This window comes from Paractinoplanes toevensis (genome assembly GCF_018332695.1).
Lineage (GTDB): Bacteria > Actinomycetota > Actinomycetes > Mycobacteriales > Micromonosporaceae > Actinoplanes > Actinoplanes toevensis.
Genome location: NZ_BOQN01000059.1, coordinates 1 through 113,372, shown reverse-complemented (window position 1 = coordinate 113,372; position 113,372 = coordinate 1). Strand labels below are relative to the sequence as shown.

General features: G+C 69.5%; 115 protein-coding genes, 1 pseudogene and 1 riboswitch. Of the genes and pseudogenes, 20 read left to right on the top strand and 96 right to left on the bottom strand.

Annotation, left to right across the window (positions count from 1 at the left end):
* Positions 1–124: 124 nt before the first annotated feature.
* Positions 125–415 (top strand): chorismate mutase, encoded by a 291-nt coding sequence (locus tag Ato02nite_RS22670; RefSeq protein WP_213008591.1) that lies wholly within the window; start codon positions 125–127, stop codon positions 413–415.
* 82 nt (positions 416–497) lie between these two features.
* Here the strand turns inward: Ato02nite_RS22670 and Ato02nite_RS22665 are convergent, their stop codons facing one another.
* The 7 genes from Ato02nite_RS22665 to Ato02nite_RS22635 all read right to left on the bottom strand — a co-directional run bounded on the left by Ato02nite_RS22665 (position 498) and on the right by Ato02nite_RS22635 (position 8,176).
* Positions 498–1,505 carry an ABC transporter ATP-binding protein gene (locus Ato02nite_RS22665; protein ID WP_213008590.1) on the bottom strand — a complete coding sequence of 336 codons (1,008 nt, stop codon included), beginning with the start codon at positions 1,503–1,505 and terminating at the stop codon, positions 498–500.
* Between the two features lies 1 nt (position 1,506).
* Positions 1,507–2,520, bottom strand: coding sequence for an ABC transporter ATP-binding protein (locus Ato02nite_RS22660; protein WP_213008589.1), 1,014 nt, complete (start codon positions 2,518–2,520; stop codon positions 1,507–1,509).
* Between the two features lie 6 nt (positions 2,521–2,526).
* The gene (locus tag Ato02nite_RS22655) at positions 2,527–3,417 is read right to left on the bottom strand and encodes an ABC transporter permease (protein WP_213008588.1); all 891 of its coding nucleotides are present in this window, start codon (positions 3,415–3,417) and stop codon (positions 2,527–2,529) included.
* Entirely contained in the window at positions 3,410–4,336 is a 927-nt protein-coding gene (locus tag Ato02nite_RS22650) for an ABC transporter permease (protein ID WP_213008587.1), read from the bottom strand. The genes Ato02nite_RS22655 and Ato02nite_RS22650 overlap by 8 nt, the downstream gene beginning before the upstream one ends.
* 79 nt (positions 4,337–4,415) lie before the next feature.
* A complete protein-coding gene (locus Ato02nite_RS22645; RefSeq protein ID WP_246607310.1) occupies positions 4,416–6,050 on the bottom strand; it encodes a peptide ABC transporter substrate-binding protein in 1,635 nt (544 codons plus the stop codon).
* A 213-nt stretch (positions 6,051–6,263) separates the two neighbouring features.
* A complete protein-coding gene (locus Ato02nite_RS22640) occupies positions 6,264–6,920 on the bottom strand; it encodes a response regulator (RefSeq protein ID WP_213008586.1) in 657 nt (218 codons plus the stop codon).
* A complete protein-coding gene (locus Ato02nite_RS22635) occupies positions 6,917–8,176 on the bottom strand; it encodes an ATP-binding protein (protein ID WP_281419777.1) in 1,260 nt (419 codons plus the stop codon). The genes Ato02nite_RS22640 and Ato02nite_RS22635 overlap by 4 nt, the downstream gene beginning before the upstream one ends.
* Positions 8,177–8,329: 153 nt before the next feature.
* Between Ato02nite_RS22635 and Ato02nite_RS22630 the strand changes: the two genes are divergently transcribed.
* The 3 genes from Ato02nite_RS22630 to Ato02nite_RS22620 all read left to right on the top strand — a co-directional run bounded on the left by Ato02nite_RS22630 (position 8,330) and on the right by Ato02nite_RS22620 (position 11,389).
* Positions 8,330–9,748, top strand: coding sequence for a PspC domain-containing protein (locus Ato02nite_RS22630; protein ID WP_213008585.1), 1,419 nt, complete (start codon positions 8,330–8,332; stop codon positions 9,746–9,748).
* Positions 9,745–10,083, top strand: a complete 339-nt coding sequence (locus Ato02nite_RS22625; RefSeq protein ID WP_213008584.1) for a phage holin family protein — start codon at positions 9,745–9,747, stop codon at positions 10,081–10,083. The genes Ato02nite_RS22630 and Ato02nite_RS22625 overlap by 4 nt, the downstream gene beginning before the upstream one ends.
* Positions 10,084–10,144: 61 nt before the next feature.
* Positions 10,145–11,389, top strand: a complete 1,245-nt coding sequence (locus Ato02nite_RS22620; protein ID WP_213008583.1) for a phosphatidylserine decarboxylase — start codon at positions 10,145–10,147, stop codon at positions 11,387–11,389.
* Between the two features lie 54 nt (positions 11,390–11,443).
* Here the strand turns inward: Ato02nite_RS22620 and Ato02nite_RS22615 are convergent, their stop codons facing one another.
* The 3 genes from Ato02nite_RS22615 to Ato02nite_RS22605 all read right to left on the bottom strand — a co-directional run bounded on the left by Ato02nite_RS22615 (position 11,444) and on the right by Ato02nite_RS22605 (position 14,445).
* The gene (locus Ato02nite_RS22615; RefSeq protein WP_213008582.1) at positions 11,444–12,388 is read right to left on the bottom strand and encodes a CDP-alcohol phosphatidyltransferase family protein; all 945 of its coding nucleotides are present in this window, start codon (positions 12,386–12,388) and stop codon (positions 11,444–11,446) included.
* Positions 12,389–12,593: 205 nt separating this feature from the next.
* Positions 12,594–13,490, bottom strand: a complete 897-nt coding sequence (locus Ato02nite_RS22610) for an NUDIX hydrolase (protein ID WP_213008581.1) — start codon at positions 13,488–13,490, stop codon at positions 12,594–12,596.
* 4 nt (positions 13,491–13,494) lie between these two features.
* Positions 13,495–14,445, bottom strand: coding sequence for an NUDIX hydrolase (locus tag Ato02nite_RS22605; protein WP_213008580.1), 951 nt, complete (start codon positions 14,443–14,445; stop codon positions 13,495–13,497).
* 227 nt (positions 14,446–14,672) lie between these two features.
* Here Ato02nite_RS22605 and Ato02nite_RS22600 point away from each other — a divergent pair, with 227 nt between their 5' ends.
* Entirely contained in the window at positions 14,673–14,924 is a 252-nt protein-coding gene (locus tag Ato02nite_RS22600; RefSeq protein ID WP_213008579.1) for a PspC domain-containing protein, read from the top strand.
* 4 nt (positions 14,925–14,928) lie between these two features.
* Here the strand turns inward: Ato02nite_RS22600 and guaA are convergent, their stop codons facing one another.
* From guaA to Ato02nite_RS22585, 3 genes are all read right to left on the bottom strand, one after another.
* Complete coding sequence (guaA, locus tag Ato02nite_RS22595) at positions 14,929–16,476, bottom strand: glutamine-hydrolyzing GMP synthase (protein ID WP_213008578.1); 1,548 nt, start codon at positions 16,474–16,476, stop codon at positions 14,929–14,931.
* A gap of 35 nt (positions 16,477–16,511) precedes the next feature.
* Positions 16,512–17,618 (bottom strand): S8 family serine peptidase, encoded by a 1,107-nt coding sequence (locus Ato02nite_RS22590; protein ID WP_213008577.1) that lies wholly within the window; start codon positions 17,616–17,618, stop codon positions 16,512–16,514.
* A 131-nt stretch (positions 17,619–17,749) separates the two neighbouring features.
* Entirely contained in the window at positions 17,750–19,489 is a 1,740-nt protein-coding gene (locus Ato02nite_RS22585) for a S8 family serine peptidase (RefSeq protein WP_213008576.1), read from the bottom strand.
* Between the two features lie 164 nt (positions 19,490–19,653).
* On the opposite strand from Ato02nite_RS22585, the gene Ato02nite_RS22580 reads away from it, so the two are divergent.
* Entirely contained in the window at positions 19,654–20,745 is a 1,092-nt protein-coding gene (locus tag Ato02nite_RS22580; RefSeq protein ID WP_213008575.1) for an LCP family protein, read from the top strand.
* Here Ato02nite_RS22580 and Ato02nite_RS22575 read toward each other — a convergent pair.
* From Ato02nite_RS22575 to guaB, 3 genes are read right to left on the bottom strand one after another with little or no spacing between them, the layout of a single operon-like run.
* Positions 20,735–22,138 (bottom strand): M1 family metallopeptidase, encoded by a 1,404-nt coding sequence (locus Ato02nite_RS22575; protein WP_246607309.1) that lies wholly within the window; start codon positions 22,136–22,138, stop codon positions 20,735–20,737. The two genes, Ato02nite_RS22580 and Ato02nite_RS22575, sit on opposite strands and share 11 nt — an antisense overlap.
* Entirely contained in the window at positions 22,135–23,253 is a 1,119-nt protein-coding gene (locus Ato02nite_RS22570; RefSeq protein ID WP_213008574.1) for a GuaB3 family IMP dehydrogenase-related protein, read from the bottom strand. Before Ato02nite_RS22570 ends, Ato02nite_RS22575 begins: the two co-directional genes overlap by 4 nt.
* A gap of 10 nt (positions 23,254–23,263) precedes the next feature.
* Positions 23,264–24,751: an IMP dehydrogenase gene (gene guaB, locus Ato02nite_RS22565; RefSeq protein WP_213008573.1), complete on the bottom strand. Its 1,488-nt coding sequence runs from the start codon at positions 24,749–24,751 to the stop codon at positions 23,264–23,266.
* Positions 24,752–24,873: 122 nt separating this feature from the next.
* Here guaB and Ato02nite_RS22560 point away from each other — a divergent pair, with 122 nt between their 5' ends.
* The gene (locus Ato02nite_RS22560) at positions 24,874–25,269 is read left to right on the top strand and encodes a DUF5319 domain-containing protein (RefSeq protein WP_213008572.1); all 396 of its coding nucleotides are present in this window, start codon (positions 24,874–24,876) and stop codon (positions 25,267–25,269) included.
* A gap of 26 nt (positions 25,270–25,295) precedes the next feature.
* Here Ato02nite_RS22560 and Ato02nite_RS22555 read toward each other — a convergent pair whose 3' ends face one another.
* The gene (locus tag Ato02nite_RS22555; protein ID WP_213008571.1) at positions 25,296–26,144 is read right to left on the bottom strand and encodes a response regulator transcription factor; all 849 of its coding nucleotides are present in this window, start codon (positions 26,142–26,144) and stop codon (positions 25,296–25,298) included.
* Between the two features lie 234 nt (positions 26,145–26,378).
* On the opposite strand from Ato02nite_RS22555, the gene Ato02nite_RS22550 reads away from it, so the two are divergent.
* Positions 26,379–26,768: a WhiB family transcriptional regulator gene (locus Ato02nite_RS22550; RefSeq protein ID WP_213008570.1), complete on the top strand. Its 390-nt coding sequence runs from the start codon at positions 26,379–26,381 to the stop codon at positions 26,766–26,768.
* Positions 26,769–26,933: 165 nt separating this feature from the next.
* Here Ato02nite_RS22550 and Ato02nite_RS22545 read toward each other — a convergent pair whose 3' ends face one another.
* Positions 26,934–28,490, bottom strand: coding sequence for a molybdopterin-dependent oxidoreductase (locus tag Ato02nite_RS22545; RefSeq protein WP_213008694.1), 1,557 nt, complete (start codon positions 28,488–28,490; stop codon positions 26,934–26,936).
* Positions 28,491–28,842: 352 nt separating this feature from the next.
* Here Ato02nite_RS22545 and Ato02nite_RS22540 point away from each other — a divergent pair, with 352 nt between their 5' ends.
* The gene (locus Ato02nite_RS22540; protein WP_213008569.1) at positions 28,843–31,890 is read left to right on the top strand and encodes a S8 family serine peptidase; all 3,048 of its coding nucleotides are present in this window, start codon (positions 28,843–28,845) and stop codon (positions 31,888–31,890) included.
* A gap of 71 nt (positions 31,891–31,961) precedes the next feature.
* On the opposite strand, the gene Ato02nite_RS22535 is transcribed toward Ato02nite_RS22540, so the two are convergent.
* The 6 genes from Ato02nite_RS22535 to Ato02nite_RS22510 all read right to left on the bottom strand — a co-directional run bounded on the left by Ato02nite_RS22535 (position 31,962) and on the right by Ato02nite_RS22510 (position 38,619).
* Positions 31,962–33,140, bottom strand: coding sequence for an ROK family transcriptional regulator (locus Ato02nite_RS22535; protein WP_213008568.1), 1,179 nt, complete (start codon positions 33,138–33,140; stop codon positions 31,962–31,964).
* 31 nt (positions 33,141–33,171) lie between these two features.
* On the bottom strand, positions 33,172–34,425 hold the full coding sequence (locus tag Ato02nite_RS22530; protein WP_213008567.1) for a sugar ABC transporter permease: 1,254 nt from the start codon (positions 34,423–34,425) through the stop codon (positions 33,172–33,174).
* Positions 34,422–35,237, bottom strand: a complete 816-nt coding sequence (locus tag Ato02nite_RS22525) for an ATP-binding cassette domain-containing protein (protein WP_213008566.1) — start codon at positions 35,235–35,237, stop codon at positions 34,422–34,424. Before Ato02nite_RS22525 ends, Ato02nite_RS22530 begins: the two co-directional genes overlap by 4 nt.
* A gap of 158 nt (positions 35,238–35,395) precedes the next feature.
* Positions 35,396–36,502 carry a sugar ABC transporter substrate-binding protein gene (locus Ato02nite_RS22520; RefSeq protein ID WP_213008565.1) on the bottom strand — a complete coding sequence of 369 codons (1,107 nt, stop codon included), beginning with the start codon at positions 36,500–36,502 and terminating at the stop codon, positions 35,396–35,398.
* 377 nt (positions 36,503–36,879) lie between these two features.
* Entirely contained in the window at positions 36,880–37,365 is a 486-nt protein-coding gene (ybaK, locus tag Ato02nite_RS22515; RefSeq protein ID WP_213008564.1) for a Cys-tRNA(Pro) deacylase, read from the bottom strand.
* Positions 37,366–37,449: 84 nt separating this feature from the next.
* Complete coding sequence (locus Ato02nite_RS22510; protein WP_213008563.1) at positions 37,450–38,619, bottom strand: class I SAM-dependent methyltransferase; 1,170 nt, start codon at positions 38,617–38,619, stop codon at positions 37,450–37,452.
* Positions 38,620–38,832: 213 nt separating this feature from the next.
* On the opposite strand from Ato02nite_RS22510, the gene groES reads away from it, so the two are divergent.
* Together groES and groL are read left to right on the top strand one after the other, a co-directional pair.
* Positions 38,833–39,141: a co-chaperone GroES gene (gene groES, locus Ato02nite_RS22505; protein ID WP_023358324.1), complete on the top strand. Its 309-nt coding sequence runs from the start codon at positions 38,833–38,835 to the stop codon at positions 39,139–39,141.
* 71 nt (positions 39,142–39,212) lie between these two features.
* Positions 39,213–40,865: a chaperonin GroEL gene (groL, locus tag Ato02nite_RS22500; protein WP_213008562.1), complete on the top strand. Its 1,653-nt coding sequence runs from the start codon at positions 39,213–39,215 to the stop codon at positions 40,863–40,865.
* A 60-nt stretch (positions 40,866–40,925) separates the two neighbouring features.
* On the opposite strand, the gene Ato02nite_RS51785 is transcribed toward groL, so the two are convergent.
* The 13 genes from Ato02nite_RS51785 to Ato02nite_RS22435 form a co-directional block, all read right to left on the bottom strand.
* Positions 40,926–41,240: a hypothetical protein gene (locus tag Ato02nite_RS51785; protein ID WP_246607308.1), complete on the bottom strand. Its 315-nt coding sequence runs from the start codon at positions 41,238–41,240 to the stop codon at positions 40,926–40,928.
* Between the two features lie 431 nt (positions 41,241–41,671).
* Positions 41,672–43,567, bottom strand: coding sequence for an ABC transporter ATP-binding protein (locus tag Ato02nite_RS22490; RefSeq protein ID WP_213008560.1), 1,896 nt, complete (start codon positions 43,565–43,567; stop codon positions 41,672–41,674).
* Complete coding sequence (locus Ato02nite_RS22485; RefSeq protein ID WP_213008559.1) at positions 43,564–45,255, bottom strand: ABC transporter transmembrane domain-containing protein; 1,692 nt, start codon at positions 45,253–45,255, stop codon at positions 43,564–43,566. Before Ato02nite_RS22485 ends, Ato02nite_RS22490 begins: the two co-directional genes overlap by 4 nt.
* A gap of 47 nt (positions 45,256–45,302) precedes the next feature.
* The gene (locus Ato02nite_RS22480) at positions 45,303–45,557 is read right to left on the bottom strand and encodes a hypothetical protein (RefSeq protein ID WP_213008558.1); all 255 of its coding nucleotides are present in this window, start codon (positions 45,555–45,557) and stop codon (positions 45,303–45,305) included.
* Positions 45,558–45,566: 9 nt separating this feature from the next.
* Complete coding sequence (tsaD, locus tag Ato02nite_RS22475; RefSeq protein ID WP_213008557.1) at positions 45,567–46,619, bottom strand: tRNA (adenosine(37)-N6)-threonylcarbamoyltransferase complex transferase subunit TsaD; 1,053 nt, start codon at positions 46,617–46,619, stop codon at positions 45,567–45,569.
* Positions 46,612–47,052 (bottom strand): ribosomal protein S18-alanine N-acetyltransferase, encoded by a 441-nt coding sequence (rimI, locus tag Ato02nite_RS22470; RefSeq protein ID WP_213008556.1) that lies wholly within the window; start codon positions 47,050–47,052, stop codon positions 46,612–46,614. The genes tsaD and rimI overlap by 8 nt, the downstream gene beginning before the upstream one ends.
* Complete coding sequence (tsaB, locus tag Ato02nite_RS22465; RefSeq protein ID WP_213008555.1) at positions 47,052–47,708, bottom strand: tRNA (adenosine(37)-N6)-threonylcarbamoyltransferase complex dimerization subunit type 1 TsaB; 657 nt, start codon at positions 47,706–47,708, stop codon at positions 47,052–47,054. Before tsaB ends, rimI begins: the two co-directional genes overlap by 1 nt.
* 9 nt (positions 47,709–47,717) lie before the next feature.
* A complete protein-coding gene (gene ung / locus Ato02nite_RS22460) occupies positions 47,718–48,392 on the bottom strand; it encodes a uracil-DNA glycosylase (RefSeq protein WP_213008554.1) in 675 nt (224 codons plus the stop codon).
* Positions 48,389–48,847, bottom strand: a complete 459-nt coding sequence (gene tsaE, locus Ato02nite_RS22455) for a tRNA (adenosine(37)-N6)-threonylcarbamoyltransferase complex ATPase subunit type 1 TsaE (protein ID WP_213008553.1) — start codon at positions 48,845–48,847, stop codon at positions 48,389–48,391. Before tsaE ends, ung begins: the two co-directional genes overlap by 4 nt.
* Complete coding sequence (locus Ato02nite_RS22450) at positions 48,844–49,920, bottom strand: alpha/beta fold hydrolase (protein WP_213008552.1); 1,077 nt, start codon at positions 49,918–49,920, stop codon at positions 48,844–48,846. The genes tsaE and Ato02nite_RS22450 overlap by 4 nt, the downstream gene beginning before the upstream one ends.
* Positions 49,917–51,044 carry an alanine racemase gene (gene alr / locus Ato02nite_RS22445; RefSeq protein ID WP_213008551.1) on the bottom strand — a complete coding sequence of 376 codons (1,128 nt, stop codon included), beginning with the start codon at positions 51,042–51,044 and terminating at the stop codon, positions 49,917–49,919. Before alr ends, Ato02nite_RS22450 begins: the two co-directional genes overlap by 4 nt.
* Before the next feature lie 111 nt (positions 51,045–51,155).
* Positions 51,156–52,622: an NAD(P)H-hydrate dehydratase gene (locus Ato02nite_RS22440; protein ID WP_213008550.1), complete on the bottom strand. Its 1,467-nt coding sequence runs from the start codon at positions 52,620–52,622 to the stop codon at positions 51,156–51,158.
* 73 nt (positions 52,623–52,695) lie between these two features.
* Positions 52,696–53,064: a holo-ACP synthase gene (locus Ato02nite_RS22435; protein WP_203803012.1), complete on the bottom strand. Its 369-nt coding sequence runs from the start codon at positions 53,062–53,064 to the stop codon at positions 52,696–52,698.
* Between the two features lie 204 nt (positions 53,065–53,268).
* Between Ato02nite_RS22435 and Ato02nite_RS22430 the strand changes: the two genes are divergently transcribed.
* Both Ato02nite_RS22430 and Ato02nite_RS22425 read left to right on the top strand, forming a co-directional pair.
* Positions 53,269–53,556 (top strand): type VII secretion target, encoded by a 288-nt coding sequence (locus tag Ato02nite_RS22430; protein WP_213008549.1) that lies wholly within the window; start codon positions 53,269–53,271, stop codon positions 53,554–53,556.
* Positions 53,553–55,079 (top strand): alpha/beta hydrolase, encoded by a 1,527-nt coding sequence (locus Ato02nite_RS22425; protein WP_213008548.1) that lies wholly within the window; start codon positions 53,553–53,555, stop codon positions 55,077–55,079. The genes Ato02nite_RS22430 and Ato02nite_RS22425 overlap by 4 nt, the downstream gene beginning before the upstream one ends.
* 328 nt (positions 55,080–55,407) lie before the next feature.
* Here Ato02nite_RS22425 and glmS read toward each other — a convergent pair whose 3' ends face one another.
* On the bottom strand, positions 55,408–57,291 hold the full coding sequence (gene glmS / locus Ato02nite_RS22420; protein WP_213008547.1) for a glutamine--fructose-6-phosphate transaminase (isomerizing): 1,884 nt from the start codon (positions 57,289–57,291) through the stop codon (positions 55,408–55,410).
* Positions 57,292–57,463: 172 nt separating this feature from the next.
* Here glmS and Ato02nite_RS22415 point away from each other — a divergent pair, with 172 nt between their 5' ends.
* Together Ato02nite_RS22415 and Ato02nite_RS22410 are read left to right on the top strand one after the other, a co-directional pair.
* Positions 57,464–58,336 carry an MmpS family transport accessory protein gene (locus tag Ato02nite_RS22415; protein WP_213008546.1) on the top strand — a complete coding sequence of 291 codons (873 nt, stop codon included), beginning with the start codon at positions 57,464–57,466 and terminating at the stop codon, positions 58,334–58,336.
* Between the two features lies 1 nt (position 58,337).
* On the top strand, positions 58,338–59,510 hold the full coding sequence (locus Ato02nite_RS22410; protein ID WP_213008545.1) for a pyridoxal phosphate-dependent aminotransferase: 1,173 nt from the start codon (positions 58,338–58,340) through the stop codon (positions 59,508–59,510).
* On the opposite strand, the gene glmM is transcribed toward Ato02nite_RS22410, so the two are convergent.
* The 3 genes from glmM to rplM all read right to left on the bottom strand — a co-directional run bounded on the left by glmM (position 59,507) and on the right by rplM (position 61,908).
* Positions 59,507–60,859, bottom strand: coding sequence for a phosphoglucosamine mutase (glmM, locus tag Ato02nite_RS22405; protein ID WP_213008544.1), 1,353 nt, complete (start codon positions 60,857–60,859; stop codon positions 59,507–59,509). The genes Ato02nite_RS22410 and glmM overlap by 4 nt on opposite strands.
* 87 nt (positions 60,860–60,946) lie before the next feature.
* Positions 60,947–61,444: a 30S ribosomal protein S9 gene (gene rpsI / locus Ato02nite_RS22400; protein ID WP_246607307.1), complete on the bottom strand. Its 498-nt coding sequence runs from the start codon at positions 61,442–61,444 to the stop codon at positions 60,947–60,949.
* Between the two features lie 20 nt (positions 61,445–61,464).
* A complete protein-coding gene (gene rplM, locus Ato02nite_RS22395) occupies positions 61,465–61,908 on the bottom strand; it encodes a 50S ribosomal protein L13 (protein WP_213008543.1) in 444 nt (147 codons plus the stop codon).
* 630 nt (positions 61,909–62,538) lie between these two features.
* Between rplM and Ato02nite_RS22390 the strand changes: the two genes are divergently transcribed.
* Positions 62,539–63,651 (top strand): uroporphyrinogen-III synthase, encoded by a 1,113-nt coding sequence (locus Ato02nite_RS22390; protein WP_438873062.1) that lies wholly within the window; start codon positions 62,539–62,541, stop codon positions 63,649–63,651.
* Here Ato02nite_RS22390 and Ato02nite_RS22385 read toward each other — a convergent pair.
* The 4 genes from Ato02nite_RS22385 to Ato02nite_RS22370 are packed head-to-tail and all read right to left on the bottom strand — an operon-like array spanning position 63,648 to position 68,029.
* Positions 63,648–64,268, bottom strand: a complete 621-nt coding sequence (locus Ato02nite_RS22385) for a GTP-binding protein (RefSeq protein WP_203803034.1) — start codon at positions 64,266–64,268, stop codon at positions 63,648–63,650. The genes Ato02nite_RS22390 and Ato02nite_RS22385 overlap by 4 nt on opposite strands.
* Positions 64,249–64,611 (bottom strand): DUF742 domain-containing protein, encoded by a 363-nt coding sequence (locus Ato02nite_RS22380; RefSeq protein ID WP_213008541.1) that lies wholly within the window; start codon positions 64,609–64,611, stop codon positions 64,249–64,251. Before Ato02nite_RS22380 ends, Ato02nite_RS22385 begins: the two co-directional genes overlap by 20 nt.
* A gap of 32 nt (positions 64,612–64,643) precedes the next feature.
* The gene (locus tag Ato02nite_RS22375; RefSeq protein ID WP_213008540.1) at positions 64,644–65,051 is read right to left on the bottom strand and encodes a roadblock/LC7 domain-containing protein; all 408 of its coding nucleotides are present in this window, start codon (positions 65,049–65,051) and stop codon (positions 64,644–64,646) included.
* Positions 65,048–68,029, bottom strand: a complete 2,982-nt coding sequence (locus tag Ato02nite_RS22370) for a sensor histidine kinase (protein WP_213008539.1) — start codon at positions 68,027–68,029, stop codon at positions 65,048–65,050. Before Ato02nite_RS22370 ends, Ato02nite_RS22375 begins: the two co-directional genes overlap by 4 nt.
* Before the next feature lie 368 nt (positions 68,030–68,397).
* Here Ato02nite_RS22370 and Ato02nite_RS22365 point away from each other — a divergent pair, with 368 nt between their 5' ends.
* From Ato02nite_RS22365 to Ato02nite_RS22355, 3 genes are all read left to right on the top strand, one after another.
* Positions 68,398–69,564 carry an ABC transporter substrate-binding protein gene (locus tag Ato02nite_RS22365; RefSeq protein WP_213008538.1) on the top strand — a complete coding sequence of 389 codons (1,167 nt, stop codon included), beginning with the start codon at positions 68,398–68,400 and terminating at the stop codon, positions 69,562–69,564.
* Between the two features lie 122 nt (positions 69,565–69,686).
* Positions 69,687–70,850 (top strand): hypothetical protein, encoded by a 1,164-nt coding sequence (locus Ato02nite_RS22360; protein WP_213008537.1) that lies wholly within the window; start codon positions 69,687–69,689, stop codon positions 70,848–70,850.
* A 135-nt stretch (positions 70,851–70,985) separates the two neighbouring features.
* Complete coding sequence (locus Ato02nite_RS22355; protein ID WP_213008536.1) at positions 70,986–71,426, top strand: ribonuclease domain-containing protein; 441 nt, start codon at positions 70,986–70,988, stop codon at positions 71,424–71,426.
* On the opposite strand, the gene thiC is transcribed toward Ato02nite_RS22355, so the two are convergent.
* The 9 genes and pseudogenes from thiC to Ato02nite_RS22310 all read right to left on the bottom strand — a co-directional run bounded on the left by thiC (position 71,414) and on the right by Ato02nite_RS22310 (position 79,596).
* Entirely contained in the window at positions 71,414–72,973 is a 1,560-nt protein-coding gene (thiC, locus tag Ato02nite_RS22350; RefSeq protein ID WP_213008535.1) for a phosphomethylpyrimidine synthase ThiC, read from the bottom strand. The two genes, Ato02nite_RS22355 and thiC, sit on opposite strands and share 13 nt — an antisense overlap.
* 77 nt (positions 72,974–73,050) lie before the next feature.
* On the bottom strand, positions 73,051–73,809 hold the full coding sequence (gene thiD / locus Ato02nite_RS22345; protein ID WP_213008534.1) for a bifunctional hydroxymethylpyrimidine kinase/phosphomethylpyrimidine kinase: 759 nt from the start codon (positions 73,807–73,809) through the stop codon (positions 73,051–73,053).
* Between the two features lie 200 nt (positions 73,810–74,009).
* Positions 74,010–74,585: pseudogene (locus Ato02nite_RS22340) on the bottom strand (thiamine phosphate synthase); the annotation flags it as partial.
* Positions 74,579–75,328: a thiazole synthase gene (locus Ato02nite_RS22335; protein WP_213008532.1), complete on the bottom strand. Its 750-nt coding sequence runs from the start codon at positions 75,326–75,328 to the stop codon at positions 74,579–74,581. The gene Ato02nite_RS22335 and the pseudogene Ato02nite_RS22340, both read right to left, overlap by 7 nt.
* On the bottom strand, positions 75,325–75,528 hold the full coding sequence (gene thiS, locus Ato02nite_RS22330) for a sulfur carrier protein ThiS (protein ID WP_203803080.1): 204 nt from the start codon (positions 75,526–75,528) through the stop codon (positions 75,325–75,327). The genes Ato02nite_RS22335 and thiS overlap by 4 nt, the downstream gene beginning before the upstream one ends.
* On the bottom strand, positions 75,528–76,547 hold the full coding sequence (gene thiO, locus Ato02nite_RS22325; RefSeq protein ID WP_213008531.1) for a glycine oxidase ThiO: 1,020 nt from the start codon (positions 76,545–76,547) through the stop codon (positions 75,528–75,530). Before thiO ends, thiS begins: the two co-directional genes overlap by 1 nt.
* Positions 76,544–77,182, bottom strand: a complete 639-nt coding sequence (locus tag Ato02nite_RS22320; protein WP_213008530.1) for a thiamine phosphate synthase — start codon at positions 77,180–77,182, stop codon at positions 76,544–76,546. The genes thiO and Ato02nite_RS22320 overlap by 4 nt, the downstream gene beginning before the upstream one ends.
* Positions 77,151–77,262, bottom strand: a riboswitch (TPP riboswitch). It overlaps the preceding gene by 32 nt.
* Positions 77,263–77,301: 39 nt before the next feature.
* Positions 77,302–78,948 (bottom strand): ABC-F family ATP-binding cassette domain-containing protein, encoded by a 1,647-nt coding sequence (locus Ato02nite_RS22315; RefSeq protein WP_213008529.1) that lies wholly within the window; start codon positions 78,946–78,948, stop codon positions 77,302–77,304.
* 33 nt (positions 78,949–78,981) lie between these two features.
* Positions 78,982–79,596, bottom strand: coding sequence for a class I SAM-dependent methyltransferase (locus Ato02nite_RS22310; RefSeq protein WP_213008692.1), 615 nt, complete (start codon positions 79,594–79,596; stop codon positions 78,982–78,984).
* A 96-nt stretch (positions 79,597–79,692) separates the two neighbouring features.
* Between Ato02nite_RS22310 and Ato02nite_RS22305 the strand changes: the two genes are divergently transcribed.
* Entirely contained in the window at positions 79,693–80,526 is an 834-nt protein-coding gene (locus Ato02nite_RS22305; RefSeq protein WP_213008528.1) for a hypothetical protein, read from the top strand.
* Here the strand turns inward: Ato02nite_RS22305 and truA are convergent.
* The 42 genes from truA to rpoB all read right to left on the bottom strand — a co-directional run bounded on the left by truA (position 80,523) and on the right by rpoB (position 112,800).
* Entirely contained in the window at positions 80,523–81,338 is an 816-nt protein-coding gene (truA, locus tag Ato02nite_RS22300; RefSeq protein WP_213008527.1) for a tRNA pseudouridine(38-40) synthase TruA, read from the bottom strand. The genes Ato02nite_RS22305 and truA overlap by 4 nt on opposite strands.
* 124 nt (positions 81,339–81,462) lie before the next feature.
* Positions 81,463–82,029, bottom strand: a complete 567-nt coding sequence (gene rplQ, locus Ato02nite_RS22295; protein ID WP_213008526.1) for a 50S ribosomal protein L17 — start codon at positions 82,027–82,029, stop codon at positions 81,463–81,465.
* A gap of 36 nt (positions 82,030–82,065) precedes the next feature.
* Positions 82,066–83,088 (bottom strand): DNA-directed RNA polymerase subunit alpha, encoded by a 1,023-nt coding sequence (locus Ato02nite_RS22290; protein ID WP_020513615.1) that lies wholly within the window; start codon positions 83,086–83,088, stop codon positions 82,066–82,068.
* Positions 83,089–83,182: 94 nt separating this feature from the next.
* Positions 83,183–83,809: a 30S ribosomal protein S4 gene (rpsD, locus tag Ato02nite_RS22285; RefSeq protein ID WP_203803112.1), complete on the bottom strand. Its 627-nt coding sequence runs from the start codon at positions 83,807–83,809 to the stop codon at positions 83,183–83,185.
* 16 nt (positions 83,810–83,825) lie between these two features.
* Positions 83,826–84,233, bottom strand: a complete 408-nt coding sequence (rpsK, locus tag Ato02nite_RS22280; RefSeq protein WP_014440747.1) for a 30S ribosomal protein S11 — start codon at positions 84,231–84,233, stop codon at positions 83,826–83,828.
* Positions 84,234–84,250: 17 nt separating this feature from the next.
* On the bottom strand, positions 84,251–84,631 hold the full coding sequence (rpsM, locus tag Ato02nite_RS22275) for a 30S ribosomal protein S13 (RefSeq protein ID WP_203816565.1): 381 nt from the start codon (positions 84,629–84,631) through the stop codon (positions 84,251–84,253).
* 147 nt (positions 84,632–84,778) lie between these two features.
* Positions 84,779–84,895: a 50S ribosomal protein L36 gene (gene rpmJ, locus Ato02nite_RS22270; RefSeq protein ID WP_015619018.1), complete on the bottom strand. Its 117-nt coding sequence runs from the start codon at positions 84,893–84,895 to the stop codon at positions 84,779–84,781.
* 43 nt (positions 84,896–84,938) lie between these two features.
* Positions 84,939–85,160, bottom strand: coding sequence for a translation initiation factor IF-1 (gene infA, locus Ato02nite_RS22265; RefSeq protein WP_007073013.1), 222 nt, complete (start codon positions 85,158–85,160; stop codon positions 84,939–84,941).
* A 252-nt stretch (positions 85,161–85,412) separates the two neighbouring features.
* Positions 85,413–86,033 carry a DUF1707 SHOCT-like domain-containing protein gene (locus Ato02nite_RS22260; protein WP_246607306.1) on the bottom strand — a complete coding sequence of 207 codons (621 nt, stop codon included), beginning with the start codon at positions 86,031–86,033 and terminating at the stop codon, positions 85,413–85,415.
* 23 nt (positions 86,034–86,056) lie between these two features.
* Complete coding sequence (locus tag Ato02nite_RS22255) at positions 86,057–86,545, bottom strand: DUF1707 SHOCT-like domain-containing protein (RefSeq protein ID WP_246607305.1); 489 nt, start codon at positions 86,543–86,545, stop codon at positions 86,057–86,059.
* A 58-nt stretch (positions 86,546–86,603) separates the two neighbouring features.
* On the bottom strand, positions 86,604–87,437 hold the full coding sequence (map, locus tag Ato02nite_RS22250; protein ID WP_213008525.1) for a type I methionyl aminopeptidase: 834 nt from the start codon (positions 87,435–87,437) through the stop codon (positions 86,604–86,606).
* Between the two features lies 1 nt (position 87,438).
* Entirely contained in the window at positions 87,439–88,092 is a 654-nt protein-coding gene (locus Ato02nite_RS22245) for an adenylate kinase (RefSeq protein WP_213008524.1), read from the bottom strand.
* Between the two features lie 65 nt (positions 88,093–88,157).
* On the bottom strand, positions 88,158–89,504 hold the full coding sequence (secY, locus tag Ato02nite_RS22240) for a preprotein translocase subunit SecY (protein ID WP_203803129.1): 1,347 nt from the start codon (positions 89,502–89,504) through the stop codon (positions 88,158–88,160).
* Positions 89,505–89,746: 242 nt separating this feature from the next.
* Positions 89,747–90,190, bottom strand: coding sequence for a 50S ribosomal protein L15 (gene rplO, locus Ato02nite_RS22235; protein ID WP_213008523.1), 444 nt, complete (start codon positions 90,188–90,190; stop codon positions 89,747–89,749).
* Positions 90,190–90,372 carry a 50S ribosomal protein L30 gene (gene rpmD / locus Ato02nite_RS22230; RefSeq protein ID WP_213008522.1) on the bottom strand — a complete coding sequence of 61 codons (183 nt, stop codon included), beginning with the start codon at positions 90,370–90,372 and terminating at the stop codon, positions 90,190–90,192. The genes rplO and rpmD overlap by 1 nt, the downstream gene beginning before the upstream one ends.
* Positions 90,372–90,995: a 30S ribosomal protein S5 gene (gene rpsE / locus Ato02nite_RS22225; RefSeq protein ID WP_213008521.1), complete on the bottom strand. Its 624-nt coding sequence runs from the start codon at positions 90,993–90,995 to the stop codon at positions 90,372–90,374. Before rpsE ends, rpmD begins: the two co-directional genes overlap by 1 nt.
* A 13-nt stretch (positions 90,996–91,008) precedes the next feature.
* Positions 91,009–91,404, bottom strand: a complete 396-nt coding sequence (gene rplR, locus Ato02nite_RS22220) for a 50S ribosomal protein L18 (protein ID WP_281419772.1) — start codon at positions 91,402–91,404, stop codon at positions 91,009–91,011.
* A complete protein-coding gene (gene rplF, locus Ato02nite_RS22215) occupies positions 91,401–91,940 on the bottom strand; it encodes a 50S ribosomal protein L6 (protein WP_213008520.1) in 540 nt (179 codons plus the stop codon). The genes rplR and rplF overlap by 4 nt, the downstream gene beginning before the upstream one ends.
* A gap of 13 nt (positions 91,941–91,953) precedes the next feature.
* Positions 91,954–92,361 (bottom strand): 30S ribosomal protein S8, encoded by a 408-nt coding sequence (gene rpsH, locus Ato02nite_RS22210; protein WP_213008519.1) that lies wholly within the window; start codon positions 92,359–92,361, stop codon positions 91,954–91,956.
* 72 nt (positions 92,362–92,433) lie between these two features.
* Positions 92,434–92,619, bottom strand: a complete 186-nt coding sequence (locus tag Ato02nite_RS22205) for a type Z 30S ribosomal protein S14 (protein ID WP_014440734.1) — start codon at positions 92,617–92,619, stop codon at positions 92,434–92,436.
* A gap of 2 nt (positions 92,620–92,621) precedes the next feature.
* Positions 92,622–93,191 carry a 50S ribosomal protein L5 gene (gene rplE / locus Ato02nite_RS22200; protein WP_203803141.1) on the bottom strand — a complete coding sequence of 190 codons (570 nt, stop codon included), beginning with the start codon at positions 93,189–93,191 and terminating at the stop codon, positions 92,622–92,624.
* Complete coding sequence (rplX, locus tag Ato02nite_RS22195) at positions 93,191–93,511, bottom strand: 50S ribosomal protein L24 (RefSeq protein WP_203730306.1); 321 nt, start codon at positions 93,509–93,511, stop codon at positions 93,191–93,193. The genes rplE and rplX overlap by 1 nt, the downstream gene beginning before the upstream one ends.
* On the bottom strand, positions 93,508–93,876 hold the full coding sequence (rplN, locus tag Ato02nite_RS22190; RefSeq protein ID WP_023358185.1) for a 50S ribosomal protein L14: 369 nt from the start codon (positions 93,874–93,876) through the stop codon (positions 93,508–93,510). Before rplN ends, rplX begins: the two co-directional genes overlap by 4 nt.
* Positions 93,877–93,967: 91 nt before the next feature.
* Positions 93,968–94,243 carry a 30S ribosomal protein S17 gene (gene rpsQ / locus Ato02nite_RS22185; RefSeq protein ID WP_213008518.1) on the bottom strand — a complete coding sequence of 92 codons (276 nt, stop codon included), beginning with the start codon at positions 94,241–94,243 and terminating at the stop codon, positions 93,968–93,970.
* Positions 94,240–94,473, bottom strand: coding sequence for a 50S ribosomal protein L29 (gene rpmC, locus Ato02nite_RS22180; protein ID WP_213008517.1), 234 nt, complete (start codon positions 94,471–94,473; stop codon positions 94,240–94,242). The genes rpsQ and rpmC overlap by 4 nt, the downstream gene beginning before the upstream one ends.
* The gene (gene rplP, locus Ato02nite_RS22175; protein WP_213008516.1) at positions 94,473–94,898 is read right to left on the bottom strand and encodes a 50S ribosomal protein L16; all 426 of its coding nucleotides are present in this window, start codon (positions 94,896–94,898) and stop codon (positions 94,473–94,475) included. Before rplP ends, rpmC begins: the two co-directional genes overlap by 1 nt.
* A gap of 3 nt (positions 94,899–94,901) precedes the next feature.
* Positions 94,902–95,759 (bottom strand): 30S ribosomal protein S3, encoded by an 858-nt coding sequence (gene rpsC / locus Ato02nite_RS22170; protein ID WP_213008515.1) that lies wholly within the window; start codon positions 95,757–95,759, stop codon positions 94,902–94,904.
* Complete coding sequence (rplV, locus tag Ato02nite_RS22165) at positions 95,759–96,232, bottom strand: 50S ribosomal protein L22 (RefSeq protein WP_213008514.1); 474 nt, start codon at positions 96,230–96,232, stop codon at positions 95,759–95,761. The genes rpsC and rplV overlap by 1 nt, the downstream gene beginning before the upstream one ends.
* A gap of 32 nt (positions 96,233–96,264) precedes the next feature.
* Complete coding sequence (rpsS, locus tag Ato02nite_RS22160) at positions 96,265–96,546, bottom strand: 30S ribosomal protein S19 (protein ID WP_014687760.1); 282 nt, start codon at positions 96,544–96,546, stop codon at positions 96,265–96,267.
* 15 nt (positions 96,547–96,561) lie between these two features.
* Entirely contained in the window at positions 96,562–97,401 is an 840-nt protein-coding gene (gene rplB / locus Ato02nite_RS22155; protein ID WP_213008513.1) for a 50S ribosomal protein L2, read from the bottom strand.
* Between the two features lie 14 nt (positions 97,402–97,415).
* Positions 97,416–97,718, bottom strand: a complete 303-nt coding sequence (gene rplW, locus Ato02nite_RS22150) for a 50S ribosomal protein L23 (protein WP_213008512.1) — start codon at positions 97,716–97,718, stop codon at positions 97,416–97,418.
* The gene (gene rplD, locus Ato02nite_RS22145; RefSeq protein ID WP_213008511.1) at positions 97,715–98,365 is read right to left on the bottom strand and encodes a 50S ribosomal protein L4; all 651 of its coding nucleotides are present in this window, start codon (positions 98,363–98,365) and stop codon (positions 97,715–97,717) included. Before rplD ends, rplW begins: the two co-directional genes overlap by 4 nt.
* Positions 98,362–99,021, bottom strand: coding sequence for a 50S ribosomal protein L3 (rplC, locus tag Ato02nite_RS22140; RefSeq protein ID WP_213008510.1), 660 nt, complete (start codon positions 99,019–99,021; stop codon positions 98,362–98,364). Before rplC ends, rplD begins: the two co-directional genes overlap by 4 nt.
* Positions 99,022–99,034: 13 nt before the next feature.
* Entirely contained in the window at positions 99,035–99,343 is a 309-nt protein-coding gene (gene rpsJ, locus Ato02nite_RS22135; RefSeq protein WP_007073037.1) for a 30S ribosomal protein S10, read from the bottom strand.
* A 319-nt stretch (positions 99,344–99,662) separates the two neighbouring features.
* Positions 99,663–100,856, bottom strand: a complete 1,194-nt coding sequence (tuf, locus tag Ato02nite_RS22130; RefSeq protein ID WP_213008509.1) for an elongation factor Tu — start codon at positions 100,854–100,856, stop codon at positions 99,663–99,665.
* 132 nt (positions 100,857–100,988) lie between these two features.
* On the bottom strand, positions 100,989–103,085 hold the full coding sequence (fusA, locus tag Ato02nite_RS22125; RefSeq protein WP_213008508.1) for an elongation factor G: 2,097 nt from the start codon (positions 103,083–103,085) through the stop codon (positions 100,989–100,991).
* Between the two features lie 88 nt (positions 103,086–103,173).
* Positions 103,174–103,644 carry a 30S ribosomal protein S7 gene (rpsG, locus tag Ato02nite_RS22120; RefSeq protein WP_127499794.1) on the bottom strand — a complete coding sequence of 157 codons (471 nt, stop codon included), beginning with the start codon at positions 103,642–103,644 and terminating at the stop codon, positions 103,174–103,176.
* A 1-nt stretch (position 103,645) separates the two neighbouring features.
* Entirely contained in the window at positions 103,646–104,020 is a 375-nt protein-coding gene (rpsL, locus tag Ato02nite_RS22115; RefSeq protein WP_014440718.1) for a 30S ribosomal protein S12, read from the bottom strand.
* A gap of 431 nt (positions 104,021–104,451) precedes the next feature.
* Entirely contained in the window at positions 104,452–104,916 is a 465-nt protein-coding gene (locus Ato02nite_RS22110; RefSeq protein WP_213008507.1) for a hypothetical protein, read from the bottom strand.
* A 42-nt stretch (positions 104,917–104,958) separates the two neighbouring features.
* Positions 104,959–105,273, bottom strand: coding sequence for a hypothetical protein (locus tag Ato02nite_RS22105; protein WP_213008688.1), 315 nt, complete (start codon positions 105,271–105,273; stop codon positions 104,959–104,961).
* Positions 105,274–105,378: 105 nt separating this feature from the next.
* The gene (locus tag Ato02nite_RS22100; RefSeq protein ID WP_213008506.1) at positions 105,379–109,269 is read right to left on the bottom strand and encodes a DNA-directed RNA polymerase subunit beta'; all 3,891 of its coding nucleotides are present in this window, start codon (positions 109,267–109,269) and stop codon (positions 105,379–105,381) included.
* 90 nt (positions 109,270–109,359) lie between these two features.
* Positions 109,360–112,800: a DNA-directed RNA polymerase subunit beta gene (rpoB, locus tag Ato02nite_RS22095; RefSeq protein WP_213008505.1), complete on the bottom strand. Its 3,441-nt coding sequence runs from the start codon at positions 112,798–112,800 to the stop codon at positions 109,360–109,362.
* Positions 112,801–113,372: the final 572 nt, after the last annotated feature.

Below are 113,372 nucleotides of genomic sequence, written 5' to 3'. Positions count from 1 at the left end.
ACCGGAAGTCCGGCAGTCGTAGGCCGCTGAGCGCAGACCTACTTCAAGCCCCGGGCTTCCCAGCCCGGGGCTTGCTGCTGCCCGGGCCGGGTCGACCGGGGCGCAAGCACCCGAGGAGCAGAGGATGACCGCCGACGTGGTGGACCAGACGACCGGTGCGGGCGAGCCCCTCGCCGCCGACGAGATCCGCGCGATGCGCGAGCGCATCGACGAGATCGACCAGACCATCATCGACCTGTGGCTGGAGCGGGCCCGCATCTCCCAGGCGGTCGGCAAGACCCGCATCGCCAGCGGCGGCACCCGCCTGGTCCTGTCCCGCGAGCGCGAGATCGTCGAACGCTTCCGCGAGGCCCTCGGCCCCGACGGCACCCAGATCGCCCTGATGATCCTCCGGGCCGGGCGCGGTCCGCTGTAGCCTCCGGGCCGCCGCAGCGGGCGGACGGCCCGGTGTTGCAGCCGGCGCGAACGGAGAAGTCCGGTACGCCTCGGTATCCGTACTAATAGCGGTGAAGAACGTCCCGAACCTCGGCGTAATGGCAGGCACTCGGGTGTGGGGCCCGCTGGCGGATCTGTAGCAGTGGTTCATGGTCGGCGCAGTACGGCTGGGCCTTCCAGCAGCGCGTGCGGAAACGGCAACCCGACGGTGGATTCGCCGGCGACGGCACGTCGCCCTCCAGGACGATGTGGTCGCGGTGGCCGCGCAGGCGCGGGTCCGGGACCGGCACCGCGGAGAGCAGAGCCTGGGTGTACGGGTGGGTGGGCTGCTCGTAGATGGCCTTGTGGTAACCGGTCTCCACGATCTTGCCGAGGTACATCACCGAGACCCGGTCGGAGATGTGCCGGACCACAGACAGGTCGTGGGCGATGAAGATGTAGGAGAGGCCCAGCTCCCGCTGCAACCGCTCGAGCAGGTTGATCACCTGGGCCTGGATGGAGACGTCCAGGGCCGACACCGGCTCGTCGCAGACGATGATCTCGGGGCGCAGAGCCAGGGCGCGGGCGATGCCGATCCGCTGGCGCTGGCCGCCGGAGAACTGGTGCGGGTAGCGGTTGATGTGGTCGGGGTTGAGGCCGACCAGGTCGAGCAGTTCCTGGGTGGCGCGTTCGCGGCCGGACCGGGGCACGGCGTCGGGGTGGATCACGTAGGGCTCGCCGATGATGTCACCGACCGTCATCCGCGGGTTGAGCGACGTGTACGGGTCCTGCATCACCATCTGGATGTTGCGGCGGGCCCGGCGCAGTGCCGGACCGGAGAGCCGGACCATGTCATCGCCGCGCACCATGATCTCGCCGGAGGTCGGCCTCTCCAGGCCGACCAGGAGTTTTGCCAGGGTCGACTTGCCGCAGCCGGATTCGCCGACGATGCCCAGCGTCTCGCCGCGGCGCAGTTGAAGGTCGACGCCGTCGACCGCGCGGACCGCACCCACCTTCGACCTGAAGACGATGCCCTGGGTAATCGGGAAGTGTTTCACCAGGCCACGGGCATCCAGTACCAGATCGGACACATCAGACACCGAGGACCTCCCGGATGAAGTGGCAGCGGGCGATGCGGTGCGCGGCGATCTGGTAGGCGGGCGGCTCCTGGTCCATCCGGCAGATCTCGCGGGCGTAACCGCAGCGCGGGTGGAACGCGCAGCCCTTAGGGATGTCGGTGAGTGACGGCGGCAGACCGCGGATCACGTTGAGTTCGCGGCCTTTGTGATCGAGACGCGGAATAGATTCAAGAAGAGCTTTGGTGTACGGGTGGGCCGGGCGCGCGTAGATGTCGTGGACCGGCGCCTCCTCCACGATCTTGCCGGCGTACATCACCGAGATGCGGTCCGCGACATCCGCGACCACGCCCATGTCATGGGTGATCAGGAGCAGGCCCATGTTCCGCTGGCGCTGCAGCTCCGCGAGCAGCCCCATGATCTGGGCCTGGACGGTGACGTCGAGTGCCGTGGTCGGCTCGTCGGCGATCAGCACCTCGGGGTCGAGGGCCAGCGCCATGGCGATCATGACGCGCTGCCGCATACCGCCGGAGAACTGGTGCGGGTAATCGTTGATGCGATCCTTCGCCGCCGGGATCCGCACCTGGTCGAGCAGCTCGATGGCCTTCAGCTTGGCGGCGGATCGGGACATGCCGCGGTGCTTGCGGAACAGCTCGGCCAGTTGGAAGCCGACCGTGTAGACCGGGTTCAGGGCGGACAGTGCGTCCTGGAAGATCATGGCGATCCGGTTGGCGCGGAACTGGCGCCGGTCCTTCTCGGCGAGTTTCAGCAGGTCGACGCCCCGGTAAAGGACCTGGCCACCGGTGACGTGCCCGGGCGGTGAGTCGAGGATGCCCATCACCGCCTGGGCGGTGACCGACTTGCCGCAGCCGGACTCGCCGAGGATCGCGAGCGTCTCCCCCGGCTGAAGGTAGAAGCTGGCCCCGTTCACGGCCTTGGCCACGCCGTCCCGGGTGCGGAACTCGACGTGCAGGTCGTCGACGTGCAGCAGGGGGGCGCGGGGATCGAGGCCGACGCTGATGTCTGTCACTTCAGGTCACCGCAGCTTCGGGTCGAAGGCGTCGCGGACGGCGTCGCCGAGCATGATGAAGGCCAGCACCGTGACGGCCAGGAAGACCGACGGCCAGATCAGCGGGCCGGCCGCGACCCGGATGTAACCGGTGGCCTCGGAGATGGCGATGCCCCAGCTGATCGCGTCGCCTTTGAGCCCGATGCCGAGGAACGACAGGGTGGCCTCGCTGGCGATGTTGATGCCGAGCAGGATGGTGAGCACCACGATGTAGGAGGCCAGCGAGTTGGGCAGGATGTGCCGGAACAGCAGCCGGCCGTTCCCGGCGCCGAGCATCCGGGCGGCCGCCACGTAGTCCTGGTTCTTGGCCGCGATCACCGACGAGCGCATGACTCGGGCCGCGGTGGTCCAGCCCAGGAGGCCGAGAGTGACGGTCACCGCGAAGACGCCGTTGCTGGCCGGGTCGGCGGAGAGCCGCTTGGCCAGCACGATCGCGCCGAGCAGCAGCGGGATGCCGAGCATGACGTCGATGAAGCGGGACAGCACGGCGTCGAGCCAGCCGCCGAAGAAACCGGCGGCGAGGCCGAAGGCCAGACCGATCACGCCGGCGATCAGGGTGGCGAAGACGCCCACGATGATCGAGTAGCGGGCGCCGTAGACGGTCTTGGCGTACACGTCGCAGCCCTGGAAGTCGTAGCCGAAGATGGCGCCGCCGGTCGGGCCGTCGTGCTGCCGGCTGAGCACGCAGTCGCGCGGATCGGCCGAGGTGAACAGCGACGGCCAGGCCGCCATCAGCAGGATCACCACGATCAGCACCGCGGCGAGCCAGAAGATCTTGCTGCGCCGCAGGTCGTGCCAGGCGTCGCCGGCCAGGCCGCGAGGTTTGCCAGGGCTTTCCAGCAGGGCCGTCTCACTCATAGCGGATCCTCGGGTCGAGCGCGGCGTACAGCAGGTCGACGATCAGGTTCACGACCAGGAAGACGATCACCAGCACGCTGACGAAGCCGACCACGAGCGGGCCGTCCTCGGTGCGGATGCCGCGGAAGAGGTTGAACCCGACCCCGGGGATGTTGAACACCTTCTCGGTGACGATGGCCCCCGACATGAGCGCGCCGAGGTCCACCCCGATCAGGGTGATCACCGGGATGAGCGAGTTACGCAGGACGTGTACGCCGATCACCCGCGCCCCGGTGAGACCCTTGGCCCGGGCGGTCCGCACGTAGTCGGCGCGCAGGTTCTCGGCGACCGAGGCTCTGGTCACCCGCAGTTCGGTGGCGACGACCAGGCTGGCCAGCACGGCCGCGGGCAGCAGCAGTTGCCAGAGACTCGCGTCCCGGCCGGCGGTGACCGGGAACCAGCCAAGCTTGATGCCGAACACCAGCTGGGCGATCGGCGCGATCACCACGATCGGCATGGCCAGCACGATCAGCGTCACGACCAGGGTCGCGTTGTCGAAGATGCTGCCGCGCCGGATGGCCGAGACGACGCCGGCGAGGATCGCGATGGTGGCCGCGATGACGATTGCCATCACCGACAGGCGCAGCGTGACCGGCCAGGCGTCGGCCAGCATGTCGGCCACCTTGCGGTTGGTCATCGACGTGCCGAAGTCCCCGGTGAGCAGGCCCTTGATGTAGTACCAGTACTGCGCGAAGAAGTTGTCGCCGAGGTGGTACCGCTCGGTGAGAGCAGCCCGCTGGCTGTCCGTGATGGGTTTTTCGCCGACCAGCGCCTGGATGGGGTCGTCCTGCACGGCGAACATCAGGGCGTACACGATGAACGTGGCCCCGAAGAAGGTGAGGACCATCTGCAGCAGGCGCCGCACGATGTAGCGGAACATTCGGTGATGCCTTTTGAGCGAAGAAAGGTGGCGTCACAGCCGGTTAGGCCATGACGCCACCACCGTTCGAGGCGCCAGGCTAGCTGGCCACCTCGATCTTGTATATGTCCACCTTCTGGAACAGGTCCATCTCGACGCTGGTGACCTTTTCCGAGTGGCCGAAGACGTTCTGCCCGAAGCGCAGCGGGAGAACCGGCATCTCGTCGGCGAGGATGTCCTCGGCCGCCTGCCACTTCTTGATCGCGGCCGCCGGGGTGGCCGCCTCGGAGCCTTCCCGCACCAGGCTGTCGAACGCGCTGTTGGTGTAGCCGTAGTAGTTCGACGAGCCGTCGGTCGTGTAGAGCGGGCCCAGGTAGTTCTCCATGAGCGGGTAGTCCATCGCCCAGGCCAGCCGGATCATGCCCACCGACTTGTGCTCGCGCACCTTCTTCAGCATGTCGGACAGCTTCGGCTCCGGCGAACCACTGCAGTTGACCCCGAGCGACGCCTTGATCTGGTTGCACATCGCGTCGACCCACGCCTTGTGACCGCCGTCGACGTTGTACGAGATCTTGATGTCCGTCGGGCCCTTGGCCTCGGCGTACAGCTGCTTGGCCTTGGTCGGGTTGTACTCGCAGTTCTCGCCGCAGGTGTTCGGCCGGTAACCGGCGACCACCGGGGAGACGAACGACGTGGCGGGAGTTTCCGAGCCCAGGAAGATCTGGTCGGTCATCTCCTCGCGGTTGATCGCCATGGAGAGCGCGATGCGGACGTTCTTGTCCTGGTATTCCTTCTCGTAGATCGGGAAACCGACGAACGCGAACGCCGAGCTCGGGCTCTTCTGCAGACGGTCACCGAGGTCACCGGAGGCGGAGGCCAGGCTCTCGATCGGGATCTTGGTCTCCACGTCGAGGTTGCCGGCGTTCAGGTCGGCGTATTGCGCGCCGAGGTCCTGGTAGATCTTCCAGGTGATGCCGTCGACCTTGGGGACCGTGCCCTTGAAGTCGGCGACCTTCTCCACCACGATCTTGGAGTCGTGCTCCCACTTGCCCTTGATCTTGAAGGGGCCGTTGCCGACCGGGGCATCGCCGTAACCGTCGGCCAGCACGCCGTCCGCCTTGAACGCGGCCTTCGGCAGCGGGTAGAAGGCGTCGTAGCCCATCACCGACTCCCAGCCCGCGAAGCCGGCCGAGAGGGTCACCTGGAAGGTCGTGTTGTTGACCTTCTTGAGCCCGGTCAGCTTCTTCGCCTTCGGCTCCTCGGCCTTCTCCGGGCCGTCGCCGTCGGGGTCGACCGACTGCATCTGCGCGTAGCCGTCGATCCGGCTGAAGAAGTACGACGCGAGTTGAGCGTTCGGCCCGTAGGCGCCGTAATTCCAGGCGTTGATGTAGTTGTCGGCGGTGACCGGCTCGCCGTTGCTGAAGGTGAAGCCGGAACGGATCTTGATCGTCCAGACCTTGTTCGCCTTGTCGTGCGTGATCGCTTCCGCCGCCACCACGTACGGGTTGCTGTTCTCGTCGAAGCGGACGAGCGGATAGAAGAGCGACGCGAGCACGGAGGAGCCGTTCTGTTCCGTCGTGTTCGACGGGATCAGAGATTCCGGCTCGACGATGCCGATGCTGATGGCGTTCGGCAGGGTCTCGTCGTCGTCCGATGAGCCGCCGGAGCAACCGGCCGCTAACAAGGCGATGGCGGCCGCTCCGGCCGCCATCTTCCATGGGCCATTCCCACGCATGTGGAGGATGCCTCCTTCGTCGGCTCACGGGGGTGGGTGAGTCCGAGCAACTGTGACACAGCGATACCGAAGGTCGGCATCCCGTTACCAACCCGATACTAGCGAGGGCCAGGATACGGCTTACCGCGGGAGACCGTCCACAGGGCGTTGACCTGCAAATATGCCCCTCGGTAGGCGATCTACGACGCACCGCAGCGGCAAACTCCGGAGAAGTCAGACAAGCCGCCGGTCGGCTGCCCATCGTGACAATTCGTAACGGTTGCTCATCTGCAGCTTGCGCAGGACGTTGGAGACGTGGGTCTCCACCGTCTTGATCGAGATGAACAGCTCCTTGGCGATCTCCTTGTAGGCGTAACCCCGCGCGAGCAGGCGCAACACCTCACGCTCGCGGTTGGTGAGCTGGTCCAGCTCGGGGTCGGCGACCGGCACGTCCGGCCGGGAGGCGAACGCGTCCAGCACGAAGCCGGCCAGCCGCGGACTGAACACCGCATCGCCGTCGGCGACCCGCCGGATCGCCGCGGCCAGCTCGTCGGGCGAAATGGTCTTTGTCACGTAGCCGCGAGCACCGGCCCGGATCAGGCCGATCACGTCTTCCGCCGCGTCGGAGACCGACAGCGCCAGAAAACGGACCTGCGGGTGGGAACGGCGCATCGCGTCCAGCACCGCGCGACCGCCGCCGTCCGGCATGTGCACGTCGAGCAGCACCACGTCCGGCTCGATCGCGGCGATCTTGCTGACCGCCTCGGCCACCGTGCTCGCCTCGCCCACCACCTCGACGTGCACGCCCAGCTCGGCGCGCACCCCGGCGCGGAACATCGCGTGGTCGTCGACCAGGAAAACCCTGAGACGGCCGCCCTCTGACTCGGTCATCGTGCCGACTCCTTCCCAGCCGTCATGCTCTCCCGGGCGACGGGAAGCATGAGGCGGACCTCGGTGCCCTCGCCCGGCGTGCTCTTGATCTCGGCGCGCCCGCCGTGCCGCTTCATCCGCCCGATGATCGATCCCCGGACGCCATGCCGCGACTCTTCCACACCATCGAGGTCGAAACCGGCCCCACGGTCGCGCACGAAGACGCTCAATTCGTCGGCCTCGACCTCGGCGTAGAGCGAAATCGTCTGCACCCCGGCGTGCCGGGCCGCGTTGACCAGGGCCTCGCGGGCCGCCGCGACGAGCGCCGCGACCCGGTCGTCGCACTCGGTGTCGCCGACCACCACGGTCTCGACACTGATCGCGTAGGTGTCCTCCACCTCGGCGGCCGCCTGCTCGAGGGCCGCCGCGAACCGCTCGGTCGGCGAGGCGGTCGGCTTGTAGAGCCAGTTGCGCAGGGACCGCTCCTGGCCCCGGGCGAGCCGCTGCACCTCTTTGATGTCGGCCGAGTTGCGCTGGATCAGGGCCAGCGTGTGCAGCACCTGGTCGTGGATCATGGCGGCGACCTCGGCGCGCTCCTGCTCGCGAATGCGGCCCTCGCGCTCGGTGCGCAGCTGGTTGAACATGCGATAGAGCAGCGGCGCGGCGACCACGCCGACGCCGAGCAGGCCGACCAGCGCGAAGATCACGCCGTTGAACACCGAGCCGAGCGAACCGGCCGGGGCGTAGACCGCGACCACGCCGATGATGCCGGTGGCCACCAGCACGCCGCCGCCGATGAAGCGGAACAGGAAGAACCGGCGGTCGCTCTCCGCCACCACGGCGGCCAGCCACGGGGTCTGCGGCAGGTTGCCGGCCCACTGGCCGCGCCGGGACGGGTCGGACTGGTGCCAGATGATGCCGGCGCCGACCGCGACCACCGCGATCAGCCAGCCCACCGTGCCGGCCACGCTGTCCTTGAAAACCAGCGCCTGCAGCAGCACCACGCCCAGGCCGATCGCCGCAAATGGCAGCAACATCGCCAGGTCGCGTCGCGGCGGCGAGTCGGTGGTGGGAATCTGTTGCGGCAGGACGGCCCAGAAGGCCGCATAGAGCAGAAGGCCCAGACCGCTGAAACCGAGGAGTACGACGAGCGCGATGCGAACCGCCAGCAGCGGGACACCCAGATGCTCGGCCAGACCGGCCGCGACACCGGCAACGATCCGGTGGTCACGGGGCCGGTACAGCCGGCGGGTGGGTGGTGTGACGGCGGTGCTGATGGCTCCTCCTCGGTTCGGTCCTCCGATCGTCACACGTTCGGCGGCCCCGAGCCACGGGGAATGTCCCCCGGTATCGGGCCACCCGGATCTCAGGGTGGCCTCAGGGTCGGCGCCGGAAGCGACTAGGGCCGGTTCGGCGACAGGATCGACGGCATGAACGACGAAGCTCCCCGTCCGCCGTCGGACGACGACCCGTCCACCCAGCCCACGTCCGCTTCGTCGTCGGATTCCGCCTCGGCTTCGCCGTCGGCGGGGCCGGCGACGGAGGAGATCCCGCCCTCGGGGCCGTATTTCTCCCGGGAGCAGCTCGTCCGCCCACGCCAGGGCCGCTACGTCGCCGGTGTCTGTGTGGCACTGGCCCGGGCCACCAACACCGACCCGGTGCTGTGGCGCGTGCTGGTCGCCGTGCTCGGCATCCTCAGCGGCGTCGGCATCCTGCTCTACCTGATCGGCTGGCTGATCATCCCGGCCGAGGGCGACACCGCCTCGCCGATCGAGTCGCTGCTCGGCAAGGGCCGCTCCGGCATGGCCCCGCTGTCGGTGGTGCTGCTCGGCGCGGCCGCGGTGATCTCCTTCGGCTTCATCGTGCACGACGGGATGCGGGCCAGCCTGCTCGCGGCGGCCGTCATCCTGGGGGCGGTCCTGTTGATCAAGCGCAGCAACGGCACCGGCTCACCGGCCACGTTTCCGGCGGCCACGCCGCCGCCGGCGGACCCTCCGGCTGGCTTCGCGCCGGCGAGCGGGGAGCCCGTTGCGGCGTACGCTCCGGCCGGCTTTGCTGCGCCGGCGGCCACGGCCGCACCGGCCGCAGAACCGGTGACCGAGAAGCTGCCGCCGCGGCCGCCGTTCTCGCCGCCGCCCAGCGGTTACCGCCCGCCGTTCGCCCCGCACGGTCCCTGGGCCGGGCAAGCGACGCACCAGGGGATCCCGCTGCAGCCGCCGCGCCCACCGAAACCGCCGAAGCCGCCGCGCGAGCGCTCCAAGCTGGGCCGACTCACATTCTTCGCGGTCATCATGGTGATCGGTGCGATGGCGGCGATCGACACGGCCGGGGCCGGCATCGCGATCTCCGCCTACTTCGCCGCCGCCCTGATCACGATCGCGCTCGGCCTCATCGTCGGTGCCTGGTTCGGCCGGGCCCGCGGTCTGATCGCGCTGGCCGTCCTCACCTCGATCGGCCTGTTCGTCTCCAACGGCGTCGAGCGCTGGGGCGGCGAGGTGGGCAACAGCGTCTACCGCCCGCAGACCTTCGCGGCGGTCGCCGACCGGTACGACTTCACGGCCGGTAACGCCACGCTCGACCTGCGCGACATCGACTTCACCGGCAAGAGCCAGACCATCACGATGAGCATGAAGGTGGGTCAGATGCGGGTGCTGCTGCCGCCGTCCGTGGACACCGTCGCCGACGTCCGGATCGACGGCGGCCGGGCGGTGCTCTTCGGGCAGGAGTTCACCGGCGACCGCAACGACACCACCAAGTCGGTGACCGACCTGGGCAGCGACGGCACCGGCGGCGGCAACCTCAAGCTGGACCTGCAGATGGACACGGGCAACGTGGAGGTGCTCCGATGAAGCCGCACCGCACCGATGGGGTCTCGCTGAGCTTCGGCCTGATCTTCCTGCTGGTCGCGCTCTGGTGGGCGCTGTCCCGGATGATGACCATCCACCTGCCCGCCATCGGGTGGCTGGTGGCCGGCGGACTGATCGCCTTCGGCGTGATCGGCCTGCTCGGCGCCATCCGCTCCGGCCGCACCCCGGCGCCGGTCCAGGTCGCCGCCACGGTCGAGCAGCCGGCCCCGGAGCCGGAGATTCCCGGTGACCTGCCGCCGGAGTTGCACGCCGAGATCGTGCAGGAACTCCTGGACGACCCGGCCGACCGCTTCCGCAAGGAGCACCCGGAAAGCTGACCGGAAACCAACCCACCGCCCGCGAGCAGCCTGCTCGCGGGCGGCGCAATATGCTCGGCCCATGACTGCGTACCCCGCCGTGTCCAAGGCACCCATCGTCGGCATCGGCAGCACGGCCGCTCGTGCGCTCACCGCCGAGTTCGCGCGGCACAACGCGGCCACGTCCGCGCTGGTCGTCGGCGCGGACCACTCGTCACTCGTGGTCGCCGCCGCGGTCGAGGCGCTGCTGCCCGGCGACTCGCTCACCCTGGTGGCCGGCGAGCGCAGCACCGCCGACCTGCTCCGCGACCACATCGCCGGGCTGGGCAGCTGGATCGCCGATCGGGTAAAGGTGGTGGACGCGCTCGACGAAGCGCAGCCCGCCGACGTGATGATCGTGGGCGAGCCGGTCACCGGCACCGCGCAGGAGGTCCGGGCACAGCTCGACCGCCTCGGCAAATACCTGACGGACGGCGCCGTGGTCACGCTGGCCACCCCGGCCGTGCCCGGCCGCACCGGCGGTGCCGCCGCCGAGCTGTTCCGGCAGGGCGCCCTGTTCGGGGTCGGCTCCGACCTGGTGGTGCGCAACTCGCCGCCGCTGCGCGTGCACCGGCTGCGGTTCACCCCGGCCGACCCCCGGGTGGCGGCGACCCTGGCCCCGGCCTACAAGACGTCCAGCGTGCCGGTCACCCGGAGCATGCACATCGACTCCAACGGGGTGGCCGCGGCCGGCATCGCGCTCGGGCTCGCGGCGCTGGCCCGCACCGCCCGGCCCAAGTCGAAGCTGTGGCTGCTCCCGGCGCTGGCCGCGGCGCCGGTGGCGGCGTTCTTCCGCGATCCCGAGCGGGATGTGCCGACCGACCCGGCGGCGGTCGTGGCCTCGGCCGACGGCCGGGTGCTGTCGATCGAGCGGATGACCGACGAGCGGTTCGGGCCGGGCGAGTTCCTGCGCATCGCGGTGTTCCTGTCGGTGCTCGACGTGCACGTCAACCGGGTGCCGGTGGCCGGTCGGGTGGCCGACTACTTCGTCGAGGACGGCGGGTATGCGAACGCGATGACCGCGGCGGCCGAGCACAACGTGGCGGCCTACACGGTGCTGGACACCGAGCACGGCACGGTCGTGGTGGCCCAGCGCACCGGCCTGATCGCCCGCCGGATCGTGCAGCGGGTGCCGGTCGGCACGCTGGTGGCGCGGGGCGAGCGGATGGGCCTGATCCGCTTCGGCTCCCGCACCGACGTCTACCTGCCCGCCGACAAGGCCGAGTCGCTGGTGGCGGTCGACGAGAAGGTCGTCGGCGGTTCCTCGGTGATTGCCCGCTGGCTCTGAACCCAGGCATGTAAAAGGCCCGCCCCCACGTGGGGGCGGGCCTTTTTCGAGGAATCAGGCGCGCTTGGCGCGGGCCCAGAGAACCGGGCCGCTCAGCAGGTAGGCGACGACGATCACGGCGAAGGTCAGTCGCGGGTCGACCAGAGCGCCGACCACCGGCAGCAGCCACAGCCACGGGGGCAGGTGCAGCAGGCGGGCCAGTTTCGCGTACGGGAAGCTGGAGACCATCGCGAACGCCAGCAGCGCCACCCCGCCCACCAGGGCCAGGCCCGGCACCGGCAGACCGATCAGCACGGTGACGGCCAGCACCGCGGCGGCCATCGTGGTGGGCACGCCGCAGAAGAACTTGCCGTCCTTGGGCGAGACGTTGAAGCGGGCCAGTCGGATCGCGGCGCAGCCAGCCACCAGCACGCAGGCGACGGCCGCGGCCGGGGTCGGGACGGTGTGCGCCAGCGAGGCGTAGACCACCACCGGCGCGGCGAGGCCGAAGGAGCACATGTCGGCGAGCGAATCCATCTGGGCGCCGAACGGGCTGGCGACGCCGAGCTTGCGGGCCAGCGCGCCGTCGATGCCGTCGAACGCGACGCAGGCGACCAGGCAGGCGGCCGCGGCGCGGACGTCGCCCGCCATGGCCAGGAAGATCGCCAGCAGCCCGAGGCTGAGGCTGGCCAGGGTGCACGAGTTGACCAGCGCGAAGCGCATCCGGCGAACGGCGGTCTGTTCACCGGGAAGCAGCGAGGTCTCCTCGGCGGCCGGGGCCGGGGAGGAGATGACGTGGCTGGTGATGACCGGACGGGGCGCGGTCTCGTGCCCCGTGTAGATCACCTCGGCCCGGGTGGCGGTGGCTGCCCGCCCGGACTCGCCGCCCCGGCGGCCCACCCGCACCAGCAGAGCCTGCCGGGCGATGGTGCCACTGCGGCGTAGACGGCCTGCCCAACGACGACCGGCGGGACGGGGACTATCCGTCGAACGACGCCGGCGCCAAGGGGTTCTCGGCACGTGTCTCCTCCATGGGATCGGTATGCCCACCTGCACAGTTGCGGTGGGTCGTGGCCCCGTAGCCCGCCGCACACGCGTCACTTGGATGCGCGGGGGTTACACCATTTCACAGCCGGGCGACCTTGGCGAGAGACCGAACGGCGCCTTAACAGAGCGGTCCTTGTTACGAACGGGACGACGGGACGGGACGTCCCGTGTGACGATTTTAACGCGCTCGTTCACTGTCGATTCGGTCTACGGCTTCGCGGGCCAACTCGGTCAGCGGCAGCCGCTCGGCCTCGGCCCGGGTGAACCAGCCCGCCTCGGCGGTGGATCCGCCGGCCGCCTCGGTCACTACCGGTTCTGTCGGCACGTCGACGTGAACCCTGAACAGGACGCGGATGACGTGCCAGTCGATCGGCACCCCCTCCGGCCCGACGGCGGTCGGATCGTAACGGTGCGAGATGCCCAGCAGGCCGGTCACCCGCCCGTGTTGCGAGGTTTCCTCGACCAGCTCGCGGGCCAGTGCCTGTTCCGGGGTCTCGCCGTGGTCGGTGCCGCCGCCGGCCAGATGCCAGCGACCGGCTCCGGGATATCCCTCGGCGATCCGGGCCAGCAGGATGCGGCCGTCCGGGTCGGTGGCCGCCGCGTAGGCCCCGAAGCGCTGCACCCGAACCGGCCTCGCGAGCTCTTCGTCGGTTTTGTCGGAATAACTCGGAAAATCGGCAGACAGACCGATCTGTACGGCGGTGAACGGCATCAGCGGCACCGAAGCGGGGTCGACCCACTCCACCCGATCGGTCGTGCCGTCCAGCTCGGCGGTCAGCGAGCCGCCCGAGACCGACACGTCGTAGATGATCCGGTCGGTGTGCTCGAGGTCGCCGGCGGGCAGCCGGAACACGTCCGAGACCACCGCCCGGAGCGCGGCGATCCGAACAGACAGACCGGTCTCCTCAGCGAACTCCCGAACCACCGCGTCATCGGGGTGCTCACCCTGCTCAACCCCGCCACCGGGCAGGGTCCACAGGCCGGGGAACTCGCTGCGTTCCGAGTTCCGGGCGAGCAGGACCCGCCCGGAATCATCGCGGCACACCCCGTACGCCCCGACCCGTCTGATCTTCACCCAACTAGGTTAGCCGTGCCTTTTGGAGCGCTTCGGCGGTCACCTCGGTGAGTTCCGACTCAGCCAGCCGGCGCACGTCGGCCATCGGCATCCACAGCGCCTCGGAGGTCGAGCCGCCGACGTCCTTGACGATGACCTCGGTCGGGTCGTCGACGATCACCCGGTAGAAGGCCCGCACGCCGTGCCAGTCGATCGGGTAGCCCTCCGGGCCGAGCGAGGCCGCGTCGCGGTGGCTGGCCACCCCGAGCAGCTCGATCAGCCGCCCCTCCTGGCCGGTCTCCTCGACCAGCTCGCGGATCAGCGCGGTGCCCGGCTGCTCGCCGTAGTCGGTGCCGCCGCCCGGCAGGTGCCAGCAGCCCTCGCCCGGGTAGCCCTTGGCGATCCGGGTGAGCAGCAGGCTGGTCTGGTCGGCGTCGGTGGCGATCGCGTACGCCGCGAAGCGCTGCGCCCGGTGCAGCCCGTCCGGCCCGGCATAGGCGTAGAAGGACGGGAAGGTGGGTGCCACGTCCGGGCGTAGGTCGGGCGAGGCGGCACTGAGGCCGAGGGCGGCCGCCGCGAACGGGCGGATCTTCAGCTTCTCGGCCTCTTCGAGGGTGTGCCAGCGAGCGAGGTCGGTGGGGTGGCCGACCCGGTCGATGAGGTTGCCGCCGCGTATCGACACGGAGTAGATCAGGCGGTCGGTGTGGATGGTGACACCACGGTGCGGCAGCGAGCGCATGTCGGCCAGCACATCGTGCAGGCCGGTGACGGCAACGCTGAGGCCGGTCTCGGCCGCGGTTTCGCGGACGACCGTGTGGTTGGGATCTTCACCATGATCGACTGCGCCGCCGGGGAGCGACCAGACGCCGGGGGTACCGGAGCGGCTCGAGGCTCGGACGAGCAGCACACGGCCGTCGTCGTCGGTAGCGACGGCATACGCGGCGATTCGCCGAAGTGGTTCCAGTGCGGGGGTCACGGGCGGCAATTCTGCCCGGAATATGTTAACTCCAGAAAACGTCTGTCAGATTCATGACAGCGTGATGGCGCTGCGTAATCGCAGATCAGAGCGCTTTCGCCCACGCGTAGCACCGGGTCGGTTACCCGGAGTGTCGGGAATTTCCGATCTTGTACGGGCTCGATCTCAGGGTGCAAATCGGGGCAGTCACCGAGGTTGCCGAGGCCGCCCCGCGCCAGCATGGAGGCATGACTGACGCACCCTACCGCCGCCTTCTCCGCCCCCAGGACGACCGCATCGTCGCCGGTGTCTGCAGCGCCATCGGCCGTTACTTCGGTGTCGACCCGGTGCTGATCCGGGTCGCCTTCGCCATCTTCGCCGCGGTCACCTGGGGCACGGCCCTGCTCGCCTACCCGGTGATGTGGTTCCTCATCCCGGAGGAGCCGCTGGTCGCGCCGGCCACCACCACCCCGCCGCCGCCGGGATGGCCGGTTTCGTAAGTGCTTACTCCCACTCGATGGTGCCCGGCGGCTTGCTCGTGACGTCGAGAACCACCCGGTTGACCTCGCGGACCTCGTTGGTGATCCGGGTGGAGATCTTGGCGATCAGGTCGTAGGGCAGGCGGGACCAGTCCGCCGTCATCGCGTCCTCGCTCGACACCGGCCGCAGCACCACGGGGTGACCGTAGGTGCGGCCGTCGCCCTGCACGCCCACGCTGCGCACGTCGGCCAGCAGGACCACCGGGAACTGCCAGACCTCCCGGTCGAGCCCGGAGGCCGCGAGCTCCTCCCGGGCGATCAGGTCGGCCGCCCGCAGGAGGTCGAGCCGGTCGCGGTCGATCGCACCGATGATGCGGATGGCCAGGCCGGGGCCGGGGAACGGGTGCCGCTGCACCATCTCCTCGGGCAGGCCCAGCTCCTTGCCCAGCGCGCGCACCTCGTCCTTGAACAGGGTGCGCAGCGGCTCGATCAGCGCGAACTGCAGGTCGTCGGGAAGACCACCGACGTTGTGGTGCGACTTGATGTTGGCGGTGCCGGTGCCGCCACCCGACTCGACCACGTCGGGGTAGAGCGTCCCCTGCACCAGGAACTCGATGTGCCGCTCGGCGTCGAGCTCGCGGGCCGCGGCCTCGAAGGTGCGGATGAACTCGCGCCCGATGATCTTGCGTTTCTGCTCGGGGTCGGTGACGCCGGCCAGGTGACCGAGGAAGACGTCGGCCGCGTCGACCACCTTGAGGCGGATGCCGGTGGCGGCCACGTAGTCCTTCTCGACCTGCTCGGCCTCGCCCGCCCGCAGCAGGCCGTGGTCGACGAAGACACAGGTCAGCTGGTCGCCGATGGCCTTGTGCACGAGCGCGGCGGCGACCGCCGAGTCGACCCCGCCGGACAGCCCGCAGATCACCTGCTTGTCGCCGACCTGCGCGCGGATCGCGGCGACCTGGTCGTCGATGATGTTGCCGGGAGTCCAGGTCGGCTCGAGGCCGGCGATGTCGTAGAGGAACCGCTCCAGCATCCGCTGGCCCTGCTCGGTGTGCGCCACCTCGGGGTGGAACTGCACGCCGGCCCGCTTGGCGGTCAGATCTTCGAACGCGGCGACCGGGGCGCCCGGGGTCGACGCGGTCACCGCGAAGCCCTGCGGGGCCACCGCGACGCTGTCGCCGTGGCTCATCCACACCGGCAGGTCGGCCGGGAGCTCCCGCAGCAGCGTGCCGCCCTGGGCGGACAGCAGGGTGCGGCCGTACTCCCGGGAGCCGGTGTGCGCGACCGTGCCGCCCAGCGCCTGGGCCATCGCCTGGAAGCCGTAGCAGATGCCGAAGACCGGCACCTCGTTGTCGAACAGCGCCGGGTCGAGCGACGGCGCACCGGGCTCGTAGACGCTTGACGGGCCGCCGGACAGGATGATCGCGGCCGGGTTCTTGGCGAGCATCTCGGCGACCGGCATCGAGTGCGGGACGATCTCCGAGTAGACGCGTGCCTCGCGGACGCGGCGGGCGATCAGCTGGGCGTACTGGGCGCCGAAGTCGACGACGAGAACGGGACGCGGGGTACTCACCCGGCGAGTTTACCGGCGCCCCCGGAGCGGGTTCGTCAGCGGGGAGCGGTGACGACGCGCGCATTGCCCTTCCGGTCAGTGGCCCGGATCGCGACCGTACCCGCACCCGTGGGCACCAGGAACTGCCGCAGGTAGCCGGCGAAACTGGTCGTCACCTTGCCGTTGATCAGCAGTTCCAGGCGAGCCACGCCGGAGGCGTCGGTGGCCCGGGCGGTCACGTACCTGCCGCTGCGGTAGACCGTCACGGCCGGCGGCGTGAGGTCGACACCCAGGGCGGTCAGCGCGCCGGCCGCGTCCACCTGGCCCTTGTTCGCGCCACGGGTCAGCGCTGCCCGGACGAGCGACGCCGGCGGCGCCGACGGGAGCGATGCCAGGAGACCGGCGACCCCGGCCACGAACGGCGTCGCCGACGACGTGCCGCAGTACTGCCCGATCGAGCCGTCGCGCTGCTGCGCCGGGTTGCAACCGGGAGCGGTGAGGTCGACCCAGCTCGGGCCGTAGTTGGACCAGGAGTAGCGCACGCCGGCGGCGTCCACCCCACCCACCGCGAGCACCGCCGGGATCGCCGCCGGGAAGTGCGGCAGCGTCGTGCCCTTGTTGCCGGCCGCCGCGATCACCAGGGCACCCTTGCCGGTCGCGTAGTCGACGGCGTCGCGCAGCATCTGGCTGTCGTCGTTGCCACCGAACGACGCGCTGATGATGGTGGCACCCCGGTCGGCGGCGTAGCGGATACCGGCGGCGAAGTCGTCGTAGCCGCCGGCGCCCTTCGCGTCGAGGACCTTGACCGGCAGGATCCGGCAGGACCAGCAGATGCCGGCGACACCGAGCCGGTTGTTGCCGGCGGCGGCGGCCACCCCGGCGGCCATCGTGCCGTGGCCGTTGTCGTCGGACGCGTCGTCGTCGTTGTTGACGAAGTCGCGGCCCGGCAGCAGTCGGTCGCCGAAGTCGGGCAGCCGGGTGACGCCGGTGTCGACGATCGCGATGGTGACCCGCGAGTTGCCCCGCACGGCCGACCACGCCTCGTTGACCCGGGTGCGCACGATGCCCCACTGCCCGGCGTACCCGGAGTCGGAGGGCCGGATGATCGCGTCGGCGTGCCCGGGCGAGACGGTGGGGACAACGGGGGCGACGGCCGTCAGCACTGCCGCAAGAAGTCCGCGTACCAGCAAGTTCGCCCCCGAGACGTGAAAGAGCCGGCCACCGTGGCCGGCTCCCTCACGTTCGGGCGGATGTCTGACCTTCCCGGTTCATCCGGGGTGCGGTCAGGTTGTGACTAGCGCTTGTACGTCAGCGTCGACGTGATCCGGGAGTTCCCGGCCAGGTCGTACGCCCGAACCTGCACCTTGATGCTGTTCTTCGGGTACTTCGAGGCGACGAAGGTGAACGGCGACTTCGTCGTGCTGTGCGTCTGGATCACCTTGCCGTTGATCAACAGCTGGTAGCTCTTGATGCCGTACTTGTCGGAACCGGTGTAGTACACCTTCACGGTGCCCTTGACCTTCGACTTGTTCTTCGGCGCCTTGGTGATCTTCACGGCCGGTGCGGTGTTGTCCGCGATGAACGCCCGGGTGTAGAGCTTGACGTTCCCGGCCTTGTCGTACGCCCGGTACTGGACGTTGGCGACACCGGTCCAACTGCCCGGGTTCCACTTCACCGCGAACGGAGCCTTGTACGACCCACCGCGGTAGACACCGTTGACGTACACGGTGACGTTGCGGATGCCGGACCAGGCGTCACCCAGCTTGTACGGCGTGAACGTGATCGGCCCGCGCACCTTCCAGTTCTGCCCCGGGGTGAGCCCGGAGATGGTCGGCGCGGCGGTGTCGTTGCCGAACGTGAAGGCGCGGGTGGCGCTGACCTTGCCCCAGGTCACCCAGGAACCGATCGGCACCGCGGTGGCCTGGATCGAGGTCATCAGCGACCAGCCGGTGTAGTTCGGCTTGTACGACTTGAGCAGGCCCGCGATGCCGGAGACGATCGGGGCCGAGAACGACGTGCCGGCCTCGCCGGTGTTGTAGTTCCCGTCCGTGTCCATGCCGGTGACGATGCCGGGCGCGGCCACGTCGACCCACTGGTTGCCGCTGTTGAAGTTCGAGAACTTCGCCTTGTCGGTGGTGCCTTCGGTGCAGGTCGGGTCGTTGGCGAAGTTGGGGCAGCGGTTGGTGGCGCCGACCGCGAGCACGTCGGGGTACGCGGCCGGGTAGTTGACCACCGACTTGTCGTCGTTGCCGGCCGCGGCCACGACCAGCACGCTGGCCGCGTTGGCGTAGGCGACCGCGTCGGCCAGCACCTGGCTGTACCCGGTGCCGCCGAGCGACAGGTTGATGATCTTCGCGCCCTGGCCGACCGCCCAGGTGATGCCCTTGGCGATGGTGCTGTCGTAGCCGCTACCGGTGCGGTCGAGCACCTTCACCGGAAGGATCGCGCAGCCCCAGCAGACGCCGGCCATGCCCTGGTTGTTGTTGCCCCGGGCCGCGATCAGCGACGCGACCGTGGTGCCGTGACCGAAGTCGTCGGCCGCCTCGGTGTCGTTGTTCACGAAGTCGTAGCCGCCCAGCACGGCTCCGGTCAGGTCACCCGTCATCGTCACGCCGGTGTCGATCACGGCGATCTTGACGACCGAGCCGGTGGTCGTGTCCCAGGCGGCCGGTACGTCGACCTCCTTCAGCTCGGGCTGGAAATTCGCGGTGTAGACCGGGTCGTTCGGCGTCACCTCGGCGACCTTGCGGACGCGGTCGGTCTCGACGTAGGCGACGGTGGGGTCGCTGCGCAGCGCCGAGATGAGCGCGGCACTCCGCGCGGCCGGCACCTGCAGGGTGGAAGCGTTGAGGTCGCTGAGCGCCGAGGACCGTGCACCGGCCGCGGCGAACTTCTGGACGACACTCGCCGGGTTGGCCCCGGACTTGTATCCGACGATCAGGTGAACCGGCGCGGCCGAGGCGGTGGTGGTCTCGGCGGCCTGGGCCCAGGTGGCGGCGCTCGTCAATGAGACGACGACCGCAGTGGAGATCAAACCGACGGCAATCCGTCGCTTGGTGAGCTGCATAAAAGCTCGTGCCTCCCCCGTAGATATGGCGGAGCCAGGGTAAAGGCCCATCGGCGAGAAGCAATGGACTGTTTCACACTGCGGGATCTTGGGCCATTGAGCTGCTCGTTGCCGTCCTCTACTGTTCCGCTGTGCGGAACAGGAAGCTGATGTGGTGGGTCGTCGGCGCGATCGTCGTCGTGTTGCTGGCCGGCGGCGGGATCGCGCTTGCCGTCGCCCGCGGCGACGGCAAGCCCCGGGCCGCCACCCCGTCCAGCGTGCCACCGACGTCCGCGGAGCCGGCGCCCACCACCCCGCCGCCCTCGCCCGGCGCCGACATCACCGGCCCGCTCGATCTCGTGCTGCTCGGCGTCGACACCCGGGTCACCATCCCGGACTGGGAACCGCACTCCGACGCGATCATGCTGCTGCACGTCGACAAGGGACTGAAGTCGGCGTACCTCTACTCGCTGCCGCGCGACCTGCGGGTGAAGATGCCGGCGTTCGCGAAGGCCGGGTTCGGCGGCGGCACCTACAAGCTGACCGAGGCGATGAGCCGGGGGTCGCGGGTGCCGGGGTCGAAGAAGGCCAACGTCAAGCAGGGCTACGAACTGCTGACCAAGACGCTGTCCGCCTATACCGGGATCAAGCAGTTCCAGGCCGGAGCGATCCTCAACTTCGGCGGCCTCGACAAGCTGGTCGACCAACTCGGCGGGATCGACCTGGCCGTCGATCAGAAGGTGTCGTCCCATCACCGCAAACCGGACGGGTCCCTGCGGCCGCTGGTCGGCGGGGAGTACCAGGGACCGGCCGCGGTCTACCTGCCGGGAAAGCGGCACCTGGTCGGCTGGCAGGCGATCGACTACGCGCGCCAGCGGTACGGCCTGCCGGACGGCGACTACGACCGGCAGCGGCACCAGCGGCAGATGGTCCGGGCGATCCTGACCAAGGCGCTCGACCAGGGGCTGGCCGCCGACTCGGCCAAGCTGGAGGGTGTCATCACGGCGCTCGGCGAGACGCTGGTCTACGTGGGCGGGCGCACGCCGCTGGAGTACGCGTACGCGCTGCGCGACCTGGAACCGTCGAAGATCACGCTGGTCGGGCTGCCGGGCAACGGGGTGGGCGGCGGCAGCGGCTACCTCGGTGAGGCACTGACCGCCGAGGGCCGGGGCTTCCTGACCGCGCTCACCAAGGGGCAGGCCCCCGGGTACCTGGCCAAGCACCCGAAACTGGTCAATAAGTAGGCTTGGTGGTGCCGTAGAGCCAGGCCTGGAAGAACGCGTCCAGATCCTTGCCGGAGAGCTTCTCGGCCAGCGCGATCAGGTCGGCGGTGTTCGCGTTGCCGTCCCGGTGCTCACTCGTCCAGGTGGTCAGCAGCCGGTCGAAGGCCGCGTCGCCGATGGTCTTGCGCAGGGCGTAGACGGTCATGCCACCGCGGTCGTAGACCGCGCTGCCGAAGAGATGGGCCACGCCGGGATTGCCCGGCGCCTGCTTCCAATCAAAGGAGTCGTACGTACGGTCGAAGCTCTCCCGCACCGCGATGTCCTCGTCGTGCTCCTGCCAGAGCCACTCGGCGTACGTCGCGAAGCCCTCGTTGAGCCAGATGTCCTGCCACTTCTCCAGCGCCACGCTGTCGCCGAACCACTGGTGGGCCAGCTCGTGCGCCACCACGGTGTCGTTCTCGCCGCCGGAGAAGAACGCGCGGCCGTAGGCCGGCCGGGACTGGGTCTCCAGTGCGTACCGGATTCGGGCGTCCTCGACGACGATCCCGCCGTAGGCGTCGAACGGGTACGGCCCGAACTTGGTGGCCAGGAAATCGGCGATCTCCCCGGTGCGGGCGAGCGACTTCGCCTCGGCACTGTCCACCGCGAGCGACTCGGGCACGGCCGTGACCATCGGCTTGCCGGCGTGCGTGCCGGTGGTCACCCGGTACTGCCCGATGATCACCGTGGACAGATAGCTGGCCAGCGGGGAGCTCTCGGTCCACCGCCAGGTCGTCCAGCCGTCCGCGGTGGTCCGGTCGCCGGGCACGCCGATGCTGAGCGCCTCGACCCCGTCCGGCACGGTCATCGCCAGCTTGAAGGTGGCCTTGTCGGAGGGGTGATCGTCGACCGGGAACCAGGTGCTGGCCGATTCGGGCTGGCCGAGCGCGACCGCACCGGTGTCGTTGCGTAACCAACCGCCGTCACCGAGCGTTTTATTGGCCAGTTGACCGGGAGTCCCGGCGTAGGTCACGACCACGGTGAACGACCTGCCGCTGTCGATTCCGGCGGGCGGTGTCACCACCAGTTCGTTGCCGTCCTTGGTGGCGGTAGCCGGCTGGCCGTCGACGGTCACCCGGCTCGCGGTCAGATGCGCGAGGTCGAGGTCGAAGCGGGACAAATTCTGCGTTGCGGTGGCAACAATGGTCGCGCTGCCCGACAAATACCCCTTTTTCGGGTCGTAGCGCAGGTTCAGGTCGTAGCCGGCGACGTCATAGCCACCGTTTCCGTAGGTCGGAAAGTAGGAGTCACCGGCTCCCGAAGCACCCGGGGCGTAGGAGACCGCACCGGCCGAGGCGCGAACGGCCGGCGCGCCCGATGAGGTGCACGCGCCGGCCAGGAACGCCAATGCCAGGAAGGTCGCTCGACGCCTCACTTGTCGAGAACCAGAGCCACCTTCTGGAACTCCTTGACGTCGCGGTAGCCGCACTTGGCCATCGCGCGCCGCAGTCCGCCGAAGAGATTCAGCTGGCCGTCGGCCCGATCGGCCGGCCCGAACAGCAACTCCTCGAGGGTGCCGTCCGGCTCGCCCGCGATGCAGAACCCGCCACGCGGCAGCGACGGGTGACTGGCCGACGAGTGCCACCAGGCACCGCCGGCCGGGGCGCCCTCGGCCAGCGACAGCGGCTCGCCGAGCATGACCGCGTCGGCACCGCAGCCGATCGCCTTCGCGATGTCACCGCTGGTCGAGATGCCGCCGTCGGCGATCAGGTGGACGTAGCGCCCGCCGGTCTCGTCGAGGTAGTCCCGCCGGGCGGCGGCCGCGTCGGCGATCGCGGTCGCCATCGGCACCCGGATGCCGAGCACCGTGTCGGTGGTGGACCACTCGTCGGCGCCGACTCCCACGATCACGCCGGCGGCGCCCGTACGCATGAGGTGCAGTGCGGTCTTGTAATCCGTGCAGCCGCCCACGATCACCGGCAGATCGAGGTCGGCGATGAACTCCTTGAGGTTGAGCGGCTCGTCCGTCGTGGACACGTGCTCGGCGCTGACCAGGGTGCCCTGGATGACGAGCAGGTCGACGCCCGCGTCGAGCACCACCGGGGCGAGCGCGAGGGTGTGCTGCGGCGACACCCGGACGGCGACGGTGACGCCGCCGTCCCGGATCGTCTTGACCCGCTCGGCGATCAGCTCCGGCTTGATCGGCTCGGAGTAGACCTCCTGCAGCCGCTTGGTCGCGTCGGCGTCCTCGTCGAGCGACGCCAGCTCCTCGAGGATCTTGCTGGGGTCCTCGTAGCGCGTCCACAGTCCCTCGGCGTTGAGCACGCCCAGGCCGCCGAGGCGACCCAGGGCGACCGCCGACTCCGGGCTCATCGTGGAGTCGGACGGGTGCGCGACGCACGGGATCTTGAACGGGTAGGCGTCGACGCGCCACTCGGTGGACACGTCGTCCACGTCGCGGGTCCGCCGGCTCGGGACGATGGCGATGTCGTCCAGGTGGTAACCGCGCTGCGCGGTCTTTCCGAGGCCGATCTCCACGACGTCACGCATGTCTGTTCCTTTACCGGGAGTGGTAGTTCGGAGCCTCGACAGTCATCTGGATGTCGTGCGGGTGCGACTCCTTGAGGCCCGCTGCGGTAATCCTGATGAGCTGCCCACGCTCCTGCAAGTCCGGGATGGTCTCGGCGCCCGCGTAACCCATCGCGAGCCGGACGCCACCGACGAGCTGAGCAACCACTCGCGACAGCGGGCCACGGTAGGGCACCTGACCCTCGACGCCCTCGGGCACCAGCTTCTCCTCCGGCACATCATGCTGGAAGTAGCGGTCCTTCGAGTAGGACTTCGCCTGACCACGCGACTGCATGGCACCCAGCGAACCCATCCCCCGGTACGACTTGTACTGCTTACCGTTCACGAAGATCAGGTCGCCGGGGCTCTCCTCGGAGCCGGCCAGCAGGCCACCCAGCATCACCGTCTCGGCGCCGGCCACGATCGCCTTGGCGATGTCGCCGGAGTATTGGATGCCACCGTCGGCGATCACCGGGACGCCGGCCGCCCGGCACGCGCGGGACGCCTCCATCACCGCGGTGATCTGCGGGACGCCGACGCCCGCCACGATCCGGGTGGTGCAGATGGCACCCGGGCCCACGCCGACCTTCACCGCGTCGGCGCCCGCCTCGACCATGGCCTTGGCGCCCGCGAAGGTCGCCACGTTGCCGCCGACGATGTCGGTGCTGGTGTCCCGCTTGAGGCGGGCGATCATGTCGAGCACCTGGCGCTGGTGGCCGTGCGAGGTGTCCACGATGATCACGTCGACGCCGGCGTCGATCAGACCGCGGGCCCGCTTGTACGACTCGTCGCCGACGCCGATCGCGGCCGCGACCCGGAGCCGGCCCTGCGGGTCCTTCGTCGCGTTCGGGAACTGCTCGGACTTCGTGAAGTCCTTCACCGTGATCAGGCCGCGGAGCCGGCCGTTGTCGTCGACCAGCGGCAGTTTCTCCACCTTGTGACGCTGCAGCAGGACGAGCGCCTCGTCCTTGCTCGCCCCGACCGGCGCGGTGATCAGCGGCGCCTTGGTCATCACGTCGCGCACCTTGGCGCTGTGATCGGAGACGAACCGCATGTCGCGGTTGGTCACGATGCCGACCAGCACACCCTCGGCGTCGACCACCGGCAGGCCGGAGATCCGGAACCGGCCGCACAGAGCGTCGACATCACGCAGAGTGTCGTCCGGGCTGCAGGTGACCGGATTGGTGATCATGCCGGACTCGGAGCGCTTCACGAGGTCGACCTGGGCGGCCTGGTCCTCGGGCGAGAGGTTGCGGTGCAGCACGCCGATGCCGCCCTCGCGGGCCATGGCGATCGCCATCCGGCCCTCGGTCACGGTGTCCATGGCGGCGGAGAGCACCGGGATGGTCAGATTGATGTTGCGAGTCAGCCGTGTGTTCGTGTTGACCCGGCTCGGCACAATGTCCGATTCGCCGGGCTGAAGAAGCACGTCGTCGAAGGTCAGACCGAGCGGAACCGTACGGGCCGAGTCGCTTTCCACGGAGCATCCCTAACTGCCGGAAGACGGATGGTTCATCGTACCCATCCGCCGAGGGCACTCTCGTGCGACGGACAGGACGTGCGGGCCAGCACACATCCGTCCGGGGTGAGTACGGTAAGGGGGTGCAGGATGAGCCCATTGACCCGTTCAACGGTGACCCGAGCGACCCGGCCGCCGGCCTCGAAGACCTCGGTGACGACGCGGAGGACGAGCCGCTGACCGAGGCCGAACGGCAGGACGTGCTCGAGGACCTCAGTGACCTGGAGATCTATCAGGCGCTGCTGAGTCCGACCGGCATCCGTGGGCTGGTCATCGAGTGCGAGGACTGCCACGAGCCACACTACTTCGACTGGGACCTGCTCCGGGGAAACCTGCGGCATCTGCTGTCGAGCGGGCGCCCGCGGGTGCACGAGCCGGCCTACGACCCGGATCCAGATCACTACGTGACGTGGGAGTACGCGCGTGGTTACGCCGACGGCGTACACGACACGCTGACCGAGGGGACCGACGACGAATGAAAAGTCGCCGGCCCCGTCAGCAGTAACTAAGCGACCAGACCCGCCCGGAAGCCCGCGGCCACCGCGTGCGCGCGGTCGCGCGCGCCCAGCTTGCGGAAGAGCCGGCGAGCGTGGGTCTTCACGGTGTCCTCCGAGACGAAGAGCTCGCGGCCGATCTCCGCGTTGCTCTTGCCGTCGGCCATCCCGCGCAGCACCTGCAGCTCACGTTCGGTGAGCGTGAGCCGCCGCCCGGCCGGAGCCGGGTCGGCCACCCCGACCTGGGTCTCGTTGCCCGGCCAGGCCACCATCGGCCGGCCGGTCGCCGGGTCGATCGGAGCGTCGCCACGCTGGGCGGGCACCATCGGCGAGTTCGGCAGCATGGCCGGCACGCCACCGGAGTTCGGCGAACCCATCGGCATGCCGTTCTGGTAGGCGGCCCGGGCCGCCGGTGAGTTGTTGTTGCGTGCGCCGCCGGCGACCCCCGCCGGCTGCGCGTTCGTTCCGTTGATCGGCATGCCCTGCGGCCGCACCGGGAGCAGCAGCAGGAGAAGGGCCTTGGCGACGACGCTGACCAGGTCGTGTTCGACGCCACGGATGACGCCGCGGGCGCCGGCCGCGACGGCCGCGGCGGCTACCCGCGGATCTTCGGCGCCGAAGAGCACCAATTGCGCCTGGGGGGCACGGGCAAGCACACGCCGGGTGAAACCGACGCTGTCGGGACGGGTCACGGCGGTGTCGGCGAGGACCACTTCGGCCGGCCGTTCAGCCAGCCGGATCATGGCCTCAGTCTCGCTGACCGCGGTCCGGACGACGCCGGTCATGCCCAGCCGGGCCGCGGTGGACGCGACGGTCTGGGCCGCCAGCGGGGTACGGACGCACACGAGGACGGTACGCACAGTGATCCTCCTTCTCTCTCAGAGGAGATCACGCGAGGGCCGCAGCATTACGCGCTTTAGATGGAAAAAATGGGAAAGATCGGTAGAACTTGCTTTGTCGATGTCATGCGGCTGAAGAACACATCGAAAACTCGTGTGTGAGCCGGGGATCACCGGGGTATGAGCGGCCCAGGCCTGAGCATGAAGGCCCCTCATCACGACACTCCGCGGTGCCGCGCGGGAGGAGGGTGTTTGATGTCGAACGTTCGCAGACTGCCCGGGCCCATCGCTGATCTGTGGGACTGGCAACGACTCGGGTTGTGTCGTGGCCGGGACAGTGCGCAGTTCTTTCACCCCGACGGCGAGCGCGGGTCGTCCCGCAATCGCCGTGAGGCCAAGGCCAAGGCCATGTGCGGCGCGTGCCCGGTGCGGGCCGAGTGCGCCGCCCACGCACTTGCGGTTAAGGAGCCGTACGGGGTCTGGGGAGGCTTCAGCGAAGCGGAGCGGCTGCGGCTGCTCGCGGTTGGCTGGGAGGACCTCGCCGACCGTCATCACGGACGCGTCGACCTTGCTCGGCTCGAGGCTCGCCTGGGCCGGCCCCACAAGTCGGCCGTACCGGCACAACGGCAGGCGCCCGCGGCCTGAGGCCGCCAGGAACCAACCATCACCCCGACCACCCGGTCCCCGTACGGGGGCCGGGCTTCGTTGTTCGACGGTTCTTCAACAACCGCATCGGTGGACATGCAAACCACCGTATGAGCGACTTGCGCACCGGAGTCGGACCGTTAGTGCGTCCTTCAAGCAATGGCACTAGCCGACGTTGACCTGCACGGAATGCCATCCGGTGGCCCCGTCCGGGGCGGGTGGTGCCGGGGTCGACGTCTGCGTCTGCCCACTCGTGTCCGTTGCGCGCACCCGCAAAATGTGCTGTCCCTCGGACGCCTGCCACGGGTAGCTCCACTGCCGCCAGGTGTCGGCCGACGCCGTCTCGTGCAGGTCGGTCACCGCCCACGGACCGTCGTCGATCTGCACCTCGACCTTGCTGATCCCCCGGTGCTGCGCCCACGCCACCCCGGCGATCGTCACCGTGCCGGGCGAGCGGGCCGCGCCGTCACGCGGCGTGTCGATCCGGGACTCGGTCTTGATCGGTGCCTGCTGCGACCAGCCCCGCGGCACCCAGTAGGCGTCGAAGTCCTCGAACCGCGCGAGCTCGATCTCGGTGATCCACTTGCACGCACTCACGTAGCCGTACAGGCCGGGCACCACCATCCGGACCGGGAAGCCGTGATCGACCGGCAGCGGTACCCCGTTCATCCCGACCGCGAGCAGGGCGTCCCGCCCGTCGCGCAGCGTCGCCGTCGGTGACCCGCAGGTCCAGCCGTCCACCGACCGCTGCACCACCTGATCGGCGCCGGGCAGCGGGTCCGCCTCGTCGAGCAGTTCCTTGATCGGCGTGCCGAGCCACAGCGCGTTACCGATCAGATCTCCGCCGACCTCGTTCGAGACGCAGGCCAGCGTGACGTACCGCTCGATCATCGGCCGCTCGAGCAACTCGGCCCAGGTGATCGTGATCGGGTTCCGCACCATCCCGTGGATCTTCAACTGCCACGTCGACGGATCCACCTGCGGCGGGTACAGCGCCGTGTCGATCCGATAGAAGTCCTTGTTGGACGACACGAACGGGGTCGCGCCGGGCGCCTGCACGCCGCTCGGCAGCGGCGGCGCCGTCTGCCGCGCCACCGGCAGCACAACCTCCTTGCGCGCCTGCGTGACGGCCCGCCGCGAGGTCAGCAGCCGCCCGCCGACCCCGGAAACCAGGGCCAGGCCACCCGCGATCCCCAGCGCTTTGAGAAATCGCCGCCGGCTTTCATACGAGTACGCCGAGCCGGAAGTCCCGGCCTTCTCGGTGGGAGCATCGTCGGGCACCGGGCCGTCCGCCCGCGGCGGCCCGACCCCGGTGGTCACCCCCGGTGCCAGATCAAGCAGATAGCGCAATACGAAGATCGCGAGTCCCGCCCCCACGAGCGTCGGCAGGGCGGCCAGGACACCCGCGTCGTGCCGGGTCACCGCGGCGGCGACCCCGACGATCGCGAACAGTCCGATCCCGGCCAGCGCCACCCGCCACGACCGCACGGCGACGGCTCCCACCCCGTACGCATAAATCGCGAGGAGAATCGCCGTGCCGGTGATCAACGCGGCTTTGTCGTGCACCCCGAACACCGAGACGCCGAAGTCCTTGACGGCCGGCGGCACGTTGTCGACCACCACGCCACCGACCGCGAGCAGCGGCGCCGACAACGGCCCGGTCAGCGCGGCCACCACCTCGGCCACGCCCACCGCCACGGCCGCGGCCGCCACACCGGCCATCCCGGCCCGAACCGAAAGCTTCACCGGACCATTCTCCTCCGCCGGACCGCGGCGAAATCTTACGACTCGGTGATCATCGAAGCCGGACGACGCTCGGATGCGCATTCCAGCATGTATTTGCATACGCGCAAATAGATGCCGGTTGAGGGATGGTGCCGGAAACAAAATCCCGGCAGACTCCTGCAAGATCGGTCATCGACGATGTCTCCCGTCGCCGGCGGCCGCGTATTGGGGAGGGCGTGCAGTGCTCCGGGCGCGCACCGTGTCCACGGTGGCCGGTCGGGCATTCGCGCGCGGCGCTAGGAAGGCGGCCCGAATGGGCGATAAAAGACTTAGCAAACGTTTCACGGTAATGGCCGGAATTGGAATTCTGACCGCCGCGATGGGTGTGGTGTCGGCGTCGTCCGCCGCGTCCGCCGCCCCGAGCCTGCGGCAGAACTTCCAGCCCGTCCCGGCCGGTTCGAAGATCACCGGGGTGCCCGCGGGTCTGCGCAAGACGCCGGTGACCGTGATGGTGCAGCTCAGCGACGCACCGGTGGCGGCGGCCGACGCCGCGGCCGCCACGCCGCTGTCCGCCACGCAGAAGCGGCAGCGACGCGACAGGATCCGGCAGGACCAGGCTCCGGTCGAGAAGAAGGCCCGCCAGCTCGGCGGCACCGTGCTGGGCAGCTACCAGCACGCCTACAACGGCATCAAGGTGCGGGTCAACGCGGGCGAGCTGGACACGCTGGCCGCGACGCCCGGCGTGGTCGCCGTGCACGCGGTGCAGACGGTGAAGCCGGACAACACCAAGGGCGTGCCGATGATCGGCGCACCCACGGTCTGGAACACGCCGGACAAGTACCGCGGTGAAGGCGTCAAGGTCGCCGTCATCGACACCGGCATCGACTACACGCACGCCGACTTCGGCGGTCCCGGCACGACGGCCGCCTACGAATCGGCGCACGCCCAGGAGACCGCGGCGGCCGACCCGGCCCTGTTCGGGCCGAAGGCCCCGAAGGTCAAGGGCGGCATCGACCTGGTCGGCGACAGCTACAACGCCGACCCGGCCAGCGCCAGTTACCAGCCGGTGCCGCACCCCGACTCGAACCCGCTCGACTGCAACGGCCACGGCTCGCACGTCGGCGGCACGATCGGCGGCTTCGGCGTCCTGGCCAACGGCAAGACCTACCGGGGTCCGTACGACAAGAACACGGTCAGCGCCAACTCCTGGGCGGTCGGCCCCGGCGTCGCCCCCAAGGCCGACCTGTACGCGATCCGCGTCTTCGGCTGTGACGGCTCCACCGACATGACGGTGGACGCGATCGACTGGGCTGTCGCCAACGACATCGACGTCATCAACATGTCGCTCGGGTCGCCGTTCGGCACCGCCGACGCCCCCGAGTCGGTCGCCGCCGACAACGCGGCCAAGGACGGCGTCATCGTCGTCGCCTCGGCCGGCAACTCCGGCGCCGCTCCGTACATCGTGGGCAGCCCGTCCGTCGCGACCAGCACGATCAGCGTCGCCGCCAACGACCCGACCCCGTCCTTCCCGGGCGCGCACCTGTCGATCGGGCTCGACGCGATCAACGCCAACGGCGCCACCTTCGCCGACGGCACCTCGCTGCCGATCAAGGTGGTCGGCAACGGCGTGGGCGGCATCTCGCTCGGCTGCTCCGTCGCCGACTTCACCGCGGCCGGGGTCCAGGGCAAGCTCGCCGTGGTGGCCCGCGGCACCTGCGGCCGGGTCGCCAAGGCGATCTACGGCCAGGCGGCCGGCGCCGCGGCGGTGCTCATGGTCAACAACGCCGACACCTACCCGCCGTACGAGGGTGCGATCACCAGCAACCCGGACACCGGCGAACCGGCCAACGTCACCATCCCGTTCCTCGGCGTGCCGTCCTCGTCCGCCGCGGCCCTCGTCGCCGCGGACGGCCAGACCACCACGCTGACCAACAACCAGCTGGAGAACCCCACCTACACGGCGACGGCGAGCTTCTCGTCCGGCGGCCCGCGCACCGGGGACAGCTGGCTCAAGCCGGACGTCACCGCGCCCGGCGTGAGCATCTCGTCGGTCGGCGTGGGCACCGGCACCGGTGCGGTGGTGGAGTCCGGCACGTCGATGGCCGCTCCGCACACCGCCGGTGAGGCCGCCCTGGTCAAGCAGGCGCACCCGGACTGGCGCAAGGTCGCCTACTGGAAGGCGGCGATCGTCAACACCGCCAACCCGGGCGGGGTCGCCGGTTACAGCACCCGGCTCGACGGTGCCGGCCTGATCCAGGCGCCCGGCGCGGTCGACACCCAGGTCGTGGCGCTCGGCGACACCAACACCGCGACGCTCAACTACGGCTTCGCCGAGCTGGACCGCAACTACGCCAAGACGAAGGTCGTCAAGCTGAAGAACCTGGGCCGGTCGGCCCAGACCTACACGGTCTCGACCACCCTGCCCTCCGGCAGCGCGCACCAGGTGAGGCTGTCGAAGAAGCGGGTGACCGTGCCGGGCCGCAGCGAGACCACGGTGGGCGTCACCGTGCAGGTGCCGGCCGCGACCGCGGGCGACTCCGCCCAGTTCCAGGACGTCGCCGGCCTGGTGACCTTCACGCCGGTGGGCAAGGGCGTCGCCCTGCGCGTTCCGTATTACCTGGTGCCGCAGTCGGTGTCGCAGATCGACACCAAGGTCGACACCGGCAAGCTGCGCCGCTCGGGCTCGGCCACCGCGACGGTGACCAACCGGCACGGCGTGGTGTCCGGCCTCGCCGACTTCTACGCCTGGGGCCTGTCCGACGGCCGGGACGCCGAGACCGGCGCCGCCGACCTGCGGGCCGTCGGTGCGCAGAGCCTGCCGGCCGACGGTGCGCTCGCGTTCGCGATCAGCACCCACAACCGCCTGTCCAACGCCGCCCGCAACGAGTTCGACATCTACGTCGACGTCAACGGCGACGGCACCGACGACTACGACGTGGTCGCCGTGGACTACGGCCTGCTGACCACCGGTGACCTCACCGGCCAGCTGGCCACGGCGGTGTTCGACCTGCGCACCGGGGACGGCACGCTGGAGTTCTTCGCCGACGCGCCGTACGACAGCAGCACCCTGGTGCTGCCGGTGCTGGTCTCCCAGCTCTGCGCCGAGGGGTCACCGTGCCTGTCCGCGGACAGCCCGCGGCTGACCTACCACGCGGAGAGCATCGGCACCATCGACGGCAACGACGACGAGATCGCCGGCAAGGCAACCTTCAACGCGTTCACCCCGGCGCTCACCACCGGCGTCACCGCCACGGTGGCCCCGAACAAGACCGTCACCCAGACGGTCCAGCTGGACAAGGCCGAGTTCGCCAAGAGCCCGGCCCGTGGCTTCATGATCGTGAGCCACGACAACCGCAGCCGCAACGAGGCGCAGCTGATCCCGGTCAGCACGCACTGATCCACCACTGATCGCGACGGCCCCCTCCGAAGCGGAGGGGGCCGTTGCACCATCTGTGCCGACTGTGCCGATCAGGTAAGCAGGAGGGGGTCGTCGAGGAGGTGTTCGAAGGCCAGCTCGGCGGCGCCGATCAGGGCCGCGTCGTAACCCAGCTCCGGGGTGCGCAGGCGGATGTGTTCGCGGCAGGCCGGCAGGGCGATGGCGTTCAGGCGGCTGCGGATCTGGGCCGCCGCCACCAGGTAGACGTCGCGCAGGGTGCCGCCGAAGATGACGGCCTCCGGGTTGAAGATGTTGACCAGGTTGCCGACGCCGAAGCCGATCCACTCGCCGACCTGACGCACCGCGAACTGGGCCTGGCTGTCGCCGCGCATGGCCGCGTCGACCACACCCAGCACCGCCTCGCGGCCCGTGTCGTCGCCCCGGCCGGCGTGCTTCAGCAGGGCGTACTCGCCGATCTCAGTCTCCCAGCAACCGCGTGAGCCGCAACTGCACTCCCGGCCGTACGGGTTGACGACCATGTGGCCGACCTCCCCGCCGTACCCGCCGTGGCCGGAGACCCGGCGGCCGTCGGCGATGATGCCGGCACCGACGCCGGCGTCGCCGTACAGGTAGATGACGTTGTCGCAGCCGGCCGCGGCCCCGCGGGCGTGCTCGACCAGCGCGGACACGTCGGCGTGATTGCCCACGGTCAGCTGGCCGTCGCCGAGTTCGGCGCGCAGCGCCGCACCCACCGGCTCCTCCACCCAGCCGATCGTCGGCGCCAGCCGGACCATGCCGTCGTCGCGACGCACCATGCCGGCCACCGCGACGCCGGTGCCGATGTAGCGGGCGCCGTCCGGCACCTCGCGGCGCATCTCGTGGACGAACTCGGTGAGCGGCTGGACCGCGTCGAGCACCTGCATGCCCCGCGGCCGGTCGGTCTCCCGGCGGTCCAGGATGCGGCCGCCGAGGCCGACCCGGGCCGCACGCAGCCGGTCCACCTCGATGCTCAGCGCGTACGCGTAGACCATGGACGACTCGGGCCGGACGACCAGCGAAGGTCGCCCGGCCCGGCCGGTCTCACGTGGTGCCGCCTCGCTGACCAGCCCTGCGGTGGTCAGCTCGGCGGTCAGGGCCCCGATGGTGCTTCGATTGAGGCCGAGCCGGCTCGTGAGTTCCGCCCGGGAGGTCGCGCCGTGTACATGCACGTACCGCAGCAGGGTCCCGAGGTTGTGCCGGCGAACCTCCTCCTGGCTGGGGCCGGCCCGCATCAGCGCGCCGCCCCCGTTCCCAGGATCCTTCTCATCGGTTTCCGGTTGATGCCGCCCTGCGCCGGGCCAAGGCGTCGACGCTCGCCGCGATCAGCAGGATCAGACCGGTGACGATGTACTTGGTGCCCGCCGTGTAGCCCATCAGGCCCATGCCGTTGTCGATGACCGTGATCACCGCACCACCGACGACGGCGTTGATGGCCTTGCCCTTGCCGCCGAAGAGGCTGGTACCGCCGATGACAGCCGCGCCGACCGAGTACAGCAGGATGTTGCTACCACCGGTGTTCGGGTCGACCGAGTTGGCCCGGCTGACGGCGAGGATGCCGCCGATCGAGGCCATGAACGAGCCGATCACGAAGACCGAGATGCGGATCCGGTCGACCGGGATACCGGCGCGACGGGCCGCCTCGGTGTTGCCACCGACCGCGTACAGGTGCCGGCCGTAGGTGGTCTTGCCGAGCACGAAGGTCCAGACGATCAGGAAGAACGCGATGATCGGGGCGACGATCGGCACGCCCTTCACCGAGTTGATCACCGGGTTGATGCTGCGTTCCTGGGTCAGGATCGCGGTCGCCACCAGGATGATGATCGCGAGGGCGCCGATCCGCATGAGCACGATGCCCATCGGGTCGGTGACCAGGCCGCGGGCGGCGCGGGTGCGCACGGTGTTCAGCTGCACCAGGGCGAAGGCGACCACCGCGATGATCGCGAAGGCCCAGCTCAGGGCGACCGACAGGTTGCTGTTGGCCAGCTTGAGCACGAAGCTGTCGGTGATCGAGATGTTCTTGCCGCCGCCGAGCAGCTTCAGCAGGATGCCCTGGAACGCGAGGAACGCCGCCAAAGTTACGACGAACGATGGAATGCCGAACTTCGCCACCAGGAAACCGAGCACGAAGCCGATCACGATGCCGGTGAGCATGGCCGCGGGCAGGGCGGTGTACCAGTCCCAGCCGTGGTTCGTCAGCAGGATCGCCATGATCGCGCCACACACACCGGAGGCGAAACCGGCGGACAGGTCGATCTCGCCCAGCAGCAGGACGAAGACCAGGCCCATCGCGATGAAGATGTACTGCGCGCCCTGCGAGAACAGGTTCGCGAAGTTGAGCGCGCCGAAGAACGTGTCCCGGGCGACGCCGAAGATCAGGCACAGCACGATCAGGCCCAGGACGGCGGGCAGCGACCCGAGGTCACCGCCGCGGACCCGGCCCCAGTAATCGTTGATGTGGCTGGCGACGGTCGGCTTGACGACCTTGACGCCGCCGGCGGTGGTGGTCGTGGTGGTCACTTGTCGCCTCCGGGCGTGATGTCGACGATTTCCCCGCCGAAGTCGGAGGGCTTCTCGGGCGGCAGGCCGATGTTGCCGCTACGGCCGGCGGTGATCAGCTCCACGATCTGGGAGTGGGTCACGTCGGTGGTCTTGACCTGGGCGGCCATCCGGCCGAGGTAGAGCGCGGCGATCCGGTCCGACACCGCGAAGACGTCGTTCATGTTGTGCGAGATCAGCACCACGCCGAGGCCCTGGTCGGCGAGGCGGCGCACCAGCTCCAGCACCTGGGCGGTCTGCGCGACACCGAGGGCGGCGGTCGGCTCGTCGAGGATCACCACGCGCGAGTTCCACAGCACCGCCTTGGCGATCGCCACGGTCTGCCGCTGGCCACCGGAGAGGCTGGCGACGAGCTGCCGGAGCGACTTCACGGTGCGTACCGAGAGGCTCGCGAGCGTGTCGCCGGCCATCTGCTCCATGGTCGGCTCGTCGAGCACGATGCCGCGCTTCTTCTCCCGGCCGAGGAACATGTTCTGGACGATGTCCAGGTTGTCGCAGAGTGCGAGGTCCTGGTAGACGACCTCGATGCCCAGCGCGGAAGCGTCACGCGGGCTGTGGATCGCCACCTGGTTGCCATCGAACGTGACCGTGCCCGAGTCGATGGTGTAGATGCCACTGATGCACTTGACCAGCGTCGACTTGCCGGCGCCGTTGTCGCCGACGAGGGCGGTGACTTCGCCGGGGTAGACGCTCAAGCTGACGTCATGCAGGACCTGAACGGGACCGAAACTCTTATCTATCCCGCTGATTTCCAGGAGGGGTGTGGCGGCCACGGTGGTTCTCCTTCGCTTGGTGACCGAGGTTCGTCGTCGTGGCTCCGCCACTGGCGATCGGGTGGGGGGGTGACCCAACTCCGGCGCCGCCCACGCCCCGGGGGGAGTGAGCGGCGCCGTAGTCAGCCGTTCGGGACTAGCCCGTCAACAACGCTGGGTCAGCTGATGCCTGCGGCCGTGCAAGCCTTGGCGAAGTCAGCGGTGCAGATCGCGTCCTTGGTCACGAAGCCGTCGGCGATGACGTCCTTGACGTTCTCCTTCGTGATCGCCTGCGGGACCAGCAGAACGGACGGGACCTCCTTCTTCGACTCCGGGTCGGTGGTGGTGCCGGTCGCCGTGGTCGGCTTCTTGCCACTCGCGATCGCGATCGCCAGCTCGGAGGCGGCGTCCGCCTCCTTCTTGATCGCCTTGTAGACCGTCATGCACTGGTCGCCGGCGAGAATGTTCTGCAGACCCTGAACGGTCGCGTCCTGGCCGGTGACCGGGACCTGGCCGTTGAGCTTGTTCTTCTTCAGGATCGAGATGGCCGCGTTACCGAGGCCGTCGTTCGCCGCGAGAACACCCTTGATGTTCTTGTTCGAGGTCAGCATCTGCTCGAAGATGGTGCCGGCCTGCGCGTTGTCCCAGTCCGGGACGTCCTGGTTCGGGCCCTTGACGAAGGTGCCGTCGGCGTACTTCGGGTCCAGAACCGAGTTGTAACCCTGGGCGAACAGGGTCGCGTTGTTGTCGGTCGGGGAGCCGTTGAGCTCGGCGACGACCGGCTTGACGGCCTTGTTCGCGGTGAGGCAGTCGACCAGACCCTGGCCCTGCAGCTCGCCGACCTTCACGTTGTCGAACGACACGTAGTAGTCGGCACCACCGTTGAGGGTGAGGCGGTCGTAGTCGATCGTCGCGATACCGGCGGCCTTGGCCTTGTCCAGCACGGCCTTACCGGTGCCGGAGTCCAGGTTGACGATCATGAGGACCTTGACGCCGCTCGAGATCATGCCGTCGGCGATGGTCTGGAACTGGGTCTTGTCACCCTGGGCGTTCTGGATGTCGACCTGAATACCGGCCGCGTCGAACGCCGCCTTCAGGAACTTGGGGTCGTCGGTGCCCCAGCGCTGCGAGCTCTTGGTGTCGGGAAGGATGACGCCAACCTTGCCCTTGGCCGAGCTGTCGCTGCCGGTGCTGCCGGAGTCGCTGCTGCTGTCGTCACCACAGGCAGCAATGCTGCCGGTGGCCAGGAGGCCGACGGCGGCGAGGGCGAACAGTCCCTTACGCATTCCTTGTGTCCTTTCGGGTAAACCGGGCGTTCGATAGGATTCGATGTTCTGCGCTGTCGGGAGTGTCGCTCCCCGAGACGCCAAGTGATCAGGAGCTAGTTTGTTGTGCCCGGCAACGTATTCCCGTTGCGGCCTGTCGCACAAGCGGTGCGCCCTGGGGATCTCGTAACCCGGCATAACAATCCGGCAACACGGCGGTGATACAGGGATTTCGGCCCTTCCGGCAGCCGCAGGCCGGTCTGGGCCGGTAGCTTCAGGTGGATCACACAGTTACGCTAAGTCGCCGCCCTGCCCGATCTCTCCCGTTCTCGGGAGAAAGATCCGGCAGGCCCGTAACGTTGTCGTAACGGCGGGGGCCCGGCTAGAAATATCGGGCTTTATGTCCGAATAGCAGCGGTAACCGCATCGGTCAGCCGAATCAGCTCGGCCGGCGCGAGCGCCACCTGTAATCCTCGGCGGCCGGCCGAGATGAACATCCGGTCAAGCGCGAGCGCCGACGAGTCCACCACGGTGGGCAGTCTCTTTCGTTGTCCGAGCGGACTTATCCCGCCTCGGACGTAACCGCTGCTGCGCTCGGCCGCGGCCCGATCGGCCATCGCGGCCCGTTTCCCGCCGGCCGCGGCGGCGAGGGCCTTGAGATCGACCTCGCCGGTCACCGGCACGACCGCGACCACCAGCCCACCGTCGACCTCGGCGATCAGCGTCTTGAAGACCCGGGCGGCGTCGATCCCCAGCGCCTGCGCCACCAGCGCCCCGTAATTCGGCGCGTCCGGCGACACGTCGTAGGGGTGCAGCGTGTGCTCGACCTGCTGGTCGGCGAGCACTGCGGTGGCCGGGGTGCGGGCCGCGGGCTTCTTGGCCATGATCGAAAGGTACTCCCGGGAAGGGCCTACCGGCCTGTGTGATTTTTTGCCCTTTTATACGTACGAATTTGCCTCAAGCCGCACCTAGACCGGGCGGCACAGCAGAACCGTCGGCGCACCGGCGACCCGGGTGAGGATAAGCGAGGCGGAACCGGTTCCGGACAGCCGGAGGTCCTTCCGTAACTGATCGGGCTCCAGGGCGGATCCGCGCTTGCGGATCTCCAGGCGGCCGATACCCCGCTCGCGGAGCAGCGCACGCAGCCGTTTCAGGGAGAACGAGAGGACATCGGTGATCTCGAGCCGGCGACCGTAGGGGGTATCGGCGGCGGAGTCGGCGTAGACGTAGGCGATGTCCGGGTCACCCAGGCGGCCGTCGATCGTGGCGGCGAACTCGGCCACCAGGTGCGAGCGGACCACGGCCGGATCCGGGTCGTAGACGAACCGGCCGACCGGTCCGACCGGGGCCCGCTGGACCCCGGTCCCGGTCAGCTCGCCGCCGGGCAGGAGCGTGGCCCGGCGGGGTGCCGACGCCAGCGGGCCGCACCAGAAGGCGGCCTCGACCAGATCGCCGCCGACACTGACCCACTCGCCCTCGGCGCCCGGCGGGAGCAGGGCGTGATCGATACCGGGGGCCAGCTTGAGAACCGTGGGCGGGACCCGGGTGGCCAGCGCGGCCACGAAATCCCACGGCGGGGAGTACGACTTCGGATCGAACACCCGGCCCCGGCCGGCCTTCCGGCGGGCCGGGTCGGCGAAGACGGCGTCGAAGTCCTCCACCCGTACGGTCGTGGCGTCCGCGCACTCCACCCTGATCCGGTCGGTCAGGTCGAGCGCCGCCACGTTGGCCGCGACCATCGCCGCCGTGGTCGGGTCGGCTTCCACCGCGTACACAAAGATGCCGGCGCGGGCCGCCGCCAGCGCGTCGGAGCCCAGCCCGCAGCCCAGATCGGCCAGGGTCTTGACCCCGGCGGCCGCGAGGCGCGCCGCCCGCCGGTCCGCGACGACCGCTCGCGTCGCCTGTTCCAGGCCGGCCCGGGTGAAGAACATGCGCTCGGCGGCCGCGCCGAACTTCCCGGCCGCCCGGCGGCGCAGATCGACCTGGGTGAGTGCGGCAGCCGCGAGGTCCGCGGCAATGCCGCGGGCCCGCATCGCGGAGGCCGCGGCCAGCGGTTCTCCTTGATCCACTGCCGCGGCCACGGCCAGCGCATTCACCCCTTCGGGGGTACGGAGTCGGTCCAGCTGCTCGGGAGTCACGCAGGCATTCTCCCCGGCATGACGAGACTGGCACTCTGGTTGACGGAGTGCTAGTTCCGGCATAACCTCGCGGTTAGCACTCTCAACATGAGGGTGCCAATCGCGCGCCCGTCGGGCGAGCGGTTAGGCACCAGGCGGACCGGCACCCGCGACGACGGCCCCGCCCGGTGGCATGAGGCATCCAGCGTCAAAATTACCCAGGAGGGTATGCCCGTGACTACCGCGACCAAGGTTGCGATCAAGCCGCTCGAGGACCGCATCGTGGTCCAGGCGAACGAGGCTGAGACAACCACTGCGTCGGGCATCGTGATCCCCGACACCGCCAAGGAGAAGCCGCAGGAGGGCACCGTCCTCGCTGTCGGCCCCGGCCGCATCGACGACAAGGGCAACCGCGTCCCGATCGACGTCCAGGTCGGCGACACGGTTCTCTACTCGAAGTACGGCGGCACCGAGGTCAAGTACGCCGGCGAGGAGTACCTGGTGCTCTCCGCCCGCGACGTCCTCGCGGTCATCGAGAAGTGACCTACTGACAGTGCGCACCGCCCTGGCCCGGATGTATGGGGTCAGGGCGGTGGTGCTTGAAAGGACTGAAGATGGCGAAGATTCTCAGCTTCTCTGACGACGCCCGGCACCTGCTGGAGCACGGCGTCAACACGCTCGCCGACACGGTCAAGGTCACTCTGGGCCCGCGCGGCCGCAACGTCGTCCTGGACAAGAAGTTCGGCGCGCCCACGATCACCAACGACGGCGTCACCATCGCCAAGGAGATCGAGCTCTCCGACCCGTACCAAAACCTCGGCGCCCAGCTGGTCAAGGAGGTGGCGACGAAGACCAACGACGTCGCCGGCGACGGGACCACCACGGCGACCGTGCTCGCGCAGGCGCTGGTCCGCGAGGGCCTGCGCAACGTGACCGCCGGCGCCAACCCGCTCGGTCTCAAGCGCGGCATGGACAAGGCCGCCGATTTCGTCTCCAAGGCTCTGCTGGCCAAGGCCGTCGAGGTCGACGACCACAAGGCGATCGCGAACGTCGCCACCATCTCGGCCCAGGACGCCACCATCGGCGAACTGATCGCCGAGGCGATGGACCGGGTCGGCCGCGACGGTGTCATCACCGTCGAGGAGGGCTCGGCCATGCTGACCGAGCTCGAGGTCACCGAGGGTCTGCAGTTCGACAAGGGCTTCATCTCGCCGAACTTCGTGACCGACGCCGAGTCGCAGGAGGCCGTCCTCGAAGACGCGTACCTCCTGATCACCACGCAGAAGATCGCCAGCATCGAGGAACTCCTCCCGCTGCTGGAGAAGGTCCTGCAGACCAGCAAGCCGCTGCTGATCATCGCGGAGGACGTCGAGGGCCAGGCCCTGTCCACCCTCGTGGTCAACGCGATCCGCAAGACCGTCAAGGTCGCCGCGGTGAAGGCTCCCGGCTTCGGCGACCGGCGCAAGGCGATGCTGCAGGACCTGGCGATCGCCACCGGCGGCGAGCTGATCGCGCCCGAGCTCGGCTACAAGCTCGACCAGGTCACCCTCGACATGCTGGGCACCGCCCGGCGCGTCGTGGTCGACAAGGAGAACACCACGATCGTCGACGGCGGCGGCAAGTCCGCCGAGGTCGCCGACCGGGTCGCGCAGATCCGCAAGGAGATCGAGGCGTCCGACTCCGACTGGGACCGGGAAAAGCTTTCGGAGCGGCTGGCCAAGCTCTCCGGCGGCATCGCGGTCATCAAGGTCGGTGCCGTCACCGAGGTCGAGATGAAAGAGCGCAAGCACCGCATCGAGGACGCCATCGCGGCGACCAAGGCGGCCGTCGAGGAAGGCACCGTCCCCGGCGGCGGCGTCGCCCTCGCCCAGGTGGCCAAGGACCTCGAAGGCGGCCTCGGCCTCACCGGCGAGGAAGCGATCGGCGTCTCGATCGTCCGCAAGGCACTCCTCGAGCCGCTGCGCTGGATCGCGCAGAACGCCGGCCACGACGGTTACGTCGTGGTGGGCAAGGTCGCCGAGCTGGGTTGGGGCCACGGCCTCAACGCCGCCACGGACGAGTACGTCGACCTGGCCGCGGCCGGCATCATCGACCCGGTCAAGGTGACCCGCAACGCGGTCTCCAACGCCGTGTCGATCGCCGGTCTGCTGCTGACCACGGAAAGCCTCGTGGTCGACAAGCCGGCCGAGCCGCAGCCCGTCGCCGCGGGCGGCGGCCACGGGCACAGCCACGGTGGCCACGGCCACCAGCACGGCCCCGGCTTCTGATCTGGTTTCACGGGGAAGGCGCGCCTTCGGGCGCGCCTTTCTGCTTTCTAGCCGGCGGCCTCACCCGGCCGGGAGCAGCTTGGCCAGACGCGCCTTCTTGCCGTTCTCCCGCACGATCCAGGCGACGTCGCCATCGGCACGGCCGGACAGCTCGCGGAAGCGAGGCAGGCCCACCGCCGGATCGGCGGCGACCGCCACACTCCAGCAATAGCCCAGCGCCTTTCGCAGCGCGCGCACGTCGTCGGCCCGCCGCCGCTCCGCCGGCGCACCCGCCAGCCAGTCGGTCGCGGCGGCGCAGGCATCGAGGGCGGCGACCACCGTCTCGGGTGCGTCCAGCAGCCTCGGCTCGCAGATCGCAGCGACGGCCGCCCGCACACCAGCGGGTCATCACCCTCGGCCCAGGCCGCGACCAGGACGCGCAAACGGGCTCGGTCGGCGTCGCCGAGCCGCTGCAGGGCCATCGCGACCGCCTCGCGAATCCGCCAGCGCGGATCGCGGGCACGCTCACGAAGCCGTGCCTCGATCCGGCCGTCCGGCTTCTCCGCCAGCACCCGCCCAAGCCCGATGACACCGCAGAACACGAGGTATTCCTCGCCCCCGGCGATCAGCCCGGCAAAGATCGCCGCGTCGCCGGCATCAGCGACCGCCTGCGCCAACTCGATGTTGGCCCGCGGCCCCGGCAGCCCCGAATTCTCCACGAGGTACGCCGGCCACCGACCCGCCTCGAGCCCGGCCAGTTCATCGCGGTACTGCTCACGCCGCCCCACCGGCGCAGTCTAGGCCCGGCCGCCCCTCCCCCGGACGGGTCAATCGGCCCGATCAGCCCCGGCGATCGCGGGCTCGGCGTTGCCGCCGGCCGTGATCCGCTGGGCGTCGCCGCCGGCCGGGGTGCGCTCGGCGTCGCCGCCGGCCGTGGTGCGCTCGCCGTCGCCGCCGGCCGGGATGCGCTCGGCCGGGGTGCGCTCGCCGTGCCAGGAGCGCCACAGCGCGGCATAGGAGCCGTTCGCGGCGACCAGGTCGTCGTGCGAGCCCAGTTCGGTGATGCGGCCGTCCTCGACGACGGCGACGCGGTCGGCGTCGTGGGCCGAGAACAACCGATGGGCGATCGCCACCACGGTGCGGCCGTGCAGCACCGCCGCGAGCGACCGCTCCAGGTCGCGGGCCGCCCGCGGGTCGAGCAGCGAGGTCGCCTCGTCGAGCACCAGCGTGTGCGGGTCGGCCAGCACGAGGCGGGCCAGCGCGATCTGCTGCGCCTGCGCCGACGAGAGCGAATGCCCGCCGGCACCGACCTCGGTGTCCAACCCCGCCGGCAGGGTGAGCGCCCAGTCGAGGGCGTTCACGGCGGCCAGCGCCGTCCGCACCTCGTGCTCGCCGGCACCGGGCCGCACCATCGCGACGTTGTCCCGGACCGTGCCGATGAACACGTGGTGTTCCTGGCTGACCAGGGCCACCTCGGCGCGCAGCCGGTCGAGCGGCAGGTCGTCGAGCGACACCCCGCCGACCGTGATCGTCCCGGCGGTCGGCTGGTGCACGCCGGCCAGCAGCCGGCCGAGCGTCGATTTCCCGGCCCCGGACGGCCCGACGATGGCGAGCCGCTCCCCCGGCGTCAGGGTGAGGTCGATGCCGTGCAGGACCTCACGCCCCGCGACGTACGCGAAACGCAGTCCGCGCACCTCGATCCCGGTGCCGGCCGGAACCGGCACCGCCCCGGCCCGCGGCTCCGCCTCGCCCTCGGCGACCCCGAGCAGCCGGGCCAGCGAGGCCGCGCCGACCTGCAACTCGTCGAGCCAGCTCAGCAGCCGGTCGACCGGGTCGACCAGCATCTGGGCGTAAACCACCGCGGCGGTGAGCTGCCCCAGGGTGACCGTGCCGCGCAGGTAGAGCGCGCCGCCCACCAGCAGCGTCGCCACCACCGGCAGCACCCAGCTGAGCTCGACGATCGGGAACCAGACCGTGCGCAGGAACAGGGTGGCTCGCTCGGCCAGATAGCTGCGGTGCAGGTCGGTGTCGGTGCGTTCGGTGCGTTGCCGCTGGCGGCGGAGCGCGTCGACGGTGCGGGCGCCCTCGACCGTCTCGGCCAGTCCGTCGGTGACGGTCGAGTAGGTGGCGTTCTGTTTCAGGTACGCCTCGGGGGCGCGTTTCAGATACCACCGGGTGCCGGGCACCAGGATCGGCACCGCGACCAACAGCGGCAGCGCCAGCACCGGGGTGACCGCGAACATGGCGGCCACCACCAGGATCCCGACGATCATCGCGATCATGGTCTCCGGCACCGCGAGCCGGACGCAGCGGGACAGCGCGTCGACGTCCCTCGTCGTCCGGGTGAGCAGGTCTCCGCTTCCGGCGCGCTCCACGGTGGACAGCGGCAGCGCCAGCACCCGTTCGACGAACTCCTCGCGCAGACCGGCCAGCACCCGCTCGCCCAGCCGCGCCGACGCGAGATAGGCGAAGCGGATCAGCACCGCCTGCAGCACCACGAAGCCGGCGATGAGCGCGGCCAGCCGATCAACCGTGCTGACACCCCGACCATGCTGAATGGACTCGACGAGCTCGCCGAGCAGTCGCGGCCCGACCAGCCCGGCGACGGCCGCGAGCGCGTGCAGCCCGACGGTGACGCCGAGCGCCCGCGGGTGGCGCCGGAAGAGATCGCGCGCGTAGCGCCGCACCTCGGCCGTGCTCGCGACCGGCAGCAACGCGCTCAAGACTGGTCCTCGCGCAGCACCGTGCGGGCATAGCGCGGCTCGGTGGCGAGCAGATCATGATGGCTGCCGTCGGCGACCACCCGGCCGGCCTCGACGTAGCAGACCCGGTCGGTGCGGTCGAGCACGAGCGGACTGGACGTGCAGATCACGGTGGTGCGCCCGGGTCTCGTGGTGGCCAGCCGGTCGGCGATGCGGGCCTCGGTGTGCGCGTCGACCGCGCTGGTCGGCTCGACCAGGATCAGCGCAGGCGGGTCGGCGACCAGCGCCCGCACCAGGCGCAACCGCTGTTGCTGGCCGCCGGAGAAGGTGCGCCCGCGCTCGGCCACCTCGCTGTCGAGCCCGTCGGGCAGGGCCTCGACGATGTCGGTCGCGGCCGCCGCGTGCAGCGCAGCCGGAAGCCGGCCGCTGCCGCCCGGGTCGAGGTCGGCGCGCAACGGCCCGGTGAACAGCCGGGCGTCGTTGTCCGCCACCAGGACCCGCCGGCGGACGGTAGCCAGCGCGAACTCGTCGAGCGGCACGCCCGCGGAGACACCACCCTCGGCGTAGCGGCCGAGGCGGTCGGCGATCCGGGCCGCGTCGGCGGGCTCGGCCGCCACGATCGCGGTGATCTCGCCGCACCGGACGACCACCCCCGACTGCGGGTCGGCCAGGTCACCGGCGAGTTGATCGGCCGGCCGGGGCGACGAGGGGTCGGGCAGGTCGGTGACCGCGTCCAGCAGCCCCACCACCCGCCGGCTCGCCACGTGCCCGCGGGTGAGCTTGTCGAGCGCCTCGGTCAGCTGCCGCAGCGGCGCGACGAGGAACGCAGCGTACGCATAGAAGGAGACCAGCTGACCGACCGTGATGTGCCCGCCCAGCGCGAAGCGCGCACCCAGCCAGGTGACCAGCACCAGGAAGATCCCGGGCAGCAGCACCTGAGCCGCCTCGAGCAGCGACTCCACCCCGGCGGTGCGGACGCCCGCCGACCGCAGCGCCTGCGACTCGGCACGATAACGCTCGGCCGTCACCGCCTCACCGCCCACGCCGCGCAGCACCCGCAGACCGCCGACCAGGTCGGCGGCCCGGGCCGTGAGCCGGCCCTGCTGCTCACGGGTCAACTGCTGCCGGTGGTGCAACGGCTTGATCAGCAGGCCGACCACGGCCATCAGGACCGGCACGCCGACCAGCACGACCAGCCCGAGCGGCACCGAGGTGGTGAGCAGGATGACCGTGACGACGACCACCGCGATCAGCGAGCCGGTGCCCCGGGCGGTGATGTCGAGGGCCGCGCCGACCGCCCGGATGTCGGCCGTGCCGATCGCGACCACCTCGCCGGTGTCGATCCGCCGGGACAGCGCCGAACCGAGCCGGCCGGCCTGCCGCACGGTGACCTGAACGGTGACGAACATGGCGCCCAGGAAGTTGACCACCGCGAAACGGTGCCGGGCGACGCCGAAATAGGCCTGGCCGGCGCCCACCGCGAGCAGCACCATCGACCAGGTGAAAAGGCCGTCACCGTCGTGCCGGACGGCGGCGTCGATCGCCTTGCCGACGATGGCCGGCACCACGGCCTGGCAGAGCATCCAGAGGATCGCCAGCCCGATCGCCGGGAACACGGTGCTCCGGAACCGCCGGACCAGCCAGACCAGGTAGTGGGTGGCGGATCGGCCGTCGGGTGTGCCGGGTTCGGCGTCGGGTAGCTGTCTCATCGGGCCCGACGTTACGGGCCGGGTACGACAGTTCGCGACGCGATTTCTCAGCGATCGACCGGGCTGAAATCCCAGACGTGCGGGGCGCGAGCCACCAGCTTCGCGGGCGGTGCCGGCAGGTTCTCCGGGCTGTTCCGCCACTTGGTGATCACCACGATGCGGTGGTCGGTCGACGAGTAGACATCGCTCGACACGTGTTGCGGCAGCACCTCCAACCGAGGCACCGCCACATCACAGACCCAGGTCAGCAGCTCATCGAAGCCACTCGCGTGGGCCCGCACCTCCCACATCCGTGCGATCATGTCCACTGCCTACTCCGTCACGCTGACCGTGGTCAATGACATTGCGGAATCCGCTGGCAGATCGAGACGACTCGGCGCCACACCCGCCGCGACCAGCCGGGAGCCGAGCGCCGCGACCATCGCACCGTTGTCCGTGCACAGTGCGGGACGCGGAACGCGTACCCGAATGCCGTGTTTTTCCGCTCTTTGTTCGGCCAGCACCCGCAGCCGCGAGTTGGCGGCGACGCCGCCCCCGATCACCAAGGTCTCCACCCCGTTGGCCCGGCAGGCATCGATGGCCTTGGCGGTGAGCACGTCGCAGACCGCCTCCTGGAAACTCGCCGAGACGTCGGCCACCGGCACCGGTTCGCCGTCCCGCTCACGAGCCTCCACCCAGCGGGCGACCGCGGTCTTCAGACCGGAGAAGGAGAAGTCGAAGCGGTGTGCGGCCTGGTCCTTCGAAGCGGTCAGGCCACGCGGGAAGGCGATCGCGGCCGGGTCGCCCGCACGCGCCCGCCGGTCGATCACCGGCCCGCCCGGGAAACCCAGCCCGAGCAGCCGGGCCACCTTGTCGAAGGCCTCACCGGCGGCGTCGTCGATGGTGGCGCCGAGCGGGGTCACCCCGTTGGCCAGGTCGTCGACCAGCAGCAGCGACGAATGGCCGCCGGACACCAGCATCGCGATCGCCGGTTCGGGCAGCGGGCCGTGTTCCAGGGTGTCGACGGCCACGTGCGCGGCGAGGTGGTTGACGCCGTACAGCGGTTTCTCGGCGGCCAGCGCGTACCCCTTGGCCGCGGCCACCCCCACCAGCAACGCACCCGCCAGGCCCGGCCCGCTGGTCACCGCGATGGCGTCGATGTCGGCGAGCGTGACACCCGCGTCGTCGAACGCACGCTGCATGGTCGGCACGATCGCCTCGAGGTGAGCGCGACTGGCCACCTCGGGCACCACCCCGCCGAACCGCGCATGCTGCTCCACACTGGACGCCAGCGCGTCGGCGAGCAGCGTGTGCCCGCGGACGATGCCGACACCGGTCTCGTCGCAGGAGGTCTCGATCCCGAGGACCAGGGGTTCGTCAGGCATCGCGCATCATCACCAGGGCGTCCGTGTTGCTGGGTTGGTAGTAACCGCGCCGGATCCCGACCGGCTCGAAACCGTAGGTCGCGTACAGCTGCTGGGCCGGCGCGTTATCGACCGCGACCTCCAGCAACGTCTGTTTGATACCGCGCCGCTCGGCCTCGCCGAGCAGCTTCTCCAGCATTTCCCGGCCGATGCCGCGGCGCTGGGCGGTGCGGCGCACCGCGATGTTCTGCACCCAGGCCTCGCCGTCGCTCACGGCGAGACCGGCGTAGCCGAGCAGCACCCCGTCGTCGAGCGCGACGATGTAGGAGTTGCGCTCGCGCTGGGCCAGCTCGTTCCAGAACATCGCCGGCGACCACTTCTCCGCGCCGAACAGATCTTCCTCGATGCCTAGCACCTCGGCGATGTGCCACCAGCGAAATCGTTCGATGTGCATCAGGTCAGCACGGTCTTTCGGCCGGTCGGTTCGACCGCGTCGGGACGCCGCAGGTAGAGCGGCGTGAGCGGCTCGCTCGGCGCGGCCTCGCGAATCCGCTCGGCCGCGAGAGCGACGAGGGCCGCGCCCGGCGGGTACAACAAATGCTCTTCCACCGGTACGCCGAACAGGTCCCCGTATTTCAGGCCGCCCTCGCCCGCCACCCGGTCGAACTCGCCGGTCACCTCGGCTGGTTTCGCCACCTCGGGACCGTCCACCCGCACACCGTCCAGATAGGTCGCGTAGTAGACCTCGCGGCGGCGCGCGTCGGTGGCGACCAGCACCCGCCCCGGCCCGGCCGCCCGGCCCAGCCCGTCCAGCGAGCACACCCCGTAGGTCGGGATGCCGAGCGCGTGCGCCATGCTCGCGGCCGTCGCCAGGCCGACCCGCAGCCCGGTGAACGGGCCCGGCCCGAGGCCCGCGACGATCGCGCCCAGATCGGCCGGGCGCACCCCGGCCTCGGCCAGCGCCGCCGCGATCTCGGGCGCCAACTTCTCGCCGTGCGCCCGCGGGTCGACGGTGCGCCGCTCGGCGATGCCGGACAGGCCGTCGGCGGTGACCTCCACCAGCGCGGCCGTGGACGCGGGCGTCGCGGTGTCGAGAGCTAGAACGAGCACGTGCCGACCCTAACGCGGGTCCCAGTCGACCAGCGGGCGACCGCCGTCGGCCAGGGCCTTGTTGGCTGCGCTGAACGGGCGGGCGCCGCGGAAGCCCTCCCGGTTGAGCGGGCTCGGATGCCCGGCCTCCAGCACGACGTGCGCCGGGTTGGTGACCAGCACGGCCTTCTTCTTCGCGTAGCCACCCCAGAGCAGGAACACCACCCGCTCGTCGCGGGCGTTCAGCGCCCGGATGGTGGCGTCGGTGAACGCCTCCCAGCCCTTGCCGGCATGCGACGCGGCCGCGCCGGCCCGGACCGTGAGCACCGCGTTGAGCAGCAGCACCCCCTGCCTGGCCCAGCCCGTGAGATCACCCGAGGTGGGCGGTGCGACGTTGGCGTCCTCGGCCAGCTCCTTGAAGATGTTGCGCAGCGACGGCGGGATGCGCACCCCCTCGCGCACGCTGAAGCTGAGCCCGTGCGCCTGGCCCGGCCCGTGGTACGGGTCCTGACCGAGGATCAGCACCCGGGTCTGCTCCGGCGGGCACAGCCGGTACGCCGCGAACAGGTCCTCGATCGGCGGGTAGACGGTGTGCGACGCGTACTCGCTCGCCACGAACGCACCCAGCGCGGCGGTCGCATCGGCGTCGAGGAAGGGCTCCAGCTCGGCACGCCACTGGGCCGGTAGAAGCTCGGGCAGGTTCACTGATTCCCCAATTCGTGGAGGCGGGCGGCCCAGTCACCGCCGTGCGGCACCAGTTCCACCACCCGGATGTCGTCGTCCAGCCGGTCGATGCGGACCTGCAGGTATTCGTCGTTGAGCTGCTCGACCAGTCCGTCGCCCCACTCGACGACCGTGACCGCGTCGTCGGCCGAGGCGTCCAGATCGAGGTCGTCGATCTCGGCGCGGGGGTCCGGCTTGTCACCGAGACGATAGGCGTCGGCGTGCACGAGCGGTGTGCGCCCCCGGTGCACCCGGGCGATCACGAAGGTCGGCGAGGTGATCGCGCCCACCACCTCGAGGCCGGCGCCGATGCCCTGCACCAGCGCGGTCTTGCCGGCGCCGAGCGGCCCGGTGAGCAGCACCAGGTCACCCGCGCGCAGGATGCCGGCGAGCCGGCGGCCGAAGGCCTTGGTGTCCTCGACGGTGGTCAGCTTCACGAGATCTTCTCCACGAACGGCACCAGTGCGGCGTTGACCTCGTCGGCCCGCTCCAGCATCACCACGTGCCCGCTGTTGTCCACCTTCACCAGCTTGGCGTCGGGAAGGTACTCCACGATCTCCTCGGATTGCGCGACCGGGGTCAGGTAGTCCTTGTCGCCGACGATGACCAGCACCGGCACGCCTCGCAGCGCGGCCAGCGCCGGGAAGCGGTTGTGCTGGTAGAGCGTGTTCAGGTATTTGGTGAGCGTCTCGACCGAGGTCTTGGAGTTCATCCCCTCCACGAAGGAGACCAACGACGGGCTCGGCTTCGCGTCGCCGAAGCCGTACCGCCGGGTCAGCAGCCAGGCCAGATCGCTGGAGACCAGCCGGGCCCGGTCGATCGCCCCACCGCCGAGGCGCGCGGCCCTGCCCCAGATCGGAAAGAACGGCGCGCTGGCCCGGGCCACCAGCGACGGCACCGCCAGCTTGGCCCGGTCGATCACCCGGGCTGAGGTGGAGATCAGCGCCACGCCGGTGACCCGATCGCCGAACCACTGCGAATACTGCTCGGCGAACGCCATGATCGTCATGCCGCCCATCGAGTGCCCGACCAGGATGATGTGCCCGTCCGGCACGGTCGCGTCGAGCACCGCGGCCAGCGACTTGCCGAGGCCGGCGATGTCGTAGTTGCCGGATTCGAGCTTGCCGGACCGTCCGTGCCCGGGCTGGTCGTAGAAGACCAGCCGGTGGTCGCCGCGCTCGGTGAACAGCTTGCGCTGGAAGTAGAACGTGCCCATGTCCAGCGCGAAGCCGTGCACGAAGACGACGGTCGGCTTGCCGGTGTCCCGTTTCGCCTCGACGATCTCGACGTGCAGATCGGTGCCGTCGGCCGCGGTGACCGTGAGCTCAACGTCGAACGGCAGGTCGGCGAAGGTCTCCTCGGCGTACGGATCGCCGGGCGCATTGACCGATCGGCGCACCAGTGCCCGCTCGACCGCGAACGCGGTGGCCAGCCCGGCCGCGACCACACCGACCGCGGCCCCGGCGATGCCGACCTGCTTGGCTCGCCGCCGCGGCACCCGCGGGCTCACGCCGGCACCCCGGCCGTACCGTCGTAGACCCTCGGCACCCGGGCGCTCCCGAACCGGGTGACGATCTCGTAGTTGATCGTGCCGACCACCTCGGCCCAGTCGTCCGCGGTCGGCCCGCCGTCGTCCCCGGGCCCGAACAGCGTCGCCACGTCGCCCGCCGACACCTGGTCGTCGCCGACGTCGAGCACGATCTGGTCCATGCAGACCCGGCCCGCCACCGTGCGGCGCTTGCCCGCCAACTGCACCGGCCCGGCGTTCGACCCGGCCCGCGGCACCCCATCGGCGTAGCCGAGCGGCACCAGCGCGAGCGTCGTCTCCCGCTCGGTGAAATAGGTATGCCCGTAGGAGACGCCCTGCCCGGCCGGGACCCGTTTGGTCTGCGCCACCCGGGCCCGCGCGGTCATGGCCGGCCGCAGCCCGAACTTCTCCCCCTCGATCGGCGACAGCCCGTACACCGCGATGCCCGGGCGGACCAGGTCGTAGTGAGCGTCCGGCCTGGTCAGGGTGGCCGCCGAGTTGGCGATGTGCCGATAGCGCGGGGTGATACCGAACCGCTCGGCCACCGCCAGCCCGTCGGCGAACTCGGCCAGCTGCCGATCGGTCGTCTCGTGTCCGAGCACATCCGCGTACACGAAGTGGCTCCACACCCCGACCACCTCGATGTCGCCGTCGGCCTGCGCCTTCGCCGCGGCCTCCAGCACGGCCGGCCATTCGGCCGGGGTCGCTCCGGCGCGCGCCAGGCCGGTGTCCAACTTCAGGTGTACGCGCGCGGTGCGCTCCGCGCGGCGAGCCGCCGTCACCAGTTCCTCGACCAGTTGGAGGCTGCTCGCACTGAGGTCGATGCCGGCCTCGACACCCTCGTGCAGCGCCAGGCCCGGGGAATGCAGCCAGGCCAGCACCGGCACATCGAGACCGGCTCGGCGCAGGGCCAGCCCCTCGTCGAGGGTCGCCACGCCGAGCCAGGTCGCCCCGCCGGCCAGCGCCGCCCGGGCGGACGGCAGCATGCCGTGCCCATACCCGTCGCCCTTCACCACCGCCATCACCTCGGCGCTGGTGCCGGCGCGCATCAGCGCCACGTTGTCCCGGATGGCGTCCAGATCGATCCGAACTTCGGCCTGCCACATGATTCCCAGCCTACTTTTCGCTAAGACCAACTCTGTTACGGCTGCTCGCGGCCCTGCTCGCCGCGCTCAGCCTGCTCGCCGCGCCCAGCCCGCTCGCCGCGCCCAGCCCGCTCAGGTCGCTCCGCTCGTCGCGAGCAGGTCGGCGAGGACCGGGCGTAGCGCCGCCGCCATATCCGGCGCGGTCACCGGGCCGGCCGTGGCCGCCCGCCGACCGGCCAGGCCGTGCACATAGGCCGCCGCGACCGCCGCCCGCTCGGCCGGCAGCCCGCCGGCCAGCAGCGACCCGAGCAGCCCGGCGAGCACGTCACCGCTGCCCGCCGTGGCCAGCACGGAACTGCCGGTCGGATTGACCCACACCTCACCGCCCGGGGTCGCCACGATCGTTCGGTCACCCTTGAGCAGCACCACCGCGTTGATCCAGGCGGCCAGCTTGCAGGCGGCGCCGACCCGGTCGGCACCGGGCGCCTCACCGGCCAGCCGCTTGAACTCCCCGTCGTGCGGCGTGATCACCAGTGGCGCATCCCGCCGCAGGTCCTCGGCGTGTGAACCGTCGACCAGCAGGGTCAGCGCGTCGGCGTCGAGGACCACCGGCAAGGACGAGGCCAGCACGATGCGCAGGGTGCGGCGCGACTCGTCGTCGGTGCCCAGCCCGGACCCGCACAACCACGCCTGCACCCGGCCCGCATCACCCGGCCGGGGCACCGCCACCACCGACGGGTGTGCCCGGACCACCTCCTCGTGCGCGCTGCCGGCGTAGCGCACCATGCCGGTCGGCCCGGCCAGCGCGCCGCTCACCGACAGCAGCGCGGCCCCGGGGTATTTCGCCGAGCCGGTCGCGATGCCCACGACTCCGCGGGTGTACTTGTCGGAGGCCGGCCCGGTCCGCGGCCACCACTCGGCTATGTCGGCGGCGTCCGGCACCCGGACCGCCGGGTCGGCGCGCAGCACCGGACCGAGACCGATGTCGACCAGCTCCACCTGGCCGCACCGCACCGCCGCCGCACCGAGGACGTGGGCCGGTTTGAGGCAGCCGAAGGTGACCGTGACATCGGCCGTGACCGCCTCGCCCGGCACATCGCCGGTGTCCACCGCGACGCCGCTCGGCACGTCCACCGCGACCACCACCGGCCGCCCGCCGGCCCGGTCACGCAGGTCACCCAGCCGGGCGACCAGCTCGATGGCAGGCGAGCGCAGGCCGCCGCTCGCGCCGATGCCCACGATGCCGTCGAGCACCAGGTCGGCCCGGGACGGGAGCTCACGTACGGTGAAACCGCCGGCCGCCCGCAGCGCGCCGAGCGCCGCCAGATGGACCCGGTCGGGCCGCAGCAGCAGCGCGCGCACCTGGGCACCGCGCCGGGCCAGCGCCGCACCGGCATAGAGCGTGTCGCCACCGTTGTCACCGCTGCCCACCAGCAGCAGAACGCGCGCGCCGTAGACGCCGCCACCCTCCTCGAGCAGCAGCGCGCAGCGCCGGGCCAGACCGGTCGCGGCCCGCTGCATCAGCGTGCCCTCCGGCAGCGAGGCCATCAACGTCTTCTCGGCCGCGCGCACATCCGCGACCCGCCATGCCTGTCGCATCAGCCCTCCATTGCCCTCGGTGTGATGCCAAAGGTTTTAGGCCCCGGGTACGACAGTTTCGCGTCCCTGCTGCTCAGGACTCCGCGACCACCATCGCCGAGGCGATCCCGCCGTCGTGCGAGAGCGAGAGGTGCCACCGGGTGACTCCCCGCTCCGTCGCGGCGGCGGCGACCGTACCGGAAACGGTCAACCACGGGCGGCCGTCCGGATCGGAGACGATCTCGCAGTCGTGCCAGCGCATCCCGGCCGGGGCGCCGAGCGCTTTCGCCACCGCCTCCTTCGCCGCGAACCGCGCGGCGAGGGACTCGGCCGAGCGCGGATTGCCGGAGCCGGTCAGCCGCTCGCCCTCGGTGAAGAGCCGATCCGCGAGCAACGGAGTCCGGTCGAGGGCCCGGGCGAAGCGATCCACCAGGACAACATCGATACCGACAGCCACGATCACGGCCCAACCCTATCGGTAGCCGATGGTCGACGCTGCGGCGTAACGCACGCCCAGGCGGTGCGCAAGGGGCTGTGGACAACCCGGCCGCACCCGCCTCCACCGCCGTCCACAGCCGCACCCGGCGCCGATCCCCGGCGCCTAACGTCGGCGCATCCCCCGGGGCTGGTGCGCACGAGCCTCCCCGTTGCCGCATGGAGGTTGCCGATGAATCCCGATCTCGAGGTCGACACCGAAGAGCTGCGCCGCGCCGCCTCCGCCCTGGCCGGCACGGCGGCCGAGGTGACCGCCGGGATGTCGGAGATGCCCCCGTCCCAGCAGACCCCGCGCTGGCGGACGGCCGACGCCGCAGCCCTGGCCGCCGAGGCGGCCCGCCGGCAGCTCGCCCTGCTCGGCGCCGACATCGACGAGACCGCCCGGCGTATGACGACCGCCGCCGAGGCGTACGAATTGGCCGACGCCCGCGCCACCACCCGCCTCCGGTCGTTCCGATGACCGCCGTGGTCTATGCGCGGCTGCGGGTGACCGATCCGAGCCGGTGGCGAGCCATAGCCCTGTCCTGGCGGCGCTGGGCCGCCATGGCCGGCCGGCTGGCCGCCGACCTCACCGTCAAGATGTCCCGCACCGCTGCCGTGTGGTCCGGGACCGCGGCTTCGGCCGCGCTGGCCCGAGTGGCCGCGCTGCGCCGTCGCCTCGTGCTGTTCCGCGTGCTCTGCTGGCAGGCCGACCAGGCGGCGAGCGAGTTCGCGGCGGCCATGGAACGGGCCCGGGAGTTACTGGCCCGGGCCGGTCGCCACGGCGTGACCATCGACCACGAAGGCGTCGTCGATCCGCCCGGTGATCCCACCGCCGCGACCGAGGTGTCGGCCGCCATCGACGTGGCAGCGCGCGCCGACGACCGCGCGGCCGAGCGGCTGGACCGCCTGCGAGCCGCAGCCCAGCAGCCCGCCGCGCCACCACCGGCCCGGCCCTCCTGCGCGGCGTCGCCGGCCGAGGTGAGCCGGTGGTGGGCCGGTTTGACCGCGGCCGAACGGCAGTGGCTGCTGGCCACCGAGCCGTCCTGGCTCGGCCCGCTGGACGGCATCCCGGCCGCCGACCGAGACGCCGCCAACCGCCTGTTGCTGGAGGAACGGCGGACCGAGGTGGAGCGAGCGGCCGGCACGGCCACCGGCGCCGAGCGAGGCCGGCTGCGCGAGATCCGATATGGGCTCGACGCCCTCGCCGACCGGCTGGCCGACGGCGACGGCCCGCGGGCCTATCTGTTGCGGTTCGACGAGCGCGAGGAGGGCCGCGCCGTGGTGGCGCTCGGCGACCCCGACCGGGCCGACAGCGTGGTCACCCACGTGCCCGGGATGACCGCCGGCCTGGCGTCATTCGGCGGCGAACTGTCCCGGGCGGCCCGGGTGGCCGAGCGTGCCACCGAGCTGTCCCCCGCCACGCAGACCAGCGCGGTGCTGTGGCTCGACTACGACGCGCCCGATTTCGTCGACGAGGCCGCAAGCGCCCGCCGGGCGGAGGCCGGTGCTCCGGCGTTGCGCCGATTCCTGGAGGGCCTGCGGGCGACCGAGGACGGATCGCCGGCCCGGCAGACCCTGGTCGGGCACAGCTACGGCTCGGTGGTCGTGGGCAAGGCGGCCACGACGGCCGGCCTCGCCGCCGACGACGTGGTGTTCGTCGGCTCCCCCGGCGTGGGCGTCGATGCGGCCCGTGACCTGGCGGTCCCCGCCGGCCATGTCTGGTCGTCGACCGCACACAGCGACGTCATCCAGTACGCGGCGCCGGCCCCCGGCTCCCTGCTGCGAAGGCTCGAGCTGGCCGGCGCCGTCCCGATTGTCGGCCCGGCCTTGGCCTTCGGCCGCCCTCACCAGGACCTGTGGTTCGGCCACAACCCGAGCGACCCGTCGTTCGGCGCCCGCACGTTCGCGAGCAGCGCCGACGGCGGCCACCTGGGCTATTGGGACCACGGAAGCCCGTCCCTGGACGCGCTCGCGTCGATCACGCTGGGCACCGCCCGATGAGCCCACCGAGACCCGCCTTGGGCGTCGCCAAGCGAACCCCCACGAAACCGGCGCAGAAGGGCCGAGGACCACCCGGCAGGCGGGCCGGGCCCACCCGGGCCCGGATGGGCGGACACGCCCCGGGCCCGGTGAGCGGCACACGCCCGGCGCGGATGGGCGGGTGCGCCCGCGAGGGCGGGTGCGCCCGCGAGGGCGGGTGCGCCCGCGAGGGCGGGTGCGCCCGCGAGGGCGGGTGCGCCCGCGAGGGGCGGGACACGCCCGGGAGGGCGGGGCATGTGGACAGCCGGGGAGGCCGCCCGCCCGGGCGGTTGCGACGAGCTGTCGCGGGCTATTCGACGGTGACGGACTTCGCCAGGTTCCGGGGCTGGTCCACGTCGAGGCCTCGCGCCGCGGCGATCTCGCAAGCCAGGATCTGCAGCGGGACCGTGGTCATCAGCGGGGCCAGCAGGGTGGGCGTGCTCGGCACCGGGATCAGGTGGTCGGCGTAGGCGCGGACACCCTCGTCGCCCTCCTCGGCGATGACGATGGTGCGGGCGCCGCGGGCGCGCACCTCCTGGATGTTGGAGACCACCTTGTCGCGCATGACGCCGCGGCCGGCCGGGGACGGCACCACGCAGACCACCGGGGTGCCCTCGTCGATCAGGGAGATCGGGCCGTGCTTCAGCTCGCCGGCGGCGAAGCCCTCGGCGTGCATGTAGGCGAGCTCCTTGAGCTTGAGCGCGCCCTCGAGCGCCACCGGATAACCCACGTGCCGGCCGATGAACAGCACCGTCGACGCCGTCTTGAGGTCACGGGCCAGGGCGCGCACGTCCTCCATCTGGCCGAGCAGGGTGCGCAGGCTGTCCGGCGTGCTCTGGAGTTTCTCGACGACGGCTGCGACCTCGTCCGCATACATGACGCCGCGGATCTGGGCCAGGTGCAGGCCGATGAGGTAGCAGGCGACGAGCTGGGTGAGGAAGGCCTTGGTGGAGGCCACCGCGATCTCGGGGCCGCCGTGCGTGTAGAGCACGGCGTCGGACTCGCGCGGAATGGTCGAGCCGTTGGTGTTGCAGATGGCCAGCACACGCGCCTTCTGCTCCTTGGCGTGCCGCAGCGCCATCAGCGTGTCCATGGTCTCGCCGGACTGGCTGATCGTGATCACCAGGGTCGAGCGGTCCAGGATCGGGTCGCGGTAGCGGAACTCGCTGGCCAGTTCCACCTCGCAGGGGATGCGGGTCCAGTGCTCGATCGCGTACTTGGCGACCATGCCGGCGTGGTAGGAGGTGCCGCAGGCCACGATGAAGACCTTGTCGACGTCGCGCAGGTCCTGGTCGGTCAGGCGCACCTCGTCGAGGATGATCTCGCCGCGGTCGGAGAGGCGGCCCAGCAGGGTTTCGGCGATGGCGTCCGGCTGGTCGGCGATCTCCTTCAGCATGAAGTAGTCGTAACCGCCCTTCTCGGCGGCCTTCGCGTCCCAGTCGATGTGGAATTCCTTGCCCTCGGCGGGCTCGCCGTCGAAGCCGGTGATCTCGATGCCGGCCGGGGTGATCAGCACGACCTGGTCCTGGCCCAGCTCGATCGCTTCCCGGGTGTGCTCGATGAACGCCGAGACGTCGCTGGCCAGGAAGTTCTCCCCCACGCCGCGGCCGACCACGAGCGGCGAGTTGCGCCGGGCGGCGACCACCGCGTCGGGCACGTCGACGTCGACGGCCAGCAGCGTGAAAGCGCCCTCGAGCCGGCGGACCGTGCGGCGCATGGCGTCGGCCAGCAGTTGCGGGCCGGCGGCGGCACCGGCCTCGCGCAGCGTGCGCATCTCGGCGGCGAGCAGGTGGGCCGCGCACTCGGTGTCGGTGTCGCTGGCGAACTCGACGCCGGTCGCCTCCAGCTCGGCGCGCAGCCGGGAGAAGTTCTCGATGATGCCGTTGTGGATGACGGCGACCCGCCCGTCGGCGGAGAGGTGCGGGTGCGCGTTACGGTCGGTCGGGCCACCGTGGGTGGCCCACCGGGTGTGCCCGATGGCCGTGGTGCCGGAAGCGATGTTGTCGCCGTTCCGCTCGGCCAGGGCCTTTTCCAGGTTGGCCAGCTTGCCGGCCTTCTTCTCGGTCAGAACGGTGCCGTCGTCGACGATGGCGACGCCGGCGGAGTCGTAACCGCGGTATTCCAGTCGCCGAAGTCCGTCGAGAACGATGCTGAGCGCCGGACGACCGCCGACGTAACCCACGATGCCACACATGAGGGGCAGCGTAACCGACGACCGCTCATCCCGCATGCTCGGGAGACACCCTTTCGAGCATGCGATTTGCTCGAAAGGGTGTCCATGAATTGACCGATCGCCCGGTACCGGCGATGGCCCGGTGGCGCCGCTGGCGTACCGTCAGCTAGCGCGCCGAACCCGGGAGAGCAGCTTGACCGACCAGCCGAACAACCAGCAGCCGGGCAGCACCCCGGACCCCTCGGCCGCGCCGCCGCCCAGTCCGGACGGCACGAGTTCGCCGGTCTCCGGCCAGCCCTGGTCGACCCCGTCCGGCGACTCATGGTCCCCCGAGCCCTACCGGCCGCCGAGCGCCCCGCAGCCACCGTCGTACTCCCCGGGCTACGCCCCGATCCCGCCACCGCCCGGATACGAGCAGACGCCCGGATACCCGCCGACGTCGCAGTTCCCGCCGGTCAACTACGCACCGGCCGGCTACGCACCCGACTACGGCCACCCGGTGCCACCGGACGGCTACGGCGGCTATCCACCGCCGGGCTACCCGCCGACCGGCTACCCACCGCCCCAGCCGCCGCCCCGCCGCAGCAGCGCCCCGATCATCGCGGTGATCCTGGCGGTCGCGCTGCTGCTCTGCGGCGGCATCGCCACGGCCGGCCTGCTGATCGCGCGCGGCGTCAAGGACAAGGCCGCCGAGGCGGTCGGCGACCTGCCGACGGCGGTGCCCGAGCTGCCGGGCCTGCCCACCGACCTGCCGACCGACGGCCCGGACGGCACCGGCCGGCAGATCACCTTCACGTACGAGGTGACCGGCGACGGCCCGGCGTCGATCATCTACGTGGAGAAGATCGGCGAGGCGCCGAAGCGGCTGGAGAACGTGAAGCTGCCGTGGAAGTTCACCGGTAAGGCCGAGATCCCGGCCCTGCTGTCGATCGTCGTCGTCCGGATCGACACCAGCGAGGGCTCGGTGAGCTGCCGGGCGCTGGTCGACGGTGACGAGGTCAAGAAGAACGAGTCGGGCCAGTCGAACTTCGCGACCGCCAACTGCACCCAACTGGTCCTGGAGTGAGATGACGGCCGATCCGCTGGTCGAGCGCATGCGGGCGTTCGGCACCACGATCTTCACCGAGATGTCCGCCCTGGCCGTGCGCACCGGCTCGATCAACCTGGGGCAGGGCTTCCCGGACACCGACGGGCCGCCGGAGATGCTGGCGGCCGCCGCCGAGGCGCTGCGGAACGGGGCGAACCAGTACCCTCCGCTGCCCGGCATCCCCGTCTTACGGCAGCAGATCACCGCGCACGAGCAGCGTTTCTGGGGCCTGAGCCGGGACCCGGACACCGAGGTCGTGGTGACCGCGGGAGCCACCGAGGCGATCGCCGCCGCGATCCTGGGATTGTGCGAGAGCGGCGACGAGGTCGTCACGTTCGAGCCGTACTACGACTCGTACGCGGCAAGCATCACCCTGGCCGGCGCCGTGCGACGGCCCGTCACCCTTCGCCCGGGCCCGCAGGGCCGATATGTCTTCGACGAGGCCGAGCTGCGCGCGGCCTTCGGCCCGCGCACCCGCCTGGTGCTGCTCAATTCGCCGCACAACCCGACCGGCAAGGTCTTCACCCGCGCCGAGCTCACCCTGATCGCCGATCTCTGCCAGGAATTCGACGCGTACGCCGTGACCGACGAGGTCTACGAGCACCTGGTCTTCACCGACGCGACCGAGCCGCACACGCCGCTCGCCACGCTGCCCGGCATGCGCGAGCGCACACTGCGCATCTCCTCGGCCGGCAAGACGTTCTCCTGCACCGGGTGGAAGGTGGGCTGGGCGACCGGCCCGCGCGAGCTGGTCTCCACGGTGCAGCGGGTCAAGCAGTTCCTCACGTTCGTGAACGCGGGCCCGCTGCAGCCGGCCGTGGCGGTCGCGCTCGGCCTGCCGGACAGCTACTTCACCGAGTTCCGGGCGACCCTGCAGGCTCGCCGCGACCGTCTGGTGGCGGGCCTGACCGAGGCCGGTTTCGTGGTTCAGCCGTCCGAGGGCACCTACTTCGTGACCGCCGACATCACGCCGCTGGGCGGAACGGACGGCGCCGACTTCTGCCGGCAACTGCCCGGGCGGTGCGGCGTCGTCGCGGTGCCCACCCAGGTCTTCTACGACCACAAGGACGAGGGCAGGCACCTGATCCGGTTCGCTTTCTGCAAGCGCGAAGAGGTGATCGACGAGGCGGCCAAGCGCCTCGCGGCGATCTAGGCGGCGGGGCTGGCCGAGCTGACCTCGGCGGCGATCCGCTCGGCTACGGCCCGGGCCTGGTCCTCGGTGGCGGCCTCGACCATCACCCGGACGAGCGGCTCGGTGCCGGAGGGGCGCAGCAGCACCCGGCCGGTCTCCCCCAGCTCGTCCTCGGCCAAGGCCACGGCGGCCTGCACGGTGGGCGCGGCCGCGCCGGCTTCCCGATCGCCGACCCGCACGTTGATCAGCACCTGCGGCAACTTGTGCACCACGGAGGCCAGGTCGGCCAGTGACTTGCCGCTGCCGGCCAGCTGGGCCATCAGGTGCAGGCCGGTGAGGACGCCGTCGCCGGTGGTGGCGAACTCGGGCATGACGATGTGCCCGCTCTGCTCGCCGCCCAGGGCGAATCCGCCGGCGTTCAGCTCCTCCAGGACGTACCGGTCGCCGACCTTCGCCTCGATCATCGTGATGCCGGACTGCTTCATCGCGAGCTTCAGGCCGAGGTTGCTCATCACGGTCGCCACCAACGTGTCGTCGGTGAGGGTGCCGGCGTCCCGCATGGCGAGCGCGAGGATCGCCATGATCTGGTCGCCGTCGACGATGTCACCCGATGCGGTGACGGCCAGACAGCGGTCGGCGTCACCGTCGTGCGCGATGCCCAGGTCGGCGCCCTCGGCGAGGACCCGGTCCCGCACCTTCTCCATGTGGGTGGAACCACAGTCTTCGTTGATGTTGAGACCGTCCGGGTCGGCGTGGATCGCGATGACCTCGGCGCCGGCCTCCTCGTACGCGATCGGCCCGACCTCGCTGGCCGCACCATTAGCGCAGTCGACCACGACCTTGATGCCCTCGAGCCGGTTCGGCGTGGCGGCGACCAGGTGCTTGATGTAGTGCTCGGCCCCGTCGAGCAGGTCGTTGACCCGGCCGATGGCTCCGCCGGTGGGCCGCCCGATCACCCCGTGCCCGTCCTCGACGGCCTGCTCGATCCGCGCTTCCAACTCGTCCGGCAGCTTGGTCCCGCCGGCGGCGAACAGCTTGATGCCGTTGTCCGGCATCGGGTTGTGCGAGGCGGAGAGCATCACGCCCAGGTCGGCGTTGGTCTGCGCGACCAGGTAGGCCACGGCGGGCGTGGGCAGCACGCCGACCCGGACGACGTTGGCTCCGGCGCTGGTCAGCCCGGCGACCACGGCGGCCTCGAGCATCTCGCCGCTGGCCCGCGGGTCGCGCCCGACGATCGCGAGCGGCTGGTGGCTGGTGTCGCTCTCGACCAGGACCCGGGCCGCGGCGACCGCGACGGACAGGGCCAGCTCCGGGGTCAGGTCGCCGTTTGCGAGCCCGCGCACACCGTCGGTACCGAACAGTCGCCCCATGGCGGCTTCCTTTCGAGGGAACGAATGCAAAACGGCCGGGCCCGCTCCCCCACGAACGAGGAGCGAACCCGGCCGCCTGTAAAGCGATCAGCGCTTCGAGTACTGCGGAGCCTTACGGGCCTTCTTGAGGCCGTACTTCTTGCTTTCCTTGACGCGGGAGTCCCGGGTGAGGAAGCCGGCCTTCTTGAGGGCCGGGCGGTCGTCCGGTTCGTTCGCGATGAGCGCCCGGGCGATGCCGAGGCGGAGCGCACCGGCCTGGCCGGTGATGCCGCCGCCGCGGAGGTTGGCGATGACGTCGAACTGCTCGGCCTTCTCGGCGATGCTCAGCGGCTCACGGATGAGCTGCTGGTGCACCTTGCTCGGGAAGTAGGCCTCGAGGTCGCGACCGTTACAGGTGATCTTGCCGGTGCCGGGGATGAGACGCACCCGGACGATGGCCTCCTTGCGGCGGCCGACGGTCTGGATCGGACGGTCACCGGGACGCGGGGCGCGGACCGGGGCCGGCGCGGGCGTCTCGACGACGACGACCGTCTCAGCGGGCTCCTCGACGGTCTCGACGACCTCGGGCTCGATGATGTCGGACATGCTGCTGCCTTCTCCCGCGCTCACTGCGCGATCTGGGTGATTTCGAACGGCTGGGGCTGCTGAGCGGCGTGCGGGTGCTCAGCGCCCGGGTAGACCTTCAGCTTCTTGATGATCTGCCGCGCGAGCTTGTTGTGCGGGAGCATGCCCTTGACGGCCAGCTCGATCGCCTTCTCGGGGCGCTTGGTGAGCAGCTCCTCGTAGCCGATCTGCTTGAGGCCACCCGGGTAGCCCGAGTGCCGGTAGGCGACCTTGGTCTGCCGCTTGTTACCGGTGAGAGCCACCTTGCCCGCGTTGATGATCACCACGTAGTCGCCGGTGTCGACGTGCGGAGCGAAGGTCGGCTTGTGCTTACCGCGCAGAAGGGTCGCGGTGTGGGTAGCCAGGCGGCCCAGAACGACGTCGGAAGCGTCGATAATGTGCCACTGACGCTCGATCTCACCCGGCTTCGGGCTGTACGTACGCACAGAATTACCTTGTCTTGTCGTCGGTCTGGGGTCGCGCGCTGGTCGCGCTCGAGAAGAGCGCGAACGGCTGTCACACAACAGCAGGCAACAATACCCGGCCGCGCGACTCGTGGTCAAAACGAGGTGTCCCCAGACCTCCGGAGAGCGGTGGACCCCCAACGATATGCCCAACAAGCATACTCCGCCCTCCCGACGCACCCGACTCCGGGATACAAGGTCATCCAGGTCACAGATCAATGCGTCTTAGCAGGCTTGAAACAAACGGGACGCCGAGCCGAAATTCCCCACCGGCACGCTTCCAGCCATGACCAATGGTGCGCACCCCTCGACGACGCGGGCTGAGCGTAGCCTTCGCGGGCGTCGACGGCGCACTATGGATAGGCCACCGTCAGGGTTGAGGACGGACCTGACGGTGACCGCCGGACCTTATCGGTCTGGCGAGGAGAAGTCGCGGTGTGCGCCGAGCGGAGGTACGGCGGAGATCGCAAGCGTGACATGGGAGCGGGTCGACGCTGAGGACGGCGGACTCCGAGCGTGCCCTTCGGTGGACCGTTTGGCCACGCCGCGACTTCTCGAAATCAAAGTGGCCCCCGCGGGATGACCGACCGCGCGGGGGGATCGCGACGGACGGTGATCACTGCGGCCGCCCTGGCTGAGCCGACCGCCTCATTGTCCGGTTACACCGTCGGCGTGACCGCCGACCGGCGCCGCGACGAGCTGGCCGGCCTGCTGGAGAGCCGGGGCGCCCGGGTGGTGCTGGCTCCGGCCCTGCGGATCGTCCCGATCGCGGATGACGCCGAACTCAAGGCCGCCACCCGAGCCTGCCTCGATCATCCGCCCGACATCGTGCTGGTCAACACCGGTATCGGCATGCGCGGCTGGCTGGAGGCCGCCGAGGGCTGGGGCCTGGCCGAGCCGCTGCGCGCCGCGCTGGCCCGCGCCTATCTGGTCGCCCGCGGCCCCAAGGCCCGCGCCGCGATCCGCTCGGCCGGCCTGCACGACCAGTGGTCCCCCGAGGGGGAGAGCTACGAGGAGGTCGTCGACCACCTCAAGGCCCGCGGCATCGCCGGTCTGACGGTCGCGCTCCAGCTGCACGGGGAGAGCCAGCCGGAATACACCGAGGCCTTGGAGGCCGCCGGGGCCCGGGTGATCGAGGTGCCGGTCTACCGCTGGGCGGCTCCGACCGACCCGGCCCCGCTGCATCGGCTCGTCGACCTCATCACCGGCCAGTTGGTGGACGCGGTCACCTTCACCTCGGCGGCGGCCGTCACGGCCCTCCTGCGGGCCGCGGGGCCCGGTGCCGACGGTCTGCTGGACGCGCTGCGCACGAACGTTCTGGTGGCCTGTGTGGGCCCGGTGACGGCGGCCCCGCTGAAGAGGCACGACATCCCGGTCGCGGCACCGGCGCGGGCCCGGCTGAGCGCCCTGGTCCGCACGATCGTCGAGGAACTGCCGAAGCGGGCGGTCTCCCTCGAGGTGGCCGGCCATTCGCTGACCCTGCGCGGCCATGCTGCGGTCGTCGACGGCGATCTGCGGCCACTCGCTCCGGCGCCGATGGCCGTGCTGCGGGCGCTGGCCGCCACGCCCGGCCGGGTGCTGTCCCGGGCGGCGCTGCTGCACGCTCTCCCCCGGGGCGCCGACGAGCACGCGGTGGAGATGGCGGTGGCCCGCCTCCGAGCCGGCCTGGGCGCTCCCGGGGTGGTTCAAACGGTGGTCAAGCGGGGCTACCGACTGCCGAACTAGCCGACGACAGCCGGATAACCCCCGGACTGCTCGGCCACCAGGGTGGCCATCGCGTGCTCCACCACCTGCACCAGGACCGCCTTGACCGACTCGCGGTGGCGGGCGTCACACATCACCAGGGGTACGTGCGGGGGGATCGCCAACGCCTCACGCACCTCGTCCGGCTCGTAGCGCGGCGCGCCGTCGAAGCAGTTGAGGGCCACGATGTACGGCAGGTGCCGGTTCTCGAAGTAGTCCAGCGGCGCGAACGCGTCCGCGATGCGGCGGGTGTCGACCAGGACCGCGGCGCCCACGGCACCCCGGATGAGCTCGTCCCACATGAACCAGAAGCGGGTCTGCCCGGGCGTGCCGAAGAGGTAGAGGATCAGGTCATCGGCCATGGTGATACGGCCGAAGTCCATCGCCACCGTGGTGGTCTCCTTGCCGGGCACCTTGGACGCGTCGTCGACGCCCTGACCGGCCGAGGTCATCAGCGCCTCGGTGGTCAGCGGTTCGATCTCGGAGACCGCGCCGACGAGCGTCGTCTTGCCGACGCCGAAGCCGCCCGCAATCACGATCTTCGCGGAGGTGATCTCCCTGGGTTGCGCCCCCGCCCGCTCAGAGCTTGCGAAGTCCACTCAACACCCTTTCCAGCAGATCCATCCGCTCCGTGAAGCCCTTCTTGGGAGCGGCGCTGTGCAACGACAGCAGTCCGTCGGCGACCATGTCCGCGACCAGCACCCGCGCCACGCCCAGCGGTTGCCGGGTGAACGCGGAGAGCTCGGCCAGGGACTGTGGCTTGGCCTCGCAGAGCACCGCGATGCGGTACTTGTCATGCCCGGCGAACCGAGCCTCTTGTACGGCGGCCTGGCTGGCTACCAGGATCGCCTCGATCGGAATGTCACGGCGTGGCTCGGTCCGTCCGCGGGTGACCGCGTACGGGCGAACCAGGTTGCCCCGTGGGTCCTGTGGCTGCCCCATGACACGATCACCCCCTTTCCGACGGCCGGCGGCTAATGACTGACGGTCTCGCGGGGAGCCGGCGTCAGCGCGGCACCCACTCGCTCAACGAGCAGCGCCATCTCGTAGCCGACCTGGCCCACGTCGCAGCTCCGCGCGGCGAGCACGCCCATCGACGAGCCGTCGCTGACCGACATGAGGAAGAGGTAGCCGCTCTCCATCTCGATGATGGTCTGCTGGACGGCGCCGGCGTTGAACATCCGCGACGCGCCCTCGGTCAGGCTGACCACGCCGGAGGCGATGGCGGCGAGCTGGTCGGCACGGTCGGCCGGCAGATCGCGGGATGAGGCCAGCAGCAGGCCGTCCGCCGAAACCGCCACGACGTGGGCGATGCCGGCAACGCTGTTGGCGAAGTTGTTGAGCAGCCAGCCCATGTCATGCATGGTGGGGGGCCTGGTCACTGGTCCTTCTCCTTAGCTTCGAGGGCGGTCTCGGCACTGCCGTCCGTCCGTCCGCGCTGCACGCCACGGTGGTACGCGGACAGGAGTCCGCGGACCTCGTCGGGGCTGCGACGGTTCTGGTTGCGCGGGCCGCTCTGCACGCCGCCGGGCACCAATTGTGCCTGCGGTACGCGCTTGGGCAGTCCGGAGCGGGTAGTGCCGGCGTCGACCGGTTCGGCAGCCGCCATTGCGCGGTGCCATCCCTCGTCCGCCGCCGTCTTCCATCGATCCTCGGCCGCCGGGCGCGGCTTCGGAATCGATGATCCATTGTGCCCGGTTGCCGCCGGAGCGGGTGCGGGCGGTGCCACCGGCGCGGGCGCCGGCTTCGTCTCCGGAGCAGCGGCCGGAGCCGCAGCGGCAGCCGGGACGGGAGCCGCAGCCGGAGGAGCCACCGGCGAGCCGGTCGCAGCGGCGGTGGGCGGGCCGGAGTTGGGCGGGCCGGAGTTGGGCGGCGGGGCGTACCCGGCGGTGGGCATCCCCCACTCCTCCGGGGCCGAACCCTCGTGGTTGCGGAACCAGCTCTGCTGCATCTCCACGAAGATCGGCGAGTCGGTCCGTTCCTCGGCCTGGACCGGCATCTCCTGGATCGGCACCGGCGGCATCGCGGCCAGGGCGGCCCCCCAGCTGCCCGAGTCCGGCTGTGCCGGCGCCGGTGTCGGCGCCATCGGCGACGGCGTCACCGGGGTCTGCGTCATCGGGGTGAAGCCGTTCATGCCGCCCGTCGCGGTGACCGGCTGGGCCACCCGGGTGGGCAGCGGCGGCCGGTTCGGCGTGGGTGCGGCCTCGGTCGCCGGGCGCTGCGAGGGGAACATCGGCAGCTGCGGGTGGCTGGGCGCGGCCGGTGCGGACACCTGCTGCTCGCGCTGCTCGCGCCACGGGTCGGGCGCGATCGCCGGCAGCGTGGCGGTGGCGGTCCGGGCGGCCATCGAGTCCCAGCCGCCGCTCGGCGCGGAACCCAGCTCCGGGAACTGCCCGCTGCCGGGGAGCTGCCCGTCCCGCCGGCTCGCCACGACCACGATGCTGCTGGGCAGGATCACCTGGGCAACCGTGCCGCCCTCGAGGTTGGCGCGCAGCTCGACCCGGATGCCGTACCGGCTGGCGAGCCTGCCGACCACGGCCAGGCCCATCAGCCGGAACGCGGCCACGTCGACGTTGGGTGTCTCGGAGAGCCGCCGGTTGAGCTGGTCCATCTGTTCCTCGGACATGCCGAGGCCGCGGTCCTCCACCTGGATCACCACGTAGTCGCGGATGCGCCGGGCGTCGGCGACCACGGTGGTGGTGGGCGGGGAGAACCGGGTGGCGTTGTCGAGCAGCTCGGCGACCAGCCGGACGACGTCGTTGACGGCGAGCGCCGCGATGGCGATGTCGGTGTCGACCGTGCCGAACTCGATGCGGTTGTAGAGCTCGACCTCGGACTGGCTGGCCCGCAGAGCGTCGACCAGCAGCGCGTCCTCGCGACGCGGCGGGCTGGAGTCGGCGCCCGCCAGCACCAGGAGGTTTTCGTCGTTGCGGCGCATCCGGGTGGCGAGGTGGTCGAGCTCGAAGAGCCGGGCCAGTCGCTTCGGGTCCTCCTCGGTGCGCTCGATGCTGTCCAGCTCGCCGATCATCCGGTCGACCAGGGACTGCGAGCGGCGGGCCAGGTTCAGGAACATGGCCGAGACGGTGGTGCGCAGCGCGGCCTGTTCGGCCGCGATCCGGACCGCTTCCCGGTGTACGACGTTGAAGGCCTGGCCGACCTGACCGATCTCGTCGCGGCTGTTGAGCCGGATCGGGTCCCGCAGTTGCCGGACGATCTCGTCGGCGCCGCTCTCGCCCAGGGTCCGGGCGTCGCGCAGCCGGGCCACGGCGTCGGGCAGGTCGCGGTTGGCCACTGCGAGCGCGCCCTCGCGCAGCCGGCGCAGCGACAGGTTGAGCGACCGGGCCAGGATCACCGCGAGCGAGATGGCGACGATCAGCACGAGAACGACCAGCGCGGCCTCGAGCGCGGCCTGCCGGACCACCGAGTCCGCCTCGTCGCCGGCCAGCTTGAGGTCGTCCGACTCGAGTTCCTGCTCGGCCCAGCGCATCAGGTCGACGACCGCGCCGAAGGACTGGATGATCTCTTCGGACGGGACGGTCACGCCCCGGCCGAGCTGGATGGAGACCTGGTCGGCCAGGTTGACCGCGTCACCGGTGACCACGTTGTCCACCAGGGACTGCTGCGCGGTGTTCGCGAACGCGGCGAACGTGAGCAGACCCTCCTGCTGGCTGGTCTGGGCCGTGATGAACGCGGTGCGCTGCTCGGCACTGAGGTCGCCGGAGACCAGGGCGGAGTAGGAGAGCGCCTCGAGATCGGCGGCGCCGGCCTTGGCCTTGGCGAAGGCACTGGTGGCGCGCAGGCCGTCGCCGACCTCGTCGTCGCCCGCGTACTGGCTGACCGCCTCGCCGTAGCCGAGCAGGTCGGTGAGGACCACGCCGTAGCGCGACATGGCCTCGGCGACGCCGAGGCCCTCGCGCTGGCTCACCTGGTTGCGGGTGGCGTTGAGGGTGTTCAGGTTGTCGTCGATCTGGACGAGCCGGGCCTGCACCGCCTCGGCCGGTTCGTCGAGCGCCCGGCGGTGTCCGCGGTAGATCTCGATCTCGGCGTCGGTGGCCTTGACCCGGGCGGTGTACGACTCGACCTTGCCGCCGGGGGTGGCGAGGTATGCGGCGGCGGCCATCCGCTCGCCGTGCAGCAATTGGGTCAGCGTCGAGACGTCGGTGCCGACCTCGGCGAGTTTCTCGACCTGACCGGCCTCGGTGGCGCGCTGACTGACATCGACCAGGCGAGCGGTGGCGAGCACGACAACCGCGGCCAGCGGTACGAACAGGATGAGAGCCAGCTTGGCGCGGATCCGTGCGTCCCGAAGCCGGGGAAATACACCACGGCGCGCCACCTGGGTCGAAGATCCGGTGCTCACGACTTCTCCTCCGTGGTCTTCCCCGTGTCTCTTCGCCCGCACAGGAGCCTGCGGCCCGGCGATTTCATCAGAGAGCGCGGCGGTTTGGGAAGTCTGGCTCCGCCCGGAAACAAACTTGTTGTCCGATGAGTAACCAGCCATTCGGATCCACATTCGACACCAACGCCGCTTTGACGTGCACGAATGTCCAGCAGACCACAGAAAGTGATTTCGCGATTACCGAAATCCGTCAAGATTCCAACCAATATGTGAGACGACCGTCCCGTCACGACGTTCGGCACCGGCTTGACCAGCCGCCTTCACGTTGGCAAGGTTTGCCGCGATCAGACGGACGTGCTGTCCGTATCTCCCCTCGAGGAGGCACCGCAGTGAGGCTCCCTCGCCTCGCCACGGCATCCGTCGTGGCCTCGACGCTTCTCGTCGCCGGTTTGGCCGGCTGCACATCGGACGACGGGGACTCCGGCGGTGACGGCGGCACCATCGTGATCGGCGCCGACCTGAACAACTCCTCCACCGTGGACGCCGCCTACGGCCGCGCGCTTCAGCTGCGCATCGACCAGGTGAACGCGTCCGGCCGACTGGGCAACCGCAAGCTGGAATTGCGCACCCAGGACAACCGGGCCGACGTCCCCACCTCGCTCCGCAACATCAGCACGTTCGCCGACGACCCGTCGGTCGCGGCGGTGGTGCTCGGCTCCTGCGACCCCTGTGCGGTGGGCGCCCCGAAGACGATCAACGACAAGAAGATCCCGACGATCGCGCTGGCCGCATCGGACGAGGTCGCTCAGCCGGCGGCCGAGCGGCCGTACGTCTTCAAGCTCGGTCCCAACTCGGCCGACAGCGCCGCGGCCATGATCGCCGAGCTGCGCCGTCTGCAGGTGCCGAACGCGGCGATCCTGCACACCGACGACTACTACGGCCGGGGCGCCGACCAGGCGCTGGAGGCCGAGCTGACCAAGGCCGGCATCCCGCTCACCGGCACCCGTTCGGTGAAACCGGCCGCCACCGACATCACCCAGGCGGTCGGCACCCTGATCGACGCCAAGCCGGCCGCCCTGCTGGTAGCGACCGGGCCGGAGCAGGCCGCTCTGGCCGCGAAGAACGCCAAGAGCGCCGGCTTCACCGGCCGGGTTTACTTCGACGCGGCCGCCGCGAGCGACATGTTCATCCCGAACGACGCGGCCGCGGCCACCAACAACGCCACCATGGTGTTCACCCAGATCCTGGCGATCGACGACGTCATCGCGACGACGCCGGCCAAGGCCGCCCGGAAGCAGTGGTTCCGCGACTACATCTCGCGGTACGGCGGCTACTCGGGGGTCGCCTCGTTCGCGGCCGACGCGGTCGATCTGATCGCCGCCGCGGTGGCCCGGGTCGGCGGCAACCGGGAGCAGATCCGGACCATCGTGGAGACGTCACAGGTCGACGGCCTCTCCGGCCCGATCCGGCTCACCCCGGCCAACCACTCCGGACTGATGCCGCAGGCGCTCACCCTGCTGGTGGCCCGGGCAGGCCGCTGGCGGCTGGCCTCCTGATCGGGAGGAAATGACCGGACGAACAAGATCGAACGATCACTCAGAGTAACTCGTCAAATCCTGCCTTAAGAATTTGGATCCGGAGTGGCGACATCGACAGGGGATTCCGTAACGTGCCCGTCATGTCATTCCGGACCTCGGCCAAACTGTTAGGGGTCACGCTCGGCGTGGCCGCGCTGGCCGGCGCGAGTCAGCTCGGGCTGGCGTACGGGTTGGGCATCGTGCGCCTGACTCGCGTGCTCGATCTCACTGCGCGTGACCAATGGACAGCCCAGTTGGCCTGGGTCGCCTGGCTGGCGATGATCGCCGCGGTGATCGGTGGCATGGCCGGCCGGCCGCACCTCCCGACGACCTCGGGACCGGGCACCCGGCTTGTCACCGCGGTCGCGGCCGGCCTCGGCGCCGCCGTCGTGGTGCCGCTGACCATGCAGCCGGCCCGCACGGCCCAGGTCGCCGGGGTGCAGCCGTCCTTCGTCATCGGCGTGTGTGCCGCGCTGGGTGCCACAGCCGGCCTCTTCGCCGCGTACGCCGCGCTGAGCCGGTCGGCGGCCCGGTTGAGCTTCCTCACCGTCGGCATCGCCACCTGGGCCATCGCGCTCCTGTCGGTGGCGCCCTCGCTGGCTCCCGGCAAGGAGCTGCCCTCGATCCGCCTCGGCGTGATCGACGCCGCGTTCCTCCCCGACGGGGTCACCCAGCGGACCGCGCTGTTCACCATGCCGCTGCTCGCCCTGATCAGCGGCATCGCGCTGGGCTGGGCGGCCCGCCGGCGCGACGCCTCCACGCTGACCATCGCGCTGGCCGGCCTGCCCGGACCGGCCCTGCTCACGGTGGCCTACCTGATCGCCGGGCCGGGCACCGGCGACGACGGCTACCAGGCCGTGCCGTACTGGGCGGCGATGACCGCAGCCGGCGCCGGCGTGCTCGGCTCGGTGCTGGCGGCCGTGCTGCGCCGCTCGCCGGACAGCGGCGACCCGCGGCCGACCCCGAACCGTCCGCCGCTGCCGAAGCGCGACCCGGAACCGGAGTCGGCGATCGCCCAGGCCGGCGCCGCGGCGACCCCGGCGCCGGTCAACCAGCCGCCCACCCAGCCGCCGGCCACCCAGCAGCCGCCCGTCGAGATGCCGCCGTTCGACGGCTTCAAGAAACAGGGCCGGGCCCAGCCGCAGCAGATCAGCCCGCCGCTGCCGCACCCGACCCCGATCGCCCCGCCGCCTCAGGTGAAGGGCCGCCGCCAGGCCGAACCGGACGGCGTCGCCGAGTGGGTCAGCGGTCTCGGCAACGGCTGATCGATGTAACGAAGTAACGCATAGACGAACATAGATGGAATGACCAGCCGGAGATGTACCGGTGAGTACATCGATTGGTGACGATGTTGTCTACGGGTCAACCCCGACCCCCTTCGACGGCATCGGAGTCCGATCATGGTTACTGACCGGCAACCCCGCACCCGCCTCGGCCGGTTCCTCGCCGGCCTAGCTCTCGTCTTCGCCGTGTCCGGCACCGGCCTGGTGGCGCCGGCCGTGGTCGCGCCGACGCACACCTCCGCCGCCCAGGCCGCGGTCTACTCGACCTGCACCATCTCCCGCTGTTCGGCGGCCCGCACGGCCCGCACCGGCTGGAGCTCGCTCGGCTGGCCGACCGCCGCGGGCTGGTACTCCTGGCCGTACGGCCAGTACAACTACACCGGCGGTACGTTCCAGAACCGCGAGGGCCAGCTCCCGGCGAACGCGAACTACAACGAGTACGACGTGTACTCGCGCGCCCGCGGCGCAGGTCGCGACGCGTACCGAATTGTCGTAAATCGCTCGACAAAGGAGACCTGGTTCACGCCGGACCACTACGTGAACTTCTACAAGCTCTGAGCGGCCGCAGGCGGGGCCTCCAGAGAAGCGGGCCCCGCCTGCACCTCCACATAGACCTTTCCGCCGGACGAGAGGAACTCGTCCGATTTGTCGCGCATCCCCTGCGCCCGCAACTCGTGCGAGATCTTCATCGAACAGAACTTGGGCCCGCACATCGAGCAGAAGTGGGCCGTCTTGGCCCCCGCGGCCGGCAGCGTCTCGTCGTGGAACGCCCGCGCGGTCCCCGGGTCCAGCGCCAGTTCGAACTGGTCCTCCCAGCGGAACTCGAACCGAGCCTTGGACAGCGCGTCGTCCCAGTCCTGCGCTCCCGGATGCCCCTTGGCCAGGTCGGCCGCGTGCGCCGCGATCTTGTAGGCGATCATCCCGGCCTTGACGTCGTCTCGGTTGGGCAGCCCGAGGTGCTCCTTGGGCGTGACATAGCAGAGCATCGCGGTGCCGAACATCCCGATCATCGCCGCCCCGATGGCCGACGTGATGTGGTCGTAGGCCGGCGCGATGTCGGTGGTGAGCGGCCCGAGCGTGTAGAACGGTGCCCCGCCGCACAGCTCGACCTGCAGGTCGACGTTCTCCTTGATCTTGTGCATCGGCACGTGGCCCGGCCCCTCGACCATGACCTGCACGTCGTGCTCCCAGGCCAGGTGGGTCAGCTCGCCGAGGGTGCGCAGCTCGGCGAACTGCGCCTCGTCGTTCGCGTCCGCGATGGACCCCGGCCGCAGCCCGTCACCGAGCGAGAACGTGATGTCGTACTCCGCGAAGATCCGGCACAGCTCCTCGTAGTTCGTGTAGAGGAAGTTCTCCTGGTGATGGGCCAGGCACCAGGCCGCCATGATCGAGCCGCCGCGCGAGACGATGCCGGTGACCCGCTCGGCCGCCAGCGGCACGTGCGGCAGCAGCACCCCGGCGTGCACGGTCATGTAGTCGACGCCCTGTTCGGCCTGCTCGATGACGGTGTCCCGGAACAGTTCCCAGGTCAGCTTGATCGGGTCGCCGTTGACCTTTTCCAGAGCCTGATAGATCGGCACCGTTCCGATCGGCACCGGCGAATTCCGGATGATCGCCTCCCGGGTCTGGTGGATCCTCGGCCCGGTCGACAGGTCCATCACGGTGTCCGCGCCCCACCGGGTGGCCCAGGTCAGCTTCTCCACCTCCTCGGCGACCGACGACGTCACGGCCGAGGTGCCGATGTTCGCGTTGACCTTCACGAGGAACCGCGCCCCGATCACCATCGGCTCCGATTCCGGATGGTTCCGATTGGCCGGCAGCACGGCCCGCCCGGCGGCGATCTCGTCCCGCACGAATTCCGGGGACACTCCCTCCCGGATCGCGGCGAACTCCATTTCCGGTGTGACAACCCCGGACCGGGCAAACCCCAATTGGGTACGCCCATGGCTCCATCCCGAACGCAATGGCGGCAACCCGACCTCCGGGTCACTGCCCGGTCCCGACGTGTCGTACAACCGCACCGAGGACTCGTCGCTCAACCCGATCTCGGTGAACGGCACCCGCAGCTCGGGGCGCGCGCCCTCGACGTACACCTTCCGCCTCATCTTTTCCTCCCCAAATCGGCACTAATCGGACGGGCGACGGCAGCACGAATCCCCGGACCGGGCCGAGCGCGACACCGTCAGACGAAGTGATTCAGCGGACCGGGCCCGGCGCCCAGCCGCCACGAACGACCGCCGGCCAGCGCGGCGGTCACGTACTTCTTGGCGGCGAGCACGGCCGAGGGCACGTCGTCACCGAGCGCCAGCCGCACCGCCACCGCCGAGGAGAAGGTGCACCCCGACCCGTGATTGTTGAGGGTTTTCACCGGTTCACCGCGCAGCACCGACGTCTCCCCGTCGTAATGCAGCACGTCCATCGCGAGCTCGCTGCCGGTCACCACCACCGCACGCGGCCCGCCGGCGGCGAGCCGCACGGCCGCCGCGATCATTTCCTCGGCCGTCTCGCACGGGCTTTCCGTGAGGGCGGCGGCTTCGTGCCGATTCGGCGTGACAACACAGGGGTACGCGAGGAGCGGTGCCACGGAAGCAGCCGCGGCGAGCCGCGCCCCCGAGGTGGCCACCAGCACCGGGTCGACAACCAGGTTCGGCAGCCGCGCCGCACGATCGAGCAGCAGTTCGGCGACGGCCCGATCCCCGATCATGCCGACCTTCACGGCCGCCACCGAGAAGTCGGCCAGCACCGCGTCCAGCTGCGCCGCGACGACATCCACCGGCACCGGATGAATAGCGGTGACCCCGAGCGTGTTCTGCGCGGTGACGGCGGTGATGACGGACGTCCCATAGGCACCGAGCGCGGCAAACGTCTTGAGATCGGCCTGAATCCCCGCGCCCCCACCGGAATCCGACCCGGCAATGGTCAACACGACCGGCGGCGTCACCGGCGGCCTCCCGGTCCGGTCGGGCCGCGGCGGTGGGCCGCGGGCGGTGGTGCCGGGCGGACGGCTCCGACCGGGCGGGCGGAACCGCCGGGCCGCGCCGATCCCGAGGCGCCGGCCGCTATCGCCGCGGCCGTCGGCCGGACGTCGTGGTCCTGGGAGATCTCCCGGGTGGGCAGGTCGCCGGATCCGCCGGCAGCGCGGGCCGAACGGGCCGCGCCGAAGGCCGACGCGAGCGTTCGGGTCAGGCCCTCCGGATCCTCGGCCCGCATGATCGCGCCCATCACGGCGATCCCGTGTGCCCCGGCCGCGGCGCAGGCCGCGGCCCGCGACGGCGAGTCGATCCCGCCCAGGGCCAGCCACGGCACGTCGCCCGCCAGCAGGGCCGCGCCGGTCGGGCCGAGCGCCGGCCCGTGCCCGGGCTTGCTCGACGTCGCGAAGATCGGCGACAGCGTCACATAGTCCTCGATGGACAGACCGGGCAGGTCGTGCCGGGAGCGGCCGATCAGCGACACCCCGGCCGCCGGCAGCGGATCCGCCTCGGCCAGATGCACCGCGTCCGCGCCGAGCGGGTCCGGCCCGGCCACGATCAGCCGGCCGGGCGGCAACAGGTCACGCAGGGCCAAGGCGAGCGCCCTTCGCTCGGCGTACGGCAGATCGCGTTCCCGCAGAATGACCCACGCGGCGCCGCCGCGGACCGCCCGCGCGACCACCCGGGTGAGCGGGCCGGCGGCGAGCCGGCGGTCGGTGAGCAGCACCAGACCGCTCGGCGTCACCATCGCGCCAGCCCGTCGTCCGAGGTGGACGCGACCGCGTGAAAACGGCGCGGTATCCGCCCCGACTCGTGGGCGAGCCGCCCACCGGCGACCGCGTGCCGCATCGCCGCCGCCATCCCGGCCGGGTCGTCGGCCCGGGTGATCGCGCTCGCGATGAGCACTGCGTCGCAGCCCAACTCCATGGCGAGCGCCGCGTCCGAAGCCGTACCGATCCCCGCGTCGAGAATCACCGGGATCTCCACCGACTGCCGGATGAGCCGGATGTGGTGCGGATTGGAGATGCCCAGGCCGGAACCGATCGGCGAGCCGGCCGGCATCACCGCGGCGCACCCGACATCGGCGAGACGGCGAGCCAGGATCGGGTCGTCGGTGGTGTACGGCAGCACGGTGAACCCGTCCGTCACCAGTTTCTCGGCCGCCGCGAGCAGCTCGACCCCGTCCGGCAGCAGGGTCCGCTCGTCACCGATCACCTCCAGCTTGATCAGGTCGGTCTCGAACGCGTCCCGGGCCAGGTGAGCCGTCTTGATCGCATCGCCGGCCGTGTAGCAGCCGGCCGTGTTCGGCAGCACCCGCACGCCGAGCCGGTCGAGCATCGGCAGCAATCCCGGCCCGGCCGCGTCGACCCGGCGAAGCGCCACGGTGACCAGCTCGGTGCCGGAGGCGCGGATCGCTTCCTCCAGCGCGCTGAGGCTGTTCGCCCCGCCGGTGCCGAGGATGAGGCGACTCTCTCCGAAGAACATCGTCATCCCCCCTGCGCCGCGGTCAGCACCTCGACCGCGTCGCCGTCCGCGAGCCGGGCATCGTCCCAGGTGCTGCGGGGGACGACGGTCCCGTTGACCGCCACCGCCACCCCGCGGCGGGCCTCGGTGAGCCGTTCGACGAGAGCCGCCACGGACAGCCCGTCCCCGCTTTCGAGATGCTCCCGTCCGTTGACCGTCAACCGCATCAGAACCTCCCCGGAGCGAAGTGATCGAGCAGCGGATCCGCGACCCCGTCCAGCACCAGACCGGCGATCAGGTCGGCGGTGATCGGCGCGAGCAGCACCCCGTTGCGGTGGTGTCCGGCCGCCACGATCACCCGGCCGTCGTCGCCGAGCCGGCCGAGCAGCGGCGCGTTGTCCGGCGTGCCCGGTCGATGGCCCACGGTGGTCTCGACCAACGAGCATTCGGCCAGGTCGGGCACGAGTTCGAGGGCGGCCCGCAGCAGGTCGTGGACGCCGCCGGCGGTGACCGTCCGATCGGTGCGCTCCTCCTGGGTGGCACCGACCACGATCTCGCCGTCCCGTCTCGGCACCAGGTAGACATGCCGGCCGTCGACAGCCGCGTCGAGCACGTGCCGCAGCAGCCCCGGTTCCCCGCGCAGCCGCAACACCTGGCCCTTGACCGGCCGCACCGGCAGCCCGGTCAGGGCGGCCGTCCCGCAGCCGGCCGCGACGATCACGGTCGCCGCGTCCACCTCGGACAGCTCGTCGATCCGCTTGTGCACGATGCGCCCGGCCAGCCGCTCGCGCAGGGCCGCCACCACCCGGCGCGGATCCACCTGCCGCTCGGCCGCCGCGTACACGCCCGCCCGCACCCGCGGCGACAGCGCCGGTTCCCGTTCCCGCAGCTCGGACGGCCGCAGCAGCGGCAGTTTCTGCCGGGTCCAGACCCGGGCGGCGTCGGCCAGATCGTCCGCGGTCATCGCCAGACTGAGCGTCCCCGCATCGTCATAGCCGACGTCCACCCCCAGCTCGGCAGCGAACGAAGGCCAGCGCTCGTTCGACAACTCCAGAAGCCGAGCCAGGTACGGCTCCTCGTAAGCGGCTTCGCCACCGGGCGCGAGCATCCCGGCCGCAACGAACCAGGCGCCCGGCTCACCGTCGTCGAGCACGACGACGTCGGCACCACCGCGCAGCAACCGCCAGGCGATCGAGAGCCCGATGATCCCGCCACCGACGACCGCGACCGCCCCACCGCGAGTCACGCCGCACCTCCGGCCGCAACGCCGTCGCGGAAAGCGAGCACGCGCAAAAATTCGATGGTTGCCGCGGCCGGGTCGGCGGCGATCGCCGAGATCGCGGCGACCCCGTATCCCGGCAGACCGGCGGCGATCCGGGCCGCGGTGATCCCGGCGATCGCGATAACCGGAATGCCCGGCACCGCAGCGACCACGGCCGCGAGCCCGCCCGGCCCGATCGGTGGAGGCAACCCGATCTTGGTGGAGGTCGCGAACACCGGCCCCACGCCCAGGTAGGTGGCGCCGTCGGCCACCGCCGCCCGCGCCGAGTCCGGGTCCCGACAGGTCGCGCCGAGAATCGCGGCCGGCCCGAGCACCCGCCGCGCCGCCGCCACCGGGAGGTCCTCGGCGCCCACGTGCACGCCGTCCGCCCCGGCCGCTAGGGCCACCCCGACCCGGTCGTCGACCAGGCACAACGCCCCGGCTGACCGGCACAGCGCAAGCGCCGCGACGGTCAATTGATAAGCGTCCCGATCACCCGTCTTGACCCGGACCTGAATGGCGACCGGCCCGTGCCCGACCGCCCCGCGAACCACGTCGAGCGAGTCGGTGATGATGTGCAGCCGAGGAAACACAACAAACGCTCCTCCCTGCGCCGGCATGATCCGGATCAGGTTCGACGGTCGGGGGCTGCATCGGCCCCCCTCTCAGCCCGGTGCACCGGACTCCCGTGGGGTTTTGTCTTTCGCCTCGGACCATAACCGTCCGCGGGCGAGTCGCGCTACCTAACGTCCCAGACCGGCTCCGGAGTCTCGACCACCTCGTTGTCGCCCTGGAACAGCACGAAGCGGTCGAAGGAGCGGGTGAACCAGCGGTCGTGGGTGACCGCCATCACCGTCCCCTCGAACTGCCGCAGGCCCTCTTCCAGCGCTTCCGCCGACGCCAGGTCCAAGTTGTCCGTCGGCTCGTCCAGCAGCAGAAGAGTCGCACCGGACAGCTCGAGCATCAGCACCAGGAACCGCGCCTGCTGCCCGCCGGAGAGCGTGCCGAACCGCTGGTCACCCTGCCCGGCCAGCTCGTACCGGTTGAGCGCCTTCATCGCCCCGGCCCGATCCATCCCGGACCGGTGGTCGTCGCCCCGCCAGAGGATCTCGACGAGCGTGCGGTCCACCAGCTCGGGCCGGTCGTGGGTCTGCGAGAAGTGCCCCGGACGCACCCGGGCGCCGAGCCGGGCCACCCCGTCGTGCGCCACGTAGGCGAGCGGCGCGCCGTCGACCGGCTTGTTCTCCGCCTCGGGATCGCTGCCACCGGCCGCGAGCAGGCGCAGGAAGTGCGACTTGCCGGTGCCGTTGGCGCCCAGCACCGCGACCCGATCGCCGTACCAGATCTCCAGGTCGAACGGGAAGGTGAGGTTTTCCAGTTCGAGCTGCTCGCAGATCACCGCCCGCTTGCCGGTGCGGCCGCCGCGCAGGTTCATCCGCAGCGACTGCTCCTTGGGCGGCAGCGGCGGCGGCCCGGCCTCCTCGAACCGTCGCAGTCGGGTCTGCGCCGACTGATATCGAGAGGCCATATCGGAGTTGTAGGCGGCCTTCTGCTTGTACATGAACATCAGCTCGCGCAGCTTCTGATGCTCCTCGTCCCAGCGCCGGCGATTTTCCTCGAGCTTCTCGTGCCGGTTCACCCGGGCCTCGTGCCACGAGGCGAAGCCGCCCGGATGGGTCCAGGCGCTGCCGCCCTCGACCGCCACCACCCGGCTCGCGGTCTGGGCCAGCAACTCCCGGTCGTGCGAGACGAACAGCACCGATTTCGGCGACTCCCGCAGCCGCTGTTCGAGCCAGCGTTTGCCCGGCACGTCGAGGAAGTTGTCCGGCTCGTCGAGCAGCAGCACCTCGTCACGCCCGCGCAGCAGCAGGTCGAGCGCGAACCGTTTCTGCTGGCCGCCGGAGAGTGTCCGGACCGGACGGTGCCGCACCTTTTCCCATGGCCGGTCGAGGATCGCCACGGCCACGGTGTCGAACAGCACCTCGACGTCGTAACCGCCGACCTCGCCCCAGACCGCGAGGGCATTGGCGTAGGCGAGCTGGCTGCGCTCGCTCTCGTCGAGGGCCGCGGCGGCCGCGGCGAGCCGCTCGCCGGCCGCCCACAGGGGCGGTTCGACCAGGGAAAGAGCAAGATCTTCCAGGGTACGGTCGTCGCCGATCATGCCGATGAACTGGCGCATCACGCCCAGCCCGCCGGACCGCGCGATGCTCCCGGTCTGGGTCGGCAGATCGCCGGCCACCAGTCGCAGCAGCGTGGTCTTGCCGGCCCCGTTCGGCCCGACCAGCGCAACCTTGGCACCCTCACCGACCCGGAACGACACGTCGGCGAACAGCTCCCGGCCGTCGGGCAGCACAAATCCGGCCCCGGCGACGTCCACATAACCCATGGGGAGGCATTCTTCCGTTCGCGGGCGCTGCGGTCAGCCGGTTTTCCGCCGCACCCGCAGCACGCGATAGGCCTTCTGGCTGGCCATCCGCTCGACTCCCCAGCCGAGGCCGACGAGCCAGGTGTGCAGCGAGTCACCGCCGAGGTGCCGGTTGATCACCAGCCAGGCCACCCCGTCCGGGGCGAGCCGGGGCAGCCAGCGCTCGAGCAGCGCGTGCAACTCGGCCTTGCCGACGTGCGTCGGCGGGTTGCTCCAGATCTGATCGAAGACAACTTCCGCGGGTACGTCGTCGGGCGCGGCCACCCGCACCCGGTCGGTCAGGCCGAGCCGTTTCGCGTTCTCCTCGGTCAGTTCCCGGGCCCGCGAGTTCACGTCGACCGCCCACACCGTCGCCTGCGGTGACTCGGTGGCCAGCACGCTCGCGATCGGCCCGTAGCCGCAGCCCAGGTCGAGGAACACGCCGGTGGTAGCGGCGTCCGGGAGCCCGCCCTTGCGCAGCAGCACGGCGGTGCCGGGGTCGAGCCGGCCGGCCGAGAAGACACCGGACGCCACGACCAGGGTGTAGTCGCGGCCCGCGGCGTTGAACGCGATCTCTCCACGCTCGGCCGGCGCGGACGGTTCGGCAGTGAAGTAATGCTCGGCGGTCACCTCGCCAGTTTGCCGCCGCCACAACGGGTCACGGCCACCGGGGTGCCGCACAACCAGTGCGTTCATCGATCACCATGCGCTCCTAGCGTTAAATGCATGCTGTACGGGACCCCTCCCCGCTACGAACACCGCTCGGCCGCTCGCGGCGGTCTCGCCCTGTTCGTCCGTGGCATGGGCGGCATGGGGACCGGCCAGCACCGGCCCGCGCCGCGCACCGGGCGGCGGCCACGCCGGCGGGCGCAGCGCGAGCCGGAACGCACCGCGCAGTTCCTGGTCCGCGGGCTGGCCGCGCTCATCCTGCTGGGCCTGGTGGCGATGACCGCGTTCTTCGCGCTCGCCGGCGGACGCCGGCCCGGCATCGAGGCGGCGACCGACCCCTATCAGGCCGGTCTGCTCGCCTCCCGATCGGTGGACACCGCACCGCTCACGGTCGAGGAGGTCTTCCCCGATCAACGCGAGGTGCTGCCGCCCGCGGCCCGGCCCTACCGGATCAGCCTGACCCACACCGACGCCGACTGCCGTACGGCCACCACCGGCGAACTGGGCGCGCTGCTGGTCGCGCACGGGTGCAGCCAGGTGGTCCGGGCCGGGCTGACCGCGCCGTACGCCGGCTACGAGGTGACCGCCGGCCTGTTCAACCTGGCCGACGCGGGCGGGGCCGGGAACGTGGACGAGCAACTCCGGCAGATGGTGGAGACCGGCGACGGCAACTTCGCGACGCTGCCGGCCGCCCGTACCGATCCGGACGCGCTGCCGACCTCGCAGGTGGGCTGGCGGACCCGCGGGCACTACCTGCTCTACTGCGTGATCACCCGTTCCGACGGGACGCTGGTGACCAGCGACGACCCGGTGGCCGTTCAGATCACCGGCGACCTGGTCGACGCCTACCTGGGCACCACGGTCCTGGGCCGGCGGGCGGCCAGCGCCTAGGCGCGCAGTCGCCGGGTGGCGTCGGCGCGGGCCGCGTATTCGGCCTCGGCCGGGTAACCGACCGCGACCAGGGTGAGCCCGTGCGCCGGGGCCACGGTCACCTCGCTGGACCGTTCCCGCAGCGTGAGCAGTTTCGCGGGCCAGTCCGGTTCGCGCCGCCCGTCGCCCACCGTCAGCATCGCCCCGACCAGGCTGCGCACCATGGCCTGGCAGAACGCGTCGGCCTGCACGGTGGCCACGCAGACCCCGTCCGGTTCCCGCCGCCAGTCCAGCCGGTTGATCGCCCGGATCGTGGTGGCGTGCTCCTTGCGCTTGCAGAACGCGGCGTAGTCGTGCTCCCCCACCAGCCCGGCCGCGGCCGCGTTGAGCCGGTCCAGGTCCAGGGGACGCACCCAGCCGAGGGTGTCGTGCCGGCGCAGCGGCTCCGGTCCCCAGGTGGTGTCCGAGACCCGGTACTCGTAGCGCCGGAAGGTCGCCGAGAACCGGGCGTCGAAGGTGTCCGGCACCGGGGTGATCACGCGAACCCGGGCGTCCGGCGGCATCAGGGCGGCGAGCCGCCGCAGCAGCGATGCTTCCAGCTCGGTCCAGGCCTCGGCCGGCAGGTCGATGTGGCACACCTGACCGGTCGCATGCACGCCGGCGTCGGTCCGGCCGGCCACCGTGAGGCCCAGCGGAGTTTCCACGCCGACCAGCCGCTTCAGGGCCTCCACCAGCACGCCGGCCACCGTGCGCCGGCCCGGCTGCGCGGCCCACCCCGAGAACTCGGCTCCGTCGTAGGAGACGTCGAGTCGCAGGCGGATGGATTCCTTCACGCGAAACTCCCGTTCTCGGCCGCGACCGACGACGGCGCCGGGGCGGTCGAGGCGGCACTGTCCCGGGTCCGTACTCATGAAAAGAGCGCCCGGCACCAAGGGTGCCGGGCGCTCTGAAGGCAGATCAGGCCTTGTTGTCGTTGTCCTGGTCCTCGGCGCCCTTGTCACCGGAAGCGTTCTCCGGTGCCTCGGCGTCCTGGTCCGGCTCGGCCTCAGCCGCGGGGGCGGCGGCCGCGGGGGCCTCGTCCTCGCGAGCCAGGGCCTCGACCTTGTCCTGCTGCGCCGCGGCCTTGCGCGCCGCCTTCTTGGCGGGCGCGGTGGTGGCCACGACCTCGAGCTCCTCGACCAGCTCGATGACGGCCATCGGAGCGGCGTCACCCTTGCGCGGGCCGGTCTTGGTGATCCGGGTGTAGCCACCCGGCCGGTTGCCGTACCGCGGAGCGATCTGCTCGAACAGGGCGTACACGACGTCCTTGTCCTTCACGACGGTCAGCACCCGGCGACGGGCGTGCAGGTCGCCGCGCTTGGCCTTCGTGATGAGCTGCTCAGCCAGCGGACGGAGCCGCTTGGCCTTCGTCTCGGTGGTCTTGATCTTCCCGTGCCGGAAGAGCTCGGTGGCCAGGTTGGCCAGGATGAGCTTCTCGTGCGACGGGCTGCCGCCGAGGCGGGGACCCTTGGTGGGCGTGGGCATTTCGGATGCTCCTTGTGGATGGCGCGGCGCCAGAGCTTACAGCTGCTCGGTCTCGCGGTAGTCGTCGGTGTCGTAGTCCACGTCGCCGAACGAATCCACGACGTGCGCCGGGTCGAAGGACGGCGCGCTGTCCTTGAGTCCCAGGCCCATTCCGGCGAGCTTCATCTTGACCTCGTCGATGGACTTCTGGCCGAAGTTCCGGATGTCCAGAAGGTCGGCCTCCGTACGCCCTATCAACTCGCCCACGCTATTGATGCCCTCGCGCTTGAGGCAGTTGTACGACCGGACGGTGAGGTCCAGCTCCTCGATCGGCAGGGCCAGGTCGGCAGCGAGCTGCGCGTCCTGCGGGGACGGGCCGATGTCGATGCCCTCGGCGGTCTCGTCCAGCTCGCGGCAGAGACCGAACAGCTCGACCAGGGTCGAACCGGCCGACGCCAGCGCGGTGCGGGGCGAGATGGACGCCTTCGACTCGACGTCGATGATCAGGCGGTCGAAGTCGGTGCGCTGCTCGACACGGGTCGCCTCGACGCGGTAGGTCACCTTCATGACCGGCGAGTAGATCGAGTCGACCGGGATGCGGCCGATCTCAGCGCCGGTGTTCTTGTTCTGCGCCGCCGTGACGTAGCCACGGCCCCGCTCGACGGTGAGCTCCATGTCGAGCCGGCCCTTGCTGTTGAGCGTGGCCAGCTTCAGGTCGGGGTTGTGCACGGACACACCGGCCGGGGGCTGGATGTCACCGGCGGTGACGTCGCCCGGGCCCTGCTTGCGCAGGTACATGCTGACCGGCTCGTCGTGCTCGGAGCTGACGGTGAGCTCCTTGACGTTCATGACGAGCTCGACCACGTCCTCCTTGACACCGGGGATCGTGGTGAACTCGTGCAGCACGCCGTCGATCTTGATGCTGGTGACCGCCGCGCCCGGGATGGACGACAGCAGGGTCCGCCGCAGCGAGTTACCGAGGGTGTAGCCGAAGCCCGGCTCCAGAGGCTCGATGGTGAACCGGGAGCGGGTCTCCGAGAGCGACTCCTCCGAGAGGGTCGGCCGCTGGCTGATGAGCACGCGTTTCTTCTTTCTGTCAGGCCACCCACTATTTGATGGCCGTCTCAAGTTTTTGGGATGCCGGCCCGGTGAAGGGCCGGCATCCCAAAGAGCCTTACTTGGAGTAAAGCTCGACGATCAGCTGCTCCTGGACCTGCGTGTCGATGACAGCGCGGGCCGGGAGCGAGTGCACCAGAATCTTGAACTCACTCGGGATCGGCTCGAGCCAAGCCGGCACCGTCCGGGACCCGGCCTGAGCCTGGGCGACGACGAAGGGAGTCATCTCCTTCGACTTCTCCCGGGTCGTGACGATGTCGTGCTCCTTGACGCGGTAGGACGGGATGTCCACCTTGACGCCGTTGACCAGGAAGTGGCCGTGCTTGACCAGCTGCCGGGCCATGTCCCGGGACTGCGCGAGGCCGGCCCGGTAGACGACGTTGTCGAGACGCGACTCGAGGATCTGCAGCAGCACCTCACCGGTCTTGCCGGGCTTGGTGACAGCCTCCTCGTAGTAACCGCGGAACTGCTTCTCGAGCACGCCGTAGACGCGGCGGGCCTTCTGCTTCTCGCGGTGCTGGAGCAGGTATTCGGTCTCCTTGGTCCGACCACGGCCGTGCTGGCCGGGCGGGAAGGGACGCGACTCGAACGGGCACTTCGGCCCGTCGCACTTGCTGCCCTTGAGGAACAGCTTCATCTTCTCGCGGCGGCAGCGCTTGCAGTCCGCACCTGTGTAACGAGCCATTGCTTCTGTCTCTCCCTCAGACCCGACGACGCTTCGGCGGACGGCAACCGTTGTGCGGCTGCGGCGTGACGTCGGAGATCTGCCCGACCTCGAGGCCGGCGGCCTGCAGCGAACGAATCGCGGTCTCCCGGCCGGAGCCGGGGCCCTTGACGAACACGTCGACCTTGCGCATGCCGTGCTCCATCGCCCGGCGAGCGGCGGCCTCGGCGGCCAGCTGCGCGGCGAACGGGGTCGACTTGCGAGAGCCCTTGAAGCCCACCTGGCCGGACGAGGCCCAGGAGATGACCGCACCGGTCGGGTCGGTGATCGACACGATGGTGTTGTTGAAGGTGCTCTTGATGTGCGCCTGCCCGTGGGCGACGTTCTTGCGTTCCTTGCGCCGGACCTTCTTTACTGCGGCCCCTGCGCGTGCCTTCGGTGGCATAAGTCAGTGCGCTCCTATTACTTCCGACCGGGCTTCTTCTTACCGGCAACCGTGCGCTTCGGGCCCTTGCGCGTACGCGCGTTGGTCCGGGTGCGCTGACCCCGCACGGGGAGACCCCGGCGGTGGCGGATGCCGGCGTAGCAGCCGATCTCCACCTTGCGGCGGATGTCCGCGGCGACCTCGCGGCGAAGGTCACCTTCAACCTTGAAATTGCCCTCGATGTACTCCCGGAGCTGTACCAGCTCCTCGTCCGTGAGGTCCTTGGCGCGCTTGTTCAGGTCAATAGCCGTTGCGGTCAATGCCTCAACGGAACGGGTGCGACCGATCCCGTAGATGTAGGTGAGCGCGATCTCCATCCGCTTTTCGCGAGGCAGATCGACGCCGACGAGTCGAGCCATAAGTGGGCGTACTCCTCAGAATCGTTCGGAGGTCTGTGCCCCTCCCACCCCGCCTGCCCGGGCGGGCCCTGGCCTCCGACCAGGGGTACAGCCGCCTTTACGACGGCCGGGACGAGCTTTGTTCAGTGCCGGATCTGGCAGCCGGGACTAACCCTGGCGCTGCTTGTGGCGCGCGTCGGTCTTGCAGATGACCATGACGCGCCCGTGCCGCCGGATGACCCGGCAGTTGTTGCAGATCCGCTTGACGCTCGGCTTGACCTTCACGGTTTGCCTTAACTCTCAGAACGGACGGGACTCCCCGCCCTAGCTACTTGTAGCGGTAGACAATGCGCCCACGGGTCAGGTCGTAGGGCGAAAGCTCCACGACGACCCGGTCCTCGGGAAGGATGCGGATGTAGTGCTGCCGCATCTTGCCGGAGATGTGAGCCAGCACCTTGTGACCATTCGCGAGCTCCACGCGGAACATGGCGTTCGGCAGGGGCTCGATCACTCGGCCCTCGATCTCGATAGCTCCGTCTTTCTTTGGCATGTCCTCCGCTACCTGACACTGGGGTTCGGGGCTAGCATGCAGCGCCATACCCGAGACACACTCAGTTACGAGAACCGAATCAGCTCGGACCAGCCGCGGCACCCGCTGCCCTCGAAGCGCTGAAGACATGCGGGAGTGGACGCTGCGCGCCAGCTAGCCAGTGTACGCGCGCCGCATCTGCCACGCCAAACCGAGGTGTCCCTAACCCGGGGTCGGGTGTGTCGAGGGGGTCAAAACCCGACAAAGACGCCGTTACTGCTCGGGAAGACGGGGCTTCGGGGCTAGATCACCGCGACGGGTCGCCTCCGCGATGAACGCCTTGCGCTGATCCTTCGTCGGGTTGGGCGGCAGCTCCCCCGCCGCGATCGCCTGCCGGTAGACCCTCTTGCGCTCCTGCCGGTGCTCGCGCAGCAACTGCCGGTGCGCCTCCGCCGCGGCGTGCTTGCGCGGCTCGCCCTGGATTAAGCCGGACACCGTGCGTAACAGCGCCAGCACCCCCCACGGCGCGAGAATCCAGACCGGCCAGTAGGACGACGCGTCGCTGTCGGTCGAGAAGAATGAACCGGCCGCCCAGATCAACGTGAAGAACGCGGCCGCCCGCAGGTAAGGGCCCCAGACGTGGGCGAGCCAGCTGCGGGTGGCACTCTCCGCCGGCACCGCCACCGCCTGCGGCGGGGCCGGAACGACCGGTGCGGCGTTCGGCAGGTCGGTCAGCAAGCGGTCGAGGTCGCCATAGGTCCTTGCCGCGTACGCCCGCTGCAGGCGCTCGTCGTACTCGCCCAGATCGAGCCAGCCCTCCTCGAGCGCCGACTTCAACTGGTCCGCGACCAGCTGCCGATCCGCGTCGGCGGCCCGCATCTGCTCCCGGCTCATGTCACCCATGGTGCGTTCCCGCGTCAACGCTTCCGGTTCCGGTTCCGGTCCCGGTTCCGGTCCCGGTCCCGGCCACCGGTTCCACCGCCGCCGAAGGCCTGGCCGGTGACGCCGAGAATCAGCGGGATCAGCATCCAGACCGGCCAGAAGTAGGTCAGGTGGCCGGCGCTCACGCTGGTGATCAGCCAGATCAGAGTGCAGACCAGAATGACGCCGGCGTACGGACCGGCCCATTGAGCGATCTGACGGCCCGGCGAGTGCGGAGGTGACACCGGTGCACCCGCCGGGGTCGCGGCAGCGGCAGGCTGGATTTGAGAGTGCTGCACGGGCACCGTGCCGGGCAGGTCGGAAAGCAGACCGTCCAGATCGGCGAAGGTCTTGGCCGCGTACGTCCGCTGGAGTCGCTCGTCGTACTCACTCAGGTCCAGGCGGCCCTCGTCGAGTGCCGTCTTCAGCTGATCGGAAACCGCTTTGCGGTCACCGTCGCCGGCCCGCATGTCCTCCCGCCCCATGCGTCCCAGCATGCCCGATGGGCACCAGGACCGGTAGGTCAGGTCAGCGCGGGCCGGATCAGGGCTGGCGTGCGGTGACCAGGTCGCCCAGCCGGGCGCGGCCACCATCGACCGCGGTGGTCACCCAGACCCCGTCGTCGAGCAGGCACATGGTGTGCTCGACGTGCGCCGCGAAGGAGCCGTCCCGGGTCACCACGGTCCAGCCGTCGGAGAGCTCGTGCGTCCGCGGCGAACCCATCGTGATCATCGGCTCGATGGCCAGGCACAGTCCGGGCTCCAGGCGCGGGCCCTTGCCGGGCTTGCCGTGGTTGAGCACGTGCGGGTCCTGGTGCATCTCCGTGCCGATGCCGTGGCCGCCGTAACCGTCGACGATGCCGTATCGGCCGGCCTTGCGGACCGTCTTCTCCACGTTGAACGAGATGTCGGTGAGCCGGCCCCGGCCGTTCGCGGCACCGCGCGCCGCGGCGGCGATGCCCGCCCACATGGCGTCCTCGGCGACCACGGCCATCTTCAGCAGCGCCGGATCGGTCTCGCCGACGCCGACCGTGATGGCCGAGTCGCCGTGCCAGCCCTCCAGGATCGCGCCGCAGTCCAGCGAGATCAGGTCACCTTCGGCGAGGATCTGGCCGGTGCCCGGGATGCCGTGGACGACCTGCTCGTTGACCGAGGCACAGATCGAGGCCGGGAAACCGTGGTAGCCCTTGAACGACGGGATCGCCCCGGCGTCTCGGATGATCTTTTCGGCGATGGCGTCGAGGTCGGCCGTCGAGACACCGGGCGCCACCGCGTCCCGCATGGCGTCCAGCGCGGCGGCGACGACCAGGCCGGCGCCGCGCATCTTCTCGATCTGCTCGGGGGTCTTCAGCTGAATATCCAGCTGCGGGCGACGCACGTCAGCCCCCGTAGGACCGCAGGGCGTCGATGGCGCGCACCGTGACGTCCTCGACCGGCCCGGTCGCGTCGATACCGACCAGCTTGCCCTGTGCGCCGAAGAAGTCGACCAGCGGCGCGGTCTTCTCGGCGTACTCCACCAGGCGGTTGCCGATCGTCTCGGCCTTGTCGTCGTCGCGCTGGAACAGCTCGGAGCCGCACCGGTCGCAGATGTTGTCCTTGCTGGTCGGGTCGAACTCGACGTGCCAGATCTTGCCGCAACCACGGCAGGTCCGGCGGCCCGAGAGCCGCCGGATCACCTCGTCGTCGTCGACCACGAGCTCCATCACCAGGTCCAGTGCGGTGCCGAGGTCGGCCAGCAGCTTGTCCAGCGCCGACGCCTGCGGCACCGTGCGCGGGAAACCGTCGAGCAGGAAGCCGTCACCGGCGTCCGGCTCGGCCAGCCGGTCCCGGACCATGTTGATGGTCACCTCGTCCGGAACCAGCTGCCCAGCGTCCATGTACCGCTTGGCCTCCACGCCCAACGGCGTGCCCTGCGAGACGTTCGCCCGGAAGATGTCTCCGGTCGAGATCTTCGGTACGGCCAGGTGCGCGGCGATGAACTCAGCCTGGGTCCCCTTGCCGGCCCCCGGAGGGCCCACCAGCACCAGCCGCACCTACATCGCCTCGCTTAGGTGAGTTGAGATCCTCGACGCATGAGCCCCCCGGCTCCGCATCGCCACTACCGGAGGAACCCTTCATAGTTGCGCTGCATCAGCTGGCTCTCGATCTGCTTCACCGTCTCCAGACCCACACCAACCATGATCAGCACTGCCGTACCACCGAACGGGAAGTTCTGGTACTGCTGCTGATTGAGCCAGATGAAGAAGAAGTTCGGCAGAACCGAGATCACGGCGAGGTAGAGCGCCCCCGCGAGGGTGATTCGGCTGAGGATGAAGTCCAGGTAGTCGGCGGTCGGCTTGCCCGGACGGATACCCGGTACGAAACCACCGTACTTCTTCATGTTGTCCGCGACCTCGGTCGGGTTGAACGTGATCGAGACGTAGAAGTACGTGAAGAAGATGATCAGGAAGAAGTAGACGCCGATGTAGAGCATGCTCGTCGGGTCGGCAAGCCACTTCTGGATCCAGATCTGGTAGCCCTTGAGGTTGTTCTGGTCGAAGAACTGCAGGTACAGCTGCGGCAGGTAGAGCAGCGACGAACCGAAGATGACCGGGACGACACCGGCCTGGTTGACCTTGAGGGGGATGTAGGTCGACGTGCCGCCGTACATCCGGCGGCCGATCATGCGCTTCGCGTACTGGACGGGGATCCGGCGCTGGGCCTGCTCGATGAAGACCACGAGGCAGATGATGACCAGAACAAGACCGATGACGAGCAAGAACTTGCCGACGCCGCTGGTTTCCTTGATCGTCCAGCCCTCACCGGGGAGGCGAGCCGCGATCGAGGTGAAGATCAGAACCGACATGCCGTTGCCGACGCCGCGGTCGGTGATCAGCTCACCGAGCCACATCACCACGCCGGTGCCGGCAGTCATGGTCAGTACCAGGATGCTGAGCGTGAGCCACATCGGCAGCCCGGTGTTCTCCGGGACGATCTGCATCGAGGGGTCGCTCTGGTCGCAGGCGTTGCCGAACAGCTGACCGGTACGCGCAAGCGCGACGAACGCAGAGGACTGCAGGATCGCCAGGCCGAGCGTCAGGTACCGGGTGTACTGCGTGATCTTCGCCTGGCCGGACTGGCCCTCCTTGCGGAGCTGTTCGAGGCGGGGGATCACGACGGTGAGCAGCTGCAGGATGATCGACGCGGTGATGTACGGCATGATGCCGAGCGCGAAGACCGACAGGTGCAGGAGCGCGCCGCCGGAGAACAGATTCAGCAGGTTCAGCACACCGCCGCCGGCATCGGCGTCGCTCACAGCTTTCAGGCACGTCTGCACGTTGGTGTAGGACACACCTGGGCTGGGCAAGGTGGCACCTAGCCGGTACAGAGCGATGATCGCAACTGTGAACAGCAGTTTCTTGCGCAGGTCAGGCGTCCGGAACGCACTGGTAAAGGCGGAGAGCAACTTCTTCCTCCTGCGCGAGGTTACCGCCGTATCCGGCGGATGGGGGAAGGCATCGGTCCGGACGACCGATATCCCTAGCTGGGAACGGACTCTAACAGTCTTGGAGCGCCGCAGTGAGTCGCGGTAGCGGTCACTGCGGGTAGGCAACTTCCCAGCCGATGAAATGGCTGGTCAGACGCCACAAAGGGGATGCTGCCCGGGCGACGCGTTTTTCGGCGCCCGGGCGAGCACCCCCACAAGCCTCACAGCTCGGTGGCGGAACCACCGGCGGCTGCGATCTTCTCCTTGGCCGACTCACTGAACGCGTGCGCCGTAATCGTCAGCGACACGCCGCCCAGCTCGCCCGAGCCGAGGACCTTGACCAGCTGGCCCTTGCGGACCGCGCCGGCCTCCACGAGCTCGATCGGGCCGACCTCGCCGCCGTTCGGGAACAGCTCGGCGAGGCGGTCCAGGTTCACGACCTGGAAGACGACCTTGTTCTTGTTCTTGAAGCCCTTGAGCTTCGGCAGACGCATGTGAATGGGCATCTGCCCACCCTCGAAGCGGGCCGGAACCTGGTAACGGGCCTTCGTACCCTTGGTACCGCGACCGGCGGTCTTGCCCTTGGAGCCCTCACCACGACCCACGCGGGTCTTGGCAGTCTTGGCTCCGGGTGCCGGGCGCAGGTGGTGGACCTTGATCGCCATTACTCGACCTCCTCAACACTCACGAGGTGGTTGACGGCGAAGATCATGCCCCGAATCTCGGGACGGTCTTCCTTGACCACCACATCGTTGATGCGCTTCAGCCCGAGCGACCGCAGCGAGTGCCGCTGGTTCTGCTTACGGCCGATAGCGGACCGGACCTGGGTGACCTTCAGACGAGCCATCACCGCACCGCCGCTTCCGCGCGCGCTGCCAGCATGGCGGCCGGGGCCACGTCCTCGACCGGCAGGCCACGGCGAGCCGCGACCATCTCCGGCGACTCGAGGCCCTTGAGCGCGGCCACCGTCGCGTGCACGATGTTGATCGGGTTCGACGAGCCGAGGCTCTTCGACAGGATGTCGTGGATGCCGGCGCACTCCAGCACGGCGCGCACCGGGCCACCGGCGATAACACCGGTACCAGCCGACGCCGGCTTGAGGAGCACGACACCCGCGGCGGCCTCACCGATGATCGGGTGCGGAATGGTCGCACCGATCCGCGGGACCTTGAAGAAGTGCTTCTTGGCCTCTTCGACGCCCTTGGCGATGGCCGCGGGCACCTCCTTGGCCTTTCCGTAGCCGATGCCGACGGTGCCGTCGCCGTCGCCCACGATCACCAGGGCGGTGAAGCTGAAGCGACGACCACCCTTGACGACCTTGGCAACACGGTTGATGGCGACGACCCGCTCGAGATGCGGGGTCTTGTCGACGGGCGCGTTGCCGCGGCCGCCCTCACGACGGTTGTCCCGGCGGTTGCCACCCTCGGTGTTACCGCCGGACCCGCCGCCTCGGCGCTGCTGACCAGGCATTGGTCAATTCCTCCTAGAACTCGAGTCCGGCTTCACGGGCAGCAGAAGCCAGCGAGGCGATCCGCCCCGCGTACTTGTTGCCACCCCGGTCGAAGACGACCTTGGACACGCCGGCGGCCTTGGCCCGCTCGGCAAGGAGCGCGCCGACCTTGCCGGCCAGTGCGCTCTTGTCACCCTCGTTGCCCCGGATCGAGGCGTCGAGAGTGGAGGCCGAAGCGAGCGTGTGGCCCTTGAGGTCGTCGATGATCTGCGCGGTGATGTGCCGCGAAGACCGGGTGACGACCAGACGGGGACGCTCGGCGGTGCCGCGGACGTTCTTGCGGACCCGGAAGTGCCGACGCGCCTTGCCGACGGCCCGCGCGGCGGACACACCGCCGCCATTGCGGCGCTTGAGCAGCGTGGCGGTCACTTCTTACCTGCCTTTCCAGCCTTGCGGCGGATGACCTCGCCCTGGTACTTGACGCCCTTGCCCTTGTAGGGCTCCGGCGGGCGGATCTTCCGGATGTTAGCGGCAACCTCGCCGACGAGCTGCTTGTCGATGCCGGCGACGGTGAACTGCGTCGGCCGCTCCACCGAGAAGGTGATGCCGTCCGGCGCGGGCACGTTGACCGGGTGCGAGAAGCCCAGGGCGAACTCGAGGTCCTTGCCCTTGGCGGTCACGCGGTAACCGGTGCCGTTGATCTCCAGGGTCTTCTTGTAGCCCTCGGTGACGCCGACGATCATGTTGGCGACCAGGGTACGAGAGAGACCGTGCAGTTCCTTGGCCTTGCGCTCGTCGTTGGGGCGGTTGACGTGCAGCTCGCTGCCGTCCTGCTCCACCGTGATCGGCTCGGCGACGACGTGCGAGAGCTCGCCCTTGGGGCCCTTGACCTTGACGGTCTGGCCCGAGATGGTGACGTCGACGCCGGCCGGGACCGGGATCGACTTACGTCCGATTCGCGACATGTCAGATCTCCCGTTACCAGACGAAGGCGAGGACTTCCCCGCCAACGCTCCGCTTGCGGGCCTGCTTGTCGGTCAGCAGTCCCTGGGACGTCGAAATGATCGCGACGCCCAGGCCGCCGAGCACCCGTGGGAGTTCGTCGGACTTGGCGTACACCCGGAGACCGGGCTTGGAAACGCGCTTGATGCCGGCGAGGCTGCGCTCGCGGCTCTGGCCGTACTTGAGCTCAACGACCAGACGCTTGCCGACAGCGCCTTCCTCGGGCTCCTCAGCCGTCCAGGAGGCGATGTAGCCCTCGGCCTTGAGGACCTCGGCGATGTTCGCCTTGATCTTCGAGAAGGGCATCGTCACCTTGTCGTGGTACGCCTGGTTGGCGTTTCGCAGACGCGTGAGCATGTCTGCGATCGGGTCCGTCATCGTCATGGGTATTCGTCAACCTTTCTCGCCGGGGTTCCCGGACTGGCCAGGCCTACGGCGAAGCGGTATTTCTCTCGGTTACCAGGAAGCCTTGGACACGCCGGGCAGCTCACCACGGTGGGCCATGTCCCGCACGCAGACCCGGCACAGGCCGAACTTGCGGTAGACCGAGTGCGGGCGACCGCACTTCTGGCAGCGGGTGTAGGCACGCACGGCGAACTTCGGCTTCGCGGCCGCCTTGATGATCAGCGCCTTCTTAGCCATGCTCAGTTCTCCTTGAACGGGAAGCCCAGGAGCTTGAGCAGCGCCCGGCCCTCGTCGTCGGTCTTGGCCGTGGTGACCACGGTGATGTCCATGCCCCGGGTGCGATCGATCCGGTCCTGATCGATCTCGTGGAACACCGACTGCTCGGTCAGGCCGAACGTGTAGTTGCCGTGGCCGTCCAGCTTGCGACCGTCGAGCCCGCGGAAGTCACGGATACGCGGCAGCGCGATGGACAGCAGCCGGTCCAGGAACTCCCACATCCGGTCGTTGCGAAGGGTGACCTTCGCGCCGATCGGCATGCCCTCGCGCAGCTTGAACTGGGCGATGGACTTGGTGGCCCGGCGGACCAGCGGCTTCTGACCGGTGATCGTGGTCAGGTCACGGACCGCGCCGTCGATCAGCTTGGCGTCGCGGGCCGCTTCGCCGACACCCATGTTCACGACGACCTTGACCAGGCCGGGGATCTGCATGGGGTTGGCGTAGTTGTACTGCTCCTTGAGCCCGCTCACGACCTCAGCGCGGTACTTCTGCTTGAGGCGCGGCAGCGTCTTGGTCTCGGTAGCGGCAGTCATCAGAGTTCCTTACCGGTCGTACGCGCGATACGGACCTTGTTGCCGTTCTCGTCGACCTTGTAGCCGATCCGCGTCGGCTTGCCCTGGTCGTCCACGATCTGCACATTCGAGATGTGGATCGCGGCTTCCTGGGTCACGATGCCGCCGGTCTTCGACCCGCGCTGCGTCGTGCGGATGCGCTCGTGCTTCTTGACGCGGTTGACGCCCTCGACCAGGACCTTGTCCCGCGTCGGGTAGGCCGCGATGACCTTGCCCTTGGCGCCCTTGTCCTTACCGGCGATGACGACGACCGTGTCGCCCTTCTTGATCTTCACGGTCAGAGCACCTCCGGCGCCAGGCTGATGATCTTCATGAACCGCTTGTCACGCAGCTCGCGGCCGACCGGGCCGAAGATGCGGGTACCGCGGGGGTCCCCACCGTCCTTGATGATGACGGCGGCGTTCTCGTCGAACCGGATGTACGAGCCGTCCGGACGCCGACGCTCCTTGGCGGTGCGGACGATGACCGCCTTGACGACGTCACCCTTCTTCACACCGGCACCGGGGATGGCGTCCTTGACCGTGGCCACGATGACGTCGCCGATGCTCGCGTAGCGGCGGCCGGAGCCACCGAGCACGCGGATGCACAGAATCTCACGTGCACCCGTGTTGTCGGCGACACGCAGTCGCGACTCCTGCTGGATCACTGGGGTCTCCTATGTCTGCCAGTTCTTCGCACCTTGGCGAAGCTTGGCGGAACTAGGTGAGTCGGGCCGACCGAGGGCCGGCCCGACGCACTCACTTGGCCTTTTCGAGGATCTCCACGACCCGCCACCGCTTGGTGGCGGAGAGCGGACGGGTCTCCATCAGGAGGACCCGGTCGCCGATACCGCACGCGTTCTGCTCGTCGTGCACCTTGAGCTTGCGGGTGCGGCGCAGAACCTTGCCGTAGAGGGCGTGCTTGACGCGGTCCTCGACCTCGACGACGACGGTCTTGTCCATCTTGTCGCTGACCACCAGGCCCTCGCGAACCTTGCGGGTCGCGCGAACCGGAGTCGTGCTCTCTTCACTCATGCGGTCACCTCATCCGGCGCAACCGAGAGCCCCAGCTCGCGTTCACGCATGATCGTGTAGATCTTCGCGATGTCCTTACGGACGACCTGAAGCCGACGGTGGTTGTCGAGCTGCCCGGTCGCACCCTGCACGCGAAGGTTGAACAGCTCCGCCTTGGCCTCACGGAGACGCGAGACCAGCTCTTCGCCGGAAAGCTCGCGCAGCTCGCCGGCCTTAACGCCCGCTGCCATCAGTTTTCACCCACTTCGCGTGTAACGATGCGGCACTTCATCGGGAGCTTGTGGATCGCGCGGCGCATCGCCTCGCGCGCGATCGTCTCGTTCGGGAACGACATCTCGAAGAGAATGCGTCCCGGCTTGACGTTCGCCACCCACCACTCGGGAGAACCCTTACCGGAACCCATGCGGGTTTCGGCCGGCTTCTTGGTCAGCGCCTGGTCCGGGAAGACCGAGATCCAGACCTTGCCGCCACGCTTGATGTGACGAGTCATCGCGATACGGGCCGACTCGATCTGCCGGTTGGTCACGTACGCGGGCTCCAGCGCCTGGATACCGAACTCGCCGAAGACGACCCGGTTGCCGCCCTTGGACGCGCCGTGGCGGTCCGGGTGGTGCGGCTTGCGGAAGCCCTTCGGGGGCTTACGCGGCATCAGCATGTGTCAGCCCTCCTGCTGCGTTTCGGCCACGGCCGGAGCCGCGTCGACCGCGGCGTCGTTCGTGTTCTCGCCGGTCGGGGTGTCGCCGGTGCGGGCCTGCGCCGCGGCGCGGCCGGCCTCGGTGCCACCAGCGGTCGTGCCGGACGAACCGGAACGGCCACGACGCGGACGCTCGGGGCGGTCGGCCCGGTCCCGGCGCGGACGCGCGGGAGCCTCGGCCACAGCCTCGCGGCCCGGAACGGCGTCGCCCTTGTAGATCCAGACCTTCACGCCGATCCGGCCGAACGTGGTACGGGCCTCGAAGAAGCCGTACTCGATGTTCGCCCGCAGCGTGTGCAGCGGAACGCGACCCTCACGGTAGAACTCCGTGCGGCTCATCTCCGCGCCGCCGAGGCGACCGGAGACCTGCACCCGGATGCCCTTGCAGATCGGGTTCTTCATGGCCGACTGCATGGCCTTGCGCATCGCGCGGCGGAAGCTGACCCGGGAGGACAGCTGCTCGGCCACACCCTGCGCCACCAGCTGAGCGTCCGACTCGGGGCTCTTCACCTCGAGAATGTTCAGCTGGACCTGCTTGCCGGTGAGCTTCTCCAGCTCGCCGCGGATCCGGTCGGCCTCCGCGCCCTTACGGCCGATAACGATGCCCGGCCGGGCGGTGTGGATGTCGACACGAACCCGGTCACGGGTGCGCTCGATGTCCACCTTGGAGATGCCGGCACGCTCGAGGCCCTTGGACATCATGCGGCGGATCTTGACGTCCTCGCCGATGTAGTCCTTGTAGAGCTTGTCCGCGAACCAGCGGCTCTTCCAGTCGGTGGAGATGCCGAGCCGGAATCCGGTGGGGTGAACTTTCTGGCCCATTACTCGGACTCCTCCGTGGTCTGGGACGTGGTCTCCGACGAAGCGGCCGGCGCGGCCTTGGCCGGCGCTGCCTTCTTCGCCGCGGCGGCCTTCTTGGCCGGCCGTGCGACCTCGACCGCCTCGACGGCGATCGTGATGTGGCAGGTGCGCTTACGGATCCGGTACGCCCGGCCCTGCGCCCGCGGACGGAAACGCTTGAGCGTCGGACCCTCGTCGACGAACGCCTCGCTCACGAGGAGTGCGTCGGGGTCGAGCCGCTCGTTGTTCTCCGCATTGGCGATCGCGCTGGCGAGCACCTTGTAGACCTGCTCGCTCGCCGACTGCTGGGCGAACTGCAGGACGGTCAGAGCCTCCTTCGCGGGCAGTCCGCGGACGAGGTTGACCACACGGCGTGCCTTGTTCGGCGAGATGCGGACGTGCTTGGCAACCGCACGGCTACCCGGAAGCGCCGGAGCGTCGTTCTTTGCTGGCATCGCTTGTGACCCCTTTCTTGTCCGTGGACTGACTAGCGACGACGGCTCTTGCGGTCGTCCTTCTCGTGACCCTTGAACGTACGGGTCAGAGCGAACTCGCCGAGCTTGTGACCGACCATGGCCTCGGTGACGAACACCGGGACGTGCTTGCGCCCGTCGTGCACGGCGATCGTGTGCCCGAGCATGTCGGGGATGATCGTCGAGCGCCGCGACCAGGTCTTGATGACGTTCTTGGAATTCTTCTCGTTCTGGACTTCCACCTTCTTGAGCAGGTGGTCGTCGACGAACGGGCCCTTCTTCAGGCTGCGAGGCATTTTCTTCTACTCCCGTTACCCGCGCTTGCGGGTGGCGTAGCGGCGGCGAACGATCAGCTTGTCGCTCTCCTGGCCCTTGCGGCGGGTACGACCCTCGGGCTTACCAGCCGGGTTGACCGGGTGGCGACCACCGGAGGTCTTACCCTCACCACCACCGTGCGGGTGGTCGATCGGGTTCATGGCGACACCGCGGACGGTCGGGCGCTTGCCCTTCCAACGCATGCGGCCGGCCTTGCCCCAGTTGATGTTCGACTGTTCGGCATTGCCGATCTCGCCGACCGTGGCACGGCAACGGATGTCGACCCGGCGGATCTCACCGGAAGGCATACGCAGCGTGGCGTAGGCACCTTCACGGCCGAGCAGCTGGATACCGACACCGGCCGAACGGGCCAGCTTGGCGCCACCGCCGGGACGAAGCTCCACACCGTGGATCGTCGTACCGACCGGGATGTTGCGCAGGGGCAGGTTGTTCCCCGGCTTGATGTCCGCGCCCGGGCCCGACTCCACTGCGTCGCCCTGCTTCAGGTCCTTCGGCGCCAGGATGTAGCGCTTCTCGCCGTCGGCGTAGTGCAGCAGTGCGATGCGGGAGGTGCGGTTCGGGTCGTACTCGATGTGCGCGACCTTGGCCGGCACGCCGTCCTTGTCGACCCGCTTGAAGTCGATCAGCCGGTACTGCCGCTTGTGACCGCCGCCCTGGTGCCGGGTGGTGATCCGGCCGTGAACGTTGCGGCCGCCCTTCTTGGGCAGCGGGACCAGCAGAGACTTCTCCGGCGTCGACCGGGTGATCTCGGCGAAGTCGGCGACGCTCGAGCCGCGACGGCCCGGCGTGGTCGGCTTGTACTTACGGATAGCCATTGTTTTACAACCCCTTAGCTGACCGGGCCGCCGAAGGCCTCGATACGGTCACCGTCAGCCAGCTTGACCATCGCGCGCTTGGTCGCCTTACGCTGACCGAAGCCCGTCCGGGTGCGCTTGCGCTTGCCCTCGCGGTTCGCGGTGTTCACCGTCAGCACGCGCACGTTGAAGATCTGCTGGATCGCGATCTTGATCTGGGTCTTGTTCGCGTCCGGGTCGACGAGGAACGTGTACCAGTTCTGGTCGAGAACGCTGTAGCTCTTCTCGGAGACGACGGGCGCGATGATGACGTCACGCGGGTCGGCGATCGTGGTCACTTGTTCCCCTCCTCGGAGGCCTCGGCCGGCACGCCCAGGAACTCGTCGAGAGCGTCCTTGGTGAAGACCACCTCGTCGGCGACCAGCACGTCGTACGTGTTCAGCTGACCCGCCTCGATCAGGTGCACGGTCGTCTCGTTGCGCAGCGAGAGCCAGTTCAGCTCGTCGGTGCTGCTCAGCACGACCAGGACCTTGGTCGACTCGGTCGCCTTGCGCAGGGTCGCGATCGCGGCCTTCGTCGACGGCTTCTCGCCGGAGAGGAACGCCTCGACCACGTGCACCCGGCCCTCGCGAGCCCGGTCGGAGAGGGCGCCACGCAGGGCGGCGGCCTTCATCTTCTTGGGGGTCCGCTGGCTGTAGTCGCGCGGCACGGGACCGTGCACGACGCCACCGCCGGTGAACTGCGGCGCGCGGATCGAGCCCTGACGGGCGCGACCGGTGCCCTTCTGCTTGTACGGCTTCTTGCCACCACCGGCGACCTCGCCGCGGGTCTTGGCCTTAGCCGTACCCTGCCGGGCCGCGGCCAGCTGCGCCACGACGACCTGGTGCATCAGCGGAATGTTCGCCTGCACGTCGAAAATGTCGTCGGGAAGCTCGACCGAGCCGGCCTTCGTGCCCTCAGCGTTGATCACGTCAACCGAGCTCACTTGGCACCGCCCTTCGTCGTCTTCTTCGCGGCGGTGCGGACCAGGATCAGCGCGCCCTTGGGACCGGGCACCGCGCCCTTGACCAGCAGCAGGTTGTTCTCGGTGTCCACCGCCTGCACGGTCAGGTTCTGCACGGTGAAGCGCGCGAAGCCCATCCGACCGGCCATCCGGACGCCCTTGAAGACGCGACCGGGGGTCGCGCAGGCGCCGATGGAGCCGGGCGAGCGGTGCTTGCGCTCGACACCGTGGCTGGCCTTCAGGCCGTGGAAGCCGTGCCGCTTCATGACACCGGCAAAGCCCTTGCCCTTGGTCTTACCGGTGACGTCGATCGTCGAACCGACCGCGAACGCCTCAACGGTGATCTCCTGGCCGAGCTCGTACTCGCCGGCGTCGGAGGTGCGCAGCTCGACGACGTGGCGCCGCGGCGAAACACCTGCCTTCGCGAAGTGGCCGCTCTCCGGCTTGTTGACCTTGCGCGGGTCAACAGCGCCGTACGCCAGCTGGACGGCGGTGTAGCCGTCCTTCTCAGAGGTGCGAACCTGGGTCACGACGCAAGGGCCGGCCTGCACCACGGTAACCGGGACAACTTTGTTGTTGTCCCAGACCTGGGTCATGCCGAGCTTGGCGCCCAGGATCCCCTTAACTTGCCTGTCCATTAGTCGCAGGTCCCTACAGCTTGATCTCGATGTCGACGCCAGCCGGCAGGTCGAGGCGCATGAGCGAGTCGACCGTCTTCGGAGTCGGGTCGATGATGTCGATCAGACGCTTGTGCGTACGCATCTCGAAGTGCTCGCGCGAGTCCTTGTACTTGTGCGGCGAACGGATGACGCAGAAACGGTTGATCTCCGTGGGCAGCGGCACCGGGCCCGCAACCTGAGCACCGGTCCGCGTCACCGTCTCGACGATCTTCCGCGCCGAGGAGTCGACGACCTCGTGGTCATAGGCCTTGAGCCGGATGCGGATCTTCTGTCCCGCCATGGTGGCTTCTGTTTCCTTCTCTCGATGCCGCTACGTGCGAGAGCGGTGGCTCTCGCATGCCCGCAGGACCGTCGATCCTGCGTTGTCCGACCCCCGCGGTCGGGCGTGTCGCGCCTGCTGTCGCTATGCAGCCTTTATCAAGCAACTCGATCACGGGGATCTGGAGTGCCGGACGGGCATAAAAACACGCCCGGACACCCGGCGAGGGTGGCTGGCGCAGATTCCCCGAAGAGAATCGGAAGGCGCCAACCACCCCGCGCGGACGCAACCTGACTAGTATGCCGGATTGTCTCCGACAACGCTAATCGGGGTCAGTTCCTCAGACGTTGATCTTCGTGACCGTGCCGGCGCCGACGGTGCGGCCACCCTCACGGATCGCGAACTTGAGGCCCTGCTCCATGGCGATCGGCTGGATCAGCTTGACCGACATGCTGGTGGAGTCGCCCGGCATGACCATCTCGGTGCCCTCGGGCAGCGTGACGACGCCGGTGACGTCCGTGGTGCGGAAGTAGAACTGCGGGCGGTAGTTCTGGAAGAACGGGGTGTGCCGGCCGCCCTCTTCCTTCGAGAGGATGTAGACCTGGCCCTCGAACTCCGTGTGCGGGGTGCTGCTGCCGGGCTTGACGACAACCATGCCGCGCTCGACGTCCTCGCGCTTGATACCGCGAAGCAGCAGACCGACGTTCTCACCCGCGCGGGCCTCGTCGAGCAGCTTGCGGAACATCTCGATGCCGGTGCAAACGGTCTTGGTCGACTTCTCGCGGATACCCACGATCTCGACCTCCTCGTTCGGCTTGAGGATGCCACGCTCGGCGCGACCCGTCACCACGGTGCCACGACCGGTGATCGTGAAGACGTCCTCGATCGGCATGAGGAACGGCTTCTCGACGTCACGCTCGGGCTGCGGGATCGCGGTGTCGACCGCGTTCATCAGCTCCATGAGCCGCTCGGTCCACTCGGCGTCGCCCTCGAGCGCCTTGAGCGCGGAGACACGCACGACCGGCAGGTCGTCGCCCGGGAACTCGTAGGTGCTGAGCAGCTCGCGGACCTCGAGCTCGACGAGCTCGAGGAGCTCCTCGTCGTCCACCATGTCGCTCTTGTTCAGCGCGACGACGATGTACGGAACGCCGACCTGGCGGGCCAGGAGCACGTGCTCCTTGGTCTGCGGCATCGGGCCGTCGGTCGCCGCAACCACCAGGATCGCGCCGTCCATCTGCGCGGCACCGGTGATCATGTTCTTGATGTAGTCAGCGTGGCCGGGGCAGTCCACGTGCGCGTAGTGACGCGTCGCGGTCTGGTACTCGACGTGCGCGATCGAGATCGTGATACCACGGGCCTTCTCTTCAGGCGCCTTGTCGATCTCGTCGAACGGGGTGTACGGGTTGAGGTCCGGGTACTGGTCGTGCAGGACCTTCGTGATGGCCGCAGTCAGCGTCGTCTTACCGTGGTCGATGTGACCAATGGTGCCGATGTTGACGTGCGGCTTAGTCCGCTCGAACTTCGCCTTCGCCACTGGTGTCCTCCTGTGGACTGAATCATTTCTTTTCCCGGCACGCCCGGTTAAGGCGACTGGGACTCTGTCGACTGCTCGCGCGCGTGCGGTCCTCGACGGACCGCACGCGCCTCAACGCTTAGGGCTGGGAGCTCAGGCGCCCGTAGCCTTGGCGATGATCTCCTTCGCGACGTTCTGCGGAACCTCGGCGTAGGAGTCGAACTGCATGCTGTAGCTAGCCCGGCCGGCGGTCTTCGACCGCAGGTCGCCGACGTAGCCGAACATCTCCGAAAGCGGCACCAGAGCCTTGACGACGCGGGCGCCGTGGCGCTCCTCCATCGACTGGATCAGGCCGCGCCGGGAGTTGAGGTCGCCGATCACGTCACCCATGTTGTCCTCAGGGGTGGTGACCTCGACCGACATCATCGGCTCCAGCAGTGCGGGGTCAGCCTTGCGGGCTACTTCCTTCATTGCCATGGAGCCGGCGATCTTGAACGCCATCTCGGACGAGTCGACCTCGTGGTACTGACCGTCGACGAGCGTGAACTTCACGCCCACCAACGGGTAGCCGGCGAGGACGCCGTACTGCAGCGAGTCCTGCGCGCCCGCGTCCACCGAGGGGATGAACTCCTTGGGGATGCGACCGCCGGTCACCGCGTTCACGAACTCGTAGGTCGGGCCGTCGGTCTCGAGCGACAACGGCTCGACGTTGACGACGACCTTCGCGTACTGGCCCGAACCACCGGTCTGCTTCTTGTGGACGTAGGTGTGCTTCTCCACCTTGCCGCGAATCGTCTCGCGGTACGCCACCTGCGGCTTGCCGATGTTGGCCTCGACGTTGAACTCGCGGCGCATGCGATCCACCAGGATGTCCAGGTGGAGCTCGCCCATGCCGGCGATGATCGTCTGGCCGGTCTCCTCGTCGTTGAAGACCCGGAACGTCGGGTCCTCCTCGGCGAGGCGCTGGATCGCGGTGCCCAGCTTTTCCTGGTCCGACTTGGTCTTCGGCTCGATGGCGACCTGGATGACCGGCTCCGGGAAAGTCATCGACTCCAGGATGACCGGGTTGGCCGGGTCGCTGAGCGTGTCGCCGGTGGTGGTCTGCTTGAGACCCTGCACGGCGATGATGTCCCCGGCCTGCGCCGTGGGCCGCTCTTCACGCTTGTTCGCGTGCATCTGGTAGATCTTGCCGATCCGCTCCTTGCGGTCCTTGGTGGAGTTGACCACCTGGGAACCGGAGTCGAGCGTGCCGGAGTAGACCCGGACGTAGGTCAGCTTGCCGAGGTGCTTGTCCGTCTGAATCTTGAACGCCAGGCCGGAGAACGGCTCGGAGTTCGACGGCTTGCGCAGGACCGGCGTCTCGCCGTCCGGCAGGGTGCCCTCGATGGCCGGGACGTCCAGCGGCGACGGCAGGAAGTCGATCACGGCGTCGAGCATGGGCTGAACGCCCTTGTTCTTGAACGCCGAACCGCACAGCACCGGGTTCGCCTTGCTCGCGATCGTGGCCCGCCGGATGGCGGCCTTGATCTCGTCCTGGGAGACCTCTTCGCCCTCCAGGTACTTCTCCATCACCGCGTCGTCGACGTCGGCCAGGGTCTCGATCAGCTTCTCGCGCCACTCGTTCGCGGAGTCGACCAGGTCGGCCGGGATCTCCTCGATCGCGTAGTCGTCACCCTTCTGGGTCTCCCCACGCCAGGTGAGCGCGCGCATGCCGATCAGGTCCACGACGCCGATGTGGTCGCCCTCGAGCCCGATCGGGATCTGCAGGACCAGCGGAGTCGCGTGGAGCCGGTCGATCATCATCTGCACGCAGCGGAAGAAGTCGGCGCCGGTCCGGTCGAGCTTGTTGACGAAGCACATCCGGGGGACGTGGTACTTGTCCGCCTGGCGCCAGACGTTCTCGGTCTGCGGCTCAACGCCGGCCACGCCGTCGTACACCGCAACCGCGCCGTCGAGCACCCGCAGCGACCGCTCGACCTCGACCGTGAAGTCGACGTGGCCGGGCGTATCGATGATCTGGATCGTGTGACCCTTCCACTCGCACTTGGTGGCGGCGGAAGTGATCGTGATACCGCGCTCCTGCTCCTGCTCCATCCAGTCCATGACGGCAGCGCCCTCGTGGACCTCACCGATCTTGTACGTGATGCCGGTGTAGAACAGGATCCGCTCGGTGGTCGTGGTCTTACCAGCATCGATGTGCGCCATGATGCCGATGTTGCGTACGTTGGCGAGCGCGTCTGCGGCGGCCACTTCAATCCCTACTTTTCTTCGTCGTCGTCTCGTGAACCGGCACGACTTGCCGTGTGGCCCGGCTTATCGCCGGGCCTGCGGCGGGGTCTTACCAGCGGTAGTGCGCGAAGGCCTTGTTGGACTCCGCCATCTTGTGGGTGTCCTCGCGCCGCTTGACGGCGGCACCGAGGCCGTTGCTGGCATCGAGCAGCTCGTTCTGGAGACGCTCGATCATGGTCTTCTCACGGCGGGCCTTGGAGTACTGGACCAGCCAGCGCAGACCGAGAGTGGTCTGCCGCGGGGTGCGAACCTCGACCGGAACCTGGTAGGTCGCGCCACCGACGCGGCGGCTGCGGACCTCGAGGGTCGGCTTGACGTTGTCCATCGCGCGCTTGAGCGTCACGACGGGGTCGGTGCCGCTCTTCTCCCGGGCGCCCTCGAGCGCGCCGTACACGATGCGCTCGGCCAGCTGGCGCTTGCCGCCGATCAGGATCTTGTTGATCAGCTGAGTGACCAGCGGGGAGTTGTAAACCGGGTCCGCGACCACCGGGTGGCGCGGAGCGGGGCCCTTACGCGGCATGTCAGCTCTTCTCCTTCTTCGCGCCATAACGGCTGCGGGCCTGCTTGCGGTTGCGGACACCCTGGGTGTCCAGCGAACCGCGGACGATCTTGTAGCGGACGCCCGGGAGGTCCTTCACACGACCGCCGCGCACGAGCACGATGGAGTGCTCCTGCAGGTTGTGGCCGACGCCCGGGATGTACGCCGTCACCTCGATCTGGCTGCTGAGCTTCACACGAGCGACCTTGCGCAGCGCAGAGTTCGGCTTCTTGGGGGTGGTGGTGTACACGCGCGTGCACACGCCGCGCCGCTGAGGACTACCCTTCAGCGCCGGCGTCTTGGTCTTGCTCGTCTTCGCCTGACGGCCCTTTCGGACCAGCTGCTGGATCGTGGGCACCGGGTTTCTCCGCTCCCTTCGGCCGCTTTCCGCACGGCCGCACCGTCTTGTATGCCTTTGTGTGCCGGAGAATCCTCACCTCAGTGAGGTCCTCCCCGGCACCCGCGGTCGGGCGTGTCGTCCGGCTCACGGTCCCGCCACGCGTGGGTCACGCGCACCGGATCTTGTCTGTGTCACCGCGCTGATCTGGTCAGAGCAGCGAGCTCGGCGTGCTTTTGTTTACCCCGTCCAGTGTTTCCGACTCGGGCGCACGCACGAGTTGCCCGGGCAAGCCCGGGCACGAGGGGAAAGAGTACCTACCACAAGCACCCAGGTCAAAATCGACGAGTTGTTGCCGACCGGGCCCTTACGACGGATACCTCCGAGGCAAGTGTACCGGGTACTCGTCGGCGGCAATGCCGCGGTATCGGGATCCCGGACGGGCGGAGCAGTCACGCCCCCGTGGAGGACATCTGCAACACCAGTGCCAACGCCAGGCAGGCCAGTGCAATTCCCACCCCGGCGGCCCCGCAGGAGATGCCCGCGACCGCGACCCCTCCCCCGGTGAAGCGCACCTGGCCGGTGCGACCGGAGCGACGGATCTGCCGGCGCGCGGCCAGGCCGACCGCGATGGCACCGCCACCGCCGAGCACCGCGGGCAAGGTGAACGCGCCGGCCACCAACCCACCCCAGCCACCGCTCGCGCCGGAGACGCCGAAGCAGAGGACCAGGAGCGACACCAGGACAGCACCGATGCCGGCGATCAGCGAGCCGATCGCCAGGCCCGAGGTGACCGGCGGAACCTTGAGCTGGACCAGGCCGAACTCGGTGCCGGGAATCGCATCGACCCGCTCCGGCTGCCAGCGTCCGGAGGGCGGGGGCGGCGGGACCGGCGGCGCATAGGGCGGCTGGGTCATGCCACGAGCATGTCACTCGTACGAGGGTGGGCGCAGCCCGGGCTAATCGGTTCCGGGCGCGAAGTCCGGACCGGCCGGTGTGGAGGCCAGGTGCAGCAGGCCGGCGATCGATGCCACCACCAGCGCAGTGATCGCCAGCACGATGCCCGCCCAGGCCAGCCGACGGCCACGACGGATCCACGCCGAGCCGAGAAGATAGCCCTTCGCCGCGAACGCGTCCCGCGCCGTCTGACGGGCCAGCAGGAGGGCGATCGTGGCCGGAATCACCCCGCCGACGAACGCCCCGGTCAGGAAACCCACCAGGCCGAGCGCGAACACCGCCCGCGCCTTCGTCGAAGGCGCCGGATCGGGATCCATCGGGTGGCGGGTGAGCGGCGCGGCCACGGGAGAAGTCACCACCCCATAGTAGGAACGCCGAAGGACGGCCGCGCAGTGCGCGGCCGCCCTTCGATCAAGACATCGTCAGCGGTAGGAACCGAAGTCGAAGTCGTCCAGCGGCACAGCCTGCCCGCTGGCCGGCCCGAAGCCGTAGTCGGTCTCGGGGTACCCGGTCATCGAGTACACCTTGGCCTTGGCCTCCTCGGTCGGCTCGACCCGGATGTTGCGGTACTTGGAGATACCGGTACCGGCCGGGATGAGCTTACCGATGATGACGTTCTCCTTGAGGCCCACCAGCGAGTCGCTGCGCGAGTTGATCGCAGCGTCGGTGAGCACCCGGGTGGTCTCCTGGAAGGAGGCCGCCGAGAGCCAGGAGTCGGTCGCCAGCGAGGCCTTGGTGATACCCATCAGCACCGGGCGACCGGCGGCGGGTTCGCCACCCTCGCCCACGATCCGGCGGTTCTCCGACTCGAAGAGCGCCCGGTCGACCAGGATCCCGGGAAGGAACTCCGCGGCACCCGAGTCGATGACCGTCACCCGCTTGAGCATCTGGCGGATGATGATCTCGATGTGCTTGTCGTGGATGAGCACACCCTGCGACCGGTAGACCTGCTGGACCTCGGCGGTCAGGTGAACCTGGACCGCGCGCGGACCCATGATGCGCAGCAGCTCGTGCGGGTCGATGGTGCCCTCGGTCAGCTTCTCGCCGACGCCGACGTGGTCGCCGTCGTGGGCCCGGAGCTTGACCCGCTTGGAGATCTTGTCGTAGACGATCTCCTCGCTGCCGTCGTCCGGGATCACGATGATCTTCCGAGAGCGCTCGCCGTCCTCGATGCGGATGCGGCCGGGGGTGTCGGCGATGGGCGCCTTACCCTTCGGCACGCGGGCCTCGAAGATTTCCTGCACACGCGGCAGACCCTGGGTGATGTCCTCACCCGCGACACCACCGGTGTGGAAGGTACGCATCGTCAGCTGCGTGCCCGGCTCACCGATGGACTGGGCGGCGATGATGCCGACCGCCTCGCCGATGTCGACCGACTTGCCGGTCGGCAGCGAACGGCCGTAGCAGGCCGCACACACGCCGAGCTTCGACTCGCAGGTCAGCACCGAGCGCACCCGGACGTTCTCGACACCGGCGGCGACCAGCTGGTCGACCAGGATCGAGTTGAGGTCCGAGCCACGGGCGACGACCAGGTTGCCGTTGGCGTCCTTGATGTCGTCGGCCAGCGTCCGGGCGTGCACACCGGTCTCGGCGTGCACGTGCACGACCAGGGTGCCGTCCGCCTCGCGCTCGCCCACCTGCATCGGGATCGCGCGGTCGGTGCCGCAGTCCTCCTCGCGGATGATGACGTCCTGCGAGACGTCCACCAGACGACGGGTCAGGTAACCCGAGTCGGCGGTACGCAGAGCGGTGTCGGCCAGACCCTTACGGGCACCGTGCGTGGAGATGAAGTACTCCAGCACGGTCAGACCCTCGCGGTACGACGAGGTGATCGGCCGCGGGATGATCTCACCCTTGGGGTTGGCCACCAGACCACGGATCGCGGCGATCTGCCGGAGCTGGAGGAGGTTACCGCGAGCGCCGGAGTTGATCATCACCCAGAGCGGGTTCTCCTGCGGCAGCGCGGTCTCCATCTCCTTGGAGATCTCGTTGGTCGCCTTGGTCCAGATCTCGATGAGCTCGCCGCGACGTTCCTCGGCGGTCATCAGACCACGCTGGTACTGCTTGTCGATGGTGTCGGCCTCGACCTGGTAACGCTGCAGGATCTCCGGCTTGCGCGGAGGGCCGATGACGTCGCCCATGCCGATCGTCACACCGGACCAGGTGGCCCAGTGGAAGCCGGCCTCCTTGAGCGCGTCCAGGGTCGCCGCCAGGGCGACCTTGGGGAAGCGCTCGGCGAGGTCGTTGACGATCGCCGACAGCTGACCCTTGCGGATCTCGTAGTTCACGAAGCGGTAGCCCGGGGGCAGCGTCTCGTTGAAGATGACCCGGCCGAGCGTGGTCTCGACGAGCAGCTTGTCGCCCGTCTCCCAGCCCTCCGGCGATGCCCAGGCCGGCGACTTGGGGCCGTTGTCGACCTCGAGCACCTCGGGCAGGCGAATCTTGACCTGCGCCTGCAGGTGCAGCTCGCCGTTGTCGAAGGCCATCCGCGCCTCGGCGTCCGAGGAGAAGACCCGGCCCTCGCCCTTGGCACCAGCGGTGAGGTGCGTCAGGTAGTAGAGGCCGATGACCATGTCCTGGGTCGGCATGGTGACGGGCTTGCCGTCGGCCGGCTTGAGGATGTTGTTCGACGAGAGCATCAGGATCCGGGCCTCGGCCTGCGCCTCGGCCGACAGCGGCACGTGCACCGCCATCTGGTCACCGTCGAAGTCGGCGTTGAACGCCGTACAGACGAGCGGGTGGATCTGGATCGCCTTGCCCTCGACCAGCTGCGGCTCGAAGGCCTGGATGCCCAGGCGGTGCAGGGTCGGCGCGCGGTTCAGCAGCACCGGGTGCTCGCTGATGACCTCTTCGAGGACGTCCCACACGACCGGCCGCTGACGCTCGACCATCCGCTTGGCCGACTTGATGTTCTGCGCGTGGTTCAGGTCGACCAGGCGCTTCATCACGAACGGCTTGAACAGCTCCAGCGCCATCTGCTTCGGCAGGCCGCACTGGTGCAGCTTGAGCCGGGGGCCGACGACGATGACGGAACGACCGGAGTAGTCGACCCGCTTGCCGAGCAGGTTCTGCCGGAACCGGCCCTGCTTGCCCTTGAGCATGTCGGACAGCGACTTCAGCGGGCGGTTACCCGGGCCGGTGACCGGCCGGCCGCGGCGGCCGTTGTCGAACAGCGCGTCGACGGCCTCCTGCAGCATCCGCTTCTCGTTGTTCACGATGATCTCGGGCGCACCCAGATCGATCAGGCGCTTGAGACGGTTGTTCCGGTTGATGACCCGGCGGTACAGGTCGTTCAGGTCGGAAGTCGCGAAGCGGCCACCGTCGAGCTGCACCATCGGGCGCAGGTCCGGCGGGATGACCGGGACGCAGTCGAGCACCATGCCGAGCGGTGAGTTGCGGGTGTTCAGGAACGCGGCGACGACCTTGAGGCGCTTGAGCGCACGGATCTTCCGCTGGCCCTTACCGCTGCGGATGATCTCCCGCAGGTTCTCGGCCTCAGCGTCCAGGTCCATGTTCTCGAGCAGCGCCTTGATCGCCTCGGCGCCCATGCCGCCGGTGAAGTACTCACCGAAACGGTCCCGGAGCTCGCGGTAGAGCAGCTCGTCGGTCACCAGCTGCTTGGAGTCGAGCTTGCGGAAGGTGTCGAGCACCTCGTCGAGGCGGTCGATCTCGCGCTGCGCCTTGTCCCGGATCTGGCGCATCTCGCGCTCGCCGGCTTCCTTGACCTTGCGGCGCACGTCCGCCTTCGCACCCTCGGCCTCGAGTTCGGCCAGGTCCTGCTCCAGCTTGCCCGCGCGCTTCTCGATCTCCGAGTCGCGGCTGTTCTCGGACTGGCGCTTCTCCGCGAAGATCTCGTTCTCGATCGTGGACATGTCACGGTGACGCGACTCGGCGTCAACGCTCGTGATCACGTACGAGGCGAAGTAGATGATCTTTTCGAGGTCCTTGGGGGCCAGGTCGAGCAGGTAGCCCAGCCGGCTCGGCACACCCTTGAAGTACCAGATGTGCGTGACCGACGCGGCCAGCTCGATGTGGCCCATCCGCTCACGGCGGACCTTGGACCGGGTCACCTCGACGCCGCAGCGCTCACAGATGATGCCCTTGAACCGGACCCGCTTGTACTTACCGCAGTAGCACTCCCAGTCCCGCTGCGGACCGAAGATCTTCTCGCAGAAGAGTCCGTCCTTCTCGGGCTTGAGCGTGCGGTAGTTGATCGTCTCGGGCTTCTTGACCTCGCCGTGCGACCACTGCCGGATGTCGTCGGCGGTCGCCAGGCCGATGCGCAACTCGTCGAAGAAGTTGACGTCGAGCACTTGGACTATCCCTCGTGTTTCGTTGCTCGGAATGAATTCAAGGCCGGCGGCGGCGGGCCCGGCTCAGAAGAGAGCCGGGACCGCCATCCGTCAGATCTCCTCGACGCTGCTGACGCCCTCGTTCGGGCGCCGGGACAGGTCGATACCCAGCTCCTCCGCGGCCCGGAAGACCTCGTCGTCCGTCTCGCGCATCTCCAGGGCCACACCGTCGCTGGACAGCACCTCGACGTTCAGGCACAGCGACTGCAGTTCCTTGAGAAGCACCTTGAAGGACTCCGGGATACCCGGCTCCGGAATGTTCTCGCCCTTGACGATGGCCTCGTAGACCTTCACGCGGCCGAGCACGTCGTCGGACTTGATGGTGAGCAGTTCCTGCAGTGCGTAAGCCGCACCGTAGGCCTGCATGGCCCAGCACTCCATCTCGCCGAACCGCTGGCCACCGAACTGGGCCTTACCGCCCAGCGGCTGCTGCGTGATCATCGAGTACGGGCCGGTGGACCGTGCGTGGATCTTGTCGTCGACCAGGTGGTTCAGCTTCAGGATGTAGACGTAGCCGACCGAGATCGGGTCCGGCAGCGGCTCACCGGAGCGACCGTCGAACAGCTGCGCCTTGCCATCGCCGTTGACCAGCCGCTTACCGTCGCGGTTGACCAGCGTCGACTCGAGGAGACCCTTGATCTCCTCCTCCTGCGCGCCGTCGAAGACCGGCGTCGCGACGTTCGAGTCCGCGACGGACTCGTGCGCCTCGATCGCCCGCAGCTGACGCTTCCACTCGGTGTCCTCGCCCTCGACCGACCAACCGGTCTTGGCGATCCACCCGAGGTGGGTCTCCAGAACCTGGCCGATGTTCATACGCGAGGGCACACCCAGCGGGTTCAGCACGATGTCGACCGGGGTGCCGTCCTCCAGGAACGGCATGTCCTCGACCGGCAGAATCTTCGAGATGACGCCCTTGTTGCCGTGCCGGCCGGCGAGCTTGTCGCCGTCCTGGATCTTCCGCTTCTGCGCGACGTAGACGCGGACCAACTCGTTCACGCCCGGGGGAAGCTCGTCGCCGTCCTCGCGGGAGAAGGTGCGAACGCCGATGACCGTGCCGGTCTCGCCGTGCGGAACCTTCAGCGAGGTGTCCCGGACCTCGCGCGCCTTCTCACCGAAGATCGCGCGGAGCAGCCGCTCCTCGGGGGTCAGCTCGGTCTCGCCCTTGGGCGTGACCTTGCCGACCAGGATGTCGCCGGGGACGACCTCGGCACCGATCCGGATGATGCCCCGCTCGTCCAGGTCCGCCAGCATTTCCTCGCTGACGTTGGGGATGTCGCGGGTGATCTCCTCCGGGCCGAGCTTGGTGTCCCGAGCGTCGACCTCGTGCTCCTCGATGTGGATCGAGGTGAGCACGTCCTGCTGCACGAGGCGCTGCGACAGGATGATCGCGTCCTCGTAGTTGTGGCCTTCCCAGCACATGAACGCGACGAGGAGGTTGCGGCCCAGGGCCATCTCACCCTCGTCGGTGCACGGACCGTCGGCGATGACCTGGCCGGCCTCGACCCGGTCGTTCTCGAACACGACCGGCTTCTGGTTGACGCAGGAGCCGGCGTTCGAGCGGCGGAACTTGTGCAGCAGGTAGGTACGGCGGTGACCGTCGTCCTGGTGCACCGTCACGTAGTCGGCGCACAGGTCCTCGACCACGCCGCCGACCTCGGCGACGACCACGTCACCGGCGTCGACCGCGGCACGGTATTCCATGCCCGTGCCGACTAGCGGCGCCTCGGCCTTGACCAGCGGCACCGCCTGACGCTGCATGTTCGCGCCCATGAGCGCGCGGTTGGCGTCGTCGTGCTCGAGGAACGGGATCATCGCGGTGGCGACCGAGGTCATCTGCCGCGGCGACACGTCCATGTAGTCGACCTGCGTGCCGGGCACGTAGTCGACCTCACCGCCCTTACGGCGGACCAGGACGCGATCCTGAGCGAAGGTGCCGTCCGCCGCGAGCAGGGCGTTCGCCTGCGCCTTGACGTACCGGTCCTCCTCGTCCGCGGTCAGGTAGTGCACCTCGTCGGTGACGGTGCCGTCCTCGACCTTGCGGTACGGGGTCTCGATGAAACCGAACGGGTTGACCCGCGCGAACGTCGAGAGCGCGCCGATCAGACCGATGTTCGGCCCCTCGGGCGTCTCGATCGGGCACATCCGGCCGTAGTGGGACGGGTGCACGTCGCGAACCTCGAAGCCGGCCCGCTCACGCGACAGACCACCGGGGCCGAGCGCGCTCAGCCGCCGCCGGTGAGTCAGGCCCGCCAGCGGGTTGGTCTGGTCCATGAACTGCGACAGCTGGGAGGTGCCGAAGAACTCCTTGATCGCCGCCACCACGGGACGGATGTTGATCAGGGTCTGCGGCGTGATCGCCTCGACGTCCTGGGTCGTCATGCGCTCACGGACAACGCGCTCCATCCGGGACAGGCCCACGCGGACCTGGTTCTGGATGAGCTCGCCGACGGTGCGCAGGCGACGGTTACCGAAGTGGTCGATGTCGTCGGCCTCGTAGCCCTCCTCACCGGCGTGCAGCCGGCAGAGGTACTCCACGGTCTTGACGACGTCTTCCTCGGTCAGCGTGCCCCGGACGATCGGGACGTCGATCTCGAGCTTCTTGTTGAACTTGTAACGGCCGACCTTGGCGACGTCGTACCTCTTCGGGTTGAAGAAGAGGTTGTCGAGCAGGGTCTGCGCGTTCTCCCGGGTCGGGGGCTCGCCAGGGCGGAGCTTGCGGTAGATGTCGAGCAGGGCCTCATCCTGGCCGGCGATGTGGTCCTTCTCGAGGGTGGTCATGAGCAGCTCGGACCAGCCGAACCGCTCACGGATCTGGTCGGCCGACCAGCCGATCGCCTTGAGCAGGACGGTGACGGCCTGCCGGCGCTTGCGGTCGATCCGGACACCGACGGTGTCGCGCTTGTCGATGTCGAACTCCAGCCAGGCACCCCGGCTCGGGATGACCTTGACGCTGGAGAGGTCGCGGTCGGAGGTCTTGTCCGGCTCCTTCGTGAAGTACACGCCCGGCGAGCGGACGAGCTGGCTCACGACGACCCGCTCGGTGCCGTTGATGACGAACGTCCCCTTGGGGGTCATCATCGGGAAGTCACCCATGAACACGGTCTGGCTCTTGATCTCGCCAGTCGTGTTGTTGGTGAACTCCGCGGTCACGAACAGCGGCGCGCAGTAAGTCAGGTCCTTCTCTTTGCACTCCTCGATCGAGGCCTTCACCTCGTCGAATCGCGGAGACGAGAAGGACAGTGACATAGTGCCGGAGAAGTCCTCAATGGGACTGATCTCTTCGAGGATCTCTGCGAGGCCCGAGTGGGCGTTCGGGTCGTCCGTCGACCGGGCCTGCCAAGCCTCGTTGCCAACCAGCCAGTCGAAAGACTCGGTCTGAAGGGCAAGAAGGTTGGGGACCTCAAGTTGCTCGGTGATCCTGCCGAAAGAGACACGGCGGGGTGCGTAAGCGCTCGACGTACGGCTGGTCTTCGCAGGGCGGGAAGCTGCCAAGATGCGTCCTTCCGAGGACCGGTGCTGCTGATGCGGCTGCAGCTGCGGTATGCAACTGTTTGCGTTGCCCTCGTCTGTAGGCACCATAACGAGCCCCCAGGAATTCATCCGGATGGATGTCCAGGCAGGGCTCAAGGCAGAAGGCAGCGCAAACTAGCAGTGTAGCCGCTCGGCTAACCGCTGTCCAGCCCACACCAGAGGGGGCCTGCGGAACGTGTCCCCGCGGCCTCTGACCTGCGCCTCCATGGTCAGTGCCAAATGCGGGGCCGCTCAGAACGCGGCGAATCTCCCTCGGGTGCCGTCTGCGGAAGGCCCGTCGAACACCGGACCACCCCCAGGGCGGCTGTCGCAAGCGCGGAAACTTGCTGCTGTCAGCGTGCCTGTCAGCGGACACTCAGTCAAGGCCTGCGCCGCGGGTCGGACTCGTGCCGCCGGGTGACGAGCACGTGCTAGCGACCATACCCGACGGATTGCCCGATTAAACCGGCTTTGCCGGTCGGTAGGACGACAGCTCCCGGCAAGCCCACCACCAGGTACAACGCTGCCGAAAACGGAATGGCGGGGACCCAGGC

Bases quoted from the DNA above. Each gene is read 5' to 3' on its own strand.
- rplP (WP_213008516.1), bottom strand. From the start codon at position 94,898: ATGCTGATGCCGCGTAAGCCCCCGAAGGGCTTCCGCAAGCCGCACCAC.
- rpsS (WP_014687760.1), bottom strand. From the start codon at position 96,546: ATGCCTCGCAGCCTGAAGAAGGGCCCGTTCGTCGACGACCACCTGCTC.
- Ato02nite_RS22425 (WP_213008548.1), top strand. From the start codon at position 53,553: ATGACCGCCGTGGTCTATGCGCGGCTGCGGGTGACCGATCCGAGCCGG.
- thiC (WP_213008535.1), bottom strand. From the start codon at position 72,973: ATGAGGCGGAAGGTGTACGTCGAGGGCGCGCGCCCCGAGCTGCGGGTG.
- rpsQ (WP_213008518.1), bottom strand. From the start codon at position 94,243: ATGAGTGAAGAGAGCACGACTCCGGTTCGCGCGACCCGCAAGGTTCGC.
- Ato02nite_RS22105 (WP_213008688.1), bottom strand. From the start codon at position 105,273: ATGGATCCCGATCCGGCGCCTTCGACGAAGGCGCGGGCGGTGTTCGCG.
- rplO (WP_213008523.1), bottom strand. From the start codon at position 90,190: ATGGCGATCAAGGTCCACCACCTGCGCCCGGCACCCGGAGCCAAGACT.
- Ato02nite_RS22550 (WP_213008570.1), top strand. From the start codon at position 26,379: ATGTCGAACGTTCGCAGACTGCCCGGGCCCATCGCTGATCTGTGGGAC.
- Ato02nite_RS22600 (WP_213008579.1), top strand. From the start codon at position 14,673: ATGACTGACGCACCCTACCGCCGCCTTCTCCGCCCCCAGGACGACCGC.
- rplV (WP_213008514.1), bottom strand. From the start codon at position 96,232: ATGCCAGCAAAGAACGACGCTCCGGCGCTTCCGGGTAGCCGTGCGGTT.
- Ato02nite_RS22520 (WP_213008565.1), bottom strand. From the start codon at position 36,502: ATGCGTAAGGGACTGTTCGCCCTCGCCGCCGTCGGCCTCCTGGCCACC.
- rplE (WP_203803141.1), bottom strand. From the start codon at position 93,191: ATGACTGCCGCTACCGAGACCAAGACGCTGCCGCGCCTCAAGCAGAAG.
- Ato02nite_RS22260 (WP_246607306.1), bottom strand. From the start codon at position 86,033: ATGAGCCGGGAGCAGATGCGGGCCGCCGACGCGGATCGGCAGCTGGTC.
- rpsG (WP_127499794.1), bottom strand. From the start codon at position 103,644: ATGCCGCGTAAGGGCCCCGCTCCGCGCCACCCGGTGGTCGCGGACCCG.
- rpmC (WP_213008517.1), bottom strand. From the start codon at position 94,473: ATGGCAGCGGGCGTTAAGGCCGGCGAGCTGCGCGAGCTTTCCGGCGAA.
- rpsM (WP_203816565.1), bottom strand. From the start codon at position 84,631: ATGGCTCGACTCGTCGGCGTCGATCTGCCTCGCGAAAAGCGGATGGAG.
- glmS (WP_213008547.1), bottom strand. From the start codon at position 57,291: ATGTGTGGCATCGTGGGTTACGTCGGCGGTCGTCCGGCGCTCAGCATC.
- Ato02nite_RS22670 (WP_213008591.1), top strand. From the start codon at position 125: ATGACCGCCGACGTGGTGGACCAGACGACCGGTGCGGGCGAGCCCCTC.
- Ato02nite_RS22480 (WP_213008558.1), bottom strand. From the start codon at position 45,557: ATGATCGCACGGATGTGGGAGGTGCGGGCCCACGCGAGTGGCTTCGAT.
- rpsH (WP_213008519.1), bottom strand. From the start codon at position 92,361: ATGACGATGACGGACCCGATCGCAGACATGCTCACGCGTCTGCGAAAC.
- rpsE (WP_213008521.1), bottom strand. From the start codon at position 90,995: ATGCCTGGTCAGCAGCGCCGAGGCGGCGGGTCCGGCGGTAACACCGAG.
- Ato02nite_RS22640 (WP_213008586.1), bottom strand. From the start codon at position 6,920: ATGACCGAGTCAGAGGGCGGCCGTCTCAGGGTTTTCCTGGTCGACGAC.
- Ato02nite_RS22625 (WP_213008584.1), top strand. From the start codon at position 9,745: ATGAAGCCGCACCGCACCGATGGGGTCTCGCTGAGCTTCGGCCTGATC.
- Ato02nite_RS22485 (WP_213008559.1), bottom strand. From the start codon at position 45,255: ATGAGACAGCTACCCGACGCCGAACCCGGCACACCCGACGGCCGATCC.
- rpsC (WP_213008515.1), bottom strand. From the start codon at position 95,759: ATGGGCCAGAAAGTTCACCCCACCGGATTCCGGCTCGGCATCTCCACC.
- Ato02nite_RS22545 (WP_213008694.1), bottom strand. From the start codon at position 28,490: ATGGCCGGTGTGGCGGCCGCGGCCGTGGCGGTGGGCGTGGCCGAGGTG.
- Ato02nite_RS22540 (WP_213008569.1), top strand. From the start codon at position 28,843: ATGGCCGGAATTGGAATTCTGACCGCCGCGATGGGTGTGGTGTCGGCG.
- thiS (WP_203803080.1), bottom strand. From the start codon at position 75,528: ATGCGGTTGACGGTCAACGGACGGGAGCATCTCGAAAGCGGGGACGGG.
- Ato02nite_RS22630 (WP_213008585.1), top strand. From the start codon at position 8,330: ATGAACGACGAAGCTCCCCGTCCGCCGTCGGACGACGACCCGTCCACC.
- alr (WP_213008551.1), bottom strand. From the start codon at position 51,044: ATGTGGCAGGCCGAAGTTCGGATCGATCTGGACGCCATCCGGGACAAC.
- groL (WP_213008562.1), top strand. From the start codon at position 39,213: ATGGCGAAGATTCTCAGCTTCTCTGACGACGCCCGGCACCTGCTGGAG.
- Ato02nite_RS22650 (WP_213008587.1), bottom strand. From the start codon at position 4,336: ATGTTCCGCTACATCGTGCGGCGCCTGCTGCAGATGGTCCTCACCTTC.
- Ato02nite_RS22655 (WP_213008588.1), bottom strand. From the start codon at position 3,417: ATGAGTGAGACGGCCCTGCTGGAAAGCCCTGGCAAACCTCGCGGCCTG.
- Ato02nite_RS22315 (WP_213008529.1), bottom strand. From the start codon at position 78,948: ATGGGTTATGTGGACGTCGCCGGGGCCGGATTTGTGCTGCCCGACGGC.
- rplQ (WP_213008526.1), bottom strand. From the start codon at position 82,029: ATGCCCACGCCCACCAAGGGTCCCCGCCTCGGCGGCAGCCCGTCGCAC.
- Ato02nite_RS22440 (WP_213008550.1), bottom strand. From the start codon at position 52,622: ATGCGACAGGCATGGCGGGTCGCGGATGTGCGCGCGGCCGAGAAGACG.
- Ato02nite_RS22360 (WP_213008537.1), top strand. From the start codon at position 69,687: ATGTCATTCCGGACCTCGGCCAAACTGTTAGGGGTCACGCTCGGCGTG.
- rplC (WP_213008510.1), bottom strand. From the start codon at position 99,021: ATGGACAGGCAAGTTAAGGGGATCCTGGGCGCCAAGCTCGGCATGACC.
- infA (WP_007073013.1), bottom strand. From the start codon at position 85,160: ATGCCAAAGAAAGACGGAGCTATCGAGATCGAGGGCCGAGTGATCGAG.
- Ato02nite_RS22355 (WP_213008536.1), top strand. From the start codon at position 70,986: ATGGTTACTGACCGGCAACCCCGCACCCGCCTCGGCCGGTTCCTCGCC.
- Ato02nite_RS22410 (WP_213008545.1), top strand. From the start codon at position 58,338: ATGACGGCCGATCCGCTGGTCGAGCGCATGCGGGCGTTCGGCACCACG.
- glmM (WP_213008544.1), bottom strand. From the start codon at position 60,859: ATGGGGCGACTGTTCGGTACCGACGGTGTGCGCGGGCTCGCAAACGGC.
- rpsD (WP_203803112.1), bottom strand. From the start codon at position 83,809: ATGGCTCGTTACACAGGTGCGGACTGCAAGCGCTGCCGCCGCGAGAAG.
- rplF (WP_213008520.1), bottom strand. From the start codon at position 91,940: ATGTCGCGAATCGGACGTAAGTCGATCCCGGTCCCGGCCGGCGTCGAC.
- rpmD (WP_213008522.1), bottom strand. From the start codon at position 90,372: ATGGCTCGTCTGAAGGTCACCCAGGTCCGGTCCGCTATCGGCCGTAAG.
- Ato02nite_RS22320 (WP_213008530.1), bottom strand. From the start codon at position 77,182: ATGCCGGCGCAGGGAGGAGCGTTTGTTGTGTTTCCTCGGCTGCACATC.
- Ato02nite_RS22430 (WP_213008549.1), top strand. From the start codon at position 53,269: ATGAATCCCGATCTCGAGGTCGACACCGAAGAGCTGCGCCGCGCCGCC.
- Ato02nite_RS22620 (WP_213008583.1), top strand. From the start codon at position 10,145: ATGACTGCGTACCCCGCCGTGTCCAAGGCACCCATCGTCGGCATCGGC.
- Ato02nite_RS22535 (WP_213008568.1), bottom strand. From the start codon at position 33,140: ATGCGGGCCGGCCCCAGCCAGGAGGAGGTTCGCCGGCACAACCTCGGG.
- Ato02nite_RS22335 (WP_213008532.1), bottom strand. From the start codon at position 75,328: ATGACGATGTTCTTCGGAGAGAGTCGCCTCATCCTCGGCACCGGCGGG.
- Ato02nite_RS22305 (WP_213008528.1), top strand. From the start codon at position 79,693: ATGCTGTACGGGACCCCTCCCCGCTACGAACACCGCTCGGCCGCTCGC.
- rplB (WP_213008513.1), bottom strand. From the start codon at position 97,401: ATGGCTATCCGTAAGTACAAGCCGACCACGCCGGGCCGTCGCGGCTCG.
- rpsI (WP_246607307.1), bottom strand. From the start codon at position 61,444: ATGTCCGACATCATCGAGCCCGAGGTCGTCGAGACCGTCGAGGAGCCC.
- rimI (WP_213008556.1), bottom strand. From the start codon at position 47,052: ATGCACATCGAACGATTTCGCTGGTGGCACATCGCCGAGGTGCTAGGC.
- Ato02nite_RS22645 (WP_246607310.1), bottom strand. From the start codon at position 6,050: ATGCGTGGGAATGGCCCATGGAAGATGGCGGCCGGAGCGGCCGCCATC.
- Ato02nite_RS22110 (WP_213008507.1), bottom strand. From the start codon at position 104,916: ATGACCCAGCCGCCCTATGCGCCGCCGGTCCCGCCGCCCCCGCCCTCC.
- tsaD (WP_213008557.1), bottom strand. From the start codon at position 46,619: ATGCCTGACGAACCCCTGGTCCTCGGGATCGAGACCTCCTGCGACGAG.
- ybaK (WP_213008564.1), bottom strand. From the start codon at position 37,365: ATGGCCAAGAAGCCCGCGGCCCGCACCCCGGCCACCGCAGTGCTCGCC.
- rpsJ (WP_007073037.1), bottom strand. From the start codon at position 99,343: ATGGCGGGACAGAAGATCCGCATCCGGCTCAAGGCCTATGACCACGAG.
- Ato02nite_RS22380 (WP_213008541.1), bottom strand. From the start codon at position 64,611: ATGGGGCAGCCACAGGACCCACGGGGCAACCTGGTTCGCCCGTACGCG.
- Ato02nite_RS22205 (WP_014440734.1), bottom strand. From the start codon at position 92,619: ATGGCTAAGAAGGCGCTGATCATCAAGGCGGCCGCGAAGCCGAAGTTC.
- Ato02nite_RS22570 (WP_213008574.1), bottom strand. From the start codon at position 23,253: ATGCGTGACGTCGTGGAGATCGGCCTCGGAAAGACCGCGCAGCGCGGT.
- Ato02nite_RS22255 (WP_246607305.1), bottom strand. From the start codon at position 86,545: ATGGGGCGGGAGGACATGCGGGCCGGCGACGGTGACCGCAAAGCGGTT.
- rpsK (WP_014440747.1), bottom strand. From the start codon at position 84,233: ATGCCACCGAAGGCACGCGCAGGGGCCGCAGTAAAGAAGGTCCGGCGC.